Source organism: Variovorax sp. 10L421, assembly GCF_056395365.1.
Genome location: NZ_JBFTJJ010000016.1, coordinates 111,598 through 201,884 on the forward strand (window position 1 = coordinate 111,598; position 90,287 = coordinate 201,884).

Annotated in this window: 70 protein-coding genes and 3 pseudogenes (1 of these 73 running past the window's edge); 39 read left to right on the plus strand and 34 right to left on the minus strand. The window is 68.0% G+C overall.

The features are described 5' to 3' along the window. Positions 1-311 carry the 5' portion of a lytic transglycosylase domain-containing protein gene (locus tag AC1DFC_RS20195; protein WP_478179863.1) on the minus strand. Its footprint begins 1,723 nt before the window's first position, so only the first 311 of its 2,034 coding nucleotides appear in the window; it begins with the start codon at positions 309-311; the stop codon falls past the left edge of the window. 9 nt (positions 312-320) lie between these two features. On the opposite strand from AC1DFC_RS20195, the gene AC1DFC_RS20200 reads away from it, so the two are divergent. Further along, a complete protein-coding gene (locus AC1DFC_RS20200) occupies positions 321-938 on the plus strand; it encodes a 5-formyltetrahydrofolate cyclo-ligase (RefSeq protein ID WP_007831500.1) in 618 nt (205 codons plus the stop codon). A gap of 9 nt (positions 939-947) precedes the next feature. Here the strand turns inward: AC1DFC_RS20200 and AC1DFC_RS20205 are convergent, their stop codons facing one another. After that, positions 948-1,931, minus strand: coding sequence for a LysR substrate-binding domain-containing protein (locus AC1DFC_RS20205; protein WP_007831501.1), 984 nt, complete (start codon positions 1,929-1,931; stop codon positions 948-950). Between the two features lie 173 nt (positions 1,932-2,104). On the opposite strand from AC1DFC_RS20205, the gene AC1DFC_RS20210 reads away from it, so the two are divergent. Further along, a complete protein-coding gene (locus AC1DFC_RS20210; RefSeq protein ID WP_007831503.1) occupies positions 2,105-2,422 on the plus strand; it encodes a DUF2917 domain-containing protein in 318 nt (105 codons plus the stop codon). A 76-nt stretch (positions 2,423-2,498) separates the two neighbouring features. Here AC1DFC_RS20210 and AC1DFC_RS20215 read toward each other — a convergent pair whose 3' ends face one another. Then, positions 2,499-2,915 carry a BLUF domain-containing protein gene (locus AC1DFC_RS20215; RefSeq protein WP_007831506.1) on the minus strand — a complete coding sequence of 139 codons (417 nt, stop codon included), beginning with the start codon at positions 2,913-2,915 and terminating at the stop codon, positions 2,499-2,501. A 91-nt stretch (positions 2,916-3,006) separates the two neighbouring features. On the opposite strand from AC1DFC_RS20215, the gene AC1DFC_RS20220 reads away from it, so the two are divergent. After that, positions 3,007-3,777: a Crp/Fnr family transcriptional regulator gene (locus tag AC1DFC_RS20220; protein WP_413333196.1), complete on the plus strand. Its 771-nt coding sequence runs from the start codon at positions 3,007-3,009 to the stop codon at positions 3,775-3,777. Between the two features lie 13 nt (positions 3,778-3,790). Here AC1DFC_RS20220 and AC1DFC_RS20225 read toward each other — a convergent pair whose 3' ends face one another. After that, positions 3,791-4,507, minus strand: coding sequence for a DUF6279 family lipoprotein (locus AC1DFC_RS20225; protein ID WP_478179864.1), 717 nt, complete (start codon positions 4,505-4,507; stop codon positions 3,791-3,793). Between the two features lie 49 nt (positions 4,508-4,556). Between AC1DFC_RS20225 and glmU the strand changes: the two genes are divergently transcribed. Further along, on the plus strand, positions 4,557-5,984 hold the full coding sequence (glmU, locus tag AC1DFC_RS20230; RefSeq protein ID WP_413333192.1) for a bifunctional UDP-N-acetylglucosamine diphosphorylase/glucosamine-1-phosphate N-acetyltransferase GlmU: 1,428 nt from the start codon (positions 4,557-4,559) through the stop codon (positions 5,982-5,984). 12 nt (positions 5,985-5,996) lie between these two features. Here glmU and AC1DFC_RS20235 read toward each other — a convergent pair whose 3' ends face one another. Beyond that, a complete protein-coding gene (locus tag AC1DFC_RS20235) occupies positions 5,997-6,488 on the minus strand; it encodes an Lrp/AsnC family transcriptional regulator (RefSeq protein WP_007831511.1) in 492 nt (163 codons plus the stop codon). A gap of 139 nt (positions 6,489-6,627) precedes the next feature. On the opposite strand from AC1DFC_RS20235, the gene glmS reads away from it, so the two are divergent. From glmS to AC1DFC_RS20255, 4 genes are all read left to right on the plus strand, one after another. Beyond that, positions 6,628-8,508 (plus strand): glutamine--fructose-6-phosphate transaminase (isomerizing), encoded by a 1,881-nt coding sequence (glmS, locus tag AC1DFC_RS20240; protein WP_478179865.1) that lies wholly within the window; start codon positions 6,628-6,630, stop codon positions 8,506-8,508. A gap of 244 nt (positions 8,509-8,752) precedes the next feature. Further along, positions 8,753-9,904: a serine hydrolase domain-containing protein gene (locus AC1DFC_RS20245; protein ID WP_413333187.1), complete on the plus strand. Its 1,152-nt coding sequence runs from the start codon at positions 8,753-8,755 to the stop codon at positions 9,902-9,904. A 322-nt stretch (positions 9,905-10,226) separates the two neighbouring features. Next, a complete protein-coding gene (gene katG / locus AC1DFC_RS20250) occupies positions 10,227-12,425 on the plus strand; it encodes a catalase/peroxidase HPI (RefSeq protein ID WP_478179866.1) in 2,199 nt (732 codons plus the stop codon). A 120-nt stretch (positions 12,426-12,545) separates the two neighbouring features. Next, complete coding sequence (locus AC1DFC_RS20255; protein WP_007836531.1) at positions 12,546-12,938, plus strand: carboxymuconolactone decarboxylase family protein; 393 nt, start codon at positions 12,546-12,548, stop codon at positions 12,936-12,938. Positions 12,939-12,958: 20 nt separating this feature from the next. On the opposite strand, the gene putA is transcribed toward AC1DFC_RS20255, so the two are convergent. Next, a complete protein-coding gene (gene putA, locus AC1DFC_RS20260; RefSeq protein ID WP_478179867.1) occupies positions 12,959-16,687 on the minus strand; it encodes a trifunctional transcriptional regulator/proline dehydrogenase/L-glutamate gamma-semialdehyde dehydrogenase in 3,729 nt (1,242 codons plus the stop codon). 173 nt (positions 16,688-16,860) lie between these two features. On the opposite strand from putA, the gene AC1DFC_RS20265 reads away from it, so the two are divergent. Genes AC1DFC_RS20265 through AC1DFC_RS20275 form a run of 3 tightly spaced genes read left to right on the plus strand, consistent with a single transcriptional unit; the run spans position 16,861 to position 19,217 of the window. Continuing rightward, positions 16,861-17,961 (plus strand): hypothetical protein, encoded by a 1,101-nt coding sequence (locus AC1DFC_RS20265; protein ID WP_478179868.1) that lies wholly within the window; start codon positions 16,861-16,863, stop codon positions 17,959-17,961. Positions 17,962-18,021: 60 nt separating this feature from the next. Beyond that, positions 18,022-18,633, plus strand: coding sequence for a helix-turn-helix domain-containing protein (locus tag AC1DFC_RS20270; protein WP_478179869.1), 612 nt, complete (start codon positions 18,022-18,024; stop codon positions 18,631-18,633). Next, positions 18,630-19,217 (plus strand): GNAT family N-acetyltransferase, encoded by a 588-nt coding sequence (locus tag AC1DFC_RS20275; RefSeq protein ID WP_042673915.1) that lies wholly within the window; start codon positions 18,630-18,632, stop codon positions 19,215-19,217. The genes AC1DFC_RS20270 and AC1DFC_RS20275 overlap by 4 nt, the downstream gene beginning before the upstream one ends. Here the strand turns inward: AC1DFC_RS20275 and AC1DFC_RS20280 are convergent. Further along, positions 19,187-20,164 carry a DMT family transporter gene (locus AC1DFC_RS20280; RefSeq protein ID WP_007836540.1) on the minus strand — a complete coding sequence of 326 codons (978 nt, stop codon included), beginning with the start codon at positions 20,162-20,164 and terminating at the stop codon, positions 19,187-19,189. The genes AC1DFC_RS20275 and AC1DFC_RS20280 overlap by 31 nt on opposite strands. Before the next feature lie 136 nt (positions 20,165-20,300). On the opposite strand from AC1DFC_RS20280, the gene AC1DFC_RS20285 reads away from it, so the two are divergent. From AC1DFC_RS20285 to AC1DFC_RS20300, 4 genes are all read left to right on the plus strand, one after another. Further along, on the plus strand, positions 20,301-21,179 hold the full coding sequence (locus AC1DFC_RS20285; RefSeq protein ID WP_007836542.1) for a LysR family transcriptional regulator: 879 nt from the start codon (positions 20,301-20,303) through the stop codon (positions 21,177-21,179). 131 nt (positions 21,180-21,310) lie between these two features. Continuing rightward, positions 21,311-26,062, plus strand: coding sequence for a CapA family protein (locus tag AC1DFC_RS20290; RefSeq protein ID WP_478179870.1), 4,752 nt, complete (start codon positions 21,311-21,313; stop codon positions 26,060-26,062). Then, positions 26,059-27,015, plus strand: a complete 957-nt coding sequence (locus AC1DFC_RS20295) for an alpha/beta hydrolase family protein (protein ID WP_413315307.1) — start codon at positions 26,059-26,061, stop codon at positions 27,013-27,015. The genes AC1DFC_RS20290 and AC1DFC_RS20295 overlap by 4 nt, the downstream gene beginning before the upstream one ends. Then, complete coding sequence (locus tag AC1DFC_RS20300; RefSeq protein ID WP_478179871.1) at positions 27,012-28,091, plus strand: aldose epimerase family protein; 1,080 nt, start codon at positions 27,012-27,014, stop codon at positions 28,089-28,091. The genes AC1DFC_RS20295 and AC1DFC_RS20300 overlap by 4 nt, the downstream gene beginning before the upstream one ends. A gap of 31 nt (positions 28,092-28,122) precedes the next feature. Here the strand turns inward: AC1DFC_RS20300 and AC1DFC_RS20305 are convergent, their stop codons facing one another. The 5 genes from AC1DFC_RS20305 to AC1DFC_RS20325 form a co-directional block, all read right to left on the minus strand. Next, positions 28,123-29,214, minus strand: a complete 1,092-nt coding sequence (locus tag AC1DFC_RS20305) for a tetratricopeptide repeat protein (RefSeq protein ID WP_478179872.1) — start codon at positions 29,212-29,214, stop codon at positions 28,123-28,125. A 79-nt stretch (positions 29,215-29,293) separates the two neighbouring features. Beyond that, on the minus strand, positions 29,294-30,598 hold the full coding sequence (locus AC1DFC_RS20310; RefSeq protein ID WP_007837703.1) for a tetratricopeptide repeat protein: 1,305 nt from the start codon (positions 30,596-30,598) through the stop codon (positions 29,294-29,296). A 135-nt stretch (positions 30,599-30,733) separates the two neighbouring features. Next, positions 30,734-32,809: a phospholipase D-like domain-containing protein gene (locus tag AC1DFC_RS20315; protein ID WP_478179873.1), complete on the minus strand. Its 2,076-nt coding sequence runs from the start codon at positions 32,807-32,809 to the stop codon at positions 30,734-30,736. A gap of 53 nt (positions 32,810-32,862) precedes the next feature. Beyond that, the gene (locus AC1DFC_RS20320; RefSeq protein WP_478179874.1) at positions 32,863-35,406 is read right to left on the minus strand and encodes a type VI secretion system Vgr family protein; all 2,544 of its coding nucleotides are present in this window, start codon (positions 35,404-35,406) and stop codon (positions 32,863-32,865) included. Positions 35,407-35,544: 138 nt separating this feature from the next. Further along, the gene (locus tag AC1DFC_RS20325) at positions 35,545-36,498 is read right to left on the minus strand and encodes an SMP-30/gluconolactonase/LRE family protein (RefSeq protein ID WP_413333988.1); all 954 of its coding nucleotides are present in this window, start codon (positions 36,496-36,498) and stop codon (positions 35,545-35,547) included. 132 nt (positions 36,499-36,630) lie between these two features. Here AC1DFC_RS20325 and AC1DFC_RS20330 point away from each other — a divergent pair, with 132 nt between their 5' ends. Next, positions 36,631-37,404 (plus strand): SDR family NAD(P)-dependent oxidoreductase, encoded by a 774-nt coding sequence (locus AC1DFC_RS20330; RefSeq protein ID WP_413333990.1) that lies wholly within the window; start codon positions 36,631-36,633, stop codon positions 37,402-37,404. A gap of 108 nt (positions 37,405-37,512) precedes the next feature. On the opposite strand, the gene AC1DFC_RS20335 is transcribed toward AC1DFC_RS20330, so the two are convergent. Next, positions 37,513-38,472: a LysR family transcriptional regulator gene (locus AC1DFC_RS20335; protein WP_007831791.1), complete on the minus strand. Its 960-nt coding sequence runs from the start codon at positions 38,470-38,472 to the stop codon at positions 37,513-37,515. A 148-nt stretch (positions 38,473-38,620) separates the two neighbouring features. Between AC1DFC_RS20335 and AC1DFC_RS20340 the strand changes: the two genes are divergently transcribed. The 10 genes from AC1DFC_RS20340 (at position 38,621) to AC1DFC_RS20385 (ending at position 51,317) form a co-directional block, all read left to right on the plus strand. Then, positions 38,621-40,075, plus strand: coding sequence for an aldehyde dehydrogenase family protein (locus AC1DFC_RS20340; protein ID WP_007831789.1), 1,455 nt, complete (start codon positions 38,621-38,623; stop codon positions 40,073-40,075). Positions 40,076-40,125: 50 nt separating this feature from the next. Beyond that, positions 40,126-41,091: an ABC transporter substrate-binding protein gene (locus tag AC1DFC_RS20345; RefSeq protein ID WP_056509196.1), complete on the plus strand. Its 966-nt coding sequence runs from the start codon at positions 40,126-40,128 to the stop codon at positions 41,089-41,091. A 12-nt stretch (positions 41,092-41,103) separates the two neighbouring features. After that, complete coding sequence (gene chvE / locus AC1DFC_RS20350; RefSeq protein ID WP_007831785.1) at positions 41,104-42,174, plus strand: multiple monosaccharide ABC transporter substrate-binding protein; 1,071 nt, start codon at positions 41,104-41,106, stop codon at positions 42,172-42,174. Positions 42,175-42,200: 26 nt separating this feature from the next. After that, a complete protein-coding gene (gene mmsA / locus AC1DFC_RS20355) occupies positions 42,201-43,727 on the plus strand; it encodes a multiple monosaccharide ABC transporter ATP-binding protein (protein ID WP_042673160.1) in 1,527 nt (508 codons plus the stop codon). Then, entirely contained in the window at positions 43,714-44,925 is a 1,212-nt protein-coding gene (gene mmsB / locus AC1DFC_RS20360) for a multiple monosaccharide ABC transporter permease (protein WP_007831782.1), read from the plus strand. Before mmsA ends, mmsB begins: the two co-directional genes overlap by 14 nt. 6 nt (positions 44,926-44,931) lie before the next feature. Continuing rightward, positions 44,932-46,455, plus strand: a complete 1,524-nt coding sequence (locus tag AC1DFC_RS20365) for a sugar ABC transporter ATP-binding protein (protein ID WP_413333993.1) — start codon at positions 44,932-44,934, stop codon at positions 46,453-46,455. A gap of 117 nt (positions 46,456-46,572) precedes the next feature. Beyond that, positions 46,573-47,607 carry an ABC transporter permease gene (locus AC1DFC_RS20370; RefSeq protein ID WP_007831778.1) on the plus strand — a complete coding sequence of 345 codons (1,035 nt, stop codon included), beginning with the start codon at positions 46,573-46,575 and terminating at the stop codon, positions 47,605-47,607. Further along, a complete protein-coding gene (gene yjfF / locus AC1DFC_RS20375; protein ID WP_007831774.1) occupies positions 47,604-48,635 on the plus strand; it encodes a galactofuranose ABC transporter, permease protein YjfF in 1,032 nt (343 codons plus the stop codon). Before AC1DFC_RS20370 ends, yjfF begins: the two co-directional genes overlap by 4 nt. Positions 48,636-48,639: 4 nt before the next feature. Next, positions 48,640-50,376 (plus strand): IlvD/Edd family dehydratase, encoded by a 1,737-nt coding sequence (locus tag AC1DFC_RS20380; protein ID WP_007831767.1) that lies wholly within the window; start codon positions 48,640-48,642, stop codon positions 50,374-50,376. A gap of 23 nt (positions 50,377-50,399) precedes the next feature. After that, complete coding sequence (locus tag AC1DFC_RS20385; RefSeq protein WP_007831766.1) at positions 50,400-51,317, plus strand: dihydrodipicolinate synthase family protein; 918 nt, start codon at positions 50,400-50,402, stop codon at positions 51,315-51,317. A 97-nt stretch (positions 51,318-51,414) separates the two neighbouring features. On the opposite strand, the pseudogene AC1DFC_RS20390 reads toward AC1DFC_RS20385, so the two are convergent. After that, a pseudogene (locus AC1DFC_RS20390) lies at positions 51,415-51,666 on the minus strand (type 2 periplasmic-binding domain-containing protein); the annotation flags it as partial. Positions 51,667-51,704: 38 nt separating this feature from the next. On the opposite strand from AC1DFC_RS20390, the pseudogene AC1DFC_RS20395 reads away from it, so the two are divergent. Next, positions 51,705-51,848: pseudogene (locus tag AC1DFC_RS20395) on the plus strand (short-chain dehydrogenase); the annotation flags it as partial. Between the two features lie 26 nt (positions 51,849-51,874). On the opposite strand, the gene AC1DFC_RS20400 reads toward AC1DFC_RS20395, so the two are convergent. The 5 genes from AC1DFC_RS20400 to AC1DFC_RS20420 all read right to left on the minus strand — a co-directional run bounded on the left by AC1DFC_RS20400 (position 51,875) and on the right by AC1DFC_RS20420 (position 58,195). After that, the gene (locus tag AC1DFC_RS20400; protein ID WP_007831762.1) at positions 51,875-52,129 is read right to left on the minus strand and encodes a hypothetical protein; all 255 of its coding nucleotides are present in this window, start codon (positions 52,127-52,129) and stop codon (positions 51,875-51,877) included. Positions 52,130-52,262: 133 nt separating this feature from the next. Beyond that, a complete protein-coding gene (locus tag AC1DFC_RS20405; RefSeq protein ID WP_007831761.1) occupies positions 52,263-52,742 on the minus strand; it encodes a hypothetical protein in 480 nt (159 codons plus the stop codon). A gap of 68 nt (positions 52,743-52,810) precedes the next feature. After that, on the minus strand, positions 52,811-53,221 hold the full coding sequence (locus AC1DFC_RS20410) for a hypothetical protein (RefSeq protein WP_007831760.1): 411 nt from the start codon (positions 53,219-53,221) through the stop codon (positions 52,811-52,813). Between the two features lie 157 nt (positions 53,222-53,378). Beyond that, positions 53,379-55,946, minus strand: coding sequence for a cyanophycin synthetase (cphA, locus tag AC1DFC_RS20415; protein ID WP_007831759.1), 2,568 nt, complete (start codon positions 55,944-55,946; stop codon positions 53,379-53,381). Then, complete coding sequence (locus tag AC1DFC_RS20420; protein ID WP_237726067.1) at positions 55,943-58,195, minus strand: cyanophycin synthetase; 2,253 nt, start codon at positions 58,193-58,195, stop codon at positions 55,943-55,945. The genes cphA and AC1DFC_RS20420 overlap by 4 nt, the downstream gene beginning before the upstream one ends. Before the next feature lie 139 nt (positions 58,196-58,334). Here AC1DFC_RS20420 and AC1DFC_RS20425 point away from each other — a divergent pair, with 139 nt between their 5' ends. Both AC1DFC_RS20425 and AC1DFC_RS20430 read left to right on the plus strand, forming a co-directional pair. Then, positions 58,335-60,650, plus strand: a complete 2,316-nt coding sequence (locus AC1DFC_RS20425; RefSeq protein ID WP_478179875.1) for a cyanophycin metabolism-associated ABC transporter — start codon at positions 58,335-58,337, stop codon at positions 60,648-60,650. Continuing rightward, positions 60,647-61,126, plus strand: coding sequence for a cyanophycin metabolism-associated DUF1854 family protein (locus AC1DFC_RS20430; protein WP_478179876.1), 480 nt, complete (start codon positions 60,647-60,649; stop codon positions 61,124-61,126). The genes AC1DFC_RS20425 and AC1DFC_RS20430 overlap by 4 nt, the downstream gene beginning before the upstream one ends. A gap of 3 nt (positions 61,127-61,129) precedes the next feature. Here AC1DFC_RS20430 and AC1DFC_RS20435 read toward each other — a convergent pair whose 3' ends face one another. The 3 genes from AC1DFC_RS20435 to AC1DFC_RS20445 all read right to left on the minus strand — a co-directional run bounded on the left by AC1DFC_RS20435 (position 61,130) and on the right by AC1DFC_RS20445 (position 64,973). Next, positions 61,130-61,801, minus strand: a complete 672-nt coding sequence (locus tag AC1DFC_RS20435) for a hypothetical protein (RefSeq protein ID WP_478179877.1) — start codon at positions 61,799-61,801, stop codon at positions 61,130-61,132. A gap of 113 nt (positions 61,802-61,914) precedes the next feature. Then, positions 61,915-63,435, minus strand: coding sequence for an alkaline phosphatase (locus tag AC1DFC_RS20440; protein WP_478179878.1), 1,521 nt, complete (start codon positions 63,433-63,435; stop codon positions 61,915-61,917). Between the two features lie 44 nt (positions 63,436-63,479). Then, positions 63,480-64,973, minus strand: coding sequence for an alkaline phosphatase (locus AC1DFC_RS20445; RefSeq protein WP_478179879.1), 1,494 nt, complete (start codon positions 64,971-64,973; stop codon positions 63,480-63,482). A 233-nt stretch (positions 64,974-65,206) separates the two neighbouring features. Here AC1DFC_RS20445 and queC point away from each other — a divergent pair, with 233 nt between their 5' ends. Further along, positions 65,207-65,911 (plus strand): 7-cyano-7-deazaguanine synthase QueC, encoded by a 705-nt coding sequence (gene queC, locus AC1DFC_RS20450; RefSeq protein ID WP_007831740.1) that lies wholly within the window; start codon positions 65,207-65,209, stop codon positions 65,909-65,911. On the opposite strand, the gene AC1DFC_RS20455 is transcribed toward queC, so the two are convergent. Next, a complete protein-coding gene (locus AC1DFC_RS20455; RefSeq protein ID WP_413315393.1) occupies positions 65,893-67,683 on the minus strand; it encodes an ABC transporter ATP-binding protein/permease in 1,791 nt (596 codons plus the stop codon). The genes queC and AC1DFC_RS20455 overlap by 19 nt on opposite strands. A 108-nt stretch (positions 67,684-67,791) precedes the next feature. Further along, positions 67,792-68,352: a phosphonate degradation HD-domain oxygenase gene (locus AC1DFC_RS20460; RefSeq protein ID WP_478179880.1), complete on the minus strand. Its 561-nt coding sequence runs from the start codon at positions 68,350-68,352 to the stop codon at positions 67,792-67,794. 187 nt (positions 68,353-68,539) lie between these two features. On the opposite strand from AC1DFC_RS20460, the gene AC1DFC_RS20465 reads away from it, so the two are divergent. The 6 genes from AC1DFC_RS20465 (at position 68,540) to AC1DFC_RS20490 (ending at position 75,884) form a co-directional block, all read left to right on the plus strand. Beyond that, positions 68,540-69,574, plus strand: a complete 1,035-nt coding sequence (locus AC1DFC_RS20465) for a putative 2-aminoethylphosphonate ABC transporter substrate-binding protein (protein WP_007831737.1) — start codon at positions 68,540-68,542, stop codon at positions 69,572-69,574. 117 nt (positions 69,575-69,691) lie between these two features. Continuing rightward, a complete protein-coding gene (locus tag AC1DFC_RS20470) occupies positions 69,692-70,774 on the plus strand; it encodes an ABC transporter ATP-binding protein (protein WP_007831736.1) in 1,083 nt (360 codons plus the stop codon). 3 nt (positions 70,775-70,777) lie between these two features. Beyond that, a complete protein-coding gene (locus AC1DFC_RS20475) occupies positions 70,778-72,493 on the plus strand; it encodes a putative 2-aminoethylphosphonate ABC transporter permease subunit (protein WP_478179881.1) in 1,716 nt (571 codons plus the stop codon). Further along, positions 72,493-73,623: a TIGR03364 family FAD-dependent oxidoreductase gene (locus AC1DFC_RS20480; protein WP_413334007.1), complete on the plus strand. Its 1,131-nt coding sequence runs from the start codon at positions 72,493-72,495 to the stop codon at positions 73,621-73,623. Before AC1DFC_RS20475 ends, AC1DFC_RS20480 begins: the two co-directional genes overlap by 1 nt. A 49-nt stretch (positions 73,624-73,672) precedes the next feature. After that, complete coding sequence (gene phnX / locus AC1DFC_RS20485; RefSeq protein ID WP_413334009.1) at positions 73,673-74,506, plus strand: phosphonoacetaldehyde hydrolase; 834 nt, start codon at positions 73,673-73,675, stop codon at positions 74,504-74,506. A 112-nt stretch (positions 74,507-74,618) separates the two neighbouring features. After that, complete coding sequence (locus AC1DFC_RS20490; protein ID WP_007831727.1) at positions 74,619-75,884, plus strand: MFS transporter; 1,266 nt, start codon at positions 74,619-74,621, stop codon at positions 75,882-75,884. Here AC1DFC_RS20490 and AC1DFC_RS20495 read toward each other — a convergent pair. Further along, complete coding sequence (locus tag AC1DFC_RS20495; protein ID WP_413334011.1) at positions 75,832-77,250, minus strand: aminotransferase-like domain-containing protein; 1,419 nt, start codon at positions 77,248-77,250, stop codon at positions 75,832-75,834. The two genes, AC1DFC_RS20490 and AC1DFC_RS20495, sit on opposite strands and share 53 nt — an antisense overlap. 99 nt (positions 77,251-77,349) lie before the next feature. On the opposite strand from AC1DFC_RS20495, the gene AC1DFC_RS20500 reads away from it, so the two are divergent. From AC1DFC_RS20500 to AC1DFC_RS20510, 3 genes are read left to right on the plus strand one after another with little or no spacing between them, the layout of a single operon-like run. Continuing rightward, the gene (locus tag AC1DFC_RS20500) at positions 77,350-77,538 is read left to right on the plus strand and encodes a DUF2970 domain-containing protein (RefSeq protein WP_042673158.1); all 189 of its coding nucleotides are present in this window, start codon (positions 77,350-77,352) and stop codon (positions 77,536-77,538) included. Continuing rightward, positions 77,535-78,251, plus strand: coding sequence for a c-type cytochrome (locus tag AC1DFC_RS20505; protein WP_007831721.1), 717 nt, complete (start codon positions 77,535-77,537; stop codon positions 78,249-78,251). Before AC1DFC_RS20500 ends, AC1DFC_RS20505 begins: the two co-directional genes overlap by 4 nt. A 13-nt stretch (positions 78,252-78,264) precedes the next feature. After that, entirely contained in the window at positions 78,265-79,548 is a 1,284-nt protein-coding gene (locus AC1DFC_RS20510) for a c-type cytochrome (protein WP_413334015.1), read from the plus strand. 18 nt (positions 79,549-79,566) lie between these two features. On the opposite strand, the gene AC1DFC_RS20515 is transcribed toward AC1DFC_RS20510, so the two are convergent. The 9 genes and pseudogenes from AC1DFC_RS20515 to AC1DFC_RS20555 form a co-directional block, all read right to left on the minus strand. After that, complete coding sequence (locus tag AC1DFC_RS20515) at positions 79,567-81,576, minus strand: lipoxygenase family protein (protein ID WP_478179882.1); 2,010 nt, start codon at positions 81,574-81,576, stop codon at positions 79,567-79,569. A gap of 174 nt (positions 81,577-81,750) precedes the next feature. Continuing rightward, positions 81,751-83,145, minus strand: coding sequence for an 8-oxoguanine deaminase (locus AC1DFC_RS20520; protein ID WP_478179883.1), 1,395 nt, complete (start codon positions 83,143-83,145; stop codon positions 81,751-81,753). 20 nt (positions 83,146-83,165) lie between these two features. Then, positions 83,166-85,436, minus strand: a complete 2,271-nt coding sequence (locus AC1DFC_RS20525; protein ID WP_007831714.1) for a phosphocholine-specific phospholipase C — start codon at positions 85,434-85,436, stop codon at positions 83,166-83,168. A 20-nt stretch (positions 85,437-85,456) separates the two neighbouring features. Further along, complete coding sequence (locus AC1DFC_RS20530) at positions 85,457-85,654, minus strand: hypothetical protein (protein ID WP_478179884.1); 198 nt, start codon at positions 85,652-85,654, stop codon at positions 85,457-85,459. A gap of 206 nt (positions 85,655-85,860) precedes the next feature. Next, positions 85,861-86,760, minus strand: coding sequence for a 5'-nucleotidase (locus AC1DFC_RS20535; protein ID WP_007831710.1), 900 nt, complete (start codon positions 86,758-86,760; stop codon positions 85,861-85,863). Between the two features lie 15 nt (positions 86,761-86,775). Then, positions 86,776-87,351 (minus strand): DUF7822 domain-containing protein, encoded by a 576-nt coding sequence (locus AC1DFC_RS20540; protein WP_007831709.1) that lies wholly within the window; start codon positions 87,349-87,351, stop codon positions 86,776-86,778. A 16-nt stretch (positions 87,352-87,367) separates the two neighbouring features. Further along, positions 87,368-88,606 carry a type II secretion system inner membrane protein GspF gene (gspF, locus tag AC1DFC_RS20545; protein ID WP_007831708.1) on the minus strand — a complete coding sequence of 413 codons (1,239 nt, stop codon included), beginning with the start codon at positions 88,604-88,606 and terminating at the stop codon, positions 87,368-87,370. 14 nt (positions 88,607-88,620) lie between these two features. After that, positions 88,621-90,012, minus strand: coding sequence for a GspE/PulE family protein (locus AC1DFC_RS20550; RefSeq protein WP_042673156.1), 1,392 nt, complete (start codon positions 90,010-90,012; stop codon positions 88,621-88,623). A 5-nt stretch (positions 90,013-90,017) separates the two neighbouring features. Then, positions 90,018-90,287 (minus strand): annotated as a pseudogene (locus tag AC1DFC_RS20555) (type II secretion system secretin GspD); the annotation flags it as partial.

Consider the following 90,287-nt stretch of genomic DNA (forward strand, 5'->3'; position numbering starts at 1 on the left):
CGTGCGAAGAAGTCCTGCACTTCGTTGGGGGCGGCTTCCTGCAGGCGTGCCTTGAGTTCCCAGTAGGCGGCCCAGGGTTCCAGCGCATGGCCTCGGGCTTGCGGCAGCAGGGCGGTCAGGCGGGCTTTGTCGCCGCGCTGGAAGGCCTGCTTCATCTGGATCAGCACGTCGTCGTTGGTGTTGCCGTTCTGTGCCGCGGCGGGCTGCTGCGAGAGCAACGCGGCGAGGGCCAGGACAGCGGAAAAAACGAGTGCGGGGGTCGTGTTGCGCGGGTAGGCGCGCTTGGGTGCCAAAATGCTTGGGAACTGCATCGGGGGATTATGGACAAGTCAAAGGATGCCGGCACTTCGGCGACGGCGAGTTTTCTGAAGGATCAGCTGCGCAAGGCATTGATCGCACAACGCCTGGCCATGCCGGACCGGCTGACACGCGCAGACCTGCTGCAGCGCGTGATGCGCATCTGGCTGGTGGGCCGGCCCGACACCGTGATCGGCGCCTACTGGCCGATCAAGGGCGAGTTCGATCCGCTGCCCGCGCTACATCGATGGAAGGAAGACGGCGAGCTGATGGAGGAGGCGCAGCGTCGCCGCATCGGACTGCCGGTGATCGACAAGGTCCACAAGACGTTGACCTTCCATGCCTGGTACCCGGGCTGCCAGATGGAAGAAGACGCCTACGGCATTCCCAAGCCCAAGGACACCGAGCTGATCGTGCCGACCCTGCTGTTCGTGCCCTGCGTGGGCTACAGCGCGGGCGGCTACCGGCTGGGCTATGGCGGCGGTTTCTACGACCGCACGCTGGCCGCGCTGGAGCCGCGGCCGTTCACGGTGGGGCTGGGGTTCACCCACGGCTTCCTTGAAGACTTCGAGCCAGAGGCGCACGACCTGCCGCTCGACGCGATCCTCAACGACAACGGCGTCGTCTGGCCAACGAGCTGAGCGGCTCGGTCAGTCGATGTTGTCGACGGTGTCCGGATCGGGCACCTCGCCGATGGTCTCGCGCGTGGTCACGGCCTGCAGCTGCAGCCAGTCGCAGAAGGCCCTGATCTCCGGGCGAAGCGCATTGCGCGGCCCAGCGATCAGCCAGTAGGACATCGGCGAGTCCATGCGGTGCTGCGGCAGCACCTCCACCAGGTCGCCGTTGGCCAGGCTCTCGGCAATCAGCGAACTGCGCGCCAGCGTCACGCCCTGGCCGGTGAGCGCGGCCTGCACCATCTGGTAGGCGTAGTTGAAATAGAGCCAGCGCTTGGGCTGCGCACGCTCCAGCCCGTTCACCTCGAACCAGCGGCGCCAGGTCAGCCACTCCAGGTGCGTGCGGTGCGCGTCGCCGGCCTCGATCAGCGTGAACCGGGTGATGTCCGCGGGCGTCTTGATGGGCGGGTTGCTCTTCAGCAGCCAGGGGCTGGCCACGGGCGTCAGCGTTTCGCCGAACAGGCGCACGGCGCCGGCGGGCATGCTTTCACGCGGGCCGTAGCGCAGGGCGATGTCCACATCTGCCACTTCGAGGTCGACCGCGACGTCGCTGGCGTCGATGCGGATGTCGATCTCGGGGTTGTCGCGCTGGAAGGCCTCCAGCCGCGGGATCAGCCACATCGAGGCGAACGAGGCAAAGGTGGTCAGCGACACGCTCTGGCGTCCCGCACTCTGGCGGATCTGGCGCACGGCCATGTCGATGCGCGGCAGCGACTGCTGCACCGCCAGCAGCAGCAGGGCGCCGGCGCTCGTGAGCTCCACCGCGCGCGTATGGCGCAGGAACAGGGCCACGCCCACCTCTTCCTCGAGCGATTGGATCTGGCGGCTCACGGCCGACTGGGTCAGCGCCATTTCTTCCGCTGCGGCGCGGAAGTTCAGGTGCCGGGCCACCGCCTCGAAGGCGCGCAGGTGCCCGGCGGAGATCGGGCGGGAGCGCAAATGGGTCTGCGAATGTTGCATGGGTATGACTTTGGAGGGCGAGTCGGCGTCCAGGTCGATTGATGCTGAACACGCATCAGTAGGCTAACTCGTTTTCATTGGACCGCCAACGCCGTAGAAACGATCATTCATTCCCGAACTGCGCTATTGCCTCTTTCTGTCAAGCGCTTCGGCAAAGCCCAAGGAGTTACACCATGTCCACCGCTGTCTGCACCACCGAATCGTTCTCGCCCGTGTCCGTTCCTGCCCGCGCCGCCGCCGTTCCGCCGGCCGTGCGCCGTGGCGCCTGGCAGATCGCGCCCGGCGAGGCGATGAGCCTGAAGGCACGGTCGGCCAGCATCCTGCGGGTCAAGCAGGGCCGGGTGTGGATCACGCCCGACGCCACGCTGCGCAATCCCAGCGAAGACCTGGTGCTCGCACCCGGCGAATCGCTGACGGTGGCCGCGGGCCAGCGCATCGTGATGGAGGCGTGGGACGGCTACGGCGCGACCTACAGCTGGGACAACGCCTGATCGACCGCCCGCCTCCAGGAGCTGAAAAAGCGGCCTTCCGGCCGCTTTTCTCTTTTTGGGGAGCCAGCCGCTCCATTCAGCAGTTGATGTCGAAGCTGGGCCGCAGGTCCAGGAAGTGCCGAAGGGCCGCCTCGCCGTCCAGCACGTGCACGCCGGCCATCAGGTCGAGGCCCTCGCATTCGGCCAGCCCCATGCCGAAGCCGCTGTAGCGGCGGGCCTCCAGGGGGGCCTCGTAGAGCACCCTGACGTCGACATGGCGCGGATCCTTCTCGATCTGCCGCATCAGCATGTCGACGGCCTCGCGCGGGCCTTCCAGGTGCTGGCAGAAACGCAGGCCGTCGAACACCAGCAGCCCCGTGATGCCGCGCTCCGCGTTGCGCGCGCGTGCCTGGGAAGTGATCGACCCCACGGTAGCCGGGGACTGGTCCTGGGCCAGCGTGCTGCAGTAAAGGACCTCGTGGAGCGGGAGTTTCTGCGGTTGTTCGTCTGTCATGCGTCTGGTGAGGGGAGGACATGCGCAGTGTAGGAAAGCCGGGGACGCCGCGAAATGTCAAAAGACACAGGCGAACGGCCTATAGTGAAGCGTGAAATTCGAGGACTACCCCGTTGCCGCGTCGCCTCCCCAGGGCATGAATCCGTGCGACCAATGCGCATTGCGCCGCCTCGATGCGTTCCTGCCGGTCTCGGGCGAAGAACTCGCGACCATCCAGGCGTTTCGCGTCGGCTCCCGGCGGGTGGAAGCCGGCAGCTCGATCATCGACGAGCACCGGCGCAGCCCGCAGCTCTTCACCCTCTATTCGGGCTGGGCCTTTCGCTACAAGACCTTGAGCGACGGCCGGCGGCAGATACTGAGCTTCCTGCTGCCCGGCGACTTCCTCGGTCTGCAGGACGAGTTCGCCGACGGCCACACGCACGGCGTGGAGGCGGTGACCGACGTCACGCTGTGCGCGTTCTCGCGCGAGCGGCTCTGGGAGCTGTTCCATGCCCAGCCCAAGCTCGGCTACGACATCACCTGGCTGGTGGCGGGCGAAGAAAAGATGGTCGACGACAGCCTCGTCACCTCGGGGCGGCGCAACGCCGCCGAGCGCGTGGCCATGCTGCTGATGCACCTGTACCGCCGCGCGGAACGCGTGGGCATGGTGCGCGACGGCTGGGTCGAGTTTCCGTTCAACCAGCAGCACATCGCCGACGCGCTCGGGCTCTCGCTGGTGCACACCAACAAGACGCTGCGGCGGCTGCAGCGCCTGGGGTTCTACAAGATCGACGCCGGCTGGCTGCGCATCATGGAGCCGCATGCGCTGGAAAAGCTGGGCGACTACTTCGAGCGCCCGATGCGTCCCACGCCCCTGATCTGAGGAGGCAGGCCCTTCAGCGCGTGGCCGCCAGCTGGCGCAGGTCTTCCTGGTAGGCCTGCAGCCGGCGCACCGCCTGCGCGCGCTGGCTGGCGGTGGTGCTGTTGTGCAGCGCCGCCGTGTTGCGGCAGCCTTCCTGCAGCACCGCCAGTGCGTCCTGCTGGCGCCTGCGGCGCTCGGCATCCGTCAGCCGCGGGTCGAACACCGACTGCGCCGCCTGCTGCTTGAGCAGGTCGCGCTGCTCGTCGGTGAGCCGGCCATAGAAATCCTCGGCCCGGTCGAGGGCCCGGTCGTAGCGCTTTTCCTGCACCTGCGCCGGGGTGCGCTCGAGCCAGCCCTTGCGGTATTCGGCGTTGATCTTCGCGTACTTGCGTTCCAGCTGCTGCAGCTGGGACTCGCTCAGGCTGAGCGCCAGTTCGGTACCAGCGGGCTCGGCGCGCTCGGTCACGGCCAGCAGGCGCTCGCGGATGCGGTCGGTCATGGCGCAGACCTGTGCCGGCGTCACCTCGCCCGGCGCCAGCGCCTGCGCCTCCTGCAGCAGCGAGGCGATGCGCGGCAGCTCGTTCTGCCGGTGCCAGGCCAGCAACTGCTCGAGTTCGTCGCGCACCTTCGGTGTCTGCGCACCGTTGAAGTCCAGGTAGGCGTCGAGCCGCCAGTAGCTCACCGTGGGCAGGTTGTTGTAGGCCAGCTTGATCGCGCTGCAGGCGCCCAGGGCGGCGGCGGCAAGCAGCACGCCGATAATCCGCGCCACTGCAGCGCAACGAAATCGGGAAGAAAAACGCATGAATCAAACTCCGCAACAAGACAACCAGGGGCCGGTCGACATCGTCATCATGGCCGCCGGCAAGGGCACGCGCATGAAAAGCAGGCTGCCCAAAGTGTTGCATCGGTTGGGTGGCCGCGCCCTGCTGGCGCATGTGGCGGGCACCGCCGCGCGCATCGGTGCGCGCAGCGTGGTGGTTGTCACCGGGCACGGCGCGGCCGAAGTCGAGGCTTCGCTGGACAGCGGCATCCCTGGTGCCACGCTGCGCTTCGCGCGCCAGGAGCCGCAGCTCGGCACCGGCCACGCGGTGCAGCAGGCCGCGCCGCTGCTGCCGGACGACGGCACGGTGGTCGTGCTGTCGGGCGACGTGCCGCTGATCGGCGAGGACACGCTGCGTGCGCTCATCGCGGCCAGCGGGGGACAGCGGCTCGCGCTGTTGACCATCGAATTCGACGACCCGAGCGGCTACGGCCGCGTCATCCGCGCGGCGGGCGGTGGCGAGGTCATTGCCATCGTCGAGCACAAGGACGCAAGCGAAGCGCAGCGTGCCGTGCGCGAGATCTACAGCGGCGTGATGGCAGTGCCCGCGCGCCTGCTCAAGGGCTGGCTCGCGCGGCTGGACAACAGGAACGCGCAGGGCGAGTACTACCTGACCGACGTGGTGAAGTTCGCCGCCGACGACGGCGTGCCCGTGGTCGCGCACGTCACCGCCGACGCCCTTCAGGTGGCCGGCATCAACAGCCCCGCCCAGCTCGCGGCGCTCGAACGTGCCTGGCAGCTGCGCCAGGCCAACGCGCTGATGGAGCAGGGCGTGCGCCTGGCCGACCCGGCGCGCTTCGACCTGCGCGGCACGCTCGAATGCGCGGGCGACGTGGAGATCGACGTCAACTGCATCTTCGAAGGCATGGTGTCGCTGGGCGAGGGCGTGCGCATCGGTGCCAATTGCGTGATTGCCAATGCGCGCATCGAGGCCGGTGCAGTGATCCACCCGTTCACCCACGTCGACGGCGAGAAGGCTGGCGTGACGGTGGGTGCGGGCGCACTCGTCGGCCCCTTCGCGCGGCTGCGTCCCGGCGCGCAACTGGGCGCAGAGGTCCACATCGGCAACTTCGTCGAGGTCAAGAACTCGACGCTGGCCCCCGGCGCCAAGGCCAACCACCTGGCGTACCTGGGCGACGCCACCGTGGGCGAGCGCGTCAACTACGGCGCGGGCAGCATCACCGCCAACTATGACGGCGCCAACAAGCACCGCACCGTGATCGGCGACGACGTGCACGTGGGCAGCAACTGCGTGCTGGTGGCGCCGGTCACCATCGGCGCGGGCGGCACCATCGGCGGTGGGTCGACCATCAACAAGTCGACCGAGCCGGGCGCGCTGACCGTGGCGCGCGGCAAGCAGGTCAGTTTCCCGAACTGGAAGCGCCCGCAAAAAAAACCGAAGGCCTGATCGCCTTCTTCCTCATGCCCGGGGTGCCAGCGGCACCTGGGGCTCGAACTTGGCGCGCTTGAGGCTGAAGAAGGCCTTGACGTTGCGCACGTTCGCATCGGCCGTGAACAGGCGCTGCGTGAGCGCGCCGTAGTCCGGCATGTCGCGCGCGGCCACCACCAGCACGAAGTCCGGCCCCGGCGACACGCGCCAGCACTGCTGCACCGCGTCGTCTGCGATCACGCGGGCCTCGAAGGCGTCGAGCGACGCGGCGTCCTGCCGGTCGAGCGAAATCTCGATCACCGCCTGCAGGCCGTGGCCCAGCGCCGCGGCGAGCCGGTCGGGCGACAGCAGCGCGACCTGGCGTTCGATGAGCCCTTGCTCGTGCAACCGCTGCACCCGGCGCAGGCAGGTGGGCGGCGAGATGCCGGCATCGGCGGCCAGGCGCTGGTTGGTCTGCGAGGCGTCGCGCTGAAGGGCGTCGAGCAGGCGCAGGTCTATTGAATCTAGCGATATTGATTCCATATTCGGTGAAATTATGGAATAAAAATCCATACATGTAATAGCATGAAATAAAAAGTCAAAACTATCGGTATTAAGAAGACATATTTCTTTCTGGCGTGCCTACCATTCAGGCTCCTCTCCATTCAAAAGGCAGCTCACCATGTGCGGCATCGTCGGGGCAGCGTCCCATCGCAACATCGTTCCGGTCCTGGTCCAGGGCCTTCAGCGGCTCGAATACCGCGGCTATGACTCGTGCGGCGTGGCGGTGCACGCTGGTGGCCTGACGCGCGCGCGCACCACCTCGCGCGTGGCCGACCTCGTGGCGCAGGTGCGCGACGACAAGGTCGAAGGCCTCACCGGCATCGCCCACACGCGCTGGGCCACGCACGGTGCGCCGGCGGTGCACAACGCCCACCCGCATTTCAGCCATGGCCCCGGTGCCGATGCGCCGGCCGCGCGCCCAGGCCGCATCGCGCTCGTGCACAACGGCATCATCGAAAATCACGAAGCCCTGCGCGCCACGCTCGAAGCCAGGGGCTACGTGTTCGAGAGCCAGACCGACACCGAGGTCATCGCTCACCTCGTCGACAGCCTCTACGACGGCGACCTGTTCGAAGCCGTGAAGGCCGCCGTGCTGCAGCTGCACGGCGCTTATGCCATCGCCGTGATCTGCCGCGACGAACCGCAGCGCGTGGTCGGCGCACGCGCGGGTTCGCCGCTGATCCTCGGTGCGGGCAAGGACGGCGCAGAGAACTTCCTCGCCAGCGACGCGATGGCCTTGGCCGGCGTGACCGACCAGATCATCTACCTCGAAGAAGGCGATGTGGTCGACGTGCAGCCCGGCAAGTACTGGATCGTCGACAGGAACCACAAGCCCGTGACGCGCGTCGTGCGCACCGTGCAGGCCCACAGCGGCGCGGCCGAGCTCGGCCCCTACCGCCACTACATGCAGAAGGAAATCTTCGAGCAGCCGCGTGCCATCGGCGACACGCTCGAAGGCGTGGAAGGCATCGTGCCCGAGCTGTTCGACGGCGTCGGCCAGGATGGCGCCACGGGCGCCAGCGCCCACCGCGTGTTCCAGGACATCGACAAGATCCTCATCCTCGCCTGCGGCACCAGCTACTACAGCGGCTGCGCCGCCAAGTACTGGCTCGAAGGCATCGCGAAGATTTCCACGCAGGTCGAGATCGCGAGTGAATACCGCTACCGCGACTCCGTGCCCGATCCGAAGACGCTGGTCGTCACCATCAGCCAATCGGGCGAAACCGCCGACACGCTGGCCGCGTTGAAGCATGCGCGCTCATTGGGCATGGAGCAGACGCTGACCATCTGCAACGTGGCCACCAGCGCGATGGTGCGCGAGTGCAAGCTGGCGTACATCACGCGGGCGGGCGTGGAGATCGGCGTGGCGTCGACCAAGGCCTTCACCACGCAGCTCGCGGGCCTGTTCCTGCTCACGCTGGCCATCGCGCAGGCGAAGGGCCGGCTGAGCGAAGCCGACGAGGCGCGCTACCTGAAGGAGATGCGCCACCTGCCTGTCGCGCTGCAGTCGGTGCTGGCGCTGGAGCCGCAGATCATCGGCTGGGCCGAGGACTTCGCGCGCAAGGACAACGCGCTGTTCCTGGGCCGCGGGCTGCACTACCCGATCGCGCTCGAAGGCGCGCTCAAGCTCAAGGAAGTGACGTACATCCACGCCGAGGCCTACGCCGCCGGCGAGCTCAAGCACGGCCCGCTCGCGCTGGTGACGAGCGAGATGCCCGTGGTGGCCGTCGCACCGAACGATGCGCTGCTCGAGAAGCTCAAGAGCAACCTGCAGGAAGTGCGCGCGCGCGGCGGCGTGCTCTACGTGCTGGCCGACGGCGACACGAAGATCACGAGCAACGAAGGGCTGCACGTGATCCGCATGCCGGAGCACTACGGCGCGCTCTCGCCGATCCTGCACGTTGTGCCGCTGCAGCTGCTGGCGTATCACACGGCGTGTGCGCGGGGGACGGACGTGGACAAGCCGCGCAACCTGGCGAAGAGCGTGACGGTGGAGTGAGTGCGGCCGAACGCCAGGTGCTTTGCCCGATCACAATAAAGTCGGTCGAGAACAATAGAGTCTGTCGCACTCACAACTCAAACTGAGTTCAAGGGCGCTTTTTCCCGCGGCAGGTTCTTTGCCATTAATGTCCGGGACAGTGCGTTGATGTCTGAGGCAACCCATCGGCGGGGGCAAGCGTTGGCGGTATGGGGTACCCGGATCGATCACCAGCGAGAGCACGCGACCGAATTAACTGAAGCCCATGCCCAGATACGTTTCCGGCCCCTTCCGCCGCTCGAGAGCCGCGCCACTCGCCGTGCTGTGGAGCGCGATCGCGGCGCTGTGCATCGGTTGCGCCGCCAGCCGCACCGAGCCTGATCCCTCGCCGCCGCACGACACGCTGCGGCAGATGGCCACCCGCTACGGCATCTGCAGCGTCGCCATCGCGGTGGTCAGGAATCGCCAGCTCCAGGCCGTCGATGCGGCGCCGGGATGCACGACCGACTCGCCAACGACGCCCGATAGCGTCTTCGAGGCCGCTTCGCTCAGCAAGCCCGTGTTTGCGTACGCAGTGCTGATGCTGGTGCAGCAAGGAAAGATGGACCTCGACGCGCCGGTGGCGAAGTACCTGCCGAACGGGTATTGGCACCGCTTTCGACCGCATCTCGCTGATTCGCAAGCCGATCTGGTGTCCGATGCGCGCCTGCAGGCGGTCACGGTGCGCATGGCGCTGAACCATACTTCCGGTCTGCCCAACTGGGCTGGCGGACCTCTGGGCTTCGATCGCAAGCCCGGCGAGCGGTGGCAATACTCGGGCGAAGGCTACGTGCTGCTGCAGCGCGCCGTCGAGGCGGTCACGAACGAGAAGCTCGACGACTTCATGGAGCGCCAGGTGTTCCAGCCGCTCGGCATGACCCGCAGCGGATACTCGAGCAAGCCGCGCCTGGAGAAATACATCGTCCCACGCGTGGGCAAGGATGGCGCACCGATGAAGCTGCGGCCTTTCCTCACGCCAGTGTCCGCGTTCACGCTCTACACCAGCGCGCACGACTACGGCCTCTTCCTCGCGGCGCTGCTCAACGATGAACGCTCGCTGCGACAGATCGTCGAGTCCCCAGTGCCGGTGAACCCGAAGCTGAATCTGAGCTGGGGACTGGGCTGGGGCCTCGAACAAGACAAGGCCGACACCCTCATCTGGCACTGGGGCAACAACCCCGGCTACCGAGCCTTCGTGATCGCATCGCCGCGAACTGGAGACGGCTTCATCATGTTCACCAACAGCGATGGCGGCCTGCGGCTGGCCGAGCCGCTGAGCAACAAGATCCTGCCGGGACCGCACAAGCTGTTCCGTTTCCATCTGCTGCGCGAAGGGCTCGACAACCTGCTTTGCGAGACGTTCGATGTCTGCCTCTAGCATCGGCCTGCGAGTCAACCAGCAGGCAGCTACCTTCGACATCGACATCGAAGATCTTCTACCCCGCGGTGCATGAAGGCGCGCGCCGCCCGCGGCCTGGACCTGGTCGCCATGCGCGGGCAACTGGCCGCGCGCAAGGAAGAGCTGATGGAGGAACTCGGCGCCATGGCCTGAGTTCGCGCGCAGGGGGTTCTCCGCAAGACCGAAGGCGATCTCATAGCAATGCGCTATGAGATCAATATGCTCAATCTGGTTGTTGAAGGGGCAGTCCAAACCTAGACTGGCTCCGATCGCGAGTGATCGACAACCAAAGGAGAACCCCTTGTCCGATGAAACGAAGTGCCCCTTCCCGGGCCATGCGCGCACGCACTCCATGACGGGTGCTTCGGCAAATGCAGGCTGGTGGCCCAACCAGCTGAACCTGAAGCTGCTGCACCAGCACACCGCCAAGTCCAATCCCATGGGCGAGGCGTTCGACTATGCCGAGGAGTTCAAAAGCCTCGACCTCGACGCGGTGATCAAGGACCTCCAAGCCCTGATGACCGATTCGCAGGATTGGTGGCCCGCCGACTACGGCCACTACGGCCCGCTGTTCATCCGCATGGCCTGGCACTCCGCGGGCACCTACCGCACCTCCGATGGCCGCGGCGGCGCGGGCAACGGCGCGCAGCGCTTCGCCCCCCTCAACAGCTGGCCCGACAACGGCAACCTCGACAAGGCGCGCCGGCTGCTGTGGCCGATCAAGCAGAAATACGGCCGCAAGATTTCCTGGGCCGACCTGATGATCCTCACCGGCAACGTCGCACTGGAGTCGATGGGCTTCAAGACCTTCGGTTTCGCCGGCGGCCGCCCGGACATCTGGGAGCCCGAAGAGGACATCTACTGGGGACCGGAAGGCAAGTGGCTGGCCGACGAGCGCTACAGCGGCGACCGCGAGCTCGCCAATCCGCTGGCCGCCGTGCAGATGGGCCTGATCTACGTGAACCCCGAAGGACCGAACGGCAACCCCGACCCGCTCGGCTCGGCGCGCGACATCCGCGAGACCTTCGCCCGCATGGCCATGAACGACGAGGAGACCGTGGCGCTGACCGCAGGCGGCCACACCTTCGGCAAGGCCCATGGCGCGGGCGACCCGGCCAAGGTCGGCGCGGAGCCTGAAGGCGCCGACATCGAGGAAATGGGCCTGGGCTGGAAGAACAGCTTCGAAAGCGGTATCGGCGTCCACACCACCACCAGCGGTATCGAAGGTGCCTGGACCCCCACGCCCACCAAGTGGGACAACAGCTACTTCGAGACGCTGTTCGGCTACGAATGGGAACTCACCAAGAGCCCCGCTGGCGCGCACCAGTGGAAGCCCAAGGGCAGCACCGGCGCGGACACCGTGCCCGATGCGCATGACCCGGCCAGGCGCCACGCCCCGATGATGACCACCGCCGACATGGCCATGCGCATGGACCCGGCCTACGAGAAGATCTCGCGCCGCTACATGGCCAACCCGCAGGAATTCGCCGATGCGTTCGCCCGCGCCTGGTTCAAGCTGACGCACCGCGACATGGGGCCGCGTGCCCGCTACCTCGGCGCGCTGGTGCCGAAGGAAGAGCTGATCTGGCAGGACCCGATTCCCGCCGTGGACCATCCGCTGGTCGACGACAAGGACGTCGCGGCGCTGAAGGCCAAGGTCCTCGCCTCGGGCCTCACCGTATCGCAACTCGTGGGCACGGCCTGGGCCTCGGCCTCGACCTTCCGCGGCAGCGACAAGCGCGGCGGCGCCAATGGTGCGCGCATCCGCCTCGCGCCGCAGAAAGACTGGGAGGCCAACCAGCCGGCCCAGCTGTCGAGGGTGCTGTCGGTGCTGGAAGGCATCCAGAAGGAGTTCAACGGCGCGCAGTCCGGCGGCAAGAAGGTCTCGCTCGCCGACCTGATCGTGCTGGCCGGCAATGCGGCGGTCGAGGCCGCGGCGAAGAAGGCCGGGCAGGACGTGACGGTGCCCTTCTCGCCGGGACGCATGGACGCTTCGCAGGCGCAGACCGACGCTGTCTCCTTCGCTCCGCTGGAGCCGCAGGCCGACGGTTTCCGCAACTATCTCCGCAAGGGGATCGACGGGGCGTCCGCCGCGGGGCTGCTGCTCGACAAGGCGCAGCTGCTGACCCTCACCGCGCCCGAGATGACGGTGCTGGTCGGCGGCCTTCGCGTGCTGAACGCGAACGTCGGCCAGTCCGGCAACGGTGTCTTCACCAAGCGCCCGGAGACTCTGAGCAATGACTTCTTCGTGAACCTGCTCGACATGAACACCGGGTGGAAGAAGTCCGCGACGACCGACGGCGTGCTGGAGGGACGCGACCGCAAGACGGGCGCGCTCAAGTGGACGGGCACGGTGGCCGACCTCGTGTTCGGTTCCAACTCGCAGCTGCGCGCGGTCGCGGAAGTCTATGCGGCCGGCGATTCGCAACAGGTCTTCGTGCGGGACTTCGTGGCCGCCTGGACCAAGGTGATGAACCTCGATCGCTTCGACCTGCGGTGATTGCGGGCGGCCGGTCGCGGCCGCGCCGAGCAGCAATACAGCCCGAGCCTGGTTCCGGAGAGTCCCGAACCAGGCTCGGGCGTATTCAAGGACAACAGCCTTCGACACCAGGAGCCTTGCATGAAACCCCAGCCCATCGAATACGCCGCCGCTTCCGAGGAAGTCAGGGCGGTCTTCGACGACATCAGGACCACGCGCAACGTGCCGGACGTCAACAATTTCTGGAAGTACCTCGCCAACGACCCGGCCACGCTCAGGCGCACCTGGAGCAGCCTCAAGGAAGTGATGGCGCCCGGCGCGCTCGACCCGGTCGTGAAGGAGATGGTCTATCTCGCCGTGAGCGTCACCAACAGCTGCGGCTATTGCATCGCGAGCCATCACGCCGGTGCCGAGAAGGCCGGCATGACGCCCGCGATGTTCGCCGAGCTGATGGCCGTGGTCGGCATGGCCAACGAGACCAACCGGCTGGTGAACGGCTACCGCGTGCCCGTCGATCCGGCCTTCGACAAATAGCGGGTGTCGGCGGCGCGCGTTCAGCCGATCGTCATCAGGCTCGCGTTGCCTCCGGCCGCAGCCGTGTTGATGCTGAGTGCGCGCTCCACCACGAGGCTTTCGAGCGGTATGTCCGCGTCGCCGGGCGCGAAGGCGCGTACGCCGACGATCGGGCCCGGGCGTGCCGCGATACGCTGCATCACGCCCGGCAGGCCTTGCGCGCCGCCGTGGCGCAGCGCAGCGTCGAACACCACTGTGTCGGACGCCCAGTCGTTCGCGATGGCCACGCACTGCTGCACTTCGGCCGGCAGCGAAGCGCGAAGGCCCTGTGCGGTGGCGTCGGCGGGCCAGATCGCGGTGCTGCCGACCGACAGCACGGCGGCCAGCTGCGCCAGCCGGTCCGCTTCTGCATCCGCACCCGGGTCGACCAGGCACAGCACCGCTTCGCGCGGCGCCAGCGTGTAGACGTTGCGCTCGCCGGTCGGGCCGGCCAGCGTGCGCGAACTGCCCGAGCGCGACTGCGCGGCAAAGCGCGCGCATTGCGCCGCCAGCGCGGGGCGGCCGGTGGCTTGCGCCCAGCGCGACAGCGCCGACAGTCCGGCCTGCGGCGCCGAAGCGGCATCCGCCACCGCGCGCGCCATCGCATCGTCGGGCCGCGCCGACAGCATGCGCAGCATGTACAGCGGCCCGCCGGCCTTCGGCCCGGTGCCCGACAGGCCCTCGCCGCCGAACGGCTGCACGCCCACCACCGCGCCGACGATGTTGCGGTTCACATAGACGTTGCCCGCCTTGGCGTTCTCCACGATCTGCGCGATGGTTTCGTCGATGCGCGTGTGCACGCCCAGCGTCAGCCCGTAGCCCGTGCCGTTGATCTGCCCGACCAGCGCACCCAGGTCGCGGCGGCGGTAGCGCACGAGGTGCAGCACCGGCCCGAACACCTCGCGCTGTAGCTCCGCGATGCTGTCGAGCTCGATCAGCGTGGGCACCACGTAGGTGCCGTTGCGCGTGTCGTGCGCGTATTCGCGGGCCTGACGGAAGACCTTGCGGCCCTTCGAGCGCATGGCCGCGATGTGGCGCTCGATGCCGTCGCGCGCCTCGGCGTCGATCACCGGGCCGACGTCGACGGCCAGCCGCGCGGGGTTGCCGATGGAGGCCTCGGCCATCGCGCCCTTGAGCATCTCGACGAGCCGGTCGGCAGCTTCCTCCTGCACGCACAGCACGCGCAGCGCGGAGCAGCGTTGTCCGGCGCTGTCGAAGGCCGAGGCCATCACGTCCGCGACCACCTGCTCCACGAGCGCCGACGAGTCGACGATCATCGCGTTCTGCCCGCCGGTCTCCGCGATGAGCGGCACGGGTGCGCCATGCGCGCCCAGCCGCTGCGAGAGCGTCTTCTGCAGGATGCGCGCCACCTCCGTCGAGCCGGTGAACATCACGCCCTGCACGCGCGCGTCCGCCACCAGCGCGGCGCCGACGGTTTCGCCCCGGCCGGGCAGCAGCTGCACCGCGGCGCGCGGCACGCCGGCCTCCCACAGCACGCGCACCGCCTCGGCCGCGACGAGCGGTGTCTGCTCGGCTGGCTTGGCCAGCACCGGATTGCCCGCCGCGAGCGCGGCCGCCACCTGGCCGGTGAAGATCGCCAGTGGAAAGTTCCACGGGCTGATGCAGACCATCGGGCCGAGCGCGCGGTGGGTGTCGTTCGAGAAGTCGCTGCGCGCCTGCGCCGCGTAGTAGCGCAGGAAGTCGACAGCCTCGCGCACTTCGGCGATGGCGTTGGCGAACGTTTTTCCGGCCTCGCGCGTCAGCAGGCCGAGCAGCCGGGGCATGCCTTCCTCGAGCTTGCCGGCGGCGCGTTCGAGCAGGGCGGCGCGTTCGGCGGGTGGCGTGGCGGCCCATGCCGGAGCGATGCCATGGGCCTGGGCAATGGCCGATTCGACGTCGGCCAGCGTGGCTTCCTGAACCTGTCCGACGATGTCGCGATGGTCGGCGGGATTGGCGACGTCGGCCGCCTCGCCGTGCGGCACGGCTTGCGCGAGCATCGGCGCCGCGTGCCAGTTTTCAAGGGCGCTGCCGGCCAGCGCATGGCCCAGTGCGCGAAGGCTGTCGTCGTTTGCGAGGTCGAGCCCTTGCGAGTTGGCGCGCTGCTGGCCGTACAGCGCCGCGGGCAGCGCAATGGCCGGATGCGGCAGGCCCATCGTGCCTTCCTGCGCAGCCATGCGCTCGACCGTGGCGACCGGGTCTTCCACCAGCGCGTCGAGCGGGATCGCCGGGTCCGCGATGCGGTTCACGAACGAGGTGTTGGCACCGTTCTCCAGCAGGCGGCGCACCAGGTAGGCCAGCAGCGTCTCGTGCGTGCCCACCGGCGCGTAGATGCGGCACGGCCGCCCGAGCGGGCCGACCACCTGTTCGTACAGCGGCTCGCCCATGCCGTGCAGGCACTGGAACTCGTATTGCCCCGGCTGATAGCGCGACGGCTCCGCCATCGTGTAGATCGCGGCCAGCGTGTGGGCGTTGTGGGTCGCGAACTGCGGGTAGACGGCATCGGGCGCATCGAGCAGCTTGCGCGCGCAGGCGAGGTACGACACGTCGGTGTAGGCCTTGCGCGTGTAGACCGGGTAGCCGCCGAGCCCGTCGATCTGCGCGCGCTTGATCTCGCTGTCCCAGTAGGCGCCTTTCACCAGGCGCACCATCAGCCGGTGCCGGCTGCGGCGCGCGAGATCGACCACGAAGTCGATCACGAACGGGCAGCGCTTCTGGTACGCCTGGATCACGAAGCCGATCCCGTTCCAGCCCGCGAGCGCCGGCTCGAAGCACAGCCGCTCCAGCAGGTCGAGCGAGAGTTCGAGGCGGTCGGCTTCCTCGGCGTCGATGTTCAGGCCGATGTCGTACTGCTGCGCCAGCAGCGCGAGCTCGCGCAGCACCGGATACAGCTCGGCCATCACACGCGCGTACTGCGCACGGCTGTAGCGCGGGTGCAGCGCAGAGAGCTTGATCGAGATGCCCGGCCCTTCGTACACGCCGCGGTGGTTCGAGGCCTTGCCGATCGCGTGGATCGCCTCTTCGTAGGCCATGCGGTAGCGCTTCGCGTCTTCCATGGTGAGCGCCGCTTCGCCGAGCATGTCGTACGAATAGCGAAAGCCCTTGGCCTCCAGCTCGCGCGCATTGCCGAGCGCCTGTGCGATGGTTTCGCCGGTGACGAACTGCTCGCCCATCATGCGCATCGCCATGTCCACGCCCTTGCGGATCAGCGGCTCGCCGCCCTTGCCGATCAGGCGCGTGAGCACGGCCGACAGGCTGGTTTCGCTGTGCGTGGCCACGAGCTTGCCCGTCAGCAGCAGGCCCCAGGTCGCGGCGTTGACGAACACCGAAGGGCTGCGGCCCGCATGCGATTGCCACTGGCCGTGCGCGATCTTGTCGCGGATCAGCGCGTTGCGCGTCTCGGCATCGGGAATGCGCAGCAGCGCCTCGGCCAGGCACATCAGCGCCACGCCTTCCTGCGACGACAGCGCGTATTCCTGCAGCAGGCCCTGCACGAGGCCGGCGCGGCCGCCTGCGTTCTTGCGGTCGCGCAATTGCTGCGCGACGCGGTGGGCGAGTTCCTGTGCTTCCTCTGCCTGGCCTTTGGGCAGCCGGGCCTGCGCGAGCAGCGGTGGCAGTGCCTGCGGTTCGGGGCGGCGACAGGCCGCTGTGATGAGGGCGCGCAGCGGCGAGGGGTCGGGCGGCAGTCCGTCGGCGAATGCCGTGAAGGAAGAGGGCAGAGGGTCGGGGCTCATGGGAGGTTTGTGCTGGGAATTGTTGGATGATCCGCGTCCCGATGCCGAATTTGTGTTCAAAGAACGGCGCTTCGATAGCGTAAAACGCTATGTAAAGCAGCGAGCAAGTCAGGTTCGTCGCGGGCGGTGGGCAGAGAATCCGCGTTCCGTTCCATCCCGGGAGTCGCACGAACATGCTCAGCTACAGATGGTTCTTTTCCTTGGCCCTCGCAGCCGCGTGCATCGCGCCCTGGCCGACGCATGCGGCAACGGCCGATGCCTCCACCTGTTTGAATTCGGCCGCCGCTGGATGCTTCCGCAGCTTCACACCGCCAGGAGCCGGAGGCGCGCTGCACTACTACTCCTCGCTCGATCCCGATGCACCGGCGACAGGCGCCACCGCCGGGCCGACGAAAGCGCTGATCGCCATGCACGGCCATTCGCGCGACGCCAACAAGACATTCGAGGCAGCGCTGAGCACCCTTCGCAACGCCGATGCGCTCGGCGACACGCTGGTGATCGCGCCGCTCTTCCAGGTCGCGGCCGACAAGGCGGTGGCCGGACGCTGCAACACGGTGGGCGTGCCCGTCGCGCAGCCCGGCGACCTGCTGTGGACCTGCGGCTCCTGGCTCGCAGGCGCGCGCTCGGCCTCGGGCAGCCGCGTCGGGTCCTTCGCGGTGATGGACGCGCTGGTGGCCGACATCGCGCTGCGCTGGCCCAGCCTGCGCACCATCACCGTCGCGGGTTTCTCGGCGGGCGGACAGTTCGTGCAGCGCTACATCGCCTTCACGCAGCACGACGGCACGGCGGCGGGCAATCCGGCGATGCGCTACGTGGTGGCCGATCCGAGCACCTGGCTCTACTTCGATCCGGTGCGTCCGCAGCTCTCGCCTGACGGCGCCTCCGTGACCGGCTTCTCCGTGCCTGACGCATCCGCGTGCCCGCAGATGAACCGCTGGAAATACGGCACCGACGGCCTGCCCGCCTACTTCGGGCGCACCGCCGCGCAGGCGCGCCAGCAGTACGTGCATGCCGACATCAGCTATCTCGAAGGCGCGCTGGACAGCAACGACGCGAAGGGCACGGCATACCGCGTGCTCGACAAGTCCTGCGCGGCGCTTGCGCAAGGCTCGTTTCGCATGCAGCGCGGCCTGGCCTATGCGCAGTACGACCGCAAGCTGCTCGCGCCGGACAAGCGCCGGGAGGTCGTGGTAGTGCCGGGCTGCGCGCACGACGTGGCCTGCGTGTTTCCCTCCGAGGCGGCACGCGCCGCGCTGGTCGGCCCTTCTCGCTGATCGGCGCATCCTGCCGGCGGGCTTGACGTGATTTCCTTTATGGTGGACATTTCATCCAATATGAAGGAAATCAAGGAGTCGGCCGAAACGGAAGCCCCGTCCGGCCTCAATGACCGCATCGCCCAGCGCGTGCGCGACCTGCGCGCGGCCCGAGGCCTCTCGCTCGATGCGCTGGCCACGCACTGCGGCGTGAGCCGCTCGATGATCTCGCTGATCGAGCGCGGCGAAAGCAGCCCCACCGCCGTGCTGCTCGAGAAGCTCGCAACCGGTCTCGGCGTGTCGCTGGCTTCGCTGTTCGAGGCGCCCGCGCCCGCCGCTGATCCGGTGGCGCGCCTGGCCGGTCAACTGCAGTGGCGCGACCCGCACTCCGGCTATGTGCGGCGCAACGTGTCGCCCGACGGTTTCGCATCGCCCATCCAGATCGTCGAAGTGATGTTCCCGTCCAAGGCTCGCGTGGCCTACGAAACAGCGGCGCGCGAACCCCTGATTCACCAGCAGGTGTGGGTGCTCGACGGCGTCATCGAACTCACGCTGGGCGACGAGCGCCACCGGCTCGAAACCGGCGACTGCCTGGCGATGGTGCTCGACCGCCCCATGAGCTACTACAACCCCTCGCGCAAGACCACCCGCTACGCCGTCGTGATCGCTACCGCGCCCTTTTCCTGGAGATGAACATGCCGACCCTCACTGCCGATGCGCCGCGCATCCGCCTGCTGTCCACCGTCACCGGCACGCAGCTGCAGGGCCTTGCCGCCGTGCTGGCCGATTGCGTCGAGGGCGGCGCGTCGGTGAGCTTCATGCAGCCGCTGGCCGAAGAACGCGCCCAGGCCTTCTGGCGCCACGTGGCCGACGGCGTGGCGCGCGGCGAACGCGCGTTGCTGGTGGCCGAGGACGCCGAAGGCATCGTGGGCACGGTGCAGCTCGTGCTGGCCCAGCCCGAGAACCAGCCGCACCGCGCCGAGGTGTCCAAGATGCTCGTGCACCGCCGCGCACGCCGCAAGGGCATCGGCGCGCTGCTGATGCAGGCGGCCGAACAGGTGGCGCGCGAGCACGGCAAGACGCTGCTGGTGCTCGACACCTCCAGCGCCGAGGCCGAGCGGCTCTATGCGCGCGTGGGGTGGACGCGGGTGGGCGCGATTCCCGGCTTTGCCCTGTTGCCGCAGGGCGGGCTGTGCGCCACCACCTTCTTCTATCGCGAGCTGATCGAACAGGGCCCTGGCAGTGATCATGGCGCGGCGGCTCCGCAGGTGCGGTAGGTCTGCGGCGCCGGTGTGACCTGCGCCGCCTTTGCCGCGGAAGCCTTGCGGTTCGACGCCGTATGGAGCAGCAGCGCCACCACCACCATCGCCATGCCCACGGCCTCGTTCACCGTAGGCAGCCTGCCCAGCGCCGCGCTCATCAGCAGCGCCGACACCGGCACGAAGTTCAGGAACGCCGTGCCCGTGACGGCCCCGAGCGTGCGCACGCCGTAGTTGAAAGCCAGCACCGAGATGGCCGAAGGCACCACGCCCACGAAGAACAGGGCCTGCCAGGACAGGCGCAGGCCTTCCAGGCTGGGCACTGCCGACCAGCCCAGCACAGCGGCCCCGATTGCCGCGGCCAGCAGCACGGGCCACGAGGCCAGCACCGTGAGCGCGGTGTACTCGATCACGTCGAGCCCGGGAAAGCGCGTGGCGCCGCGCGTGTACCAGACCCAGCCCAGCGTGCCGGCGAACGCGATGGCGTCGCCGAAGAGCGTCGTCGACCCGGCGGACGCACCCGCGCCGAACAGCAGGCCCGACACGATCGCCACGCCCGCCAGCGCCAGCGCGCTGGTCAGCAAGGTCGCTCGCGACGGACGCACGCCGTCGAGCGCCCAGCGCACCAGCTGCGCGGTCATGGGCGTGGTGGCGATGATCACCGCGCCGTGCGAAGGCACCGAGTGCGCGAGGCCGACCAGCAGCATCACGCTGAACACGCCGAAGCCGGCCGCGCCGCGCAGCGCCAGCGGCCCCGCATGCAGCCGCAGCTTGCGCCAGGGCGCCGCGCCGCGCGGCAGGATCAGCAGTACGAACAGCAGCGCCGACAGGGTGTAGCGGATCAGCGTGAACCACACCGGTTCGACATGGTGCAGCACGCCCTTGCTCACAAGGAACAGGGAGCCCCACCCGGAGGTGGCGAGCAGCAGCGCGGCGATGCCGCCCAGGCGTTGGCGTTGGAACATGGGGGAGCCTCTTCTTGCAATGATCGATGCCCCAAGAATCGGTGCTGGAGGCCGCCATTGCCATTCGCTTCTTTGGACAGGGGGCTCCAGAAAAACGAACGGACCGATCCGGCCCTGAAGCTCACAATCCATCGCCATGGAGCTCTATCAACTCAAGACCTTCGTCGCCATCGCGAAGGAAGGCAGTCTGACCCGCGCCGCCGAGCGCGTGTTCACCAGCGCGCCGGCGGTCAGCGCGCAACTCAAGGCGCTGGAAGACGAACTCGGCGTGAAGCTGTTTGAGCGCACGCCGCGCGGCATGTCACCCACCGAGGCCGGCCTCAGCCTGCTCGAAGAGGCCGAACGCACGCTGGCCTCCGCCACGCGCATGCGCTCGGCGGCCGATCAGCTGCGCGGCGCCGCGCAGGGCGTGGTGCGTTTCGGCACGGTGGTCGATCCCGTGGCGCTGCGGCTCGGCGAGGTGCTGGTGAAGCTGGCGGAACGCCATCCGCAGGTCGCGCTGCAGCTGAGGCAGGGGCTGTCGTACGAAACGCTTTCCGCCGTGCAGCGCGGCGACCTTGATTGCGCCTACGTGCTCAGCGACAGCGAGCAGATCGAAGGACTGGAACTGCGCCGCCTCGGTGCGGTCGATCTCGTCGTGGCCCTGCCGTTGCCCGTCGCCGAGGCGCACCCCGGCCTGTCGCTCGACCAGCTCACGAACATGCCGTGGGTAGGCACGCCGCCTTCATGCATCCTGCGCGTGCATCTGGAAAAACTGTTCGCCGGCGCGGGCCGCGAATACCGCCAGGGCCGCACGGCCGACGGCGAGAGCGCCATCCGCAGCATGGTAGCGAGCGGCATGGGCGCGGGGCTGATGCGGCTCGACCAGGCCGAGCAGGGCGAGCGCAACGGCGAGCTTGCGATATGGAACGGCTGGCGGTCGCATACGTGGCTGTGCTGGGTTGCACGGGGGGAGGGCAAACGTCCCGTGGCGGTGGAGGCGGTGCGCAGCGCGGTGATGGAGGCCTGGGGCTGAAACGATGCCTCTCGTTCGGGGCGCGCTCGCGCCGACGGGGTGCCCTGTGCACGCACCTCCGAAACGCACCCGACGCGGCGCAAAGCATTGCCGCGGGGTACCATCCCCGCCGCCGCAACGCTCCGCTCTCCATGAACGCTGAAATCGCTGCCCTGCCCGCCTCCAATCCTCTCGCCGATCTGCTGAGCCGCGCCCGGCAGGCCCTGGCGGATACGGCGGGCGCGCTGCCCGTGCCATCGACCGCCACCAACGAGGCGGGCTGCGTGGTGTTCCTGGCCGTCGGCGAAGACAGCAGCCGGGCCCGCGTGGCTTCGGGCCGGGGCGCCGACTTCGACGCCGCATGGCGTGCCGCCGCCGAGCAAGCGGAGCGCACCGGCCAGGCAGCGCAGCGCCTGCGCGCCGAGGTGGTCGACAAGGTCGAGCCCATGAGCTGGGGCGCGCTGAAAGCGAAGTTGGCGCAGACCAAGCGCAACTACTTCAACGAGGGCATCGCCTTCGATGCGCGCTTCGAAGTCGCGCTGCTCGCGCAGGAAATGCTCGGCAGTGCGATCCTCTACAACGGCGACGTGGAGCATGCCGAACCCAATACGGGCAACCTGCGCCTGCACTGCAAGCGGCGCTTCGGCCGCGAGATCGACTTTCCCGCGGACGACGCGGCGCCCGTCTGGTGCTTCACCACGCGGGCCGTGTACGTGGACGCCGAGGGTGCCTGGCCCCTCGCCGCCGAAGGGCAGGCGGCCGGATTCCGCGAGCTGCGCGAATGGAACGCGCCGCAGGTCCACGCGCTGATCGACGCCGCCGGCAACTACCTGGCCGAGCAGGTCAAGCCCACAGGCGAGTTCCACTACGGCTGGTTTCCCTGCTTCGACCGCCCCATTCCCACCTACAACACGCTGCGCCATGCCAGCTCCACCTACGCAATGCTGGAGGCGTGGGAGCTCACGCGCAGCGACGCGCTCAAGGCGGCCATCGACCGCTCGCTGGCCTTCCTGACCGGCACGCTGATCCGCCAGGCCAAGTTGCCGGACGGCACGCGCGCCGCCTACCTGCTGGACATCGGCAGCGAGATCAAGCTCGGCGGCAATGCCGTGTGCCTGCTCGCGCTGGTCAAGTACACCGAGCTCACGGGCGACCCGCAATACCTGCCGCTGCTGGAGCAGCTCGCGCTCGGCATCCGCCACATGCAGGACCCGCAGACCGGCAGCTTCGTGCACGTGCTCAACGCGCCCGCGCTCGACGTCAAGGACCGGTTCCGCGTCATCTACTACGACGGCGAAGCCGCCTTCGGCCTGATGCGCCTGTACGGCCTCACGCGCGACACGCGCTGGCTCGCGGTCGTCGAGAAAGCCTTCGAGCATTTCATTGCCGCCGAGCACTGGCGCGCGCACGACCACTGGCTGAGCTACTGCGTCAACGAACTCACGCGCTACAGGCCCGAGACGCGCTACTACCGGTTCGGCTTGCAGAACGTGGCGGGGTACCTCGACTTCGTGCTGGAGCGCATCACCACCTTTCCCACGCTGCTCGAACTGATGATGGCCGCGCGCGACATGGTGCTGCGGCTGGAGGCCGACCCCGCATTGCGCCCGCTGCTGGTGGAGCTCGACCGCGACAAGTTCGACCGCGCGCTGGCGTACCGCGCGCGCTATCTCGCCAACGGCCATTTCTGGCCCGAGCTGGCGATGTTCTTCCGCAATCCGGCGCGCATCGCGGGCTCGTTCTTCATCAAGCACCACAGCTTCCGCGTGCGCATCGACGACGTGGAGCACTACCTCTCGGGCTATGTGGCGTACCACCGGATGCTGAAGGCGGGCGAGGCGCTGCAGCAGGCAAAGGCGGCGACCGGCGTCGTCGCCTGGGGCGGCGACGTCAACCTCGCGCGCCGCCAGCACTACCGGCTGCACGAACTCGGCGGCGCGCACAGGATGCTCGGCGGCATCGCCGCGCTGCGCGAGGCCGACCTGCGCATCGTGAACCTCGAATGCGTGGTCGCCGCCAGCGGCGAGCAGGGCGTCGACAAGGGCGAGTCCGCTCCCTACTACTACCGCGCCCGCCCCGAAATGCTCGCGGTGCTGACCGAGGCCGGCATCGGCATGGTCGCCACCGCCAACAACCACAGCGGCGATTACGGCCCCGATGCGCTCATGGAGCAGCACGGCCTGCTGGATGCTGCGGGCATCGCCCATGCCGGCACCGGCCGCACGCCGGAGGCCGCGCTGCGGCCCGCGTTCCGGCGCGCGGGTGGCGTACGCGTGGCGCTGTTCTCGCTCGACGCCACGCAGTCCCGCTTTGCTGCCACTGCCGCACGCGCGGGCGCTGCCTGGCTGCCGCTGGGCGACCCGGCCGCCTGGACCGCCACGCTCGCACCGCGCATCGAGGCCGCGCGCCGCGAGGCCGACGTGGTGCTCGTGGCGGTGCATTGGGGCGACAACCTGGAGACCCAACCGACGCAGGCCGAGATCGCCGTCGGCCATGCCATCGTCGATGCCGGGGCGGACGCGATCCTCGGCACCTCGGCGCATGTGCTGCAGGGCATCGAGATCTACCGCGGCCGGCCGATCCTGCACGACGCCGGCGACCTGCTGTTCGATTCGGTGCGCAACGACTTCGGGGATTCGGGCGTGTTCTCGCTGACGCTGGGCCCGCGCGGCGTCGAGGAAGTGATGTTCACGCCCATCGGCGTCGGCTTCGGCTTCTCGCGGCAGCTCGCGGGCGACGAGGCGCAGGCACTGAGCGAACGCTTCGCCGCGCAATGCCGCGCGCTCGGCACCGAGATGGTCCCGGCGGCCGGAGGCCGTTGCGCGGTGCGGCTGTCGCCGCCCGAGCGGCCCGCCTTCCGGCCCGAACCGGCTTCCGCGGTTGCGCCGGTTGCGCGGCCGGCGCCCCTCGTCGGTGCTGTGCCTGCACCGCGGCCCGAGTGGCTGGCCGACGCGGTGCCTGGCGACGCGCGCATCACGCCGCTGCAGATCGGCCCGCTGCGCCTGGTGGGCGTTCGCTGCGCGCCTCGGCAGATCGTCGGGCGCCGGCTGCTGTGGGTCGAATCGTTCTGGACCGTCGATGCGCCCCTCGCGGCCGACCTGCGCGTGCAATTTCGCGCGTTGCCGATGCGCAGCACCCGCATGCCGCCATGGGGCGAGGGCATGGAGCACGACCCCTGCGACTGGATGTGGCCCACCAGCCGCTGGGAGCCCGGCCGCATCTACCGCGACCGCTACGGCCTGCGTGCGCCGCGCGCCGGCCTGCTGGAAAGCGACGTGCTGCAGCTCGAAGTGCGCGTGCGCGGCGACGCGCCCGAGCTGCCGCCAGCGCGCCGGCTCCCGCTGTGGTGCGGCCTGCGCGTGCCTGATTTTCCGACGCCCTTGCCCGAGCGCGCCGCGCCCGTGCTCGCGGCCGACCGCCCCGGCGCGGGCTTCGAGCTCGAGCCTGTGTGGACCGCCGCGCAGCTGCAGCAGATCACCGGCGGACACTGGCTGGTCGAGCCGCCGCCCGGATGGTCCGTCAACTCGGTGGTGCGCGGGCCGGTCCACATGGGGCTGCTGCCGAAGCCCTCTCTCTTCATCGCTTCCGACTACCGCACGCTCGCCGCGCACGAGAACTACAGCAAGCCGCGCACCGACAACTGGGACCGTCACCTCGAACTGCCCGGCCTGCACCCTGCGCTGGCCGGCGCCGTGGTCGCGCACCCGGTCGACGGACTCGACCCGGCCTTTCCGCTGCTGCAGGTGAACGACCCGATCGCCGCGATGCTGGCCATGGGCGCTGCCGCACGGGCGCGCTACAAGGGCTTCGTGGTGGGCGTGACCGGCACGGTCGGCAAGTCGTCCACCATCGCGATGCTGCGCGACCTGCTGCCCGAGCGTGCGCGCGTGCACACCACCATCGACAACTACAACTCGCGCGTCGGCGTGCCGGCCATGCTGGCCAACCTCGGGCCCGACGTGGACGTGTGCATTCTCGAAATGGCGCAGAGCGGGCTGTGGATGGACCGCGGCCCGATCTCGCTGGTGGCGCGGCCGCACGTGGCCCTCATCACCGAGATCGGCCTGTCGCAGACCCGGCAGGCCTCGACGCTGGAGCTCACGGCCGCCTACAAGTCGCGCATCTTCCTGGGCCTGGAGCCCGGCGGCGTGGCGATCGTGCCCGACCACATTCCCTGCCTGCGGCAGGTGGTGGATGCCGCCGCGTGCACGGCCGGTGCGATCTGGGTGGTGGGCAGCGGGCCCGACGCGAACGTGCGCCTGCTCGATACCCGGCCCGAAGCGCGCGGCGGCTGCCGCGTGCGCATCGCGATCCCGGGGCGCACGCTGGAATACCTGTTCCCGGTCGAGAGCGCGGGGCTGGTGCGCAATTCGGCGCTTGCGCTCGCGGCCCTGCTCGCCATGGGCTTCGACGGCGAGGCCGCCTGCGCGCGCATGCCCCAAGTGCGCCTGCCGGCCTCGGTGATGCAGGTGCGCGCACTGCGCACGCAGGCCGGTGTGCAGGCCACGCTGATCGACGACAGCTGGAACGCGGAGATCATGTCGATGCGCAACGCCATGGAGTTCGTGCGCAACTGGCAGCGTGCGGAGAGCGGCCCGGTGGCGCGCAAGATCGGCGTGCTGGGGCGCATCGTCAATCTCGACGGGGAAGCCGAGGCCATGCACCGCGGCCTGGCCGCACCGCTGCTGGCATCCGGCATCGAGCACCTCGTGACGCACGGCGACGAGATGCGCTGGCTGCGCGAGGAGGTGCCAGCCGAACTGCTCGGCCCGCACTTCGACGACGCCGCGCAGCTCGCGGGCTACCTCGGCGGTTTCCTGCGCGACGGCGACCTCGTGCTGGTGAAGGGCGACCGCGTCGGCTCCGACTTCGGCCGCGTGCCAGGGCTGCTGCAACGGCTATGAAGACGCCGGGCCTCTTGCTGCGGTACATGCGCGGTGTCCTGGTGCTGCTCGCGCTGGTGCAGGCGGCCTGCGCGCAGCGCACCGGCCCCGACGTACCCCGGCCCTTCGTCGCGAGCAACGACGAGGTGCTGCACTGGAACCAGCCCGCCGATCGCGCGAGCTGCCCCGACCGGCCCGGCTACCTGTGGGTGCGGCCTGCCGAGGGGCCGGCCTGCATCCGCTACTTTGCGAGCGACGACATCGACGGTGCGCGCATGGCCATCGTGCAGTTCTCGGGCGACCGCGACGGCGTGATGGACCAGGCGCCCGAGCGCATCCCCGGCAACACCGAACCCCTGCGTACGCTCGACGCGCAGCGCAGCCGCGACCGCGCCGGCGTGCCGTGGATCTTCATGGCGCGGCCCGGCACGTACGGCTCATCGGGCGATCACCGCAAACGCCGCCAGCTGGTGGAGTTCCACGCGCTCGATGCCGCGCTCGATGCGCTCATGCAGCGCCACAAGCTGCAGCGCATCGTCATCGTCGGCCACAGCGGCGGCGCCACCGCGGGCGCCGCGCTGCTCACGCTCGGCCGCACGCGCGTGGCCTGCGCGGTGCTCACGTCGGGCGCCTACGGGCTGCTTGAGCGCGCACGCATGCTGGGCCGCTCCAGAGACGGCCGCACCGACACCACCGGCAGCGCGCAGTTCTACGACCCGCTCGACCACGTGGGCGGCATCGCGCGCGACCCGGCGCGGCGCATCGTGCTGATCGGCAGCCGCGACGACAGGAACACGCCCTTCGCGCTGCAGGAGCGCTTCGCCGACGCCGTGGCCAAGGCCGGCCACCGCATCGAGCTGCGCACGCACGCGGGGGAGCCGCCCGACTACCACGACCTCAAGGACCTCATCGCGCTGCGCACCGCCTCGCAGTGCGCGCGCGAGGCGATGCTTCAGCAAGCAGGAAATACATGAGCAAAAGCAACATCACGTCGCGCGAGTTCGGCCGCATGCCCGACGGCCGGCCGGTCACCGAACACACCCTCGACAACGGCCGCGGCCTGAGCCTGAGTGCCATCAATCATGGCGGCATCGTCACCGCGTTGCGCGCCCCCGACCGCCACGGGCGCAGCGGGAACATCGTGCTGGGCCTGCCCACGCTCGCCGACTACCTCAAGCCGCATCCGCATTTCGGCACCATCGTCGGACGCTTCGCCAACCGCATCGCGGCGGGGCGCTTCACGCTCGACGGCACGTCGCATCAACTGGGGCTGAACGACGGCGTCAACTCGCTGCACGGCGGCGCGAAAGGCTTGGGCACGCGCTTCTGGGAGATCGTGCCGGTGACGGTGCAGGAGGCCGGCGGCGACATCGGCATCGAGCTGCGCTACACCAGCGCCGATGGCGAAGAGGGCTACCCCGGCGAGCTGCGGCTGACAGTGCGCTACACGCTGTCGGCAACCGCCAACACATGGCGCATCGACTACAGCGCCACGACCGACAAGCCCACGGTTCTGAACCTGAGCCATCACGACTACTTCAATCTTGGGGGCAGCGGCTCGGTGATGGACCACCGCCTGACGATTCCCGCGAGCCGCTACTGCCCGGTGGACGCGACGCTGATCCCGACCGGCGTGGCCGACGTGGCTTCGACGCCGTTCGACTTCCGCACCGCGACCCGCATCGGCGAGCGCATCCGCGAAGGCCACGATCAGCTGCTGCTTGCGCATGGCTACGACCACAACTGGGTGCTCGATAGGGCTCAAGCCGAGCACGGCCTTGCGCTCGCGGCGCGGCTGGAGCACGAGGCCACGGGCCGCGTCATGGAAGTGCACACCAGCGAGCCCGGCGTGCAGTTCTATTCGGGCAATTTCCTCGATGGCAGCCTCTTCGGCAGCGCGGGCGCGAGCCTGCGGCAGGGGGACGGGCTGTGCCTGGAGACCCAGCATTACCCCGACTCGCCGAACCGGCCGGAATTTCCGTCAACGGTGCTGCGGCCGGGGGAGCGCTTCCACAGCGCGACCGAGCATCGGTTCGGGGTGCTTGGCTGAGCCTTCGTGCATCCGGTGCGGCGCGGGGACTTCAGTTCCATCGCCGACCCGGTGCAGTCAAGTCCCGCGCGTCCACGCGCGTGTGAGCGGACAGCAGGCCGCGCTTGGCACCTTCGAGCTGGCTGGTGCGCTGGGATGATGGTGCCGGCGCCTGCGGCGGCGAAGAGATGCCAGGCACCACGGCCTTGGCGGCATCGATGAGCGTCTTGGGCTCGCTCATGTCCCACTGGGGCAACGGTGCCGGGGGAAGCGGCAGCACCTTGTCGAGGTTGGGGAAGCGCAGGTCGGGATTGAAGTAAAGGGCGTCCGCCAGAATCTTGTAGCGGCGGGCGCGAGCCTTGTCAGGTCCGGTCGTGATCGGATTCGCTCCGTCGTCGAACGAGGCGAACAAATAACCTGCACTTTTTTGGCTACCAAACTTGACGCCTTCGTGTAGCACCTTGAGTGCGCGGGAATAGTCCTCACCCAAGGTCGGATCATTGCCGTTTAGATCCGCCCCAAGCTCGTATGCGGCGGGGCCATAGCCTTGTGCGAATGCGCACTCCAGCATCTTGCGCGAGATTGTCCTGTTCGCCCAGAACGATGGCGGATCGTTGTAGACACCAATCAGCTTTTGCCCAATGTATGTCTGCGACGCCATGCTTCCCATGTCCGCCGCCCTCTGCCAGAACGCATACGCCACCGTCGCATCCTGCTTGAGCGATCCAATGCCGCCCATGTACATCGTGCCCATGTTGTCCCAGGCCGCCGGCACACCCTTGCGCATCAGGTCTTCGGTCAGCTCGATGGCCTTCTCGGGGTCCTGTTCGACGCCCAGACCTTGCAAATAGAGCCCCGCCAGGTTGAACTGCGCCTTCCAGTGGCCCAGCTTCATCGCCTGCTCGTAGAGCTGGGCCGCCTTGGCGTAATTGCGATCTTCCGACCACTTCTCGTAGCTCACCAGCGCCAGTGTCTGCTGGAACAGTGCTTCGGCTTCTGCCGTGATGGGCGGGTTGGCGTCGGCCTCGTGTTTGCAGACGAAGTCCTTGCGGTGCGGATCGAACTTGTCGAGCCTGGTGAAGCGCGGCAGCTTGCTGTCCGACATGAAGGGTTGGTGAGGCTGGGCTTTGGAGTCGTCTTGCATGGGACATCCGGTCAGAAGGAATGCGGCAGCAAACAGGACTGCCGCCCCGGCTGTGCGGGTGCCTTGCATCACCGCGCGTTCACCCCACCACGGGCGGATTGCCCACGCCGACCTGCGGAATCTTGCTGAAGCCCAGAGGGTTGGCCTGATTCCACCAGGTCCAGATGACCTGCGCCGGATCGATGTCCAGGTGCTGCTCGCGCGGATCGGGAAAGGGCTGGCCTTCCATCACGTAGGACTGGCGATGCCACTGATTGAACGATGCCGCATGCGGGTGGTCGTCAGAGACCTGTGCCTGCCAGATGCCCGTGACGAGGCAGCGCGCGGCGCCGCTGCATCGCACCCGCGGCGTCGGCAACTCGGCCTCGCGCGCGATGCCTTGGGCCACACGCGTGTGAGCGGCAAGAACGCCGCGCTCGGCACCTTCGAGTTGACTGGTGCGCTGGGGTGTCGGTGCCGGGGCTTGCGGCAGCGAAGAAGCAGCAGGCACCACGGCCTTGGCGGCATCGATGAGCGTCTTGGGCTCGCTCATGTCCCACTGGGGCAGCGGTGCCGGGGGAAGGGGCAGCACCTTGTCGAGGTTGGGGAAGCGCAGGTCGGGGTTGTGGTAGAGCGCGTTGGCGAGAGCGTGATAGCGATCGGCCCTTGATGTATCTGGTCCACTTTGCACGGGTCTATCTCCACGTCGAAATGAAGAACTCAAGTAGCCAGCGCTTCGTTCGCTCCCAAACTTGACACCTTCATGCAAGATTCTCAGGGCGCGCGAATAGTCCTCATCTATGACGTTTCGAGTAACGCCCAGTTCAAAAGCTGCTTGCCCGGACCCCTGAGCAAACGCGCATTCGAGCATCTTCAATCCGATCGCACGGTTTCCCCAAAACGAAGGAGGTTCATCGTGATTCCCAAGCAGTTTTTTTCCAATGTATGTTTGCGACGCCATGCTCCCCATATCCGCAGCGTGCTGCCAGAACGCATAGGCCACAGTCGCATCCTGCTTGAGCGAGCCGATGCCGCCCATGTACATCGTGCCCATGTTGTCCCAGGCCGCCGGTACACCCTTGCGCATCAGGTCTTCGGTCAGCTCGATGGCCTTCTCGGGGTCTTGCTCAACGCCCAGGCCTTGCAGGTAGAGCCCTGCCAGGTTGAACTGTGCCTTCCAATGGCCCAGCTTCATCGCCTGCTCGTAGAGCTGGGCCGCCTTCGCGTAGTTGCGATCTTCCGACCACTTCTCGTAGCTCACCAGCGCCAGCGCCTGCTGGAACAGCGCTTCGGCTTCTGCCGTGATGGGCGGATTGGCGTCGGCCTCGTGTTTGCAGACGAAGTCCTTGCGGTGCGGATCGAACTTGTCGAGCCTGGTGAAGCGCGGCAATTTGCTGTCCGACATGAGTGGTTGATGAGGTTGGGCCTTGGAGTCGTCTTGCATGGGGCACCCGGTCAGAAGAAGCGCAACAGCGAATAAGGTCGAGACACCCGCTGCGCGGATGCATCGCGTCGCCCTGTTTTTCGTGGTTTGCATGGGCTATGCGAGCTTTACGAAAGGAACCCCACGGGGGTCTTCAAAGGGGTGAATGAAGCTGCCGTCTACTGGAGACTTTCCCCCAGTTCTAAGTGCCTGATTGCCACTCATCCGCTGCAACCAATCCTCATGTACCTGCGCCGTCTCTGCCCTCGTACATTCCTTCCCGTCCAAATCACCCCCCGCCAGATTCCCCCACACCCGCTTCCTCGCCGCCTTGGTGAACGCATACTCCTCCGTGCACAGGTTCAGTTCGCTGTCTGCCGCCATGCTGCGCGCGTTCAGGTTCGCGCTGCCAAGCGTCAGGTACACGTCGTCCACGATCATCAGCTTGCTGTGGATGTAGATCTCCCGGTAGCGCCTGGACATGATGTTGAAGTCGCTCAGGTTCTCGGGGTCCACGTCGTCGGCGTGGCCCCTGGCCTTCTCTTCCACGCCCGCCTGCGCGTCCTGAGCCTCGCTGTCGCGCGCCTTGACGCGGATGTTCTTCGCCTGGTTCGCGCTGTCGAAGGTCAGCAGCATCGCCACCAGCGGCTTGATGCCCAGTTCCTGCAGCTGCGCCTGTGCATCCACCGGCACCGTGTTGGCCGAGGCGCCCACCAGCCCGCCGCCGCCCCGGGCGCCCGCCTGCCGGCGCTTGCGTTCCCCCTGCACCTTCTTGTCGTACTCGCCCATCTGCGCGCCGGCACCCAGCGTGCCGACAGTGTCGTAGGTGCTGGGCACCATCTGGCCGCGCTCGGGCTGCGGGATCACGACGAACAGGTGCAGCGGCGCCATGTCGGTGGGCGCCGCACCTGCCTCCTGCATGGCGCGGCGGTAGCGCTTGCGCACGTCCTTGAGCAGCCTGGGCCACTCGCTCAGCTGGAAGTACTGGTTCTCCACATAGATGTAGTTCAGCGCGTTGGCGCTGGCCAGCGTGTAGCCCTTGAGGATGGTGCCGTCGTCGGATTCCGGCTGGGTGCGCTGGATCTGCACGCGGCAGCGCGAGCCTGACGGGCGCGGGATGTCTCGGGCCTGGATCGACTGGCGCCGGTCGCCCAGCTTCTTGCTGAACGCTCCCGCCCCGTTGGCAGGAAAGAGGCTGCCCGCAGGTCCTGGGATCACCTGCACACCGGCCGCGCTGTCCCAGCCCTGCACGAAGTTCCGGTTCAGGCAGTGCAGCGCCTCGCCCTGCACCCGGATAGCGTAGTCCCGGTATGGCTTGCGGTGCCAGCGCACATCGTCGTAGTTGGTGTAGCTGTTGGGGCTGAGCTCGCGCCGGGGGTCGTTGAAGGCGTGCGAGGTGGTGTCCCAGTAGTCGGTCACGCTGTTCAGGCCCATCACGTAGCCGCAGACGTTGCGCGGCCTGCCGCCGGCGGCAGGCTCGTAGTCGATCAGGATCGGCTTCTGGTGGTGGGTGCCCACCGCGATCATGCTGGCGGCCTCGCTCAGGTCGCGCTTCGAGTCGGGCAGGTAGCGCGCCAGGTTGGAGTGGATTTCGAGCGGGCTGCCGCGGCGCAGCCGCACTTCCAGGTTCTTGAAGCGCCCGGCCAGCGCGTCTTCCCACCACTGCTTGCAGTAGTTGGAGCGGTCAGTCAGCACCCAGGCGGAATTGGAACGGTTGTCGTAGGAATCGGCGCCCTCGGGCCAGGTGGTCCGGCTGGTCTTGGAGAAGGAGGTGGGCGCCCAGAACGCGGGAAAGTCCGGCACGTTGCCCGCCGCCTTGTTGACCGCCAGGCTGTCGAACCACAGCAGCATGCGCACCTTCACGCCCTCGCCGGCCTTGCGCACCAGCAGGTCACCGTAGGTGGTGCCGTGCGGCCAGGTGGTTCGGCTGCGGGTCAGCTCCATGCCGGGGTCGAAGCCCCACAGCACCAGGTCGATGCTGCTGCCAGCCGCGAGGATGTCTTTCTCGATGGCGGCGAAGCCTTCCTGCCCGCACATGAAGAATTGCAGCGCGTTGTTGTCGTGGATCGGGTGCGTCCTGTGGTCCTTCTCCAGAAACCATTGCAGCGTGCCCTTGCTGCGCCGCTTGATCATGTCGACGTGGCTGACTTCGGGCTTTTGGATTTCGTCGAGGAGCTTGTTCAGATCAGCCATGTCGGTTGTCGGCTCGAGAGAGGTTCATCATAGGGCGGCGTCGATGAGGGCCATCAAGTGGACGCCTGGCCGGCATCCGAGCCGCGCTCGCGCTGCGACCGGCGCTTCGAGCTGTCTTGCCCATCGCCGCGGTACCCCTTGTTGGACAACTGATGCTCGTTGTATTGGGGCCGCCCCGGATCGGGTTCCATCCGGTCCTGTGCGACCGGAACGTCGTGGACGGTTCCGTTGAAGAGCCGGACCTGGTAGCGTGCGCCTTTCTCGGCGTGCTCGATGGTCAGCCGTCCGTGTTCATCGAACAAGCCTTTGCGGATTTCGGCGCCATTCTTCAGCAGGGTGTAGGACTGGCCGGAGAAAAGCAGGGGCGAGGGACCGGGGACGTGCTGTACGGAGAACGCGATCTGCGGATCAGGAGGTGTCTCCTTCAAAGCCGCAGCCGTCGATCGGATCGGGGGCACCGGCTTGTTCGCAGGCCCGACCAGGCTGTGCGTTGCCGCATGCTCGCGCCAGATGCCCATCGTGCCGTGCTCGATGCCATTCGCGTTCCAGCGCGTATAGCTCGAGCCGCCGTTGATGAGCACCTCGTCCCTGGCGGTGATCGTGATGCGGTTGGCCTCCAGCTTGATGTTCATCTTGGCCAGCACATTGACGCTGGCCTTCAGCGCCCTGATGTCGATGTCGGAACTGCCGGCGGTGAGTTTCGTGCCCGCCTTGTGGGCGAACAGGCGCACGGCCTCCTTCGCACTGACCAGCAGGCTCTTGCCGGCGCCGATGCTGGCATGCGCGCCGCTGGTGATGGCCGTGTGCTCGCCACTCACGATGTGCGTGCTGCCGGCGGCCGTGGCCTGGATGCCCGCAGGGCTGGCCAGCGTCAGGTGCGGCTCCTGGAATTCGGGGAAGGTGCCGTGGGCCGGGTCGCTGCCCTGGCCCCTGATGTCGTCGTTCTGTTCCTTGAGCGCCTTGGTCACTGCATCCTGGTCGCCGCTCTCGTGCGCCTTGGCTTCCTGCGCAGCCTGACTCAATCCTTCGTGCAGATCACGTGCCTGGGTGAGCCTGGCGGTGGTCTCGCGCATGTCCGCGATGTGGGCCTGGGCGTTCGCGCGGGCCTCGGTGCTCAGCAGCAGGCCGTTCGCGGCGCGCACCGCGCCGTGCCCGTCGGTGCGCAGTTCGAAGCCCTGGCCCCGGTCGTCCTTGCGGCCTGCCACGTCCTCGATGCGCGCGATGTGCCCCAGGCTCAGGCTGGAGCTTTGATGGTCGCTCTTGAGCTGGGCCTGGATCTTCCCCGCAAAGTCGTCGAGCACCACATGGTTGCTGCGCCCGCCGCCGAGTTCGCGGCTGCGGAGGCCGGTGAGGTGCTTCTGGCCGGGCAGCTGCCAGGCCGGCATCTCGTCGGCGTTGTGCACACGCCCGGTGACGATGGGGCAGTCCGGATCGCCATTGAGGAAGTCGACGATGACCTCCTGCCCGATGCGTGGCAGCGCGGCCATGCCGAAGGTCGAACCCGCCCAGGCCGTCGAGCGCCAGGCGAAGCTCGTGGGCTGGGCATCGAAGGTGAAGCGCTGCACGGAGCCCTCGGCGCCGTTCTGTCCTTCACTGGCCTGGATGGTCTCTTGCAGGTGATAGCCGACACCGAGCAGCAGGTGCTGCCGGTTCTGGTCGTCGCGCGGGTGGCCGGCGAGGCGGAAGGTGTGGCCCGGCGCCAGTTCGCGCAGGTTGGAGCGGCCCCTGGCCCGGCGGCGTTCGCTCAGTTGCTCCTCCGTGCGGAGGCGCGCGTAGTCCTCGCCGTCGCCGTGCTGGATGAAGCCACCCGGCCACTCGTAGGCTTCATGGCTGTCGTGGTCATGGCCGGGCGGCATTTGCTGGCGGCTCGCCAGGTCGGCCCTCGGCTTTTCGAAGTCGTAGTCGTCGGTGTAGTGGTGGCCGGAGCGAATCTCTTCGGCCTGCTCCCATGCATGAATGCGCTCGCCGGGCTCCAGGCCTCCCGTCATGCCCGAGTGTTCGTGGGGGTGGTAGCGCACCGTCTCGCCGCCAGGCAGGGGGCCGTGCGAGCTGGCGATGTCGTCGGCGAAGACCAGCACGTGCTGCTCGGCTTCATGCCGGAAGAAGAAATAGATGCCTTCGTGCTCGCACAGGCGCGAGACAAAATCGAAGTCGCTCTCGTGGTACTGAACGCAGTAGTTCCAGGTGCGGTAGCTGCGGCTGAGCTTCTGCTCGAGCGGGTGGCCGTAGCGCCCGAGCACCGCGGCAAGGATGTCCGGAACGGTCTGGTCCTGGAAGATGCGGAAGTCGCTTCGGCGGGTGGCGAGCCAGAGCCAGGGACGCAGCCGCATCTTGTAGAAGGACTGTCGCGCGTCTTGCTGCGAAAGGCCGAAGCGCGTGACGATGCCGGCAAGGTGGCGCAGGGCGCCGCTCTCGGTTTCCATCGCGACGGTGGCGGCCTTGCCCAGCAGGGTCTTGGGATCGATGGCGTTGCTGCTGCCCAGCAGATCGATTTCAAAAACGTAAGCCTGGCTGAGTGTCTCTCGACCGACGAGGCGGTGGAATTGCAGTGCCTCGCCCAGATTATGTAAGCCCTTGTACTGGCGCCGTAAGTACACGAAAGTAACAGCGCCCGGAACTAGTGCGCAGTTGATGCTTGGCGCTAAGGGCTTGAAACAAGCGTGATCTCCGCGGCATCGTCCAGTTCTACGGCGCGGGTGCGCACCTGCGTCTCGCGGGCGAGTCTGGCAGCTTCTTCAGCCCGCGAACAGCGCCGCCGGCACCCCCGGGCTGCCGATGCGCACCCTGAACAGCCCACCCGCCAGCGGCTCGGCCGCCTGCTGTTCGGCCGTGAGTCCGTTGCGCGCGGTCGTGATGTAGAGCGTGCACAGGTCGGCGTCGCCGAAGGCGCAGTCGGTGACGTGGCTCGCGGGCAGCGGGATGCGGCACAGCTCGGCCGCGCTCACCGGGTCATGGCAGGTCACGCAGGAGCCGCCCCAGTGCGCGATCCAGAGACGGCCGGCCGCGTCGGTGGTCATGCCGTCGGGCAGGCCATCGGGCTTCGGGAAGCGGTGCCACAGGCGCCGGTTCGACACCGTGCCCGCCTCCACGTCGAAGTCGTAGGCGTAGAGGTTGTTGCGCGCCGTGTTGTTGAAGTACATCGTGCGCCCGTCGGCCGACCATGTCGGGCCGTTGGTCACCTCGAAGCCGTCGTCGTGCCTGGTGCAGCGGCCGTCGGCGTCGTAGCGGTAGAGCGCGCCGGTCGGTGCCTGGCAGTCGAAGTCCATGCTGCCGCCCCAGAAGCGGCCGCGGCTGTCGCACTTGCCGTCGTTGAAGCGGTTGCCGGTGCGCTCGGGCTCGGGCTGGTGCAGGTAGCGCGGCTTCGCGTCGTCGCCGGGCGCGGTGGTGTCGAACAGCGCGAAGCCGCGGCGCAGCGTGACGATGAGGCCTGGCGCCAAGGCGCGCTCGGCGATGGCGGTGATCTCCTCGTCGAAGGTCCAGGTTCGCTGCGCGCCGCTGGCGGGGTCGTAGCGGAACAGGCGCGGCGTGAGGATGTCGATCCAGTAGAGCGCCTGCTCGCGCTGCGACCACATCGTGCCCTCGCCAAGGTTGGCGCCGGCGGCCCAGATGCATTCGAGCTCGCCTGCGACCGACGGCACGGATGCAGATGCGGATGAAGGGGGGAGGACGCCTGTCTCTTGCTTGTTCATTTGTTTTTCCTCGTCATGTCTTCTTGACTCGGCGGATCGTATCAAGGCATATTGATAACGGAAATTTAAAATTCAGGCATTGATTAATATGCATTTTGCAATGTCAGTTGCCGAGCACCCTGGAGACTTTTCTTGAATTCCCCCCCGCATTCCATTTATCCCAGCCTGAAAGACCGCGCCGTTTTCGTCACCGGTGGCGGCAGCGGCATTGGCGCTGCCATCGTCGCAGCGTTCGCAGCCCAGGGTGCGCGCGTCGCCTTCATCGACATTGCCGAGGGTTCCAGCGCGGCGCTCGCACGGCAGATCGAGGAGGCCGGCCACGCGGCGCCGTGGTGGCGCGCCTGCGATGTGCGCGACATCGCCGCGCTGCAAAAGGCCATTTCCGATGCGGCCACCGAACTCGGCGACTTCGCGGTGCTGGTCAACAACGTGGCGAGCGATGACCGCCACACGCTCGAATCGGTCACGCCCGACTACTACGACAACCGCATGGCCATCAACGAGCGGCCGGCGCTGTTCGCGATCCAGTCGGTGGTGCCGGGCATGAAGCGCCTGGGCTTCGGCTCGGTGGTCAACCTGGGCTCCACGGGCTGGCAGACGAAGGGCTCGGGCTACCCCTGCTACGCGATCGCCAAGTCGTCGGTGAACGGCCTCACGCGCGGGCTCGCGGTGGACCTGGGCCGCGACCGCATCCGCATCAACACTGTGTCGCCCGGCTGGGTGATGACGGAGCGCCAGGTGAAGCTGTGGCTCGACGACGAAGGCGAACAGGCGCTCAAGCGCAACCAGTGCCTGCCCGACAAGCTGATGCCGGAAGACATCGCGCGCATGGTGCTGTTCCTGGCATCGGACGACGCGAAGATGTGCACGGCCCAGGAGTTCACCGTGGACGCCGGCTGGACCTGAACGGAATTGCTGTGCGTGGAATGCCGCGGAACCGGCTTTGCCGGGCCGCTGGCGTTGCCCCCTGCAAGGGGGTTGGCGAAGCGACACGAAGTGCGCGAAGACTGGGGGTTAGTCCAGTTCCAGCTTCCGCCCGTACACGCTCACAGCCGCCGTCTTCAGCGCCTTCATCATCACCTTCGCCGCCGGCGACGGCAGCCGGTCGGTGCGCGTGATGATGCCGAAGGCGTCCATGTGGCAGGGCATGTCCAGCGGCAGCAGCGACACGATGCCGTGCGCGGCGTAGTAGCGCGCCACGTCGGTCGCCAGCACCGCCACCATGTCGCTCTGCTGCAGCATGCGCGTGATGAAGAGCAGCGCGGGGCTCTCGATGGTGTTGGTCGGCGGCGCCAGGCCTTCTTCCTGGAACATCAGCTCGAAGCGATGCCGCAGCACGCTGCCCGCGGGCGGCACGATCCAGCCTGCGCTCACCACGTCGCGCAGCGTGAGCCCGCTCACGCCCAGCAGTGGATGGCCCGGCCGCACCAGCGCACACACCGGCTCTTCGCTCAGTGCTTCGTAGCGCAGCTGCGACTTGTCGTGCTCGGCGAAGAGGCGCGCCACCAGGATGTCGAGCTTGCCCTGCTCGAGCCGCTCGATCAGCACCGGGCTGGTCTCGATCTCCAGCGACACGCGCAGATCGGGCTGCTCGCGCTTGACCATGGCCACGGCCGGTGGCAGCAGCGTGAGCCCGGGCGCGGTGATGGCGCCCACGCTCACCTGGCCGAAGCGCCCGGCCTTGAGCGCGGTGAGCTCGTCGTGCGCCTGGTTCAGGCTCGCGAGCGCCACACGGGCGTGGCGGATCATGGTCTCGCCGTACCAGGTGGGGCGCATGCCGCGCGGCAGGCGGTCGAACAGCGGCACCTCCAGCACGTCTTCCAGGTCCTTCAGCAGCTTGGAGGCGGCGGGCTGCGTCATGTTGAGCACCTGCGCCGCGCGGTGGATGTTGCCTTCCTCGGCCAGGGCCACGAGCAGCAACAGCTGCCGGGTCTTGAGGCGGGCGCGGATGAACCAGTGGTTGTAGTTGGTCATGTCTCTTTGACTTGAAACGAAGGACTGATCGGGTTTTCCAGAATCCAATGATCAATATCCATTTTGCTTAAAAAACAATTGGATTGATATCATTTTTGTTTCTAGACTCGCCGCACATCCAGAACTACAGAGACAAGGCCCCCGCCCGGTGATTCACGGCGAGCTCCATCAGAACGTGCGGCAGTACATCAATGGCCGCTGGGAAACCAGCGCGACCACGGGTGTGAGCGCCAATCCCTCGGACACCAGCGAAGTGGTGGCCGAGTACGCACGCGCCGATCGCCGCCAGGCCGAGGCCGCCATCCGGGCGGCCACCGAGGCCTTTCCTCATTGGAGCCACAGCACGCCGCAGCGGCGCGCCGACGTGCTCGACCGCATCGGCGCAGAACTGCTCGCACGCAAGGACGACCTGGGCCTGCTGCTGGCACGCGAGGTGGGCAAGACCCTGCCGGAGGCGGTGGCCGAAGTGGCGCGGGCGGGCCAGATCTTCAAGTTCTTCGCGGGCGAGGCCCTGCGTGGCGGCGGCGGCGAGAACGTCGCCTCGGTACGCGCGGGCGTGCAGGTCGACGTCACGCGCGAGCCGGTCGGCGTGGTCGGGCTCATCACGCCGTGGAACTCGCCGTTCGTCATCCCGGCATGGAAGATCGCGCCCGCGCTGGCCCACGGCAACAGCGTGGTGTTCAAGCCGGCCGAACTGGTGCCGGCCTGCGGCTGGGCGCTGGCCGAGATCATCAGCCGCGCCGCCTTGCCGGCCGGCGCCTTCAACCTCGTGATGGGCAGCGGCCGTGAAGTGGGGCAGGCGCTGGTCGACAGCGCGCTGGTCGATGCGCTGAGCTTCACAGGCTCGATGGCCAACGGCGAGCGCATCCTGCAGGCGGCAGCTTCGCGCCGCGCCAAGGTGCAGCTCGAGACCGGCGGCAAGAACGCGCTGGTGGTGCTGGCCGATGCCGACCTCGACCGCGCCGTCGACTGCGCGGTGCAGGGCGCCTACTTTTCCGCCGGCCAGCGCTGCACCGCGTCGAGCCGGCTCATCGTCGAGGCAGCGGTGCACGACGCCTTCGTGGCCAGGCTGCGCCAGCGGCTCAGGACGCTGAAGATCGGCCATGCGCTGGAGCGCGGCGTCGACATCGGCCCGGTGGCCGACGAGGAGCGCCTCGCGCAGAACCTCGCCTGGGTCGAGGTGGCGCGCGAAGAGGGCGCCGAGCACGTGTGGGGTGGCGAAGCGCTCGAACGCGCCACCGCCGGCCACTACATGAGCCCCGCGCTGTTCCTGGCCAAGCCGGCGCACCGCATCGCGCGCGAGGAAATCTTCGGCCCGCTGGCCTGCGTGCTGCGCGCCGACAACTACGATGAAGCACTCGCGCTGTGCAACGACACGCCCTTCGGCCTGTGCGCGGGCATCTGCACCAATTCGCTGAAGCACGCGATGCATTTCAGGCGCCATGCCGTGGTCGGCATGACGATGGTCAATCTGCCGACCGCAGGGGTGGATTTCCACGTGCCCTTCGGCGGCCGCAAGGGGTCGGGCTACGGGCCGCGCGAACAAGGGCGCCACGCCGCGGAGTTCTACACGACGGTGAAGACCGGCTACATGCTGGCCTGAGCCACAAAAAAACCGTTCTCAACAAGCAAGTCAACAGAAGGAGACATCCCATGACGATGAATCGCCGCACGCTCAACACCGCATTGGCCGCCGCCGCCCTCGGCGGGCTGCTGCCCGTTTCTGCGCTCGCGCAGAAAAAACTCGTGCTCGGCTTCGCGCAGGTGGGCGCCGAGAGCGAATGGCGCACTGCCAACACCGAGTCGATCAAGTCGTCCGCGAAGGACGCCGGCATCGAGCTCAAGTTCTCCGATGCGCAGCAGAAGCAGGAAAACCAGATCAAGGCCATCCGCTCGTACATCGCGCAGAAGGTCGACGTGATCGCGTTCTCGCCCGTGGTCGAGTCGGGCTGGGAAACCGTGCTGCGCGAAGCCAAGGCCGCCAAGATCCCGGTGGTGCTGACCGACCGCTCCGTCAACACCAAGGACGACTCGCTCTACGTGACCTTCATGGGCTCGGACTTCACTGAAGAAGGCCGCAAGGCCGGCCGCTGGCTGGTCGAGAAGATGAAGGACCAGAAGGGCGACGTGAACATCGTCGAGCTGCAGGGCACCGTGGGTTCGGCGCCGGCCATCGACCGCAAGAAGGGCTTCGAGGAAATCATCAAGGCCGACCCGAAGTTCAAGATCATCCGCTCGCAGACCGGCGACTTCACGCGCGCCAAGGGCAAGGAGGTGATGGAAGCTTTCCTGAAGGCCGAGGGCAAGAAGATCAACGTGCTCTTCGCGCACAACGACGACATGGCCATCGGTGCGATCCAGGCCATCGAAGAGGCCGGCCTGAAGCCCGCGAAGGACATCACCATCATCTCCATCGACGGCGTGAAGGGGGCGTTCGAAGCGATGATCGCGGGCAAGCTCAATGTGTCGGTCGAATGCAGCCCGCTGCTCGGCCCGCAACTGATGAGCGCCGTGAAAGACATCAAGGCAGGCAAGACGCTGCCCAAGCGCATCGTGACCGAAGAAAGCATCTTCCCGATGGAAGTCGCTGCCAAGGAATTCCCCAACCGCAAGTATTGAGAGCCCACACCCATGAAACGCAAATTCCTCAAAGCATCGCTCGCGGGCATCGCATTCGCCATCGTCGGCTTCACGCCGCTGGCCAATGCGCAGGACAAGGGCCTGATCGCGATCTCGATGCCCACCAAGTCGTCGGCCCGCTGGATCGCCGATGGCGCCAACATGGTCAAGTACTTCAAGGACAAGGGCTACAAGACCGACCTGCAGTACGCCGACGACGACATCCCCAACCAGCTCGCGCAGATCGAGAACATGGTGACCAAGGGCTCGAAGGTGCTGGTCATCGCGGCCATCGACGGCACCACGCTGTCCGACGTGCTGCAAAAGGCAGCCGACAAGGGCGTGAAGGTCATCGCGTACGACCGGCTCATCAAGGGCTCGAAGAACGTCGACTATTACGCCACCTTCGACAACTTCCAGGTTGGCGTGCTGCAGGCGCAGTCGATCGAGAAGGCGCTCGACCTGAAAAGCGGCAAGGGCCCGTTCAACATCGAGCTGTTCGGCGGCTCGCCGGACGATAACAACGCCTTCTTCTTCTACAACGGCGCGATGTCGGTGCTCGACCCGTACATCAAGAGCGGCAAGCTCGTGGTGCGCAGCAAGCAGATGGGCATGGACAAGGTCGGCACGCTGCGCTGGGACGGCGCGGTGGCGCAGGCGCGCATGGACAACCTGCTGTCGGCCTACTACACCAAGGACCGCGTCGACGCGGTGCTGTCGCCGTACGACGGCCTCTCCATCGGCATCCTCTCGTCGCTCAAGGGCGTGGGCTACGGCTCGGGCTCGCAGCCGATGCCGGTGGTGTCGGGGCAGGACGCCGAGGTGCCTTCGATCAAGTCGATCCTGCGCAAGGAGCAGACCTCGACCGTGTTCAAGGACACGCGCGAGCTGGCCAAGGTGACGGTGGCCATGGCGGACGCCATGCTCTCGGGCAAGCAGCCCGAGGTGAACGACACCAAGACCTACAACAACGGCATCAAGGTCGTGCCCTCGTACCTGCTGAAGCCGGTGAGCGTGGATGCGTCGAACTGGAAGCAGGTGCTGGTCGACAGCGGCTACTACAAGGAAAGCCAAGTCAAGTGAGTCAAGGCGAACGCACGATCCTCGAAATGCGCGGGATCACCAAGACGTTTCCGGGGGTGAAAGCCCTCAGCAACGTCAACCTCGCCGTGCGCGCGGGGGAGATCCACGCGGTGGTCGGCGAGAACGGCGCGGGCAAGTCGACGCTCATGAAAGTGCTGAGCGGCGTCTACCCGTGCGACTCGTACACCGGCGAGATCCATTTCGAGGGCGAGCTTCGCCGCTTCAAGGGCATCGCCGACAGCGAGAAGCTCGGGATCATCATCATCCACCAGGAGCTTGCGCTGGTGCCGCTGCTCTCGATTGCCGAGAACATCTTCCTCGGCAACGAGATTGCGAACGGCGGCGTGATCGACTGGTTCGCCGCCTATGCGAAGACGCGAGAGCTGCTTGCCAAGGTGGGCCTCAAGGAGTTGCCCACCACGCTCGTGACCGACCTCGGTGTCGGCAAGCAGCAGCTGGTGGAAATCGCCAAGGCGCTGGCCAAGGAGGTCAAGCTCCTGATCCTCGACGAGCCGACCGCGAGCCTGAACGAGAACGACAGCGATGCGTTGCTGATGCTGCTGCTGGAGCTCAAGCGCCAGGGCATCGCGTCGATCCTCATCTCGCACAAGCTCAACGAGATTTCCAAGGTGGCCGATTCGGTCACCGTGCTGCGCGACGGCGCGACGGTCGAGACCATGGACTGCCGCGGCCAGCCGATCAGCGAGGACCGCATCATCCGCGGCATGGTGGGGCGCGACATGGCGCACCGCTATCCGCAGCGCCATCCGAAGATCGGCGAGACCGTGTTCGAGGTGCGCGACTGGCGCGTGCACCATGCGCTGCACGCCGACCGCGAACAGATCAAGGGCGTGAACCTGAACGTGCGCAAGGGCGAGATCGTCGGCATCGCGGGCCTCATGGGCGCGGGGCGCACCGAGCTCGCCATGAGCGTCTTCGGCAAGTCCTACGGCCAGCGCATCAGCGGCTCCGTGCTCATGCACGGCAAGCCGGTGGACGTGGGCACGGTGCGCAAGGCCATCGACCACGGCATCGCCTACGTCACCGAGGACCGCAAGGGCCTGGGGCTGGTGCTGGAGGAAGACATCCGCAAGAACATCAGCCTGGCCAACCTCGATGCGATCGCCGATTCGTCGGTCATCGACAACGGGCGCGAATTCAAGGTGGCCAACGAATACCGCAAGGCACTCAACATCCGCTGCTCGGGCATCGAGCAGCTGGTGGTCAATCTGTCGGGGGGCAACCAGCAGAAGGTGGTGTTGAGCAAGTGGCTCTTCACCAAGCCGGAACTGCTGATCCTCGACGAGCCCACGCGCGGTATCGACGTGGGCGCCAAGTACGAGATCTACACCATCATCGACCAGCTTGCGAGCGAGGGCAAAGGCATTCTCATGATTTCTTCGGAACTGCCGGAACTGCTCGGCATGTGCGACCGCATCTACGTAATGAACGAGGGGCGCTTCGTCGCCGAATTTCCGGTGGCCGAGGCCTCGCAGGAACGCATCATGCATGCCATCGTGAGCTCGGGGAGTTCGATCCATGTCGCAGCCTGAAGTCAACGCGGTGAAGGCCGCCGTTCCCGCCTCCGAGGCGCCGAAGCTGCATGTCGGCTTCCTGAAGAACAACCTGCGCGAATACGGCATGCTGATCTCGCTGGTCGCGATCATGGTGCTGTTCCAGGTGCTGACCGACGGCACGCTGCTGCGGCCGCTGAACCTCACCAACCTGCTGCTGCAGAACAGCTACGTGGTCATCATGGCGCTGGGCATGCTGCTGGTGATCGTGGCGGGGCACATCGACCTGTCGGTGGGCTCGGTCTGCGGCTTCATCGGGGCGCTTGCAGCGGTGCTGATGGTCGAGTACGAATGGCACTTCGTGCCGACGGCGATCGTGAGCATCCTCGCGGGCGCCGTCATCGGCGCCGCGCAGGGCTGGTTCGTCGCGTTCCGCAAGATCCCGTCGTTCATCGTCACGCTCGCGGGCATGCTGGTGTTCAAGGGGCTCACGCTGGCGCTGCTGGCGGGGCAATCGGTGGGCCCGTTCCCGGTGGAATTCCAGCGGCTCAGCTCGGGCTTCATTCCCGATCCGCTGGGCGGCGACGCATTGCGCACCACCTCGCTGGTCGTGGGCGCGCTGGCCGCCGCGGCGCTGGTGTTCTTCAAGCTGCGCGGGCGCGCCAAGCTGGCGGCGCACGGCATGGAGCAGGAGCCCTACGCCTTCTTCCTCGTAAAGAACCTGTTCTTCGCGGCCATCATCCTGTTCTTCAGCTACCTGCTGTCGACCTACAAGGGCCTGCCCAACGTGCTGATCGTGATGGCGGTGCTGATCGTGGTGTACGACTTCGTCACCAACCGCACCACCGTCGGCCGGCGAATCTATGCGCTGGGCGGCAACGAGAAGGCGGCGCGGCTGTCGGGCGTGAAGACGCAGCGGCTCGCCTTCCTCACCTTCGTGAACATGGGCGCGCTGGCGGCGCTGGCCGGGCTGGTGTTCGCGGCGCGGCTCAATACCGCGACGCCGAAGGCCGGCCTGGGCTTCGAGCTCGACGTGATCGCGGCCTGCTTCATCGGCGGTGCCTCTGCCTCGGGCGGCGTGGGCCGCGTGATGGGCGCGGTGATCGGCGCCTTCATCATGGGCGTGATGAACAACGGCATGTCGATCCTGGGCATCGGCATCGACTACCAGCAGGTCATCAAGGGCCTGGTGCTGCTGGCCGCGGTGTTCATCGACGTCTACAACAAGAACAAGTAGCCGCGCATGACAGACGGCAGCCTCAGCCCCGTGCTCGAGCTTCGGGGCATCCACAAGCAGTTCGGCAGCATCCAGGTACTGCGCGACGTACGGCTCAACCTGTACCCGGGCGAGATCCATGCGCTGATGGGTCAGAACGGCGCGGGCAAGTCGACGCTGATCAAGGTGCTGACGGGCGTGCTGCCGTCGAGCGGCGGCGAGATGTTCCTCGACGGCCAGCCGATCCAGCCGCACTCGCCGCTCGACGCGCAGAAGCTGGGCATCAGCACGGTCTACCAGGAGGTGAACCTGTGCCCGAACCTGTCGGTGGCGGAGAACGTGTTCGCGGGGCGCTATCCGCGTTGCGGCGCGGCGCAGGGCTTTCGCATCGACTGGGCCGCGGTGAACCGCCGCGCCGAAGAGCTGCTGGGGCGCATCGGGCTCGACATCGACGTGACGCGGCTGCTGTCGAGCTACTCGGTGGCGGTGCAGCAGATGGTGGCGATTGCGCGTGCGCTGGGCGTGTCGTCGAAGGTGCTGATCCTCGACGAGCCGACGTCGAGCCTGGACGACGACGAGGTGGAAAAGCTGTTCGAGGTGCTGCGGCGCCTGCGCGGCGAAGGGCTGGCCATCGTCTTCGTGACGCACTTTTTCAACCAGATGTATGCGGTGTCGGACCGCATCACGGTGCTGCGCAACGGCAGCTGGATCGGCGAGTGGCGTGCCGCAGACCTGGGGCCGCAGGCGTTGATCGCAGCGATGCTCGGGCGTGAGCTGGCGGCGCAGTCGGCGCGTCCCGCCGCCTTGCCTTCGTTCGACGAGGCCGCACCCGCATTGCTGCAGACCGAAGGATTGGGGCAGGCGGGCCAGCTGCAGGCGACGGATTTGCGTGTGCGTGCCGGCGAAGTCGTCGGCATCGCGGGCCTGCTGGGCGCGGGCCGCACGGAACTCGCAAGGCTGCTGTTCGGGCTGGAGTTGCCGGACCGCGGCGTGCTCAAGGTCGATGGCCGCACCATGAGCTTCTCGAACCCGGCCGATGCCATTCGCGAAGGTCTTGCGCTGTGTCCCGAAGAACGCAAGACCGATGGCATCGTTGCCGAGCTGTCGGTGCGCGAGAACATCGCGCTGGCGCTGCAGGCGCGCCTGGGCACTCGGCGCTTCCTGTCGCATGCCGAGCAGACCGAGATGGCCGAGCGCTTCGTGAAGTCGCTCGGCATCAAGGCCGCGAGCGTCGAAACGCCCATCGGGCTGCTGTCGGGCGGCAACCAGCAGAAGGCCATGATCGCGCGCTGGCTCGCGACCGAGCCGCGCCTGCTGATCCTCGACGAGCCCACGCGCGGCATCGACGTGGCGGCCAAGCAGGAGATCATGGAAGAGATCCTGCGGCTCGCGAAGGCGGGCATGGCGGTGATCTTCATCTCGTCGGAAATGAGCGAGGTGGTGCGCGTGGCGCACCGCATCGTGGTGCTGCGGGATCGGCAGAAGGTGGGCGAGCTGCCCGGTGGTTCGAGCGAGGACGAAGTCTACGAAATGATTGCAGCGACAACATGACTCTCCCCCAGTCTTCGCGCACTTCGTGTCGCTTCGCCAACCCCCTTCCGGGGGCGACACCAGCGGCCCGGCAAAGCCGGTTCCGCGGTATCTCCCGCATCAAAGAAGCGCTTTGACATGAACCGCCTTTCATCCTTCATGAGCCACCGCCTCGCCTGGCCTCTCGTCACATTGTTCCTGCTGCTCGCGGTGAACATCGCCTTCAACACCAGCTTCCTGCATCTCGAATGGCGCGAAGGCCATCTCTACGGCAGCCTGATCGACATCCTGAACCGCGCGGCGCCTCTGGTGCTCGTGTCGCTGGGCATGACGCTCGTGATCGCGACGCGCGGCATCGACATCTCGGTGGGCGCGGTGGTGGCCATCGCGGCGGCGCTCGCGGCCTGGATGATCGGCGGCTCGGTGGCCAATGACGTGAGCCGCTTCCCGATGCCGCTCGCCATCCTCGCGGCCATCGGCATCGCATTGCTGTGCGGGCTGTGGAACGGGCTGCTGGTCGCCAAGGTCGGCATGCAGCCGATCATCGCGACGCTGATCCTCATGGTGGCGGGGCGAGGCATCGCGCAACTCATTGCCGACGGGCAGATCATCACGATCTACTACAAGCCCTTCTTCTTCCTCGGCAGCGGCTACCTTCTCGGGCTGCCGTTCTCGCTGTTCATCGTGGCGGCGGTGTTCGTGCTGCTGTACCTGGCGATCACGCGCACGGCGCTGGGCCTGTTCATCCAGGCAGTGGGGATCAACCCGACGGCGGCGCGCGTGGCGGGCGTGCAGGCGCGGCGGCTGATCGTCGGTGCGTATGCGTTCTGCGGTGCCTGCGCGGGTGTGGCGGGCTTGCTCATCAGCTCCAACGTGAAGAGCGCGGACGGCAACAACGCGGGGCAGCTCATCGAGCTCGACGCGATCCTGGCGGTGACGCTGGGTGGCACGGCGCTGACCGGCGGGCGCTTCAGCCTCGTGGGCAGCGTGATCGGCGCGCTGATCATCCAGACGCTGACCTATGCGATCTATTCGCTGGGGGTGCCGCCGGAGATCAACCTTGTCGTGAAGGCGGGTGTGGTGTTTGCCGTGATGCTGCTGCAGTCGCCGGAGTTCAGGTCGCAAGTGCGGGCGCTGGCGCAGCGGCCGGTGCATGAAGAGGGGCGGGCATGAGCGCGGTGATCGATACGGGACCCTCACCCCAGCCCTCTTCCGCAAGCGGGAGAGGCGGCAAGAGGGGAGGGCTCAATCCAAAGTACCTGCCGTTGGCGGCGACGATTTCGCTGTTCGTGCTGGTGGCTACGCTGGGTTCTGTTTTCTACGATGGCTTCTTCTCGGCGCAGGTGTTCCTCAACCTGCTGATCGACAACGCCTTCCTGATCGTCGTGGCCGTGGGCATGACCTTCGTGATCCTTTCGGGCGGCATCGATCTGTCGGTGGGCTCGGTGATCGCGCTGACCACCATGGTCTCGGCCTCGCTGGTCGAGAAGCACGGCTGGAGCCCCGGCATCGTGATTCCGCTGGTGCTGGCGATGGGCACGGCTTTCGGCGCGTTCATGGGGCTGCTCATCGAGCGCTTCCGGCTGCAGCCTTTCATCGTCACGCTGGCCGGCATGTTCCTGGCGCGGGGGCTGTGCTACCTGATCAGCATCGACTCGATCAGCATCACCAACGAGTTCTACTCGGAGGTCTCGCAGATCCGCATTCCGATCTGGGGCGAGGCCTCGGTGTCGATCAGCGCGGTGATCGCCGTCGTGGTGCTGCTGGCGGCGATCTTCATCGCGCATTGCACGCCCTTCGGCCGCGCGGTGTACGCCATCGGCGGCAGCGAGAATTCGGCGATGCTGATGGGCCTGCCGGTACGCCGCACGCTGGTCGGCGTGTACACGCTCTCGGGCTTCTGCTCGGCACTGGCGGGCGTGATCTTCACCTTCTACATGCTCTCGGGCTACGGGCTGCATGCCATCGGGCTGGAGCTCGACGCCATCGCGGCGGTGGTGATCGGCGGCACGCTGCTCACGGGCGGCGTGGGCTATGTGGCGGGCACGCTGTTCGGCGTGCTGATGCTCGGGATCATCCAGACCCTCATTTCATTCGACGGCACGCTGAGCTCGTGGTGGACCCGCATCGTGGTCGGCGCGCTGCTGTTCGTTTTCTGTTTGTTGCAACGCTTTTTCACCTCGCGCACTCCGCGCCGCTGACTCAATGACAAAAAAACTGCGCTCGACCGAATGGTTCGGCTCCGCCGACAAGAACGGCTTCATGTACCGCAGCTGGATGAAGAACCAGGGCATCCCGGACCATGAGTTCGATGGCCGCCCGATCATCGGCATCTGCAACACCTGGTCGGAACTCACGCCGTGCAACGCGCACTTCCGCAAGATCGCCGAGCACGTGAAGCGCGGCATCTCGGAGGCGGGCGGCTTTCCGGTGGAGTTCCCTGTTTTCTCCAACGGCGAGTCGAACCTGCGGCCCACCGCGATGCTCACGCGCAACCTCGCGAGCATGGACGTCGAAGAAGCCATCCGTGGCAACCCCGTCGACGCGGTGGTGCTGCTCACGGGCTGCGACAAGACCACGCCCGCGCTGCTGATGGGGGCGGCGAGCTGCGACATCCCTGCCATCGTGGTCACGGGCGGGCCGATGCTCAACGGCAAGCTCGAGGGCAAGAACATCGGTTCGGGCACGGCCGTGTGGCAGCTGCACGAGTCGCTGAAAGCGGGCGAGATCAACCTGCACCAGTTCCTCTCGGCCGAGGGCGGCATGTCGCGCTCGGCGGGCACCTGCAACACGATGGGCACGGCCTCGACGATGGCCTGCATGGCCGAGGCGCTCGGTACCTCGCTGCCGCACAACGCGGCGATTCCGGCGGTCGATGCGCGGCGCTACGTGCTCGCGCAGATGTCGGGCATGCGCGCGGTGGAGATGGCGAAGGAGGGGCTCACGCTGTCGAAGATCCTCACGCGCGAGGCCTTCGAGAACGCCATTCGCGTGAACGCGGCCATCGGCGGATCGACCAATGCAGTGATCCACCTGAAGGCGATCGCGGGGCGCATCGGCGTCGAGCTGGAGCTGGAGGACTGGACGCGCATCGGCAGCAATACGCCGACCATCGTCGACCTGATGCCTTCGGGGCGCTTCCTGATGGAAGAGTTCTACTACGCCGGCGGCCTGCCCGCCGTGCTGCGCCGGCTCGGCGAGAATGGTCTGTTGCCGCACCCCGCTGCGCTCACCGTCAACGGCCAGTCGATCTGGGACAACGTGCGCGATGCGCCCAGCCTCGACGACGAGGTGATCCGCCCGCTCGACAAGCCGCTGATCGCCGATGGCGGCATCCGCATCCTGCGCGGCAACCTGTCGCCGCGCGGCGCGGTGCTCAAGCCCTCTGCCGCATCGCCGGAGCTGCTGAAGCACCGTGGGCGCGCTGTGGTGTTCGAGAACCTGGAGCACTACAAGGCACGCATCGTCGATGAAGACCTCGACATCGACGCAAGCTGCGTGATGGTGCTGAAGAACTGCGGTCCCAAGGGCTACCCCGGCATGGCCGAGGTCGGCAACATGGGGTTGCCGCCCAAGCTGCTGCGCCAGGGCGTGAAGGACATGGTGCGCATCTCCGATGCGCGCATGAGCGGCACGGCCTACGGCACGGTGGTGCTGCACGTCGCGCCCGAGGCGGCCGACGGCGGGCCGCTGGCGGCGGTGCGCGACGGCGACTGGATCGAGCTCGACTGCGATGCGGGGCGATTGCACCTCGACATCAGCGACGAGGAACTGGCGGCGCGCCTCGCTTCGCTGTCTTCTTCGGATGCACAACCGATGAGCACGCGCGGCGGCGGCTACCAGAAGCTCTACGTCAACCACGTGCTGCAGGCCGACGAAGGCTGCGACTTCGACTTTCTCGTCGGCTGCCGCGGCTCGGCCGTGCCGCGCCATTCGCATTGAACCCACGCAAGCAACGAAACATCATGACCCCCAGATACCGCGGCATCTTCCCGGTGGTGCCTACCACCTTCACCGAACAGGGCGAACTCGACCTGGAGAGCCAGAAGCGCTGCGTCGATTTCATGATCGACGCGGGTTCGGACGGCCTGTGCATCCTTGCCAATTTCTCGGAGCAGTTCGTGCTGTCCGACGAGGAGCGCGAGGTGCTCACGCGCACCATGCTCGAACACGTGAAGGGCCGCGTGCCGGTCATCGTGACCACCACGCACTACAGCACCAAGGTGTGCGCCGAGCGCAGCCGCCGCGCGCAGGACATGGGCGCGGCCATGCTGATGGTGATGCCGCCCTACCACGGCGCGACCTTCCGCGTGCCCGAGCCGCAGATCTTCGAGTTCTACGCACGCCTGTCCGATGCGGTGGACATCCCGATCATGATCCAGGACGCGCCGGCCAGCGGCACAGTGCTGTCGGCGCCGTTCCTCGCGCGCATGGCGAAGGAGATCGAGCAGGTCGCGTATTTCAAGATCGAGACGGCCGGTGCGGCCGCTAAGCTGCGCGAGCTGATCCGCCTGGGCGGCGAGGCCATCGAAGGCCCGTGGGACGGCGAAGAGGCGATCACGCTGATGCCCGACCTGGACGCCGGCGCGACCGGCTCGATGACCGGCGGGGGCTATCCGGACGGCATTCGCCCGATCATCGAGGCGCACCGTTCGGGCGACCGCGACAAGGCCTTCGCGCTGTACCAGCAGTGGCTGCCGCTCATCAACTACGAGAATCGGCAGGCGGGCCTCCTGGCCTGCAAGTCGCTCATGAAGGAGGGCGGCGTGATCGCTTGCGAGGCGCCGCGGCATCCGCTGCCCGCGATGCACCCCGCGACGCGCGCCGGCCTGATCGAGACGGCGAAGCGGCTCGATCCGCTGGTGCTGCGCTGGGGGAGATAGCCGGTTCGCCGTCCCGGGCGAAGTAGGCCGCGAGGATCTCGGTCAGCCAGTTCATCACGGCGAGCACGCGCGGCGCGAGGTGGCGGCGGTTGACGTACACCAGCGACACCGGCATTGCGCGGGCGGTGAACGCCGGCATCACCTGCACGAGCGAGCCGGCCGCAAAGCACGGCAGGAGGCCGCCGATCGGCGCCTGGATCAGCCCGAGGCCCGCGACCGCCGCGGCGTTGCAGGCGTCGGTGCCGTTCACCGAGACGATGGAGCGCATCGGCTGTATCCGGTAGCGGCCCTGGGCGTCGAAGTGTTCCCAACCCGCGTCGTGCGGCGAGAGGGTCTGTGCGAAGTGCACGATGCGGTGCTGCGCGCGTAGGCATGCACACGAACTTCGACGCGATGGTCGCGGGCTTTACGGCGCTCGGACGCGCGGGCAAACCCGACGACATCGGCGGTGTGATCGCGGGCTTGCTCGGGGAGGGGAGTCGCTGGGTGAATGCCCAGCGCATCGAGGTGTCGGGTGGGATGCTGATCTGAACACGCGGGGGGTGCCCCCGCGGACTTCAGCTTTTCTCGAGTTCGGTGACTTGCAGCGACAGGTCGAACAGCTTGGACTTGCTGGCGTAGTAGCGGTCGAGCCGCCATTCCTTCAGGATGTCCATCGCGAGCTCGAAGCTCTTGTAGTCGAGGTTGTAGAGCGTGACCAACTCGAAGCTGCGTTCGGACTCGAGAGCCAACACGAGCTGGGCCAGGATCTTGGCCGATTCGTTGGCCGGGTCCGTTTCGATGAATCGGCGAGCGACCTTGATGGCATTCATGGGAAAGGATTCCTCGGTAGGCAGGGACCGAGAACTATAGCTAGCAGGCCTGCGCCTTTTATGACAGTACTGTGACAGTAAGGGCATCGCCAGCCGCCGGCAGCGCCTGGCGATGCTTCTTCAGCGAAGACGCTCAGCGCAGGGGCGCGGGCATCGGCCGGGGCATGGGCATCGGCTCGGGCATCGGGGCCGGCATCGGTTCCGGCGCCATCGCCGGTGCGGGCATCACGATGGTGGTGACCGATTCGCGGATCACGCCCCCACCCATCACGCTGCCGTCGACGCTGGCCGTGCTGTTGCCGCTGCTGCCGAGCACGCGGGCCTCGCAGGCGCTGCGGTCGGCCGGCTGCTGCAGGCCGCAGCGGGCGAGCGCATTGGCGCGGTAGTCGGGTGCGCTGGTCAGGCCCCCGCGCGCGGCTTCCAGGCGCGCAGCGCCGGCTTCGCGGATGCAGGCGGCGCGGTCCTGCTCGTTGTGGCCGCAGACAGCCAGTTCCTGCTGGTAGGTGCCCGAGGCTGCTGCGCCGCGCGGCGACGCTGCCGAGGCGATGCTGCCGGCTGCAAGCCCGCCGGCGGCGAGCATGGTGAAGATGATTGAGCGAGTGGTGCTTTTCATGGATGGCTCCTTGAAGCGAGCTTGAAAACCTGGGAAATATTGGAAGCGCCCGAGGAGGGCGGGTTCCTTCAGCGTGCCGGCATGGTCTGTGGCGCCAGCGGCGTCACGGTTTCGCGGATCACGCCGCCGCCCATCACGCTGCCGTCGGTGGTGGTGCGTGCGCCGCCCTCGATGCGGGCTTCGCAGTCGGGCCGCTCGGCGGCCGGCAGTTCGCCGCAGCGGGCGAGGGCGTTGACCTGCTCCCGGACCGGGCTCGGACTGGTAAGGCCGCCGCGGCTCGCTTCCTGGCGGGCCGCGCCGGCTTCGCGCAGGCAGGCGGCGCGGTCCTGCTGTACACCGTCGCAGGTGGCGCGTTCCTTCTGCATGCGGGCGTCAGACCCCGGCGCCTGCGCGCCGGCGGTCTGTGCGCCGAAGGCCATGAAGCCGCTGGCGGCGAGGCATGCCGCTGCGGACAGGATGGAACGAACTGTTGTTGTCATGCGGGCTCCTTGGTGAAAGCACGCCCTCCCTGCAATGAGGTGCGTGACAGGAGCCTTAGTCTGGCGTGGCCGGGGGCTGCGGGTCTGTGGGACAGCCGCGCCCGTCGACCGGGCCGGACGCGCCCCTGCATGTGGGACGTGTCCGGCAAGAGGGGCTTCAGCCCGCTGCGATGCGCTGTGCCAGGTGAGCGAGCGCTTCCTCGACCTGGTCCACCAGGATCAGGGACAGGTCGCCCGGCTGCAGGCGGGCCAGCGCGGCGTCGATCGCGACGAACTCGCCGCGGATCTCGTCGATCTGGCGGGTGCGGGCCGCACCCTGCAGGCCCTGGCGCAGCAGTGCCATCACTTCGCCGTCGGCGCGGCCGCGCTGTGCAGCATCCTGATAAAGGATCACGTCGTCGAAGGCTTCGCCGAGGATGGCCGTCTGGTCGCGGATGTCCGAGTCGCGCCGGTCGCCCGCGCCGCTGATCACCACCGAGCGCTTCTTCGCCGGCATCGTGTCCACCGCCGACACCAGTGCGCGCATGGCGTCGGTGTTGTGGCCGTAGTCGGCGATCACGGTGGCGCCGCGGTAGTCCATGACGTTGAAGCGCCCCGGCACGCCGGCCGCGTCGTTCATGAAGCTCGCGAGGCCGCTGCGGATGGTGTCCCAGTCGAGGCCCACGGCCCAGGCCGCGGCCACGGCGGCCATCACGTTGTCGACCTGGAAGCCGATGGTGCCGCCGCGCGTGATGGGCACGTCGCGCAGCGCAATGCGCTCGCGCCACGAGCCTTCGGCCGCGACCAGCGTGTCCTGGTCGACGTACACGGTGCGCTTGCCCTGCGCGCGGTGCGTGGCCATCACCGGGTGCATGCGGTCGGCGGTGAAGAAGATCACGTGGCCGGGGCAGCCGGCCGCCATGGCGGCGACGTTCACGTCGGCCGCGTTGAGCACCGCGTAGCCGTCGGCGGCCACATTGCGCACGATCACGCGCTTCAACACCGCGAGGTCTTCGACGGTGGTGATGTAGTTCAGGCCCAGATGGTCGCCGCTGCCGATGTTGGTGACCACTGCCACCTGACAGCGGTCGAAGCCGAGGCCTTCGCGCAGCACGCCGCCGCGCGCCACTTCGAACACGGCCGCGTCGACATCGGGGTGCATCAGCACGTTGCGCGCGCTCTTCGGGCCGCTGCAGTCGCCACTGTCGGTCTGGCGGCCGTCGACGTACACGCCGTCGGTGTTGGTCATGCCGGTGCGCAGGCCGCTCGATGCGAGCAGGTGGTTGATGAGGCGGGCCGTGGTGGTCTTGCCGTTGGTGCCGGTGACGGCGACCACGGGAATGCGGCCGTCGTCGCCGTGGGCGTACAGGGTGTCCATCACCGCTTCGCCGACCGCGCGGCCGCGGCCGAACGAGGGCGAGATGTGCATGCGCAGGCCGGGCGCTGCGTTCACCTCGACCACGCCGCCGTGCTGTTCCTCGAGCGGGCGCAGCACGTTCTCGCAGACCATGTCGACGCCGCAGATGTGCAGGCCGACCATCTGCGCCGCATCGACGGCGCGCGCCGCGACTTCGGGGTGCACCGTGTCGGTCACGTCGGTGGCGGTGCCGCCGGTCGACAGGTTCGCGTTGTTGCGCAGCACCACGCGCTGGCCGCGCGCGGGCACGCTGTCGGGCGTGAGGCCCTGGGCCTCGAGCCGGCCGATGGCGATGTCGTCGAGGCGAATCTTCGTGAGCGAAGTGGCATGGCCCTCGCCGCGGCGCGGGTCAAGGTTCACGGTGTCGACCAGCTGGCGCACCGTGGCGCTGCCGTCGCCGATCACCTGTGGCGGATCGCGCCGCGCGGCGGCCACGAGGCGGTCGCCCACCACCAGCAGGCGGAAGTCGAAGCCGGGCAGGAATTTCTCGACCATCACCTCGCCGTAGACGGCGGCCGAGTCGTAGGCCGCGAACAGTTCTTCGCGCGAGTTGATGTTGACGGTGACGCCCTTGCCCTGGTTGCCGTCCTGCGGCTTCACCACGACCGGCAGGCCGATCTCGTTGGCAGCAGCCCAGCCGTCTTCGGCGCTGGCCACGGGGCGGCCCAGCGGCACCGGCACGCCGGCGGCGTTGAGCAGCTGCTTGGTCAGTTCCTTGTCCTGCGCGATCGATTCGGCCACGCCGCTGGTGCTGTCGACTTCAGCGGCTTGAATGCGGCGCTGCTTGGAGCCCCAGCCGAACTGCACCAGGCTGCCGCTGGTCAGCCGGCGATACGGAATGCCGCGCGCCACGGCGGCATCGACGATGGAGCCGGTGCTCGGGCCCAGGCGCTCGGATTCGTCGAGGTCGCGCAGCTCGGTGATGGCGGCGTTGGCGTCGAAGGCAGTGTCGGCCAGGGCGGCCTCGATCAGCTGCTCGGCCAACTCGATCGCACGGCGGCCGACGGCTTCTTCGCTGTACTGGAACACGACCTGGTAGACGCCTTCTTCCACGGTGGGCGAGGTGTGGCCGAAGTTGACGGCGCAGCCGGCCTGCGCCTGCAGCGCCACGGCGGCGTTCTCAAGCACATGGGCCAGCGCCAGCGGTTGACCCAGCACCATCGGGTGCAGTTCGCCGATGGTCGGGAAGCGCGCGCGCAGGCGGGCTTCGAAGCCGGCCAGCTTGCTGATGGCGTTCTCGTCGCCTTGGCAGGCAACCACCGCTTCGATGGCAGTGTGGCGGCTCCAGAGATTGGGGCCGCGAAGGGCTCGGATGCGGGTGACTCTCATGCGAATTGCTGTTGGGGGTGTTGCGACGAGAGCGGCTGGGTCTGCGACAGCTGCAGCGAGGCGAGCGCCGCCTGCAGGTCGGCCTCGAAGGCCTCCACGCCGGCGCCGATCAGGTTCAGCGGAATGCCCATTGCCCAGGCGGCGGCCACGGCGGCCAGCAGGCTTTCGAGGCTCACGCCGGCATGGGTGGCGCGCCACACGGTCAGCCGGCCGAGGCCGGGCAGGAACGATTCGCTGTTGCCGTTGGCCAGCACAACACGGTCCTGCCGCACCAGCACGGCCTTGCCGCCGGCGCGCTGATGCGCCGTGAGTTCGGCGGCCTGCGGGTCGGCCGAATAGAGGATGACGGCGCCGTCGCACAGCGGCGCGAGGCCGGCCACGCGCGGGTCGCCCGCATTCAGCACGGCCGTGCCTTCGGACAGCACCACGTCGACCTGCGTGCGCAGCACCTTCACCATCTGGTCGCTCTCGGTGATGTCGTAGTCGGCCAGGGCTTCGAAGCCATCGAGATCGGTGACGATGCCGACTTCGCAGCGGTCGTAGGGGAGACCGTCGCGCAGGATGGTTTCGGCGCCGTTCTCGATCACCACGGCCTGCACGGCGCGGTTCACGAGCAGGCGGTGGCCGGCGTCCCAGTTGGCGCTGTCGCGCGCATCGACGCGGCGGCGTTCGAGGAACAGGCCGTCGCGGCAGGCGAGGCCGGTCTGGCGCCCGCCCAGGCCGATCAGCCAGGCCACGAGGCGCGCCAGCACGGCGGTGTCGCGCGAGCCGGCCACGCCGACCACGGGAATGCGCCCGGGCGCGTCGTTGGGGAACAGGTGGTCGCAGATGGCGCGGCCCACCGGGCGCGGCGAACCGACGGCCGGCTTCAGGTGCATCAGCAGGCCGGGGCCGGCATTGACTTCGACGATCGCACCGCGCTGCGGGCCCAGCGGCTTGGAAATGTCCTGCGCCACGAGATCGATGCCCGCGATGTCAAGGCCCACCACGCGCGCGGCGAGCACGGCGGCGTGCGCGACTTCGGGGTGGACCTGGTCGGTGCAGTCGTTGGCCATGTTGCCGTTGCGCTGGATCGTGACCACGCGGCCGGCGGCCGGCACGGCGTTGGCGTCCAGCTCCTGGCGCTTGAGCTCGAGCTGCAGCTTGGCGTCGCTGTCGATCACGATCACGTCGAGCGGAAACTCTTCCTCGGCGCCGCGGCGCGGGTCGCTGTTGAGCTGCTTGTCGATCAGGTCGCGCACGCTGCTCTGGCCGTCGCCGGTCACGGTGATGATCTCGCCGCGCGCGGCCGCCACCACTTCGCCGCCCACCACCAGCAGACGGTGCTCGTGGCCTCGGATGAAGCGCTCGACCATCACGTCGCTGCCCTCGGGCTCGGCGACCGCAAAGGCGGCCATGACTTCTTCACGCGTTGTCAGTTCGAGCGACACGCCGCGGCCGTGGTTGGCGTCGGAAGGTTTCACGGCCACCGGCAGGCCGATGTCCTCGGCGGCTTCCCAGGCTTCTTCGGCGTTGGCGACCACCTGGCCTTCGGGCACCGGCACGCCGCAGCTCGCGAGCAGGGACTTGGTCAGCTCCTTGTCGCTGGCGATCGATTCGCCGATGGCGCTGGTGTAGTCGGTCTCGGCGGTCCAGATGCGCTGCTGGTTGGCGCCGTAGCCCAGCTGCACGAGGTTGCCGCTGTTCAGGCGCATGTGCGGAATGCCGCGGTCGGTGGCGGCGGCCACGATGGCCGCGGTGCTCGGGCCGAGGTAGCAGTCTTCCACCTTGGCCTTGACCGCGTCGACGGCCTTCTGCACGTCGGCGGCGCTGAACGGGTCGTTGTTGATGGCCGCCATCAGCAGGCGGTGGCCCTCGGCCAGCGCCACGCGGGCGACCTGCTCGTCACGGGCGCGGAACACCATGCGGTAGACGCCGTGCTCGGAGGTGCTGCGGGTCTGGCCGAAACCGGTCGGCATGCCGGCGAGGTTCAGCAGTTCGATGACCACGTGCTCCAGCACGTGGCCGGACCACGTGCCCTCGGTCAGGCGCTGGATGAAGCCGCCGCGCTCGCCGACGCCGCAGTGGTGCTCGATGAGCGCCGGCAGCAGGCCGGTCAGGCGGTCGGTGAAGCCGTCGATCTTGTTGGAGGGGAAGTCTTCCAGCTGGCCCAGGTCGAGCCAGACTTCGAGTACCGGACGGTAGGTCCAGAGGTTCGGACCGCGCAAATAGTTGATGCGCAGCAGGCGGATGTCGTCGAAACGGGTCATGCAAACGTTCGAAGTGCTTTGGCCGAGCACCACGGCGCCTTCAGGCGCGCCCATGGCAATCGGTCAGAATCGGCGCCCGACCAAGGGCGCCATGACGCGGTCCATGCGGCCCGCGACGGGCAAGAGTCAGAGAAACACAATGCAACATCACGATCCAGTCGGCACCCGGGAGGGCGAAACAGAGGCGGCTTCAGACGCGCTGAAAAACCGGCTCGCAGTCGCGGAAAACGTTCTGGTAATACTGTCGGTTGACCTCGACGACCAACTTCGCTTCGCTTGCGGCCTAGTCGCGCTGACTGACCAGAGGCTGATCGCGCTCGAACCGGGCGGCGAATGGCGTGAGTGGCCGCTAACCGATGCAGCCCTGGAACTGCGCCTGTCCGACCACTCGGGGGTGGGAACCCTCGATTTGACGGGGCCTTCGGGCCGTTTGGCCCGCTGGCGCTACACCCTGGCCGGACAGGTCGCGGCGCTGCGCCTGCTCAAGTTGTTCGGCCAGCGAACGGCCGGTGTCGCCAAGGAGACAGCGGGGGCCGTCGAGGTTGCCGACGGCGAAGAGGGCACCCCCGACGCCGAACTCCAGACCCCGCCATCGACCTGGGTGCTGCTGCGCCTGGGCCGTTTCGCCGGCCCGTACCGCAAGCAGCTGATCCTGGGATTCGTACTCACCCTGATCTCCACCGCCGCCACGCTGGTGCCGCCGTACCTGACCATCCCGTTGATGGACGACATCCTGATCCCGTTCCAGAACGGGCAGAAGATCGACACCATGCGCGTGGGCCTGTACCTCGGCGGCCTGCTGATCGCGGCGCTGGTCGGCTGGGGGCTGGGCTGGGCGCGCACCTACCTGCTGGCGCTGGTGTCCGAGCGCATCGGCGCCGACCTGCGCACCACCACCTACGAGCACCTGCTGACCCTGCCGCTCGACTATTTCGGCGGCAAGCGCACCGGCGACCTGATGGCGCGCATCGGCTCCGAAACCGACCGCATCAACGTCTTCCTGTCGCTGCACGCGCTCGATTTCGCCAACGACGTGCTGATGATCGTGATGACCGCGGTCATCCTGATCTCCATCAACCCGCTGCTCGCGGTGGTTACGCTGGTGCCGCTGCCCTTCATCGCCTGGATGATCCACGTCGTGCGCGACCGCCTGCGCACCGGCTTCGAGAAGATCGACCGCGTCTGGTCCGAGGTGACCAACGTGCTGGCCGACACCATTCCCGGCATCCGCGTGGTCAAGGCCTTCGCGCAGGAGCGCCGCGAGGCCGAGCGCTTCCGCGTCGCCAACACCTACAACCTGCAGGTCAACGACAAGCTCAACCGCACGTGGTCGCTGTTCACGCCGACCGTGTCGCTGCTCACCGAAATCGGCCTGCTCGTGGTGTGGGCCTTCGGCATCTGGCAGGTGGCGCGCGGCAGCATCACGGTGGGTGTGCTCACGGCCTTCATCGCCTACATCGGCCGCTTCTACACGCGGCTCGACTCGATGAGCCGCATCGTCTCGGTCACGCAGAAGGCCGCCGCGGGCGCCAAGCGCATCTTCGACATCCTCGACCACGTGAGCAATGTGCCCGAACCGGCAAAGCCGGTTCCTGTCGGCCTTCCGGCCAAGCCGGGGGAGGTGCCGCGCGTGCAGGGCCGCATCGAGATGAGCGGGCTGGGCTTTCGCTACGGCTCGCGCGCCGTGATCCACGACCTCGACCTGACCATCGAGCCCGGCGAGATGATCGGCCTCGTGGGCCACAGCGGCTCGGGCAAGAGCACGCTGGTCAACCTCATCTGCCGCTTCTACGACGTGACCGACGGCGCCATCAAGGTCGACGGCACCGACATCCGCCGCTTCGCCGTGGCCGACTACCGGCGCCACGTAGGGCTGGTGCTGCAGGAACCCTTCCTGTTCTTCGGCACCATCGCGCAGAACATCGCCTACGGCAAGCCCGACGCCACGCGCGAAGAGGTGGTTGCCGCGGCCCGCGCGGCCCATGCGCACGACTTCATCCTGCGGCTGACGCACGGCTACGACTCGCTCGTGGGCGAGCGCGGGCAGGGCCTGTCGGGCGGCGAGCGCCAGCGCATCAGCATTGCGCGCGCGCTGCTGATCGATCCGCGCATCCTGATCCTCGACGAGGCCACCTCGGCCGTGGACACCGAGACCGAGAAGGAAATCCAGAAGGCCTTGGACAACCTCGTGCAGGGCCGCACCACCATCGCCATCGCGCACCGGCTGTCGACATTGCGCAAGGCCGACCGGCTCGTGGTCATGGACCGCGGCGAAGTGGTCGAGGTCGGGCCGCACGATGCCTTGATGGCGAAGCAGGGCGCCTACTGGCGGCTCTACCAGGCGCAACTGCGCCAGGGCGACGACGATGCGAGCGAAGGCGCCGCCAATGAGCGCGCCAGTGCGCAAGCCCCCCTGGCCATCAGCCACGCAGCACATCCGGCGGGCGACGCATGACCGAACTCAACACCCCATCTTTCGAACTCGAACGCGACGCCTTCGGCCGCCTCGTGCTGACCGACGCGCAGGGCGAGCGCCATGTGGGCGTCACGCCCGTGCGGGCCTTTCCGCTGAGCGCGCCGGGCCATGGCGTGTCGCTGGTCGGCAGCGAAGGCCGCGAGCTGGTCTGGATCGACAGCGTCGAGCAACTCCCGGCGCAGGCCAGGGTGCTGCTCGAAGAAGAACTCGCGGTGCGCGACTTCGCGCCCACGCTGCTGCGCCTGCACGGCGTGTCGAGCTTCGGCGTGCCCAGCACCTGGACCATCAGCACCGACCGCGGCGACACCAGTTTCGTGCTCAAGGCCGAGGAAGACATCCGCCGGCTCGAAGGCGGCGCGCTGCTCATTGCGAGCGCGCACGGCGTGCAGTTCCGCATTCCCGACGTGAAGACGCTCGACCGCGCGTCGCGCAAGCTGCTCGAACGTTTTCTCTAGCGCTCAGTCCAGCAGGTCGGAGTACTCGCCGCGCTCGTAGGCATCGGCGGTCTTCCACGGCAGCGTCTTCGGCGCCGCGATGGCCGAGGCGGTCATCACGTTGAGCGAGGTGCCGTGCGCATTGCGTTGCTCGATCTTGCGCGCATAGCGGCCGACCGTGTCCCACTCGATGCGCAGCGTGCTCTCGCCCTGCTGCACTTCGTAGCGCTGCACGCCCCTGCCAGCCGCGCCGAGCGGCTTCATGCGCGGCAGGCTCGCCGGATCGACCAGCCAGTAGGCATTCGCCCACGAGCCGCCATAGCCGACGTTGCCGTAGTCGGCGGCGTCGACCTCGATCACCTTGCGCTGCTCGCGCAGCACCATGCCCACCTGCACCTTGCCGGCCGCATCGCGGCGCAGCCACAGCGGCGCGGCTGTGTTGTCGGCGTGCGAGTGGCCGATGTGCACCTTGCCTTCGCGGGCCTCGTGGTCATGGTCGGCGCGCAGCACGGGCGGCAGCTCGCGCTCGACCCACACGGTGCCGGCGCGGCGGAACATCAGGTCGGCATAGCGGCTGTCGCGCTGCACGCCGTCCTTGCCAATCGACATCACGTGGTGCTGGATGCGCAGGTTCTGGTCGGGCGCCTCGGCATCGCCGGCGGCGCTGGCCGCCAGCGGAAGGCTCAGAACGGCCATCAGCACCATGCCAGGGATACCGCGGAACCGGCTTCGCCGGGCCGCAGGTATCGCCCTCTGCAAGAGGGTTGCCGAAGCGACACGAAGTGCGCGAAGGCTGGGGGTGTGCTTGATCACAGTCCGGCCGCTTCCTTGACCTTGTTGAACACCTTGATGTTCTCCATGGTGCCCTTGAAGCTCTTCGAGCCCGCGCCGCCGGCGAACAGCATCACGTCGCCGCCGCCGTGCGTTTCCGCGCCGGGCGTGCCGAGGTTGATGCCGACTTCCTGCAGGAAGTTGTCGTCCGTGGTGTCCATCGCGGTCTGGTCGTCGCGATCCGTGTCGCGTTTGGGTGCGATCCACGGCTTGTTGCCGTCTTCGGGGTTGGTCTGGCTGGCGAGCGTTGCATTGGGGCGGCCGCCGTTGCCGAACACCAGCGTGGTGTAGGGCTTGCCATCGGCCGCCTTCAAGGGCTTGCCGTCGGCGTAGCCGTTGACGAGGCCGAGGATCGGGTTACCGATTTTCGGGTAGCCGTTGAAGGCGATCGCATGATCATGGTCAGCCGTGACCACCACCAGCGTGTTCTGCAGGCCCGGGTCCTTCTTGTTCATGTAGTCGAGCGCGGTCTGGATGGCCGCGTCGAAGGCCAGCGTGTCTTCCAGCGCGCGCTTGGCATTGGTGCCGTGCAGCGCGTGGTCGATGCGCCCGCCTTCGACCATCAGGAAGAAGCCCTTGTCGTTCTTGCTGAGCACGCCGAGCGCTTTCTCGGTCATGTCGGACAGGCTCGGCTGGTCGAGGCTCTGCTTGACGCGGTCCAGCTCGTAGGCCATTTCGCTCTGCGAGAACAGGCCCAGCAGCTTGCCCGTGGCGGCCGTGTCGACGGCCTTGAGCTTGGTGCCCGTGTCGACGTAGGTGTAGCCCTTGGCCGTCATCGCGGCCACCAGGTCCACGTTGTCGGTGCGCTTGCTTTGCGCATTGGTCGACTTCGGCAGGTAGTTGCGCTGGCCGCCGCCGAGCAGCACGTCGACGCCGTCGAGCAGCTTGGGGTTGTAGTTCGGGTGGCCCGGAACGCTCTGCTCTGCGATGGTGTTGTAGCCGTTGCGGTTGCAGATGTGCGCGTAGGTGGTGGCCGGCGTGGCATGGCCGACGCGCGTGGTCGACACGGCGCCGACCGCGCGGCCCTTGGCCTTGGCGAGCTCGAGCAGCGTGTCGGCCGCCTTGCCGTTGGTCGACGGGCAGGTGGTGTCTTCGCCGTTGATGTACTGCTTGCCGGTGCTGTCGACGGCGGTGGTGTCACTCGACATCGAGATCACCTCGTTGCGCATCTTCACACCGGTCATGTAGGCCGCCATCGAGGGCGCGCTGTCGGTGGTCTGGCCGTCGAGCGAGAAGGTCTTCACGCGCGCCGCGTAGGGCAGCGACTGCATGACGAGGTTGGCGCGCTCGGGGCTCACGAGCGAACCGGGCTTGGCGGCCAGTTGCTTCTCGCCTTTGTAGATGCGCGCGGCGGTCACGGTGACAGGGCCCATGCCGTCGCCGAGGAAGAAGATGACGTTCTTGGCTTCGCCGGCGGCGTAAGCGTTGCCGGCCAGGGTGCCGGCGGCGGCGCAGACGAGGGCGGCGGCCAGACGGGTTTTGCGAGTGATGCGGTTCATGGTCGTGTTCATGGTTGTGCTCATCGGTGCGTGCGGGGTGCCCCTCACAGGCCGACCGCCTTCTTGATCAGGCCGAACACGTCGGTGTTGGTGATGACGCCGGAGAAGTTGTCGGCGCCCAGGCCCTGAGCACCGAGGAAGACGTCGGCGCCGCCATGGGTTTCGGAGTCGCTGGCCGCATCCATCGGCACGACGGCTTCCTGCTTGTAGTCCTTGCTTTCCAGTTCGGCGTCGCTGATCGGGCCGCGCGTGGCGAGACGGCGCGGGCCATTGCCGAAGCCGATGATGGTGTAGGGGTTGCCGCCCACGTCCTTGCTGGTCTTGCTGGTGTCTACATAGTCCTTCACCAGGCCGAGCACGCCCGGCTTGCCGGCCTCGGTCTTGCCGGTGCGCGCGGCATAGCCGTTGAGCTGCAGCGTGTGGTCGTGGTCGGCCGTGACCACCACCAGCGTGTTCTTCAGGCCCGGATCGATCGCCTGCATCTTGTCGAGCGCGAGCTTGATGGCGTCGTCGAAGGCGCCGGTGTCCTGCAGCGCACGGCGCGCGTTGGTGGCGTGCAGCGCGTGGTCGATGCGGCCGCCCTCGACCATCAGGAAGAAGCCCTTCTTGCGCGCCGCCAGTGCATCGATGGCCTTGCCGGTCATCTCTGCCAGGCTCGGTTCCTTGGTGGCGTCACGGTCCAGGTCGTAGGCCATGTGGCTCTTGGTGAAGAGGCCGGCGATCTTGGTGGCGCCGTCTGCAGGCAGCTTGTCGAACTCGCTCTTGCTGCCGGCATAGCTGTACTTGGCAGCCTTCAGTTCGGCGATCAGGTTGCGCTTGTCGTTGCGCTTGCCGCCGTCTTCCTTGGCGGTGAAGTAGTCGGTGCCGCCGCCGAAGAACACGTCGACGCCGTCACCGAGCTTGCCGTTGTAGCCCGCGCCGCCCGGCACCAGCGCCGCGGCGATGGTGTTCTCGGCGTCGCGGTGGCACACATGCGAGTAGGTGGCGGCGGGCGTGGCGTGCGTGATGCGCGTGGTGGTCACCACGCCGGTCGCATAGCCCTTGGCCTTGCTCTGCTCGAGCAGCGTCTCGACGGCCTGGCCGTTGCCCGAGGGGCAGGTGCTGTCGAAGCTGACGTGGTAGGCCTTGCCCGAGGCGTCGGTGGCCTTGGTCTCGGGGCTCATCGAGATGACTTCGTTGTTCATCTTGACGCCGGTCATGTAGGCCGACATCGAGGGGGCGCTGTCGGTCACCTGGGCGTCGTTCGAATAGGTGTGGACGAAGGCCGTCTCGGGCAGCGTGTCCATCGTCAGGTCGCCGTCCTCGCCGACCTTGTAGATGCGCGCGGCGGTCATCGTGGTGATGCCCATGCCGTCGCCCAGGAAGAACAGCACGTTCTTCTGGGGTTGCGCGGCGGGCGGTTGCGCGGCCGGCGGCGCAGTGGTCGGCGGCGGGATCAGCGGCAGCAAGGAAAAGCCGTTGCTGTTGCCGCTGCCGCCGCAGGCGGTCAGCAGCAGCGAGAAACCCAGCAGTGCTGGGGCAATGAAGCGTTGGGTCATGCGACTCCCTTCGATGGTTGTTCGACCGGTGCGCATGACGCGCACCGTTTCTGGGAGTGAAATCTAAAGACGTCAGATGACTCGGCGGTGACGATGCACATCCGCCGAGAAAGTTCAGCCCATTTCAAAAAAGAAAGGCGGCGGAATTCGCCGGCGTGTCATGCCCGGCTGCCAGCGGGCGCGGCCTGCGAAAATCGCGTCTTTGGACTACAGCGGCCTCGCCGTTGACGGATATGCCCCTGCACACCACCGCCCTCGTTCTGTTCTCCGGCGGCCAGGACTCGGCCACCTGCCTCGCCGATGCGCTCTCGAAGTACCAGCGCGTCGAAACCCTGGGCTTCGACTACGGGCAGCGCCACCGCGTCGAGCTCGACGTGCGCGGCACCGTCCTCGCGAAGATGCGCGAGCGTTTCCCCGTCTGGGCGCCCCGCCTCGGCGAAGACCACGTACTCACGCTCGCGGCGCTGGCGCAGCTCGGCGGCTCCTCGCTGACCGAAGAGGTCGCCTTCGCCATGCAGGCCGACGGCCTGCCCAACACCTTCGTGCCAGGGCGCAACCTGCTGTTCCTCACGCTGGCCGGCGCGCTGGCGTACCGGCGCGGGCTGCAGGTGATCGTCACCGGCGTCTGCGAGACCGACTTCTCGGGGTACCCCGACTGCCGCGACGACACCATGAAGGCGATGCAGCTCGCGCTCTCGCTCGGGCTGGAGCGCCGCCTCGTCATCGAGACGCCGCTCATGTGGATCGACAAGGCCGAGACCTGGGCCATGGCCCACCGCCTGGGCGGCGAGCCGCTGGTGGAGCTGATCGTGGAAGAGACGCACACCTGCTACCTGGGCGATCGCGTGCACCGCCAGGCCTGGGGCTACGGGTGTGGCGAATGCCCCGCCTGCGAGCTGCGCAAGAAGGGCTGGGAGCGCTACGCCGCGGCGGGTTGAGCCGCCGAGATGTTCAGCCGGTAGCGCGCGCCGCCCGCCGTTGCTTCTTCCTGCGGCACCAGCGTCCAGCGCTGGTTGTGGAAGTCTCCGACGGCTGCGCGGTGCGCGATCGACACCATCGCGCCGCCCGCTGCATGGACCATGTCCGACAACCGCTTGTAGAGCACACCCTCGGCCTGCGCATCGAGTGCGCTGGTGACCTCGTCGGCGAAGAGCCATGCCGGTTTCTTCAGCAGCACGCGTGCGATGGCCAGGCGCTGCTGCTCGCCGCCGGAGAGTTTCTGGCTCCATGAATCGCTGTCGTCCAGGCGGCTGGCCAGGTCGGGGAGGAGGGCGTCGGTCAGAGCCTTGCGAAGCTGCTCGTCGGTGAAATCGGCGGCGGGGTTCGGGTAGGTCAGCGCGTCGCGCAGCTTGCCGTCGGGCACGTAGGGGCGCTGCGGCATGAACACCGCGCCGTCTGGCATCTTCACGTGCCCGCTCGCGAACGGCCAGATGCCGGCGAAGGAGCGGAACAAGGTCGACTTGCCGCTGCCCGAGGAGCCCTGCAGCAGCACGCTGTCGCCGGGTTTCACGGCCAGCGCGGCGCCGCTCAGCAGCGAAGTGCCGTTTGGCAGCGCCACAGAGAGGTCGTCGCTGCGCAGATCGGCCGCCTCCCCGCGTTGCAGCGGCATGGCCTGCGCAGCGTGGGCGCGCATCGCGTCGTCGAAGCTGGTCAGACGGTCGGTGGTGGCGCGCCAGACCGCGACCTTGTCGTAGTTGTCGACGAACCAGCTCAGCGAGTCCTGCACCTTGCCGAATGCAGACGAGATCTGCATCAGCTGGCCCAACTGGATCGCGCCGCTGAAGAAGCGGGGCGCGGCCACCACGAACGGGAAGATCACCGCAGCCTGCCCGAAGAACGAGGTGAAGGTGATCAGGTTCTTCTGCTGCTTGATGAGCAGCAGGTAGTTGCGCAGCACGCTGCCAAAGCGCATGTCGAGCTGGCCGTGCTCGACCTTCTCGCCCCTGTCCAGCGCGATCGCCTCGCTGTACTCGCGCACCCGCACCAGGTGATGCCGGAAGTCGGCCTCGAAGCGCTGCTGGCGGAAGTTGGTGCCGATCAGCGGGCGGCCGATGAAATGCGTGATGACGGTCCCGACCACGCAGTACGCGATCGCCAGCCACACCATGGCGCCCACGATCTGGTAGGTGGTGCCGCCCATCGAGAATTCGACGCTGCCCGACAGCCCCCAGAGGATGCCGACGAAGCTCACCAGCGTGACCACCGCATTCAGCAGGCCCATCGACAGCGTCATCGTGTAGTCGGTGAAAAGCTGCATGTCTTCCTGGATACGCTGGTCGGGGTTGTCCGGCGTCTGGCCGTCCTTGTTCGCGTAGCGCGCGAGTTCGAGGTGATAGAAGGTGCGGTTGGCCATCCAGCGCGTCATGTAGTCGCGCGTCATCCAGCTGCGCCAGCGCAGCTGGAGCAATTGCGTCACATAGAACTTGAGCACCTGCAGCGCGATGTTGAAAAAGGCCAGCACGACGAACACGCGGATCTCGCGCCAGAAGACCGCCGCATCCTTGTTCTGCAGCCCGTCGTAGAAGCGCCCGTACCACTGGTTGAAGAGCACCAGCGCGTAGACGTAGGCCAGGTTGAGCGCGACGATCGCCGCGAACATGGTCCTCGCGCGCCATTTCTCCTCGGACCTGAAATAAGGCGCCGCAAGCGCAAAGACGCGCCTCAGAACCTGGGTGAACGTGGCGGCTCGCGCCGTGACGGATGAAGACATGCAGGTTTCCTCGCAGGCGCAGGTGCGCCGGACATCATGAGGAAACCATAGTAGACAAATGTTTCTTAAATGGACCTGAAACCCGGCCGCCGGGCAAAAAAAGTACCTTCAGCGCAGAAGGACCCGCGCAGCCGTCGAAAGGAAATACGCCAGCGGCGGTGTCTTCAACCCCTCGACCTTCGCCTCTTCGTCCCAAAGCCTCAGCCGCACCGCATCGTCGGCCCAGCGATGCTCGGCAAAACGGGCCGCCGCTGCCGCATCCATCACGCCGCCCTGCAGTGCAAGGCTGCGCACGGAATCCGGCGAGAGCTTCGAGAAATAGTCCGGCCGCATCGCGCACAGATAGCGCTTGGCATCCACGTGCAGCCGTATCGGCTCGCGCACTTCCACGTCGAAGGCGCCGCGCAGCAGCGGCAGCGCGATGTATTGATGGCGATCGTCGATACCCAGCTCGGTGGGCGATTGCGCGAGCGTCTGGTGCTCGGCGATCAGCAGGTGTCCAAGGTCGTGCAGCAGTGCGGCCGTGACCAGCGCGTCGCTCGCACCCGCCTGCTCGGCGAGCCATGCGCACTGCAGCGCGTGTTCGAGCTGCGAGACCGGCTCGCCCGCGTAGACCACCCCGCCGCGTTCGGCGAACAGGCGTGCGATCTCGGCGAGGTCGAGTGTCATGGAGTTGAAACGAAGCAAACGCCAAGCGCGTGCGGCAGCCTGTGAAGCGTCGTCCCGCGCCATGACATCCGTGTGACGCATCTGACAAACCCCTGTCACACGGCACTGCGAGCATCGCCGCGTCCACGGCCGAGCCGTGCGTACTTTCGTCCGCGTACTTTCACTCCTTCCCGAGGGATCTCCCATCATGTCGTTCCGCTTCATCCGCCGCGTTGCCGTGCCCGCCGCGTTGTTCTCGCTGGCCTTCGCAGCCTCCGCGCAAGGCCGCACCGAGCTGCTGGTCTACACCGCGCTCGAAGCCGACCAGGTGCAGGCCTACAAGGCCGCGTTCGAAAAGGAAAACCCGGCCGTCGAACTGAAGTTCGTGCGCGACTCCACCGGCATCGTCACCGCCAAGCTGCTGGCCGAAAAGGCCAACCCGCAGGCCGACGTGGTGTGGGGCCTGGCCGCCACTTCGCTGATGCTGCTCGACAAGGAAGGCATGCTCCAGCCCTATGCGCCCAAGGGCCTGGACGCCGTGAAGGCCACCATGCGCGATCCGGCCAACCCGCCCAAGTGGGTCGGAATGGACGTGTGGTCGTCGGCCATCTGCTTCAACACCGCCGAAGCCACGAAGAAGAACCTGCCCAAGCCCACCAGCTGGGCGGATCTCACCAACCCGGTCTACAAGGGCCAGATCACCATGCCCAACCCCGCGGCATCGGGCACCGGCTACCTCATGGTGTCGGGCTGGATCCAGATGATGGGCGAGGAAAAAGCGTGGAAGTACATGGACGCGCTGCACCAGAACATCGGTATCTACAGCCAGTCGGGCAGCAAGCCCTGCCGCCAGGCCGGCGCCGGCGAATTCGCGCTCGGCATGTCCTTCGAATACCGCGCCAACAAGACCAAGCGCGACGGCGCCCCCATCGACATCGTGCTGCCCAAGGAGGGCCTCGGCTGGGACATGGAAGCCACCGGCATCATCAAGACCAGCAAGAAGCAGGACGCCGCCAAGGCGCTGGCCGACTGGGCCGTCACCAAGCAGGCCAACGAGCTCTACGCGAAGAACTTCGCCGTGCTCGCGCTGCCGGGCATCCAGGAGAAGCTCGAATTCGTGCCGGGCGACGTCGAGAAGCTGCTCGCCAAGAACGACTTCACCTGGGCCGCCGCGAACCGCGACCGTATCCTCACCGAATGGTCCAAGCGCTACGAATCGAAATCCGAAAAGAAGCCGATGTGATGAGCTCGCCCCCAGTCTTCGCGCACTTCGTGTCGCTTCGCCAACCCCTACCGGGGGCAACACCTGCGGCCCGGCGAAGCCGGTTCCGCGGTGTTCCTTGACTGACGGGCTTCGACCATGACCAGCTTTCTTTCTCTCCGCGGCATCGGCAAGTCCTTTGGCGCCACCCGCGTGCTCGACGGCATCGACCTGGACATCGAGCCCGGCGAATTCGTGTGCCTGCTCGGTCCCTCGGGTTGCGGCAAGACCACGCTGCTGCGCATCGTGTGCGGCATCGAGCGCGCCGACAGCGGGCAGATCCTGCTCGGCGGCCAGGACATCGCGGGCCTGCCGCCCGCGGCGCGCGGCTTCGGCGTGGTGTTCCAGTCGTATGCGCTGTTCCCCAACCTCACGGCGGCGCAGAACATCGCCTACGGCCTGCATCCCACCGGCGCACTGGCGCGCGAGATGGCCAAGCGCTCGCGCGAGATGCTCGACCTCGTCGGCCTCGCTGCGCACGCCGACAAGTACCCGGTGCAGCTCTCGGGCGGCCAGCAGCAGCGCATCGCACTGGCGCGTGCCCTCGCGCCGAACCCGCGCCTGCTGCTGCTCGACGAGCCGCTCTCCGCGCTCGACGCGCAGGTGCGCGCGAGCCTTCGCAGCGAGATCCGTTCGCTGCAAAAGCGCCTGGGCATCGTCACCATCATGGTCACGCACGACCAGGAAGAAGCCCTCTCGATGGCCGACCGCGTGGTGCTGATGCACAACGGCCGCATCGAGCAGGCCGGCACGCCCGACGAGCTGTACCGCCAGCCGCGCACCCGTTTCGCGGCGGGCTTCGTCGGCCGCATGAACATGCTGCCCGCGACCGTGCTGGCCGAGGGCAAGGTGCGCGTGCGCGACAGCGAACTGTTCTGCACGCCGAGCAACCTCGGCACCCTGAGCGTGGGTTCGCAGGCCACCGTGGGCATCCGCCCCGAGCATGTGGTGGTCAAGCGCTTCGGCACCGAACTGGGCGCCAACAGTTTCGCGGCGCGCCTGCTCGACACGGAGTTCTTCGGCAACCGCACCTCGGCGCGGCTGGCTTGCGAGCCACTGGGCATCGAGATCGAGGCCGAGCTGCCGGCCGACGCGCGCTACGGCGGCGAGGAGCCGCTGGTGCCCAGCAGCATGGTGCACATCCAACTGCCCCTGAATGCGCTGTCCATCCTGGCGCACTGAGCCATGAGCAGTTCTCCCGATGCCATCGCCGTGCGGCCGATGGTGCTGCCGCGTGGCAGCGCGTTCGACCGCGAGCGCTGGCTGACCGGTGCGGCCGTCGCGTTGCTCGTGCTGCTGCTGGCCGTGATCGTCGCGCTGCCCGTCGGCGCGCTCGTGGGCCAGAGCTTCTTCGACCGCGCGGGCGCGTTCGTCGGCCCGGCGAATTTCGCGCGCTACCTCGACAGCCCGGCGCTCGTGCAATCGGCCTTCAACAGCCTGTGGCTCGCGGCGATCAGCGCGGTGGTCTGCACGGCGATCGCCTATGTGTACGCCTATGCGCTGACGCTCTCCTGCGTGCCGGCCAAGGGCGCGCTGCGCGCGGTGGCGCTCATTCCGCTGCTCGCGCCCTCGCTGCTGCCGGCCATCAGCCTGGTCTACCTGTTCGGCAACCAGGGCCTCTTCAAGGGGCTGATGGGCGAGGCCTCGATCTACGGGCCGCTGGGCATCGTGCTCGGCTCGGTGTTCTGGACGCTGCCGCATGCGCTCCTGATCCTCACGACCGCCATGGCCACGTCCGATGGTCGGCTCTATGAAGCGGCGCAGACGCTCGGTGCCTCGCGCTGGCGCATCTTCCGCACCGTGACGCTGCCGGCCTCGCGCTACGGCCTCATCGTGGCCACGATGGTGGTGTTCGTGCTGGTCATCACCGACTTCGGCGTGCCCAAGGTGGTCGGCGGCCAGACCGGCGTGCTCGCGACCGACATCTACAAGCAGGTGGTCGGGCAGCAGAACTTCCAGATGGGCGCGGTGGTGGGGCTCGTGCTGCTGATTCCGGCGGTGCTCTCCTTTCTCGTCGAGCGGCGCGTGCGCAGCAGGCAGGCGGCGGCGCTTTCGGCGCGCGCCACGCCCTACCAGCCGGAGCCCGTGAAGGCGCGCGACCGCGCGCTGCTCGTGTTCTGCGCCCTCACGGCCTGCGCCATCCTCGTGATGATCGGCATGGCGGTGTTCGCATCGCTCGCCACCTACTGGCCGTACAAGCTCGCACCATCGCTGAAGAACTACGACTTCAGCAACATGGACGGCGGCGGATGGGGCAGTTACTTCAACTCGCTGCGCCTCGCATTGTGCGCGGCGGTGGCGGGCGCGCTCGTCACTTTTATCTCTGCCTACCTGGTGGAGAAGCCGCGCCATTTCGGCCTCTTGCGCGAGCTGCTCAACCTGCTGGCGAACCTGCCGCTCGCCGTGCCCGGGCTGGTGCTGGGCGTGGGGTACATCTTCTTCTTCAACTCGCCGTCGAATCCGCTGAACGGCCTGTACGGCGGCATGGCGATCCTCGTCATCTGCACGGTGGCACACTTCTTCTCGGTGGCGCACCTCACCTCGCTCACCGCGCTGCGCCAGCTCGACCGCGAGTACGAGCTGGTGTCCGAGTCGATGGGCGTGCCGTTCTGGCGCACGCTCTGGCGCGTGCACCTGCCGGTGGCGCTGCCGACCGTGCTCAACGTGGGCGGCTACTTCTTCATCAATGCGATGACCACCGTGTCGGCCGTCGTGTTCCTCTACTCGCCGCAGACCACGTTGGCCGCCATCGCCGTGCTCAACATGGACGATGCCGGCGACGTGGCCCCCGCCGCTGCCATGGCCTCGCTGATCATGCTCACGGCCGCCGTCGGCCGCGGCGTATTCGCACTGGCCGGGCACTGGGCGCTCGCGCGCACCCAAACCTGGAGAGACCGGTAATGCCCGGCACCCCCCAAGACAATTTCGACCTCATCGTCGTCGGCGCCGGCATCGTCGGCCTGGCCCACGCCTACACCGCTGCGCAGCGCGGCCTCAAGGTCTGCGTGGTCGAGCGCGATGCGGCCGCCATCGGCGCGTCGATCCGCAACTTCGGCTTCATCACCATCACCGGCCAGGCGCCGGGCGACACCTGGCGCCGCGCGATGCATGCGCGCGAGGTCTGGCAGGCCGTCGCGCCGAAAGCCGGCATCGACATCGTGCACCGCAACCTCTGGCTCGCGGCCTACCGGCCCGAGGCGCACTCGGTGCTCGAGGCCTTCATGCGCACGCCGATGGGCGAGGCCTGCGAGCTGCTCGACGCGGCCGACGCGCAGGCCAAGGCGCCCGCGCTGAGCCTGGCCGACGCGCGCTCGGTGCTGTTCAGTCCGCACGAACTGCGCGTCGAGTCGCGCACCGCCATCGGCCTGCTCGCGAAATGGCTGGCCGAGGTGCATGGCGTCGTGTTCCGCTTCGGCGAGACCGTACACGAGGTGGAAACGCCGCGCGTTCGCACCTCGCGCGGCGTTCTTCGCGGCGAGCGCGTGGCGGTCTGCACCAACACCGAGCTGCACGGCCTCTTCGCCGACCGCATCGCCGCGCACGCGCTCACGCTGTGCCGCCTGCAGATGCTGCGCGTGAAGCCCGAGGCGGGCTTCCGCCTGCCGGGCTCGGTGATGATGGACCTGAGCCTCGTGCGCTACGAGGGCTACAGCACGCTGCCCGAAGCCGCCGCACTGCGCGCGCGGCTGCAGCAGGAAGAGGCTGCGTCGCTCGAACACGGCATCCATCTCATCGTGGTGCAGAGCGCCGACGGCTCGCTCGTGGTCGGCGACTCGCACCACTACGGCGATGCGCCCGAACCCTTCGCGATGGAAGAGGTCGACCAGCTCATCCTGCGCCACCTGCGCAGCACGCTCAACCTCGAAACCGCGCAGATCACCGAGCGCTGGACCGGCGTCTACCCCTCGTCCAGGACCACGCCCTGCGTGATCGACGCGCCCGACGACGCCACCCGCGTGGTGCTGGTCACCAGCGGCAGCGGCGCGAGCACCGGCTTCGGTATCGCGCACGACGTCTTCGACGCATGGTGACGCGCGCGCCGCGCCTTGTCTTGCACCCGATTCTTTCCATCCTCTCGCCATGAACGCCCACAACCGCTCCAAGCTCCAGGCCGTCGTCTTCGACTGGGCCGGCACCATCCTCGATTTCGGCTCCTGCGCACCCATGGGCGCCTTCGTGAAGCTGTTCGAGCAGTTCGGCGTGGACATCACCATCGCCGAGGCGCGCGGCCCGATGGGCATGGCCAAGTGGGACCACATCAAGGCGCTCGGCACGTTGCCGCGCATCGCCTCGCAATGGGAGGCCAGGCACGGCCGCGCCTTCGACGACGCGGACGTCGATCGCCTCTATGAAGTCTTCACGCCCATGAACGCCGCGAGCGCGCGCGACCACGCCGACTTCATTCCCGGCGCGATCGATGCGGTGAATGCGGCCCGTGGACGGGGCCTGAAGATCGGCTCGACCACCGGCTACAACCGCCCGATCATGGAAGTGGTCGTGCCCATCGCCGCGGCCGGCGGCTATGTGCCGGACAACCTCGTGTGTGCCGGCGACCTCGCCGCGGGCCGGCCGTCGCCGCTCATGATGTACCGCTGCTTCGCCGACCTGGGCGTGTGGCCGCCGCACACCGTGGTGAAGGTCGACGACACCGGCGTGGGCCTGCAGGAAGGCCTCAACGCGGGCACCTGGGCCGTGGGCCTCGCGGTCACCGGCAACGCGGTGGGGCTGACGCTCGCCGAGTGGACGGCGCTCGACGAGGCGCAGCAGCAGGCCTTGCGGAAGATCGCGACCACGCAGCTGAAGGCTGCGGGCGCGCACTACGTGATCGACAGCGTGGCGGATCTGCCGAACGTGCTCGAGGACATCGAACGCCGGCTGAAGGGCGGCGAGCGTCCGGTCGTTTCGGTGAGCTGATCCGCGCCTTGCACGCGAAGGCGGCACCGTGCCGCCGGGGTTGCATGATCGGGCGTGATCGGGCGTGCCGGCATCTTCCCGCCGCGGGGTATCCTCGGCGAGGAGAAAAGCAATGAAGACATCCGAGACAACCGTCCACGCGGCGGATTCGCGCTACGCCATGTTCCGCCTCGGCCTCACGCTGCTGATCATGACGGTCGGCAGCAGCGGCATGTACGTGGTCTCGGTGATGTTGCCCGCGGTGCAGGCCGAGTTCGGCATCGACCGTGCCGATGCTTCGCTGCCCTACACGCTGCTGATGCTCGGGTTCGGCTTCGGCGGCGTCGTCATGGGCAAGCTCGCCGACCGCTTCGGTGTGATGTGGCCGCTCCTGATGGGCTCGGTGTTCCTCGGCGCGGGCTACATCGCCACCGGCATGTCGGGCGGCATCGTTTCATTCACCGTCGCGCAGGCGCTGCTGGTCGGCCTGCTCGGCAGCTCGGTCGCCTTCGCGCCGATGGTGGCCGACACCTCGCTGTGGTTCGTCAAGCGGCGCGGCATCGCGGTGGCGGTGTGCGCCAGCGGCAACTATCTTGCGGGCGCGGTGTGGCCGCCCGTCGCGCAGCACTTCGTCGAAACCGTGGGCTGGCGCCAGACCTACATCGGCATCGGCGTCTTCTGCGGGCTGGCGATGGCGCTGCTCGCGCTGTTCTTCCGCGCGCGCCCGCCTGCGCTCGTCCATGTGCCGCCTGTGAATGCATCGAGCGCGGCGGTCGTGCGCGACATGACGCGGCCCTTCGGCCTGAGCATGGGCGCGGCCCAAGGCCTGCTGTGCGTGGCCAGCGTGGCCTGCTGCGTGGCCATGGCGATGCCGCAGGTGCACATCGTGGCCTACTGCGGCGACCTGGGTTACGGGCCGGCGCAGGGCGCGATGATGCTGTCGCTGATGCTGGGCTTCGGCATCGTGAGCCGGCTGGTGTCGGGCGCCATCTGCGACCGCATCGGCGGGCTGCGCACGCTGCTGCTGGGCGGCGTGCTGCAGTGCGTGGCGCTGCTGCTGTTCCTGCCGTTCGACGGGCTGGTGCCGCTGTACGTGATCTCGGCGCTGTTCGGGCTGTTCCAGGGTGGCCTCGTGCCGTCCTACGCGATCATCGTGCGCGAGCACTTTCCGCCGAAGGAGGCGGGCGCGCGCGTGGGCACGGTGCTGATGTTCTCGCTGTTCGGCATGGCGCTGGGCGGGTGGATGTCGGGCAAGGTGTTCGACCTCACGGGCAGCTACCACGCGGCCTTCCTGAACGGCATCGGATGGAACCTGGTGAACGTGAGCATCACGGCGTTTCTGCTGTTCAGGACGCTTCGGCGGCCAGCCGGCCGAGTGTCCGCATCGCCTGCTCGCTGAGCCCGCTCCATGGGTGGCCGTAGTTCAGCCGCAGGCAATTGGTGAAGGCGCGCGTGGCCGAGAAGATCGGTCCCGGCGCGACGCTGATGCCGAGTTCCAGCGCCTTGCGATGGATGTCGAGCGCGTTCACGCGTGGTGGCAACTCGACCCACAGGAAGTATCCGCCCAGCGGCCGCGTGGCGCGCGTGCCCGGCGGAAAGTGGTGGCCCACGGCCTGCGTGAAGGTGGCCTGCTGCATTGACAGCGTCTGCCGCAGCTTGCGCAGGTGCTTGTCGAAGGCACCCTTTTCGAGATAGCCCGCGAGCGCCAGCTGCGCGGGCGCCGAGGTGCTGAGCGTGGTCGTGAGCTTCTGTCGCGCCACCCTGCGCGCGAAGCGCCCGGCCGAGGTCCAGCCGATGCGATAGCCCGGCGCGAGGCATTTCGAGAACGACGAGCAGTGCAGCACCAGCCCCTGCGTGTCGAAGGCCTTGGCCGGTGCAGGCCGCCGCTCGCCGAAGTACAGCTCGGCGTACACGTCGTCCTCGATCAGCGGCAGTTCGTGCCGCGCGAGCAGGGCGACCAGTGCCTTCTTCTTCGCGTCCGGCATCAGGCTGCCGAGCGGATTCTGGAACGTGGTCATGAGCCAGCATGCCGCGGGCTTGTGTGCCGCGACGGCCAGCTCCAGCGCTGCGAGATCGATGCCTTCGCCCGGATGCGTCGGTACCTCGATGGCCCGCAGGCCCATGCGCTCCAGCGCCTGCAGCGCGGCATAGAAGGTGGGCGATTCGACGATCACGGCGTCGCCCGGCCGAGTCACGGCCGCGAGGCAGAGATTGAGCGCTTCGAGCGCGCCGTTGGTGATGACGATCTCGTCGGCCGGCACCGGCATGCCGTCGGCGAGGTAGCGCAGCGCGATCTGCCGGCGCAGCGCCGCGCTGCCGGGCGTGAGGTCGTCCACCGTGCTCCATGGGTCGAGCGACTTGGCGCTGGCGGCCATGAATTGCCCGAGCCGCGCCAGCGGAAACAGCAGCGGGCTCGGAAAGGCCGAGCCGAAGGGCACGACCTTGCGCGACATGCTGGCTTCGAGGATGTCGAACACCTGGTCGCTCACGTCGAGCGACTTCGGCCCGTCCACGGGACGCGAGGTCAGCGTGGATTCGGGGGGCGCATCACGCAGGCCGCCGCCCGCCACGTAGTAGCCCGAACGGTCCCGTGCACGCACGAGTCCGCGCGCTTCCAGCAGGTAGTACGCCTGGAACACGGTGGACGCGCTCACGCCCCGGCTCTGGCCCGTGTGGCGCACCGAGGGCAGGCGGTCGCCGGTCTTCAGGGTGCCGTTGCGGATCGAGGCCTCGATGTCGGCGGCCAGGGCTTCGTATCGCTTCATTGCGGCTTGCTCTTCATTCGGTCGCACTTTATCTGCACCGGTCGAATGGAGCCGATCTGCATCTGTTTTTTTGAGCCCGACTGGGCCACACTCGGCCTCATGACGAATCTCATGCGCGCGGTGCGCGCCGTTCTGTGGAGTTTCATCGGGCTGGGTGGCCGCCGCGCCGATGCCGACAAGCGGACGGCACAGGTCGGCATCCTGCCGCTGATCGGCGTAGCGCTGGTGATGGTGCTGCTGCTGATCGCGGGGTTGCTCGCGTTGGCGCACTACGCTGCCGGCACATGAAGCTGCGCATTCGCTTCGCCGCCATCGGGCTGATGTTGTTCGCCACGCAGGGCATGGCGGGTGCCGCAACGCCCGCCACGGTGCCCGACACCATCGAGCAGCGCGCAGCCGCCTGCATCGCCTGCCACGGCCGCGAAGGCGCGACCACCAACGCCGGCTACTTTCCGCGCCTTGCCGGCAAGCCGGCCGGCTACCTGTTCAACCAGCTCGTGAGCTTTCGCGACGGGCGGCGCTTCAACAGCGACATGGCGTACATGGTGCAGCACCTGTCGGATGCGTACCTGCGCGAGATGGCCGAGTACTTCTCCGGGCTGCAACTGCCTTACCCGCCCATCGCCACCACCAGCGACGCGACGCCCGAGCAGTTGCAGCGCGGCCGCCAGCTCGTGCACGAAGGCGATGCGGCGCGCGGCGTGCCCGCCTGCGTGCAGTGCCATGGCGCGGCCCTCACCGGCGTGCAGCCGGCCATTCCGGGGCTCCTGGGGCTGCCGCGGCTGTACGTGTCGTCGCAACTCGGCGCATGGCTCACGAGCGAGCGGCATGCGCTGCCGCCCGACTGCATGGCCGACATTGGCCGGCGCATGACCACCGCCGACATCAACGCTGTAGCGAGCTGGCTGGCGGTGCAGCCGATGCCGGCCGACACGAAGCCCGCGGCCTCGCTGCCCGCGCCGCTGCCCGTGAACTGCGGCGGCATGCCGAAGTCGAAGTGACGGGGCCGCGATCATGAAACTGCGACGCCTGGGCTGGACGCTGCTGACGCTGATCGTGCTGGGGGCCGCGGCAGCGGGCACCATCGTCGCGATGAACCTGCGCGGCGAAGACCCGCTGCCCACGCAGGCCGAAGCCTTCGCGGCCACGCCGCAGCTGATCGAGCGCGGGCGCTATCTCGCATTGGCCGGCAACTGCGCGGGCTGCCACACCACGCGCGGCGGCCAGCCCTATGCGGGCGGGCTGCCCCTGGAGACGCCCTTCGGCACCATCTTTTCGAGCAACCTCACGCCCGACGGCAAGAGCGGCATCGGCAGCTGGAGCAGCGCGCACTTCTGGCGCGCGATGCACAACGGCCGCAGCAAGGACGGGCGGCTGCTGTACCCGGCGTTTCCGTATCCCAACTTCACGCAGGTGACGCGCGAGGATTCGGATGCGATCTACGCCTACCTGCGCAGCCTGCCGCCCGCGCCGGAGCCCAACAGGGCGCACCTGCTGCGCTTCCCCTACGACACGCAGGCGGCGCTGGCCGTGTGGCGTGCGCTGTCGTTCAAGCCCGAGCCCTTCGTGGCCAATGCCGGCAAGCCCGCTGAATGGAACCGGGGCGCGTACCTGGTCAACGGCCTCGGCCATTGCATTGCGTGCCACGGCAGCCGCAACTCGCTTGGCGCGACGGAAACGAGGCTTGGCCTTTCGGGCGGCCTGATCGCCGTGGAGAACTGGTATGCGCCCTCGCTCAACGACCCGCACGAAGCCGGCGTTGCCGGCTGGCCCGCGGCCGACGTGGTGTCGCTGCTCAAGAGCGGCGTCGCGCCGCGCGGCTCGGTCATGGGGCCGATGGCCGACGTGGTGTTCCGCAGCACGCAGTACCTGAGCGACGCCGACCTCACGGCCATGGCGAGCTACCTGAAGGACCTGCCCGATGCACCGAAGCCCGAGGCTGCGACCATCGCGAAGGCCCCGATCCGCCGCGACGCCGCCACGATGACGCGCGGCGCGAAGATCTACGACCAGCGCTGTGCCTACTGCCATGGCGACCAGGGGCAGGGCGCCGTGGGCGCCTATCCGCCGCTCGCCGGCAACCGCGCTGTCAACATGGCGCGGCCCACCAACCTGATCCAGGTGGTCGCGCACGGCGGCTTCCTGCCCTCGACGCCCGGCAATCCACGGCCCTACGGCATGCCTCCGTTCGGGCAGACGCTGGATGCCGCCGAGGTCGCAGCCGTGCTCACCTATGTGCGCGGCTCCTGGGGCAACGACAGCGCGCCCGTCACGCAGCTCGACACGATGCGGCGCTGAGCGGCGCCTGCGCTTGCTTCAGATGTTCGTGCTCGAGGGAATGCGGCTCGGCAGCAAGTGCTCGTAGGGCCGCGTGCGCGTGGTGTTGCGCTGGCGGATGGTGGCCTCGATGCCGGCCAGCGCATTGCGGAAGCGCTCCAGCGGCCCGCCCGGTCCTGCGATGGCCGGGTCGATCAGCACCGGCAGGTGCGGGAACACGTTGTCCTTGTACTCGCCCAGCGGCCGGTAGTACACGCCGCCGAGGATGTGGAACAGCAGGATCTGCTCCTGCGCCGCCAGCCGCGACGGCAGCATCTGCGACCAGCTCGCTTCGCTCTGCCCCGCACTGCCCGTCGGTGCCGGCATGCCGCCCGTGCCCGCGCTGAAGGGCGCATACGTCATCACCGAGTACTGCGGAAAGTTCACCGCCGCGTGCTGCGCGCTGGCGTTGAAGATGATCGCGGTCAGCACGTCGACGAGCTGCGCGCGTGTGGTGATGGGGCGCAAGCCGTGCACCTTGCCGCTGGTCGCGAGCTCGGTGGCCCAGGCCTTGAGCTCGTAGTCGCCGGTCACGTCGCCGTCGCTCAAGTAGTAGGTGGCCACGTAGTCGCCGACCCATTGCGCGATGGCGTTCCACACCAGCAGCCCGTCGTCGCGGTACGGGTAGTCGGGCAGCGCCGCCGTGTCGTCCACGCCGCGCGTGCGCAGGTCGTTGGGCAGCATCATGCGGTCCTGGAAGTCGTAGGCCAGCCGGTCGCGGCCGCACGCGCTCTGCAGCGTCTCGATGGGCGCGGCGAGGATCACGTCGCCCGTGGTCAGCGGCGCCATGATGATCAGCGTCGCGGCCTCGTTGATGAACATCGCGCCCTCGAGGTGCGGCGACAGCAGCCGGCTCAGCGGATGCGCGGTCGCGAACTGGCGCTGCGTGGCCATCGCGAAGGCCTCCGACATCAGGTGCGTGCGGCCCAGGTGCACGAACATCTCGTGGTAGTTGAAGTCGGCCACCTGCACGGCGGTCTTCGCCGATTGCCAGGCCCACCAGGCTTCGGCGTTGGCGGTGTCGTCCACGCGCAGGAAGATCGGGGCGAGTGTCGGCTCCTGTGCGCACTGGATCGCGACCGGCACCAGCGAGCGGCCGGTCTTCGGCCGTGCGAACAGCGCGATGGGCGCGTGGATGTAGCCCGTGCCCGTGAGCGGCTTGGCCTGCGGGCCGGCCGGCGCCATGTCGCCCAGGCCTTCGTAGTCGAGGAGGTAGAGGCGGCCTGAGGCCGCCGCGTCGGCGAGGCTGTCGCCGGCGCCCATCACCTGGCGGTACTGGGCGTCGCTCAACGGGAACTTGGCCGGCAGCGCCGTCGCCCGCTGGATCAGCGTCGGGTTGGGGCCGGCCACACGCATGGCCGCGAACAGGTCGTTGTCGTGCAGCAGCTGCGAGATGGCCGGCTTCTCGATGGTGACGAACAGCGCGTCGTACTGCGCCACCGTCTTCGGTCCGTTCAATGCGCCCAGCGGGCCTTGCGAGAGCAGGTCGTGATGGATCTGCCTGAGCTGCGTGCCGATGTCGCCTGCCGTGCTGGTGAGAGTGGCAAGCAGGTTCAACACCGTCGCGGGCAGCGTGAGCAATCCGCCGTTGGCGGCCAGCAGTTGATCGAAGCTGGCCTGAAGCCCCGCGAGGCGCGTGCGCAGGTTGTCGAGCGACTGCAGGCTGCCCGAGGCCAGCGCGCTGGTGGCGAACGAGGCCGCGAAATTGGTGACGGCTTCGACCGCCTTCGAGAGGGTCGCGAGCTGGTGTTCGAGCGCCGGCAGTTCGCCCGGCGGCACCACCGCACCCATTGGTACGCCAGCCAGGTTGATGTGCGATTCGGTCCAGAGGTAGGTCGACTGCCGCCCCACCAGTTCGAGGCGCCGCAGCGTGGCGCTGATCGGGTCGATCTTTTGCGGCAGCGTGGGCTTGGGCACCGGCAGGGCCGCCGAGGCGGTGGAAGGCCTGCCGGCCAGCAGGCCCAGGCCACCCGCCGAGGCCGACCATTTGAGGATGTCTCTGCGTTTCATCGGGAGCGTTCCCTGTTGTAGTGAGTCTGGGGGAAGGCCGAGGAGGGGTTCGGCCACCAAATAGAACGCTCGTTCTATTTGGTGGGCGGATTCTGCGGAGGGGCTCTGGCGCTGGCAATGAGGGTTGGTGCCTAGCCTGGAAGCGCGCTCCCGGTGCTAGCGCGAGCGCCGGCGTCAGGCCGTGTGCGGGTGCCGTGCGGCGTCGTAGAGCGTGCGCGCCAGGTCGCGGTGCCTTGCCAGCAGCGGTGCGAGCGCCATGCCGGTGAACTCTCCGTCGCGGATGCGAACCGCCCCATTGATCACGCTCAGCGACACCGCCCCCGGCGTGCAGAACACCAGCGCCGCCACCGGGTCGTGCCCCGCACCCGCATGCGCCACGCCGCGCAGGTCGAAGGCCACGATGTCGGCCGACATGCCCGGCGCGATCGCGCCGATGTCGTCGCGCCCGAGCACGCGCGCACCGCCCAGCGTGGCGATCTCCAGCGCCTCGCGCGCCGTCATTGCCGCCGGGCCGTAGCCCACGCGCTGCAGCAGCAGGGCCTGCCGCGCTTCACCGAGCATGTGCGCGCCGTCGTTCGATGCGCTGCCGTCCACGCCCAGCCCTACGGGAACGCCTGCGCGGCGCATCGCACCGATCGGCGCGATGCCCGAGGCCAGCCGCATGTTGGAGCAGGGGCAGTGCGCTACGCCCGTCCCGGTGCGGCCGAACAGCGCGATGCCGGCCTCGTCGAGCTTCACGCAGTGCGCGTGCCACACGTCGCGGCCGACCCAGCCCAGGTCTTCGGCGTATTCGGCCGGCGTCATGCCGAACTTCTCGCGCGAGTACGCCACGTCGTTGTCGTTCTCGGCCAGGTGCGTATGCAGCGACACGCCGCGCTCGCGCGCCAGCTCGGCCGACAGGCGCATCAGGTCGCGCGACACCGAGAACGGCGAGCAGGGCGCGAGCACGATGCGGCGCATCGAATGGCGGCTGGCATCGTGCCAGCGGCCGATGAGCCGCTCGCTGTCGCGCAGGATGGCTTCCTCGGTTTCCACCACCTCGTCGGGCGGCAGGCCGCCGGTGCTGCGGCCCACGCTCATGCTGCCGCGCGCCGCATGAAAGCGCATGCCCGTGGCATCGGCCGCCTCGATCGAATCATCGAGCCGCGAGCCGTTGGGAAACAGGTAGAGATGGTCGCTGGTGGTGGTGCAGCCCGAGAGCATCAGCTCGGCCATCGCAGTCTGCGTCGAGACGCGGATCATCTCGGGCGTGAGGCGCGCCCACAGCAGGTACAGGTTGGTGAGCCAGCCGAACAGCTCGGCGTCCTGCGCCTCGGGCACGGCGCGGGTGAGGCTCTGGTACATGTGGTGGTGCGTGTTGACCAGGCCGGGCATCACGACGTGGCCGTGCATGTCGATGGCCTCGGCCTGGCCGTTGCGCAGGGCGTCGAGGTAGGCGATGGACAGCTCGGCAGTGGGGCCCACCCAGGCTATCGCGGGGCCATCGCACACTACGGCGCCGTCGGCGATTTCGCGCCGCGCGGCGTCCATGGTGACCAGAACGTCGGCATGTCGAAGGATCTTCAGCATGCCGGCATTCTTGCCCGCGCTCAGAGGTCGGGCAAGCCCATCGCCGGATCGCTCACCGTGTGCCTGCCGGTTTCCACGCGGCCCGCAAAGCGGCGGTAATAGGCCGGGTCGGCATCGCAGGTGACTGCGAAGTCGTACCACTGACCGCTGCTCGCGAGTTCCCAGTGCTGATCGGTGGTGGCGCCGCCGTTCACTGTCGCGGTCCACGGGCCGTCGTTGCGATAGGCCTTGGCAGTGACGGTGAACCTGCAGGCCGCCTTGCCGTCGTTGCGCATGCTCAGGTAGACATTGCCGTTGGTGATGTCGTAGCAAACGCGAACCTCGGGCGCCGCGGCGTCGCCGGCGCGCAGCGTGCCGAGGTTGCCTTTGAAGTGGCGATGGAAGCCGCTCGGCCCGAGCACCCACAGGTCGTAGCGCCCGCCATCGTCGGCCATCGCGGCCCAGGTGTCGTCGAGCTGCTTTCCTGCTTCCACCATGTAGCGGCGCGGCAGGCGGTCGAGGTGCAGCTTGTCGTACACGTGGAACACCGCCGCGGCCTTGCCGGTGTTGGCGAACAGCAGCTGCAGCTTGCCGTTGACCGCATCGGCCTTGGCGCTGGTGTGCAGTTCATACGGCAAGGCGCGCGAGGGGCGCGTGCCCGTGGCCTGCTGCGGCAGCGCGGGCGTGAGCGGCAGCGGCACCTGCGCGAGCGCTTGCTGGTCGGCGCGCAATTGGTCGGCCTGGGCCTTGGTGCGGCGCCCGGCGAGCGTGGGCAGCACTTCGTTGTTGGGCGTGGCGAAGTTGAAGGCGCTCGTGAGGTCGCCGCACACCGCGCGCCGGAACGGGCTGATGTTCTTCTCCACGACGCCAAATCGCGCCTCGAGGAAGCGCAGCACCGAGGTGTGATCGAACACCTGCGAGTTGACCCAGCCGCCGCGGCTCCACGGCGAGATGACGTACATCGGCACGCGCGGGCCCGGGCCATAGACGCGGCCGTCCGCAGGCGCGACGGTGGTGCCCACGAGGGGGTATGTGTGGCGCTCGAAGGCGATGTCGCTGTCGGACAGCGTGGTCTTGCCCGCGGCGCTCTTCGGGTCGGCGGGGTCGGCCAGCGAAGGCGCCGAGGGCGACGGCACGTGGTCGAAGTAGCCGTCGTTCTCGTCGAAGTTGACGATGAAGACCGTCTTGCTCCACACATCGGGCGATGCGGTGAGCGCGTCCAGCACCTGCTGGATGTACCACGCGCCCTGCACCGGGCTCGAAGGACCGGGGTGCTCGGAGTAGGTGGCGGGCGCCACGATCCACGACACCTGCGCCAGCTTGCCGTTGAGGACGTCCTGCTGGAACGTTCCCAGCAGGCCGCCGTCGGGCATGGTGTTGGCGATGCCCTTGTAGAGCGGATTGCCGGCATCGTCGCTGGCGGGGTCGTAGGCCGGCAGCGTCACGCCGTCGGGCGGGCTGGCGTCGCCGTCGTAGCGCATGTCGTTCTTGCCCGAGGCCTTGTTGGCCGCACGGTACTGCTGGAAGCCTGCCAGCGGGTTGTCGGTGAAGTTGTCGGGCAGGTTCTGGTAGAGCATCCAGCTGACCTTGGCGTCCTGCAGGCGCTCCGGATAGGTCTTCCAGTTGCAGCCGTAGGTGGTCGAGTCGACACCTGGGTTTTTTACCGGGTCCCATGGAAACCGGAGGTTCTCCCAAGTGTTGTCTATCGACGAGAGGCCCGCGAGGCCGGCGCCCGTTTCGCCCGATGGGCCGTTGGTGCCGCTCCAGTGGAACAGGCGGTTCGAGTTGGTGCCGGTGTGCATGCCGCAGTGGTAGCTGTCGCACACGGTGAAGGCGTTGGCCAGCGCGTACTGGAACTGCACTTCGGCTTCCTGGAAGTAGCCCATCGAAGCGGTGGTCTTGTACCTGGGCCATTGGCTGAGGCGGCCGCCGTCCCAGGCGTTCTGCGCGTCGTTCCACGAGTGCGGCGTGCCGCTCACGCGCTGCGCGTTGCCCTTGGTCTGGTCGAGGTGATAGGGCAGCACCAGCTTGCCGGCGGCATCGCTCTGCTGCCACACGCTGCGCCCGCCGGGCAGCGGAATGGTGAAGCGGTCGCCGAAGCCCCGCACGCCCATGAGTGTGCCGAAGTAATGGTCGAAGGAGCGGTTTTCCTGCATCAGGATCACGACGTGCTCGACGTCCATGATCGTGCCGGTCTTGTTGTTGGCGGGAATGGCGAGCGCGCGGCGGATGCTTGGCGGAAAGGCATTGAGCGCGGCGGCGGCGATGCCGGTGGTGGCGGCGCCCGTGAGGAATTTGCGGCGGGTGGTCATGGTGTTGTTCCTGGCAATGCTCACGGTGCGCAGCGCATCTCGGGCTTCACGGCGTTGTCGGGTGGGGTGGGCGTCGTGGGTGTAGGCGTGGCCGGGGTCGTCGGCGTGCCGCCGAAGAAGCCGCCGCCGCCACCGTCGCTGCCGCCCCCGCAGGCCGAGAGCGCGCAGGCCAGCAACAGCACGGGCGCAAGCCGCGTGCCGGGGAAAAGAAGTCGCATGGAATCGGTCCTTTGTTATGTGGTTCTGGAAGGCGCGACAGGAGCGCGCATCCGGGCCCACAAGACTAGGGAGAACCCGTTACCGGGCGGTTAACTTGCAGTGACGCAGCGAAGTCAGGCGCGTGACAACGCACCGCCGGGCGGGCGCTTTCGGCAACGGCGGAACGACGGTGTGGCGCGGCCTGGCGCCGCGTTCGAGCCCGGGCTCAGGGCTCGTTGCTGATACCGCTGGACACATGTCCGGCGGGCACGTGCCGCGAGGCCGCGTCGACGTGGCCGGTCTGGTCGTCGAAGAAGAAATCGGGCTCGAACTCGCGCAGGAATTCGCCCTTGGGCAGGCCGCCGAGGAACATGGCCTCGTCGACGCGGATGTTCCACTTCATCAGCGTGCGAATGGCGCGCTCGTGCGCCGGTGCGCTGCGCGCGGTGACCAGCGCGGTGCGAATGCGCATCTGCGCGTTGCCGGCCATCTGCAGCCGGTGCAGCGCCATCAGCAGCGGCTTGAAGGGACCTTCGGGCAGCGGCAGGTCGGCCTTGCTGAGTTCGTGCGCCTGGAAGGCGTCGAGCCCCTCGGCCTGGAACACGCGCTCGGCCTCGTCGGAGAACAGCACCGCGTCGCCGTCGAAGGCAATGCGCACTTCGTTCGGCCAGGCGTCGCTGGCCTTTACCGATTCGACCAACACCCGCGCGGCCGGAAAGCCCGCGATGAGCGCCTCGCGCACGTCCTGACCGTTGACCGACAGGAACAGGTGCGCGCGCAGCGGGCGCAGGTAGCCGAAGGGCGGGCGGCCCTGCGTGAACACGCCGCGCTGCAGCTTGATGTCGGCGGCCGCGCTCGACTTGAAGATGCGCATGCCCGAGACCGGATCGTTGCGCGAAAGAATCACCACCTCGACGCGCTGCACGCCGTCTTCGTTGAAGCGCAGCAGCTTCCGGATCAGCGAGTAGGCGATGCCGGGCGCGGCCGGCACGTCGATGCGGTCGAGCTGCAGCTTCATGTAGCCCTCGTTGTCCCCGGCCTCGAAGATCTTGTTTTCTTCTTCGAGGTTGAACAGGGCGCGCGAGGAGATCGCGACCACGAGCTTGTCTTCGAGGGTGACTGGCATGAGCGTGCGGTGGGTTCAGGTCGCCTGGTCGGGCGCGTAGTAGAGCGTATCCGACCAGTAGCCCAGGCCCAACTCGCGCAGCGGCGCCTCGATGCTCTCCTGGGACGGCGTGAAAACGCGCTGCCAGAAATTCTTCTTCTTCGGCGCGAGCTCGGCCACGGCGGCTTCGATCTCGGCGTCGATGTTCTGCACGTCCTTCAGCAGGTCGGCGGCCTGCTCGCCGAGCGGCGCATCGCCCATGTCGAGGATCTCGGCGCACTCCAGCACGAAGTAGCCGCTGCGGTCGGCGTGGTTGCTCAGGAAGTCGAGTGCCTGCTTGCACAACGGCGCAACCGCCGGATGGTCGATGCGCGCGAGAAGCTGCTGCAGCCGGTCGATGCCCGCGCCGGCGCGGCCCGCGAGCGCGGTGGGTTCGGGCAGGTTCCAGATCATCGAGCGGCACAGCCGCACGTCCGCGGACACCAGCAGCCGGTAGACCAGCGGAATGGCGTAGCTGCGCTCCGAGATGCCCTTGACCTGCCGTGGATCGTCCTTCTCGGGATCGGCTCCCGGCACGAAAGGACTGGCGAACAGGTAGCTTCGATTGGCCATGGCGGCGAGGCTCCCGCTATTTGACGAACTGGTTCAACTGGATGATCGGCAGCATCACGGCCAGCACGATCAGCATCACCACGCCGCCCATTGCCACGATCAGCAGCGGCTCGAGGATGGTGGCCAGGTGCATCGCGCGGCGCTGCACCTCGGCGCCGAGTTGGTTGGCCGCGCGCTGCAGCATCAGCGGCAGCGTGCCGGTCTGCTCGCCCAGGCGCGCGAACATCGACACGAGACCCGGAAAGCGCTTCTTCTGCGCGAGCGCCGAAGCGAGCGGCGCGCCTTCGCGCACGAGCACCAGCGCGTCGAGCGCGTCGGCGCGCATCGCGCGGTTGCCCAGCGTCTCGGAGGCGGCCTGCAGCGCGCGCAGGATCGGCACGCCGGCGGTGGCCAGCATGGCGAGCGTGCTGGCGAAGCGCGCCGCGTTGTAGCCGCGAGCGAGCTTGCCGACCAGCGGCAGCTTGAGCCAGGCCGCATCGAATTTCAGGCGCAAGGCTTCCTGCGCCAGCGCCAGCCGCGCGCCGACGGCCGCGAGCACCACTGCGCCCAGCATCCACCAGCCGTAGTTGCGAACGCCCGCGCTCAGCGACAGCATCACGGTCGTGAGAAAAGGCAGCGAGCGCTTGGTGCCCGCGAACACCTGCGCCACCTGCGGCACCACGTAGCTCACGAGGAAGATCACGATCACGATCGCCACCAGCGTGACGATGGCCGGGTACAGCGCCGCGCCGATCAGCTTCTGCTGCAGCGCCTGGCGTTCTTCCAGGTCGTCGGCAAGGCGGTCGAGCACGAGTCCGAGGTTGCCGCTTTGTTCACCGGCACCGATCACGGCGGTGTAGATGGGCGAGAACTCGCGCGCGTGCGCCGACAGCGCGCGCGCAAACGGCGAGCCCGCGTTGACCTCGGCGCGCAGCGAGGCGACGAGGTTGCGCTGCGGCTCCGATTCGGCCTCGTCAGTGAGCGCCGTGAGCGCGCGTTCCAGCGGCAGGCCCGACGAGACGAGCCCTGCGAGCTGCCGCGTCCACACAGCGAGGCCGGTGGAATTGAAGACGCGCTTGCCGCCGCCGAGCCAGCGGCCGAGGCCGCTGCGCTGGCCGGTGCCGTTGACGTGGTCGCTGCCGACCGGCTTGACCGACAGCGGAATGAGCGCCTGCGCCCGCAGCAGGCTGCGCGCGCTGCGGGCAGTGTCGGCCTCCAGCACGCCTTCGCGCGACTGGCCGCTGGCGTCGATGGCTTCGAAGGAATAGGCGGGCATGGCGGAGCGGGAACCTAGTCCCGTGTGACGCGCAGCAACTCGGCGCGCGAGGTGATACCGGCCTGCACCAGCCGCTCGCCGTCCTCGCGCATCAGGCGCAGGCCGCCGCGCGCGCCGGCCTGCAGCAGCTCGCTCTCGGCCGCCTTGCTGTGGATCAGGCCCTGCACGGTCTCGTCGGCCACCAGCAGTTCGAAGATGCCGGTGCGGCCCTGGTAGCCGGTCTGGCCGCACGCCTCGCAGCCTGCCCCGGCACACACCGTGCAGACCTTGCGCACGAGGCGCTGCGCGAGCACGCCAAGCAGCGAGGAGCTCAGCAGGAAGGGCTCCACACCCATGTCGGTCAGGCGTGTGACGGCGCTGACCGAGTCGTTGGTGTGCAGCGTGGCCAGCACGAGGTGGCCGGTCAGCGAGGCCTGGATGGCGATCTGCGCGGTCTCGAAGTCGCGGATCTCGCCGATCATGATCACGTCCGGGTCCTGCCGCAGGATGGCGCGCAGGGCCTTGGCGAAGGTGAGCTCGATCTTGGCGTTGATCTGCGTCTGGCCCACGCCCGGCAGCTCGTACTCGATCGGGTCTTCGACCGTCATGATGTTGCTGCGGCTCGCGTCGAGCCGGGCCAGTGCGGCGTACAGCGTGGTGGTCTTGCCCGAGCCCGTGGGCCCGGTCACGAGGATGATGCCGTGCGGCTGCGCAATGAGCTTCTCGAAGCGCGCGAGCGTGTCGCCCTGCATGCCCACCGATTCGAGCGTGAGCTTCGACTCGCTCTTGTCCAGCAGGCGCAGCACTGCGCGCTCGCCGTGCGCACTGGGCAGCGTCGACACCCGCACGTCGACCGCGCGCGTGCCGATGCGCAAGCTGATGCGCCCGTCCTGCGGCAGCCGCTTCTCCGAGATGTCGAGGTCGGCCATGATCTTCAGGCGCGAGATCAGCGCGGCGTGCAGCGCGCGGTTGGGCTGTACCACCTCGCGCAGCGTGCCGTCGATGCGAAAGCGCACGGACGACGTGCGCTCGTAGGGCTCGATGTGGATGTCGCTTGCGCCGTCGCGCGCGGCCTGCGTGAGCAGCGCGTTCAGCATGCGGATGATGGGCGCGTCGCCCGCGCTCTCCAGCAGGTCTTCGACCGCTGGCAGCTCCTGCATCATGCGTGAGAGGTCGGCGTCGCTCTGCACCTCGCTCACCACCGCGGCGGCGCTCGATTCGCCCTGCGCGTAGGCCGCGCTGATGCGCTGTGCCAACGGGCCGTCGGCCAGCACCTCGAAGGCCTGCACGCCGTACTTGCGCGACACCTCGCCGACCGCGCTGCGCGCCGGGTGGCTCGACATCCACAGTGTGTAGCGGCCGTCGTCGGACTCCTCGAGCAGCAGTTGCTGGGTGCGTGCGAACGCGTAGGGAAGCGGGTAGCGCATGGACATCAAGGCAGTTCGCGTGCGCTGACCGGGTCGGCCGTCGGCGGCAGGGCGCCGCGCAGCGGGCTCGGGGCCAGCTTGCGGTTGTCGGAGAGCGGCTGCGGCGGCGGAATGAGCTGCGTGCCCTCCATGCGGGTGCTGCCGCTGCCGCGGTTGTTCGAGCGCTGCAGTGCGGAGTCGGGCAGCACCGGCGCGGCGTTCACGCCGCGCAGCATGACGTTGTCGGTGTTCGGCTGCGTCTGCAGCTGCTGGCCGCGGATCTCGTCGTAGCGGTC

Coding starts and splice junctions, on each gene's coding strand:
- AC1DFC_RS20520 (WP_478179883.1), bottom strand. CDS start 83,145: ATGCTGAAGATCCTTCGACATGCCGACGTTCTGGTCACCATGGACGCC.
- AC1DFC_RS20460 (WP_478179880.1), bottom strand. CDS start 68,352: ATGACACTCGACCTCGCCGAGATCGCACGCCTGTTCGCCGAACGCGGC.
- yjfF (WP_007831774.1), top strand. CDS start 47,604: ATGAGCGCGGTGATCGATACGGGACCCTCACCCCAGCCCTCTTCCGCA.
- AC1DFC_RS20280 (WP_007836540.1), bottom strand. CDS start 20,164: ATGTTCCAACGCCAACGCCTGGGCGGCATCGCCGCGCTGCTGCTCGCC.
- putA (WP_478179867.1), bottom strand. CDS start 16,687: ATGAGCCCCGACCCTCTGCCCTCTTCCTTCACGGCATTCGCCGACGGA.
- AC1DFC_RS20515 (WP_478179882.1), bottom strand. CDS start 81,576: ATGAAACGCAGAGACATCCTCAAATGGTCGGCCTCGGCGGGTGGCCTG.
- AC1DFC_RS20305 (WP_478179872.1), bottom strand. CDS start 29,214: ATGCAAGACGACTCCAAAGCCCAGCCTCACCAACCCTTCATGTCGGAC.
- AC1DFC_RS20470 (WP_007831736.1), top strand. CDS start 69,692: ATGACCAGCTTTCTTTCTCTCCGCGGCATCGGCAAGTCCTTTGGCGCC.
- AC1DFC_RS20310 (WP_007837703.1), bottom strand. CDS start 30,598: ATGTCGGACAGCAAATTGCCGCGCTTCACCAGGCTCGACAAGTTCGAT.
- queC (WP_007831740.1), top strand. CDS start 65,207: ATGCCCCTGCACACCACCGCCCTCGTTCTGTTCTCCGGCGGCCAGGAC.
- AC1DFC_RS20500 (WP_042673158.1), top strand. CDS start 77,350: ATGACGAATCTCATGCGCGCGGTGCGCGCCGTTCTGTGGAGTTTCATC.
- AC1DFC_RS20465 (WP_007831737.1), top strand. CDS start 68,540: ATGTCGTTCCGCTTCATCCGCCGCGTTGCCGTGCCCGCCGCGTTGTTC.
- AC1DFC_RS20475 (WP_478179881.1), top strand. CDS start 70,778: ATGAGCAGTTCTCCCGATGCCATCGCCGTGCGGCCGATGGTGCTGCCG.
- AC1DFC_RS20300 (WP_478179871.1), top strand. CDS start 27,012: ATGAGCAAAAGCAACATCACGTCGCGCGAGTTCGGCCGCATGCCCGAC.
- AC1DFC_RS20325 (WP_413333988.1), bottom strand. CDS start 36,498: ATGAACAAGCAAGAGACAGGCGTCCTCCCCCCTTCATCCGCATCTGCA.
- AC1DFC_RS20385 (WP_007831766.1), top strand. CDS start 50,400: ATGACCCCCAGATACCGCGGCATCTTCCCGGTGGTGCCTACCACCTTC.
- AC1DFC_RS20255 (WP_007836531.1), top strand. CDS start 12,546: ATGAAACCCCAGCCCATCGAATACGCCGCCGCTTCCGAGGAAGTCAGG.
- glmU (WP_413333192.1), top strand. CDS start 4,557: ATGAATCAAACTCCGCAACAAGACAACCAGGGGCCGGTCGACATCGTC.
- AC1DFC_RS20290 (WP_478179870.1), top strand. CDS start 21,311: ATGAACGCTGAAATCGCTGCCCTGCCCGCCTCCAATCCTCTCGCCGAT.
- AC1DFC_RS20535 (WP_007831710.1), bottom strand. CDS start 86,760: ATGCCAGTCACCCTCGAAGACAAGCTCGTGGTCGCGATCTCCTCGCGC.
- AC1DFC_RS20315 (WP_478179873.1), bottom strand. CDS start 32,809: ATGGCTGATCTGAACAAGCTCCTCGACGAAATCCAAAAGCCCGAAGTC.
- AC1DFC_RS20235 (WP_007831511.1), bottom strand. CDS start 6,488: ATGGAATCAATATCGCTAGATTCAATAGACCTGCGCCTGCTCGACGCC.
- AC1DFC_RS20265 (WP_478179868.1), top strand. CDS start 16,861: ATGCTCAGCTACAGATGGTTCTTTTCCTTGGCCCTCGCAGCCGCGTGC.
- AC1DFC_RS20490 (WP_007831727.1), top strand. CDS start 74,619: ATGAAGACATCCGAGACAACCGTCCACGCGGCGGATTCGCGCTACGCC.
- gspF (WP_007831708.1), bottom strand. CDS start 88,606: ATGCCCGCCTATTCCTTCGAAGCCATCGACGCCAGCGGCCAGTCGCGC.
- mmsB (WP_007831782.1), top strand. CDS start 43,714: ATGTCGCAGCCTGAAGTCAACGCGGTGAAGGCCGCCGTTCCCGCCTCC.
- AC1DFC_RS20200 (WP_007831500.1), top strand. CDS start 321: ATGGACAAGTCAAAGGATGCCGGCACTTCGGCGACGGCGAGTTTTCTG.
- AC1DFC_RS20480 (WP_413334007.1), top strand. CDS start 72,493: ATGCCCGGCACCCCCCAAGACAATTTCGACCTCATCGTCGTCGGCGCC.
- glmS (WP_478179865.1), top strand. CDS start 6,628: ATGTGCGGCATCGTCGGGGCAGCGTCCCATCGCAACATCGTTCCGGTC.
- AC1DFC_RS20530 (WP_478179884.1), bottom strand. CDS start 85,654: ATGCGACTTCTTTTCCCCGGCACGCGGCTTGCGCCCGTGCTGTTGCTG.
- AC1DFC_RS20540 (WP_007831709.1), bottom strand. CDS start 87,351: ATGGCCAATCGAAGCTACCTGTTCGCCAGTCCTTTCGTGCCGGGAGCC.
- AC1DFC_RS20380 (WP_007831767.1), top strand. CDS start 48,640: ATGACAAAAAAACTGCGCTCGACCGAATGGTTCGGCTCCGCCGACAAG.
- AC1DFC_RS20400 (WP_007831762.1), bottom strand. CDS start 52,129: ATGAATGCCATCAAGGTCGCTCGCCGATTCATCGAAACGGACCCGGCC.
- AC1DFC_RS20345 (WP_056509196.1), top strand. CDS start 40,126: ATGACGATGAATCGCCGCACGCTCAACACCGCATTGGCCGCCGCCGCC.
- phnX (WP_413334009.1), top strand. CDS start 73,673: ATGAACGCCCACAACCGCTCCAAGCTCCAGGCCGTCGTCTTCGACTGG.
- AC1DFC_RS20425 (WP_478179875.1), top strand. CDS start 58,335: ATGCAACATCACGATCCAGTCGGCACCCGGGAGGGCGAAACAGAGGCG.
- AC1DFC_RS20510 (WP_413334015.1), top strand. CDS start 78,265: ATGAAACTGCGACGCCTGGGCTGGACGCTGCTGACGCTGATCGTGCTG.
- AC1DFC_RS20420 (WP_237726067.1), bottom strand. CDS start 58,195: ATGACCCGTTTCGACGACATCCGCCTGCTGCGCATCAACTATTTGCGC.
- AC1DFC_RS20285 (WP_007836542.1), top strand. CDS start 20,301: ATGGAGCTCTATCAACTCAAGACCTTCGTCGCCATCGCGAAGGAAGGC.
- AC1DFC_RS20215 (WP_007831506.1), bottom strand. CDS start 2,915: ATGACAGACGAACAACCGCAGAAACTCCCGCTCCACGAGGTCCTTTAC.
- cphA (WP_007831759.1), bottom strand. CDS start 55,946: ATGAGAGTCACCCGCATCCGAGCCCTTCGCGGCCCCAATCTCTGGAGC.
- AC1DFC_RS20440 (WP_478179878.1), bottom strand. CDS start 63,435: ATGAACCGCATCACTCGCAAAACCCGTCTGGCCGCCGCCCTCGTCTGC.
- AC1DFC_RS20295 (WP_413315307.1), top strand. CDS start 26,059: ATGAAGACGCCGGGCCTCTTGCTGCGGTACATGCGCGGTGTCCTGGTG.
- AC1DFC_RS20445 (WP_478179879.1), bottom strand. CDS start 64,973: ATGACCCAACGCTTCATTGCCCCAGCACTGCTGGGTTTCTCGCTGCTG.
- AC1DFC_RS20505 (WP_007831721.1), top strand. CDS start 77,535: ATGAAGCTGCGCATTCGCTTCGCCGCCATCGGGCTGATGTTGTTCGCC.
- AC1DFC_RS20275 (WP_042673915.1), top strand. CDS start 18,630: ATGAACATGCCGACCCTCACTGCCGATGCGCCGCGCATCCGCCTGCTG.
- AC1DFC_RS20365 (WP_413333993.1), top strand. CDS start 44,932: ATGACAGACGGCAGCCTCAGCCCCGTGCTCGAGCTTCGGGGCATCCAC.
- AC1DFC_RS20335 (WP_007831791.1), bottom strand. CDS start 38,472: ATGACCAACTACAACCACTGGTTCATCCGCGCCCGCCTCAAGACCCGG.
- AC1DFC_RS20455 (WP_413315393.1), bottom strand. CDS start 67,683: ATGTCTTCATCCGTCACGGCGCGAGCCGCCACGTTCACCCAGGTTCTG.
- AC1DFC_RS20430 (WP_478179876.1), top strand. CDS start 60,647: ATGACCGAACTCAACACCCCATCTTTCGAACTCGAACGCGACGCCTTC.
- AC1DFC_RS20205 (WP_007831501.1), bottom strand. CDS start 1,931: ATGCAACATTCGCAGACCCATTTGCGCTCCCGCCCGATCTCCGCCGGG.
- AC1DFC_RS20495 (WP_413334011.1), bottom strand. CDS start 77,250: ATGAAGCGATACGAAGCCCTGGCCGCCGACATCGAGGCCTCGATCCGC.
- AC1DFC_RS20245 (WP_413333187.1), top strand. CDS start 8,753: ATGCCCAGATACGTTTCCGGCCCCTTCCGCCGCTCGAGAGCCGCGCCA.
- AC1DFC_RS20550 (WP_042673156.1), bottom strand. CDS start 90,012: ATGCGCTACCCGCTTCCCTACGCGTTCGCACGCACCCAGCAACTGCTG.
- AC1DFC_RS20525 (WP_007831714.1), bottom strand. CDS start 85,436: ATGACCACCCGCCGCAAATTCCTCACGGGCGCCGCCACCACCGGCATC.
- AC1DFC_RS20370 (WP_007831778.1), top strand. CDS start 46,573: ATGAACCGCCTTTCATCCTTCATGAGCCACCGCCTCGCCTGGCCTCTC.
- AC1DFC_RS20435 (WP_478179877.1), bottom strand. CDS start 61,801: ATGGCCGTTCTGAGCCTTCCGCTGGCGGCCAGCGCCGCCGGCGATGCC.
- mmsA (WP_042673160.1), top strand. CDS start 42,201: ATGCGCGGGATCACCAAGACGTTTCCGGGGGTGAAAGCCCTCAGCAAC.
- chvE (WP_007831785.1), top strand. CDS start 41,104: ATGAAACGCAAATTCCTCAAAGCATCGCTCGCGGGCATCGCATTCGCC.
- AC1DFC_RS20210 (WP_007831503.1), top strand. CDS start 2,105: ATGTCCACCGCTGTCTGCACCACCGAATCGTTCTCGCCCGTGTCCGTT.
- AC1DFC_RS20410 (WP_007831760.1), bottom strand. CDS start 53,221: ATGACAACAACAGTTCGTTCCATCCTGTCCGCAGCGGCATGCCTCGCC.
- AC1DFC_RS20405 (WP_007831761.1), bottom strand. CDS start 52,742: ATGAAAAGCACCACTCGCTCAATCATCTTCACCATGCTCGCCGCCGGC.
- AC1DFC_RS20270 (WP_478179869.1), top strand. CDS start 18,022: ATGAAGGAAATCAAGGAGTCGGCCGAAACGGAAGCCCCGTCCGGCCTC.